The sequence below is a fragment of the Lelliottia jeotgali genome (genome assembly GCF_977070485.1).
In genome coordinates this window covers 55,745-156,032 of the sequence record NZ_CDRVFO010000014.1, presented here as the reverse complement: position 1 = coordinate 156,032, position 100,288 = coordinate 55,745, and the positions used below count along the sequence as shown (strand labels likewise).

General features: G+C 62.0%; 89 protein-coding genes, 1 other RNA gene and 1 pseudogene (1 of these 91 only partly in view). 60 read left to right on the top strand and 31 right to left on the bottom strand.

Annotated features, from left to right (window positions below):
- The 9 genes from ACW4TB_RS20400 to ACW4TB_RS20360 form a co-directional block, all read left to right on the top strand.
- A partial coding sequence (locus ACW4TB_RS20400) for an immunoglobulin-like domain-containing protein (RefSeq protein ID WP_455843060.1) occupies positions 1 to 6,204 on the top strand: 6,204 nt, incomplete at its 5' end.
- A gap of 138 nt (positions 6,205 to 6,342) precedes the next feature.
- Positions 6,343 to 6,702, top strand: a complete 360-nt coding sequence (locus ACW4TB_RS20395) for a hypothetical protein (RefSeq protein ID WP_196997197.1) — start codon at positions 6,343 to 6,345, stop codon at positions 6,700 to 6,702.
- A gap of 217 nt (positions 6,703 to 6,919) precedes the next feature.
- Positions 6,920 to 7,819: a TauD/TfdA dioxygenase family protein gene (locus ACW4TB_RS20390; protein ID WP_012316811.1), complete on the top strand. Its 900-nt coding sequence runs from the start codon at positions 6,920 to 6,922 to the stop codon at positions 7,817 to 7,819.
- A 17-nt stretch (positions 7,820 to 7,836) separates the two neighbouring features.
- The gene (locus ACW4TB_RS20385) at positions 7,837 to 8,856 is read left to right on the top strand and encodes an ABC transporter substrate-binding protein (RefSeq protein ID WP_279933740.1); all 1,020 of its coding nucleotides are present in this window, start codon (positions 7,837 to 7,839) and stop codon (positions 8,854 to 8,856) included.
- Positions 8,857 to 8,862: 6 nt separating this feature from the next.
- A complete protein-coding gene (locus ACW4TB_RS20380) occupies positions 8,863 to 9,726 on the top strand; it encodes an ABC transporter ATP-binding protein (RefSeq protein ID WP_012316809.1) in 864 nt (287 codons plus the stop codon).
- A 14-nt stretch (positions 9,727 to 9,740) separates the two neighbouring features.
- Positions 9,741 to 10,604 (top strand): ABC transporter permease, encoded by an 864-nt coding sequence (locus ACW4TB_RS20375; protein WP_012316808.1) that lies wholly within the window; start codon positions 9,741 to 9,743, stop codon positions 10,602 to 10,604.
- A gap of 200 nt (positions 10,605 to 10,804) precedes the next feature.
- Complete coding sequence (locus ACW4TB_RS20370; RefSeq protein WP_161872794.1) at positions 10,805 to 11,293, top strand: Hcp family type VI secretion system effector; 489 nt, start codon at positions 10,805 to 10,807, stop codon at positions 11,291 to 11,293.
- A gap of 9 nt (positions 11,294 to 11,302) precedes the next feature.
- Positions 11,303 to 12,277 carry a hypothetical protein gene (locus tag ACW4TB_RS20365; protein ID WP_279933739.1) on the top strand — a complete coding sequence of 325 codons (975 nt, stop codon included), beginning with the start codon at positions 11,303 to 11,305 and terminating at the stop codon, positions 12,275 to 12,277.
- A complete protein-coding gene (locus tag ACW4TB_RS20360; protein WP_279933738.1) occupies positions 12,274 to 12,657 on the top strand; it encodes a hypothetical protein in 384 nt (127 codons plus the stop codon). The genes ACW4TB_RS20365 and ACW4TB_RS20360 overlap by 4 nt, the downstream gene beginning before the upstream one ends.
- Before the next feature lie 76 nt (positions 12,658 to 12,733).
- On the opposite strand, the gene ACW4TB_RS20355 is transcribed toward ACW4TB_RS20360, so the two are convergent.
- A complete protein-coding gene (locus ACW4TB_RS20355; RefSeq protein ID WP_279933737.1) occupies positions 12,734 to 13,291 on the bottom strand; it encodes a WYL domain-containing protein in 558 nt (185 codons plus the stop codon).
- Positions 13,292 to 13,497: 206 nt separating this feature from the next.
- Between ACW4TB_RS20355 and ACW4TB_RS20350 the strand changes: the two genes are divergently transcribed.
- The 6 genes from ACW4TB_RS20350 to ACW4TB_RS20325 all read left to right on the top strand — a co-directional run bounded on the left by ACW4TB_RS20350 (position 13,498) and on the right by ACW4TB_RS20325 (position 19,430).
- The gene (locus ACW4TB_RS20350) at positions 13,498 to 14,295 is read left to right on the top strand and encodes a tetratricopeptide repeat protein (RefSeq protein WP_012316806.1); all 798 of its coding nucleotides are present in this window, start codon (positions 13,498 to 13,500) and stop codon (positions 14,293 to 14,295) included.
- A 102-nt stretch (positions 14,296 to 14,397) separates the two neighbouring features.
- Entirely contained in the window at positions 14,398 to 14,850 is a 453-nt protein-coding gene (locus ACW4TB_RS20345; protein WP_012316805.1) for a MarR family winged helix-turn-helix transcriptional regulator, read from the top strand.
- Positions 14,847 to 16,934 (top strand): FUSC family protein, encoded by a 2,088-nt coding sequence (locus tag ACW4TB_RS20340; protein ID WP_012316804.1) that lies wholly within the window; start codon positions 14,847 to 14,849, stop codon positions 16,932 to 16,934. The genes ACW4TB_RS20345 and ACW4TB_RS20340 overlap by 4 nt, the downstream gene beginning before the upstream one ends.
- Positions 16,931 to 17,143: a DUF1656 domain-containing protein gene (locus ACW4TB_RS20335; RefSeq protein ID WP_008096887.1), complete on the top strand. Its 213-nt coding sequence runs from the start codon at positions 16,931 to 16,933 to the stop codon at positions 17,141 to 17,143. The genes ACW4TB_RS20340 and ACW4TB_RS20335 overlap by 4 nt, the downstream gene beginning before the upstream one ends.
- Positions 17,140 to 18,015, top strand: coding sequence for an efflux RND transporter periplasmic adaptor subunit (locus ACW4TB_RS20330; RefSeq protein WP_012316803.1), 876 nt, complete (start codon positions 17,140 to 17,142; stop codon positions 18,013 to 18,015). The genes ACW4TB_RS20335 and ACW4TB_RS20330 overlap by 4 nt, the downstream gene beginning before the upstream one ends.
- The gene (locus ACW4TB_RS20325) at positions 18,012 to 19,430 is read left to right on the top strand and encodes an efflux transporter outer membrane subunit (protein ID WP_279933736.1); all 1,419 of its coding nucleotides are present in this window, start codon (positions 18,012 to 18,014) and stop codon (positions 19,428 to 19,430) included. The genes ACW4TB_RS20330 and ACW4TB_RS20325 overlap by 4 nt, the downstream gene beginning before the upstream one ends.
- A 148-nt stretch (positions 19,431 to 19,578) precedes the next feature.
- Here ACW4TB_RS20325 and ACW4TB_RS20320 read toward each other — a convergent pair whose 3' ends face one another.
- A complete protein-coding gene (locus ACW4TB_RS20320; protein ID WP_279933735.1) occupies positions 19,579 to 20,034 on the bottom strand; it encodes an REP-associated tyrosine transposase in 456 nt (151 codons plus the stop codon).
- Between the two features lie 595 nt (positions 20,035 to 20,629).
- Here ACW4TB_RS20320 and ACW4TB_RS20315 point away from each other — a divergent pair.
- Positions 20,630 to 20,878: a DUF3077 domain-containing protein gene (locus tag ACW4TB_RS20315; protein ID WP_254466839.1), complete on the top strand. Its 249-nt coding sequence runs from the start codon at positions 20,630 to 20,632 to the stop codon at positions 20,876 to 20,878.
- 204 nt (positions 20,879 to 21,082) lie between these two features.
- On the top strand, positions 21,083 to 21,535 hold the full coding sequence (locus tag ACW4TB_RS20310) for a YaiI/YqxD family protein (protein ID WP_279933734.1): 453 nt from the start codon (positions 21,083 to 21,085) through the stop codon (positions 21,533 to 21,535).
- Here the strand turns inward: ACW4TB_RS20310 and elbB are convergent, their stop codons facing one another.
- Complete coding sequence (gene elbB / locus ACW4TB_RS20305) at positions 21,536 to 22,201, bottom strand: isoprenoid biosynthesis glyoxalase ElbB (RefSeq protein WP_012316797.1); 666 nt, start codon at positions 22,199 to 22,201, stop codon at positions 21,536 to 21,538.
- 113 nt (positions 22,202 to 22,314) lie between these two features.
- Here elbB and ACW4TB_RS20300 point away from each other — a divergent pair.
- Positions 22,315 to 22,941, top strand: a pseudogene (locus ACW4TB_RS20300) (sterol desaturase family protein); the annotation flags it as partial.
- A gap of 501 nt (positions 22,942 to 23,442) precedes the next feature.
- Here the strand turns inward: ACW4TB_RS20300 and ACW4TB_RS20295 are convergent.
- Complete coding sequence (locus tag ACW4TB_RS20295; RefSeq protein WP_012316795.1) at positions 23,443 to 24,087, bottom strand: DedA family protein; 645 nt, start codon at positions 24,085 to 24,087, stop codon at positions 23,443 to 23,445.
- 215 nt (positions 24,088 to 24,302) lie between these two features.
- Here ACW4TB_RS20295 and ppk1 point away from each other — a divergent pair, with 215 nt between their 5' ends.
- Positions 24,303 to 26,543, top strand: coding sequence for a polyphosphate kinase 1 (gene ppk1 / locus ACW4TB_RS20290; RefSeq protein WP_012316794.1), 2,241 nt, complete (start codon positions 24,303 to 24,305; stop codon positions 26,541 to 26,543).
- On the opposite strand, the gene ppx is transcribed toward ppk1, so the two are convergent.
- Complete coding sequence (gene ppx, locus ACW4TB_RS20285) at positions 26,530 to 28,032, bottom strand: exopolyphosphatase (protein ID WP_254466837.1); 1,503 nt, start codon at positions 28,030 to 28,032, stop codon at positions 26,530 to 26,532. The two genes, ppk1 and ppx, sit on opposite strands and share 14 nt — an antisense overlap.
- A gap of 243 nt (positions 28,033 to 28,275) precedes the next feature.
- Here ppx and trxA point away from each other — a divergent pair, with 243 nt between their 5' ends.
- From trxA to ACW4TB_RS20260, 5 genes are all read left to right on the top strand, one after another.
- Positions 28,276 to 28,605, top strand: a complete 330-nt coding sequence (trxA, locus tag ACW4TB_RS20280) for a thioredoxin TrxA (protein WP_012316792.1) — start codon at positions 28,276 to 28,278, stop codon at positions 28,603 to 28,605.
- Positions 28,606 to 28,833: 228 nt separating this feature from the next.
- Positions 28,834 to 30,093 (top strand): transcription termination factor Rho, encoded by a 1,260-nt coding sequence (gene rho, locus ACW4TB_RS20275; RefSeq protein ID WP_003253661.1) that lies wholly within the window; start codon positions 28,834 to 28,836, stop codon positions 30,091 to 30,093.
- 204 nt (positions 30,094 to 30,297) lie between these two features.
- Positions 30,298 to 31,764 (top strand): 4-hydroxy-3-polyprenylbenzoate decarboxylase, encoded by a 1,467-nt coding sequence (ubiD, locus tag ACW4TB_RS20270; protein ID WP_012316791.1) that lies wholly within the window; start codon positions 30,298 to 30,300, stop codon positions 31,762 to 31,764.
- A complete protein-coding gene (locus tag ACW4TB_RS20265; RefSeq protein ID WP_012316790.1) occupies positions 31,764 to 32,732 on the top strand; it encodes a CDP-6-deoxy-delta-3,4-glucoseen reductase in 969 nt (322 codons plus the stop codon). Before ubiD ends, ACW4TB_RS20265 begins: the two co-directional genes overlap by 1 nt.
- 245 nt (positions 32,733 to 32,977) lie before the next feature.
- The gene (locus tag ACW4TB_RS20260; RefSeq protein WP_254466834.1) at positions 32,978 to 33,628 is read left to right on the top strand and encodes a gamma-glutamylcyclotransferase; all 651 of its coding nucleotides are present in this window, start codon (positions 32,978 to 32,980) and stop codon (positions 33,626 to 33,628) included.
- Positions 33,629 to 33,698: 70 nt separating this feature from the next.
- Here ACW4TB_RS20260 and ACW4TB_RS20255 read toward each other — a convergent pair whose 3' ends face one another.
- Positions 33,699 to 34,676 (bottom strand): NADPH:quinone oxidoreductase family protein, encoded by a 978-nt coding sequence (locus ACW4TB_RS20255; protein ID WP_254466832.1) that lies wholly within the window; start codon positions 34,674 to 34,676, stop codon positions 33,699 to 33,701.
- A gap of 156 nt (positions 34,677 to 34,832) precedes the next feature.
- Between ACW4TB_RS20255 and ACW4TB_RS20250 the strand changes: the two genes are divergently transcribed.
- Complete coding sequence (locus ACW4TB_RS20250; protein ID WP_254466831.1) at positions 34,833 to 35,237, top strand: flagellar basal body-associated protein FliL; 405 nt, start codon at positions 34,833 to 34,835, stop codon at positions 35,235 to 35,237.
- A gap of 33 nt (positions 35,238 to 35,270) precedes the next feature.
- Here the strand turns inward: ACW4TB_RS20250 and ACW4TB_RS20245 are convergent, their stop codons facing one another.
- The gene (locus ACW4TB_RS20245; protein WP_254466829.1) at positions 35,271 to 35,723 is read right to left on the bottom strand and encodes an EVE domain-containing protein; all 453 of its coding nucleotides are present in this window, start codon (positions 35,721 to 35,723) and stop codon (positions 35,271 to 35,273) included.
- A gap of 178 nt (positions 35,724 to 35,901) precedes the next feature.
- On the opposite strand from ACW4TB_RS20245, the gene ACW4TB_RS20240 reads away from it, so the two are divergent.
- Complete coding sequence (locus ACW4TB_RS20240) at positions 35,902 to 36,051, top strand: hypothetical protein (protein WP_012316785.1); 150 nt, start codon at positions 35,902 to 35,904, stop codon at positions 36,049 to 36,051.
- Positions 36,052 to 36,070: 19 nt separating this feature from the next.
- Here ACW4TB_RS20240 and ACW4TB_RS20235 read toward each other — a convergent pair whose 3' ends face one another.
- The 4 genes from ACW4TB_RS20235 to ACW4TB_RS20220 all read right to left on the bottom strand — a co-directional run bounded on the left by ACW4TB_RS20235 (position 36,071) and on the right by ACW4TB_RS20220 (position 37,481).
- Complete coding sequence (locus ACW4TB_RS20235) at positions 36,071 to 36,679, bottom strand: 5-formyltetrahydrofolate cyclo-ligase (RefSeq protein WP_012316784.1); 609 nt, start codon at positions 36,677 to 36,679, stop codon at positions 36,071 to 36,073.
- Between the two features lie 69 nt (positions 36,680 to 36,748).
- Positions 36,749 to 36,928, bottom strand: a non-coding RNA gene (gene ssrS / locus ACW4TB_RS20230) — 6S RNA.
- A 17-nt stretch (positions 36,929 to 36,945) separates the two neighbouring features.
- Complete coding sequence (locus ACW4TB_RS20225; protein ID WP_012316783.1) at positions 36,946 to 37,266, bottom strand: cell division protein ZapA; 321 nt, start codon at positions 37,264 to 37,266, stop codon at positions 36,946 to 36,948.
- Complete coding sequence (locus tag ACW4TB_RS20220; protein ID WP_012316782.1) at positions 37,263 to 37,481, bottom strand: TIGR02449 family protein; 219 nt, start codon at positions 37,479 to 37,481, stop codon at positions 37,263 to 37,265. Before ACW4TB_RS20220 ends, ACW4TB_RS20225 begins: the two co-directional genes overlap by 4 nt.
- A 146-nt stretch (positions 37,482 to 37,627) precedes the next feature.
- Between ACW4TB_RS20220 and ACW4TB_RS20215 the strand changes: the two genes are divergently transcribed.
- From ACW4TB_RS20215 to gcvP, 10 genes are all read left to right on the top strand, one after another.
- The gene (locus ACW4TB_RS20215) at positions 37,628 to 38,182 is read left to right on the top strand and encodes a YecA/YgfB family protein (RefSeq protein ID WP_012316781.1); all 555 of its coding nucleotides are present in this window, start codon (positions 37,628 to 37,630) and stop codon (positions 38,180 to 38,182) included.
- Between the two features lie 22 nt (positions 38,183 to 38,204).
- A complete protein-coding gene (gene pepP, locus ACW4TB_RS20210) occupies positions 38,205 to 39,539 on the top strand; it encodes a Xaa-Pro aminopeptidase (protein ID WP_254466827.1) in 1,335 nt (444 codons plus the stop codon).
- Entirely contained in the window at positions 39,536 to 40,735 is a 1,200-nt protein-coding gene (ubiH, locus tag ACW4TB_RS20205; protein WP_254466825.1) for a 2-octaprenyl-6-methoxyphenyl hydroxylase, read from the top strand. Before pepP ends, ubiH begins: the two co-directional genes overlap by 4 nt.
- Positions 40,732 to 41,214 carry a DUF4442 domain-containing protein gene (locus tag ACW4TB_RS20200; RefSeq protein ID WP_012316778.1) on the top strand — a complete coding sequence of 161 codons (483 nt, stop codon included), beginning with the start codon at positions 40,732 to 40,734 and terminating at the stop codon, positions 41,212 to 41,214. The genes ubiH and ACW4TB_RS20200 overlap by 4 nt, the downstream gene beginning before the upstream one ends.
- Before the next feature lie 3 nt (positions 41,215 to 41,217).
- Positions 41,218 to 42,441 carry a 2-octaprenyl-3-methyl-6-methoxy-1,4-benzoquinol hydroxylase gene (locus ACW4TB_RS20195; protein ID WP_012316777.1) on the top strand — a complete coding sequence of 408 codons (1,224 nt, stop codon included), beginning with the start codon at positions 41,218 to 41,220 and terminating at the stop codon, positions 42,439 to 42,441.
- Positions 42,442 to 42,597: 156 nt separating this feature from the next.
- Positions 42,598 to 43,599 carry an extracellular solute-binding protein gene (locus ACW4TB_RS20190; RefSeq protein WP_012316776.1) on the top strand — a complete coding sequence of 334 codons (1,002 nt, stop codon included), beginning with the start codon at positions 42,598 to 42,600 and terminating at the stop codon, positions 43,597 to 43,599.
- Positions 43,600 to 43,762: 163 nt separating this feature from the next.
- Positions 43,763 to 45,385, top strand: coding sequence for an ABC transporter permease (locus ACW4TB_RS20185; RefSeq protein WP_042111830.1), 1,623 nt, complete (start codon positions 43,763 to 43,765; stop codon positions 45,383 to 45,385).
- Positions 45,386 to 45,508: 123 nt separating this feature from the next.
- A complete protein-coding gene (gcvT, locus tag ACW4TB_RS20180; RefSeq protein ID WP_012316774.1) occupies positions 45,509 to 46,591 on the top strand; it encodes a glycine cleavage system aminomethyltransferase GcvT in 1,083 nt (360 codons plus the stop codon).
- 47 nt (positions 46,592 to 46,638) lie between these two features.
- A complete protein-coding gene (gcvH, locus tag ACW4TB_RS20175; protein ID WP_012316773.1) occupies positions 46,639 to 47,022 on the top strand; it encodes a glycine cleavage system protein GcvH in 384 nt (127 codons plus the stop codon).
- Between the two features lie 131 nt (positions 47,023 to 47,153).
- Positions 47,154 to 50,027 carry an aminomethyl-transferring glycine dehydrogenase gene (gene gcvP / locus ACW4TB_RS20170; RefSeq protein WP_012316772.1) on the top strand — a complete coding sequence of 958 codons (2,874 nt, stop codon included), beginning with the start codon at positions 47,154 to 47,156 and terminating at the stop codon, positions 50,025 to 50,027.
- A gap of 34 nt (positions 50,028 to 50,061) precedes the next feature.
- Here gcvP and ACW4TB_RS20165 read toward each other — a convergent pair whose 3' ends face one another.
- Together ACW4TB_RS20165 and ACW4TB_RS20160 are read right to left on the bottom strand one after the other, a co-directional pair.
- Positions 50,062 to 50,376, bottom strand: a complete 315-nt coding sequence (locus tag ACW4TB_RS20165; RefSeq protein WP_012316771.1) for a DUF2388 domain-containing protein — start codon at positions 50,374 to 50,376, stop codon at positions 50,062 to 50,064.
- Between the two features lie 89 nt (positions 50,377 to 50,465).
- Positions 50,466 to 52,151, bottom strand: coding sequence for a GspE/PulE family protein (locus tag ACW4TB_RS20160; RefSeq protein WP_279933325.1), 1,686 nt, complete (start codon positions 52,149 to 52,151; stop codon positions 50,466 to 50,468).
- 250 nt (positions 52,152 to 52,401) lie between these two features.
- Here ACW4TB_RS20160 and ACW4TB_RS20155 point away from each other — a divergent pair, with 250 nt between their 5' ends.
- From ACW4TB_RS20155 to ACW4TB_RS20120, 8 genes are all read left to right on the top strand, one after another.
- Complete coding sequence (locus tag ACW4TB_RS20155; RefSeq protein WP_012316769.1) at positions 52,402 to 53,151, top strand: GntR family transcriptional regulator; 750 nt, start codon at positions 52,402 to 52,404, stop codon at positions 53,149 to 53,151.
- Positions 53,148 to 54,872: a fumarate reductase/succinate dehydrogenase flavoprotein subunit gene (locus ACW4TB_RS20150; RefSeq protein WP_012316768.1), complete on the top strand. Its 1,725-nt coding sequence runs from the start codon at positions 53,148 to 53,150 to the stop codon at positions 54,870 to 54,872. The genes ACW4TB_RS20155 and ACW4TB_RS20150 overlap by 4 nt, the downstream gene beginning before the upstream one ends.
- 69 nt (positions 54,873 to 54,941) lie before the next feature.
- Positions 54,942 to 55,187 (top strand): 4Fe-4S dicluster domain-containing protein, encoded by a 246-nt coding sequence (locus tag ACW4TB_RS20145; RefSeq protein WP_008096634.1) that lies wholly within the window; start codon positions 54,942 to 54,944, stop codon positions 55,185 to 55,187.
- Positions 55,188 to 55,306: 119 nt separating this feature from the next.
- Entirely contained in the window at positions 55,307 to 56,713 is a 1,407-nt protein-coding gene (locus tag ACW4TB_RS20140; protein ID WP_012316767.1) for an ABC transporter substrate-binding protein, read from the top strand.
- A gap of 15 nt (positions 56,714 to 56,728) precedes the next feature.
- Complete coding sequence (locus ACW4TB_RS20135) at positions 56,729 to 57,511, top strand: ABC transporter permease (RefSeq protein WP_012316766.1); 783 nt, start codon at positions 56,729 to 56,731, stop codon at positions 57,509 to 57,511.
- Positions 57,511 to 58,368, top strand: a complete 858-nt coding sequence (locus ACW4TB_RS20130; protein ID WP_254466817.1) for an ABC transporter ATP-binding protein — start codon at positions 57,511 to 57,513, stop codon at positions 58,366 to 58,368. The genes ACW4TB_RS20135 and ACW4TB_RS20130 overlap by 1 nt, the downstream gene beginning before the upstream one ends.
- Positions 58,365 to 59,330: a HEAT repeat domain-containing protein gene (locus ACW4TB_RS20125; RefSeq protein WP_012316764.1), complete on the top strand. Its 966-nt coding sequence runs from the start codon at positions 58,365 to 58,367 to the stop codon at positions 59,328 to 59,330. Before ACW4TB_RS20130 ends, ACW4TB_RS20125 begins: the two co-directional genes overlap by 4 nt.
- Positions 59,330 to 59,629: a DUF971 domain-containing protein gene (locus ACW4TB_RS20120; protein WP_012316763.1), complete on the top strand. Its 300-nt coding sequence runs from the start codon at positions 59,330 to 59,332 to the stop codon at positions 59,627 to 59,629. Before ACW4TB_RS20125 ends, ACW4TB_RS20120 begins: the two co-directional genes overlap by 1 nt.
- Before the next feature lie 5 nt (positions 59,630 to 59,634).
- Here ACW4TB_RS20120 and ACW4TB_RS20115 read toward each other — a convergent pair whose 3' ends face one another.
- Positions 59,635 to 60,498, bottom strand: a complete 864-nt coding sequence (locus tag ACW4TB_RS20115; RefSeq protein ID WP_012316762.1) for an ABC transporter ATP-binding protein — start codon at positions 60,496 to 60,498, stop codon at positions 59,635 to 59,637.
- Positions 60,495 to 62,066, bottom strand: a complete 1,572-nt coding sequence (locus ACW4TB_RS20110) for an ABC transporter permease (protein ID WP_279933332.1) — start codon at positions 62,064 to 62,066, stop codon at positions 60,495 to 60,497. The genes ACW4TB_RS20115 and ACW4TB_RS20110 overlap by 4 nt, the downstream gene beginning before the upstream one ends.
- 298 nt (positions 62,067 to 62,364) lie before the next feature.
- On the opposite strand from ACW4TB_RS20110, the gene ACW4TB_RS20105 reads away from it, so the two are divergent.
- Both ACW4TB_RS20105 and ACW4TB_RS20100 read left to right on the top strand, forming a co-directional pair.
- On the top strand, positions 62,365 to 63,408 hold the full coding sequence (locus tag ACW4TB_RS20105; protein WP_279933334.1) for an ABC transporter substrate-binding protein: 1,044 nt from the start codon (positions 62,365 to 62,367) through the stop codon (positions 63,406 to 63,408).
- Positions 63,409 to 63,445: 37 nt separating this feature from the next.
- On the top strand, positions 63,446 to 64,351 hold the full coding sequence (locus tag ACW4TB_RS20100) for a TauD/TfdA dioxygenase family protein (RefSeq protein WP_279933336.1): 906 nt from the start codon (positions 63,446 to 63,448) through the stop codon (positions 64,349 to 64,351).
- Between the two features lie 47 nt (positions 64,352 to 64,398).
- Here ACW4TB_RS20100 and ACW4TB_RS20095 read toward each other — a convergent pair whose 3' ends face one another.
- Positions 64,399 to 65,313, bottom strand: coding sequence for a LysR family transcriptional regulator (locus tag ACW4TB_RS20095; protein ID WP_012316758.1), 915 nt, complete (start codon positions 65,311 to 65,313; stop codon positions 64,399 to 64,401).
- Positions 65,314 to 65,504: 191 nt separating this feature from the next.
- Here ACW4TB_RS20095 and ACW4TB_RS20090 point away from each other — a divergent pair, with 191 nt between their 5' ends.
- The 5 genes from ACW4TB_RS20090 (at position 65,505) to ACW4TB_RS20070 (ending at position 74,097) form a co-directional block, all read left to right on the top strand.
- Complete coding sequence (locus tag ACW4TB_RS20090; protein ID WP_279933338.1) at positions 65,505 to 67,841, top strand: TonB-dependent receptor; 2,337 nt, start codon at positions 65,505 to 65,507, stop codon at positions 67,839 to 67,841.
- Between the two features lie 17 nt (positions 67,842 to 67,858).
- Positions 67,859 to 69,535, top strand: coding sequence for an aryl-sulfate sulfotransferase (locus ACW4TB_RS20085; RefSeq protein ID WP_279933340.1), 1,677 nt, complete (start codon positions 67,859 to 67,861; stop codon positions 69,533 to 69,535).
- Between the two features lie 263 nt (positions 69,536 to 69,798).
- Positions 69,799 to 71,241: an NADP-dependent succinate-semialdehyde dehydrogenase gene (gabD, locus tag ACW4TB_RS20080; RefSeq protein ID WP_279933342.1), complete on the top strand. Its 1,443-nt coding sequence runs from the start codon at positions 69,799 to 69,801 to the stop codon at positions 71,239 to 71,241.
- 178 nt (positions 71,242 to 71,419) lie between these two features.
- Positions 71,420 to 72,697, top strand: a complete 1,278-nt coding sequence (gene gabT / locus ACW4TB_RS20075) for a 4-aminobutyrate--2-oxoglutarate transaminase (RefSeq protein WP_012316754.1) — start codon at positions 71,420 to 71,422, stop codon at positions 72,695 to 72,697.
- Between the two features lie 137 nt (positions 72,698 to 72,834).
- Positions 72,835 to 74,097: a response regulator gene (locus tag ACW4TB_RS20070; protein WP_012316753.1), complete on the top strand. Its 1,263-nt coding sequence runs from the start codon at positions 72,835 to 72,837 to the stop codon at positions 74,095 to 74,097.
- Positions 74,098 to 74,129: 32 nt separating this feature from the next.
- Here the strand turns inward: ACW4TB_RS20070 and ACW4TB_RS20065 are convergent, their stop codons facing one another.
- Both ACW4TB_RS20065 and desA read right to left on the bottom strand, forming a co-directional pair.
- A complete protein-coding gene (locus ACW4TB_RS20065) occupies positions 74,130 to 75,116 on the bottom strand; it encodes a GGDEF domain-containing protein (RefSeq protein WP_012316752.1) in 987 nt (328 codons plus the stop codon).
- A gap of 141 nt (positions 75,117 to 75,257) precedes the next feature.
- Positions 75,258 to 76,442 (bottom strand): delta-9 fatty acid desaturase DesA, encoded by a 1,185-nt coding sequence (gene desA, locus ACW4TB_RS20060; RefSeq protein WP_279933345.1) that lies wholly within the window; start codon positions 76,440 to 76,442, stop codon positions 75,258 to 75,260.
- 146 nt (positions 76,443 to 76,588) lie between these two features.
- Between desA and dibA the strand changes: the two genes are divergently transcribed.
- On the top strand, positions 76,589 to 78,484 hold the full coding sequence (dibA, locus tag ACW4TB_RS20055) for a phosphodiesterase DibA (protein WP_012316750.1): 1,896 nt from the start codon (positions 76,589 to 76,591) through the stop codon (positions 78,482 to 78,484).
- A gap of 24 nt (positions 78,485 to 78,508) precedes the next feature.
- Here the strand turns inward: dibA and ACW4TB_RS20050 are convergent, their stop codons facing one another.
- The 9 genes from ACW4TB_RS20050 to tcyJ all read right to left on the bottom strand — a co-directional run bounded on the left by ACW4TB_RS20050 (position 78,509) and on the right by tcyJ (position 87,430).
- Entirely contained in the window at positions 78,509 to 79,153 is a 645-nt protein-coding gene (locus tag ACW4TB_RS20050; RefSeq protein ID WP_012316749.1) for a methionine ABC transporter permease, read from the bottom strand.
- Positions 79,143 to 80,252: a methionine ABC transporter ATP-binding protein gene (locus ACW4TB_RS20045; RefSeq protein ID WP_279933349.1), complete on the bottom strand. Its 1,110-nt coding sequence runs from the start codon at positions 80,250 to 80,252 to the stop codon at positions 79,143 to 79,145. The genes ACW4TB_RS20050 and ACW4TB_RS20045 overlap by 11 nt, the downstream gene beginning before the upstream one ends.
- A gap of 1 nt (position 80,253) precedes the next feature.
- Positions 80,254 to 81,054 (bottom strand): MetQ/NlpA family ABC transporter substrate-binding protein, encoded by an 801-nt coding sequence (locus ACW4TB_RS20040; protein WP_254466803.1) that lies wholly within the window; start codon positions 81,052 to 81,054, stop codon positions 80,254 to 80,256.
- Positions 81,047 to 82,441, bottom strand: coding sequence for an LLM class flavin-dependent oxidoreductase (locus ACW4TB_RS20035; protein WP_279933352.1), 1,395 nt, complete (start codon positions 82,439 to 82,441; stop codon positions 81,047 to 81,049). Before ACW4TB_RS20035 ends, ACW4TB_RS20040 begins: the two co-directional genes overlap by 8 nt.
- Entirely contained in the window at positions 82,441 to 83,622 is a 1,182-nt protein-coding gene (locus ACW4TB_RS20030) for an SfnB family sulfur acquisition oxidoreductase (RefSeq protein ID WP_279933354.1), read from the bottom strand. Before ACW4TB_RS20030 ends, ACW4TB_RS20035 begins: the two co-directional genes overlap by 1 nt.
- Before the next feature lie 73 nt (positions 83,623 to 83,695).
- Complete coding sequence (locus ACW4TB_RS20025) at positions 83,696 to 84,937, bottom strand: SfnB family sulfur acquisition oxidoreductase (RefSeq protein ID WP_254466797.1); 1,242 nt, start codon at positions 84,935 to 84,937, stop codon at positions 83,696 to 83,698.
- A gap of 272 nt (positions 84,938 to 85,209) precedes the next feature.
- Positions 85,210 to 85,968 (bottom strand): L-cystine ABC transporter ATP-binding protein TcyN, encoded by a 759-nt coding sequence (gene tcyN / locus ACW4TB_RS20020; protein ID WP_254466796.1) that lies wholly within the window; start codon positions 85,966 to 85,968, stop codon positions 85,210 to 85,212.
- 2 nt (positions 85,969 to 85,970) lie between these two features.
- A complete protein-coding gene (gene tcyL / locus ACW4TB_RS20015; RefSeq protein ID WP_455843064.1) occupies positions 85,971 to 86,636 on the bottom strand; it encodes a cystine ABC transporter permease in 666 nt (221 codons plus the stop codon).
- Complete coding sequence (gene tcyJ / locus ACW4TB_RS20010) at positions 86,636 to 87,430, bottom strand: cystine ABC transporter substrate-binding protein (RefSeq protein WP_012316741.1); 795 nt, start codon at positions 87,428 to 87,430, stop codon at positions 86,636 to 86,638. Before tcyJ ends, tcyL begins: the two co-directional genes overlap by 1 nt.
- A gap of 269 nt (positions 87,431 to 87,699) precedes the next feature.
- Between tcyJ and epsC the strand changes: the two genes are divergently transcribed.
- Both epsC and betT read left to right on the top strand, forming a co-directional pair.
- Positions 87,700 to 88,632 (top strand): serine O-acetyltransferase EpsC, encoded by a 933-nt coding sequence (gene epsC / locus ACW4TB_RS20005; RefSeq protein WP_012316740.1) that lies wholly within the window; start codon positions 87,700 to 87,702, stop codon positions 88,630 to 88,632.
- A 208-nt stretch (positions 88,633 to 88,840) separates the two neighbouring features.
- Positions 88,841 to 90,838 (top strand): choline transporter BetT, encoded by a 1,998-nt coding sequence (gene betT, locus ACW4TB_RS20000; RefSeq protein ID WP_012316739.1) that lies wholly within the window; start codon positions 88,841 to 88,843, stop codon positions 90,836 to 90,838.
- Between the two features lie 119 nt (positions 90,839 to 90,957).
- Here the strand turns inward: betT and tauD are convergent, their stop codons facing one another.
- From tauD to tauA, 4 genes are read right to left on the bottom strand one after another with little or no spacing between them, the layout of a single operon-like run.
- A complete protein-coding gene (gene tauD / locus ACW4TB_RS19995; protein ID WP_012316738.1) occupies positions 90,958 to 91,791 on the bottom strand; it encodes a taurine dioxygenase in 834 nt (277 codons plus the stop codon).
- 52 nt (positions 91,792 to 91,843) lie between these two features.
- Positions 91,844 to 92,683, bottom strand: coding sequence for a taurine ABC transporter permease TauC (tauC, locus tag ACW4TB_RS19990; protein WP_012316737.1), 840 nt, complete (start codon positions 92,681 to 92,683; stop codon positions 91,844 to 91,846).
- Positions 92,680 to 93,462 (bottom strand): taurine ABC transporter ATP-binding subunit, encoded by a 783-nt coding sequence (tauB, locus tag ACW4TB_RS19985; protein ID WP_455843063.1) that lies wholly within the window; start codon positions 93,460 to 93,462, stop codon positions 92,680 to 92,682. Before tauB ends, tauC begins: the two co-directional genes overlap by 4 nt.
- A 19-nt stretch (positions 93,463 to 93,481) precedes the next feature.
- Positions 93,482 to 94,453, bottom strand: coding sequence for a taurine ABC transporter substrate-binding protein (gene tauA / locus ACW4TB_RS19980; protein ID WP_279933362.1), 972 nt, complete (start codon positions 94,451 to 94,453; stop codon positions 93,482 to 93,484).
- Between the two features lie 499 nt (positions 94,454 to 94,952).
- On the opposite strand from tauA, the gene ACW4TB_RS19975 reads away from it, so the two are divergent.
- From ACW4TB_RS19975 to ssuC, 6 genes are all read left to right on the top strand, one after another.
- Positions 94,953 to 96,284, top strand: coding sequence for an OprD family outer membrane porin (locus ACW4TB_RS19975; protein WP_012316734.1), 1,332 nt, complete (start codon positions 94,953 to 94,955; stop codon positions 96,282 to 96,284).
- A gap of 164 nt (positions 96,285 to 96,448) precedes the next feature.
- Positions 96,449 to 97,087, top strand: a complete 639-nt coding sequence (locus tag ACW4TB_RS19970; protein ID WP_012316733.1) for a peroxiredoxin — start codon at positions 96,449 to 96,451, stop codon at positions 97,085 to 97,087.
- A gap of 291 nt (positions 97,088 to 97,378) precedes the next feature.
- Complete coding sequence (ssuE, locus tag ACW4TB_RS19965) at positions 97,379 to 97,972, top strand: NADPH-dependent FMN reductase (RefSeq protein WP_254466792.1); 594 nt, start codon at positions 97,379 to 97,381, stop codon at positions 97,970 to 97,972.
- A 93-nt stretch (positions 97,973 to 98,065) separates the two neighbouring features.
- Positions 98,066 to 99,031 carry a sulfonate ABC transporter substrate-binding protein gene (locus tag ACW4TB_RS19960; RefSeq protein ID WP_279933365.1) on the top strand — a complete coding sequence of 322 codons (966 nt, stop codon included), beginning with the start codon at positions 98,066 to 98,068 and terminating at the stop codon, positions 99,029 to 99,031.
- Between the two features lie 60 nt (positions 99,032 to 99,091).
- Positions 99,092 to 100,240, top strand: a complete 1,149-nt coding sequence (gene ssuD / locus ACW4TB_RS19955; RefSeq protein WP_012316730.1) for an FMNH2-dependent alkanesulfonate monooxygenase — start codon at positions 99,092 to 99,094, stop codon at positions 100,238 to 100,240.
- Between the two features lie 10 nt (positions 100,241 to 100,250).
- A protein-coding gene (gene ssuC, locus ACW4TB_RS19950) for an aliphatic sulfonate ABC transporter permease SsuC (RefSeq protein WP_012316729.1) crosses the window boundary here: on the top strand, positions 100,251 to 100,288 show its beginning. The gene runs 760 nt beyond the window's last position; 38 of the gene's 798 nt are visible here — the first part of the coding sequence; its start codon is at positions 100,251 to 100,253; the stop codon falls past the right edge of the window.

Here is a 100,288-nt window from a genome sequence, read left to right as displayed (position 1 = left end):
GACACCGCCGGTACTCCAACTACGACGGTCACCGACAGCCCGGCTACCCAGGCCACCACCAACCTGGTGCTGAGCGCCACCGACGATGTCGCCGAAGGCGGTCAGATCGTCTATACCGCCACGCTGAGCAATCCCGCCGGCACGGCGATGACCGTGACCCTGAGCAACGGCGCAACTATCAACATCGCGGCCGGCCAGACCACTGGCACGGTCTCTGTTCCAGCCCCGGCTGATGACGTGTACAAAGACGCCGGCCAGGTCAAAGCGACCATCACCGGCACCACCGGTGGTGACTTCGAGAACCTCGCGATCAATCCGGCTGAGGCCGTGACCAATGTCAGCGACACCCTTGATACCAGCACGGTGACCCTGACCGCTAATGCTTCGGTAATTGAAGGTGGCGTGGTGACCTACACCGCCTCGGTTAGCGCACCTGTTACTGGTTCGCCGCTGGTCGTGACCCTAGCTAACGGCCAAACCATCACCATCGGCGTCGGCGAGTCGTCCGGCTCGGTCGACTTCACCGCGCCAAACAACGTCTACAACACCAATACCCCGCTGACCAACAGCATCACTAAGGTCGACGGCGGTAATTACGAACAGCTCGACACCGCCGGTACTCCAACTACGACGGTCACCGACAGCCCGGCTACCCAGGCGACCACCAACCTGGTGCTGAGCGCGACTGGCGATGTCGCTGAAGGCGGTCAGATCGTTTACACCGCCACGCTGAGCAACCCAGCGGGCACGGCGATGACCGTAACGCTGAGCAATGGCGCTACCATCAATATCGCGGCCGGCCAAACCTCTGGCCAAGTAAGCGTCGCCGCCCCGGCTGATGACGTTTACAAAGACGCAGGCCAGGTCAAAGCGACCGTCACTGGTACCACCGGTGGTGACTTCGAGAACCTCGCAGTCAACCCGGATGAGGCCGTGACCAATGTCAGCGATACCCTCGACACGTCGACCGTGACCCTGACGGCGAATGCTTCAGTGGTTGAAGGTGGCGTGGTCACCTACACGGCGTCGGTTAGCGCTCCGGTCACTGGCAGCCCACTCGTGGTCACCCTGGCCAATGGTCAAAGCATCACCATCGGTGTCGGTGAGTCGTCCGGCTCGGTCAACTTCACCGCACCAAACAACGTCTACAACACCAATGCACCGCTGACCAACAGCATCACCAAGGTCGACGGCGGTAATTACGAGAAGCTGGATACCGCAGGTACTCCAACCACGACGGTTACCGACAGTCCCGCTACCCAGGCGACCACCAGCCTGGTGCTGAGCGCGACCGGCGATGTCGCTGAAGGCGGTCAGATCGTCTATACCGCCACGCTGAGCAATCCCGCCGGCACGGCGATGACCGTGACCCTGAGCAACGGCGCAACTATCAACATCGCGGCCGGCCAGACCACTGGCCAAGTGACCGTCGCTGCACCCGCCGATGACGTCTACAAAGACGCCGGCCAGGTCAAAGCGACCGTCACTGGTACCACCGGTGGTGACTTCGAGAACCTCGCAGTCAACCCGGCTGAGGCCGTGACCAACGTCAGCGACACCCTCGATACCAGCACGGTGACCCTGACCGCCACTCCAAGCGTGGTCGAGGGCGGCACCGTGGTGTACACCGCGTCCGTGTCGGCCCCAGTCACCGGCAGCCCACTCGTGGTCACCCTGGCCAACGGTCAGAGCATCACCATCGGTGTCGGTGAGTCGTCCGGCTCGGTCAACTTCACCGCACCGAACAACGTGTACAACACCAACACCGCGCTGACCAACAGCATCACCAAGGTTGACGGCGGCAATTACGAGAAGTTGGTCACCGCCGGCTCCCCGTCAACGACGGTAACGGATGTGGCAGGTACCAAGGACACCACGAGCCTTGTCCTGAGCGCGACGCCAACGGTCGCCGAAGGCGGCAAGATCACCTATACCGCAACCTTGTCCAACAAGGCCGGTTCTGACATGACCATCAAATTGAGCAATGGCGAGACCATCTCCATCGCCAAAGGTCAGACCGAAGGCAGCATCACCCTCAACGCGCCCGGCGATGATCCCTACATCGATGCCGGCTCGGTACAGGTCAAGATCGACGGAAGCACCGGCGGCGACTTCGAATTGCTGGCAGTCGACGGCGCTTACGCGGTGACCAAGGTCACCGACACCCTCGACAATACCAGCCTGACCCTCAGCGCCACGCCCACGGTCGCCGAAGGTGGCCAGATCACCTACACCGCCACGTTGAGCAACCCGGCAGGCACGGCGATGACGGTCACCCTGAGCAATGGCCAGACCATCAACATTGCAGCAGGCAAAACATCAGGTTCGGTAATTGTCGCCGCGCCCGGTGAGGATGTGTACATCGATGCAGGTGACGTGTCGGCGAAAATTACCGGGACTTCCGGTGGCAACTTCGAGAACCTTGTCGTCAGTAACACGGCAGCGGTAACCGCCGTGACCGACACCCTCCAGACGACCACCCTGAGCATCAGTGGTACAACCGCTGTTGCCGAAGGCGGCAACGCAACTTACACGCTGAACCTCAGCAACAATGCGCAAACCGATGTGACGGTGAAGCTTTCGTATTCCGGCACCGCCGCCAATGGTGCCGACTACACCGGTGTGGCCATCGTAACGATCAAAGCCGGCAGCAACTCAGCCACCTTCACCATCCCGACAATCAAGGACAATGTCACCGAAGGTACCGAGCAGTTCACCGTCAAGATCGACTCGGCCACCGGCGGCAACTTCGAAAACCTGGCGGTCAGCGGTAGCGCTGGTAGCGTCACCACCCAGATCTTCGAGCCGGCGCCTGTTCTGGACCTGGACGCCAACGATTCGAGCGGAAAGACCGGCGCCGACTACCAGACCACGTTCACCGAAAACCAGCCAGGCAGCGGTGTTTCGATCGGCGATATCGACGTGTCGATCACCGACTTCGACAGCTCGATGCTGACCGGCGCGACGGTGACCCTGACCAATCGCCAGCCAGGCGATGCCCTGAACCTGGGCAACAGCGTCAATGGCATCTCGATCAATGCCAACAGCACCGATGGCAAGGTGGTCCTGACCCTGAGCGGAACCGCTTCGCTGGCTGACTACATCCAGGCGATCAAGAACATCACCTTCATCAACACCAGTGAAGACCCGAGCACCGCCCCTCGGATCATCACGGTCACGGTGACCGACGGTGTGAACACATCGAATACGGCGACCACCACGGTCAATGTCGTGGCGGTCAACGACGTGCCCACCACCACTGGCGGAGCGGTCACCGGAACCGAGGACACCGACCTGGTGCTGGGTTGGAGCGACTTCAACATCAGCGATGTCGATTCCTCGCTCACCAGCCTCGGGGTGACCATCACCCAGCTGCCGGGGGCCGGTACTGTGAAGCTGTACAACGGCACCAGCTGGGTCGATGTGAAGGCAGGCCAGACCATCAGCCAGGCCGACATCGCCGCCGGCAAGCTCAAGTTCGTTCCCGTGGCTAACCAGTCGGGTGTCGATGGCTACGGTGGTACCGGTGTGGGCAACAAGCAGGCGGACTACGCGCAGATCAAGTACGCGCCTACCGATGGCAAGGGCACGGGCAGCGAAGCCACGCTGAAGGTCGATATCACACCGATGGCCGACAAGCCGGACCTGAGCATTGGCAGCAACAACGTCAACTCGCTGGGCCTGACCAAGGAAACCTGGACCAGCCTCACTGGCCTGGGCACCAACGGCAATGGCATCACGGGCGACGCACTGAAGAACGTGTTCGCCAACTCCGGCAACGCCGGCAAGAGCGAGCAGGTGACCACTGTCGACACCACGGCCACCGTCACCCCGGGGTCGGGCTCGAAGACCTCAGGCCTGATCTATCTGGAGGCCGGCAAGACCTACACCTTCAGCGGCACCGCCGACGACAGCCTGCAGATCGTCATCGGCGGCAAGAACGTCGCCGGCGGTACCTGGGGCTCGGCCAGCGGCAGCATTTCCGGCAGCTACACCCCAACCACGAGCGGCTATTACACCCTGGAGATCTACAACGCCAACCAGGCAGGGCCAGGCAGCCTCGACGTCAACATCAAGGTGGGTAACGGTGCAATCACTGACCTTAGCAGCGCCAACATCCCGATGTACCCGAACCTCGCCGCGCTGGCCAACGCCGGGGTCACGGTGTCCGACCTGCATGGCAGCAACGGCGTGGGTTACTACGACGGCTACAAGCTCAACGAAGGCGGCGAGAATGGTGCGCCGGTCAAGCTGGTAGGCATCAGTACCGCGCTGACCGACACCGACGGCTCCGAGAGCCTGAGCGTCAAGCTAAACGGCATACCGGCAGGCTCCGTGGTTGCCGATAATGCAGGCCATACCTTCACCGTTGGTGCCAGTGCGGTAGATGTCACGGGTTGGAATCTGGGCAGCCTGACCATCAAGCCGCCGGCCTATTACTCCGGCCAGTTCGATGTGAAAGTCACCTCGACGGCCACCGAAAGCGTTGGCGGCAGCACTGCGACCAGCGAAGGCAGCATCAAGGTCACGGTCTACCCGCAGTCGTACACCACCAGCAACCTGTCGTCCGACAGCGACAGCATCACTGGCACCGATGGCAATGACATCGTGGTCGCGGATGTCAGCGGCCTGCACGTGGTACCAGGCCAGGACTACAACATCGCCTTCATCGTCGACACCTCGGGCAGCATGGGCTCTTCGGGCGTCGATGCTGCGAAGAAATCGCTGGAGTCGGTATTCAAGACCTTGGCTGCAAGCGTCAAGGGCGCACAGTCCGGGACGGTGAATATTCTGTTGGTCGACTTTGCAACCCAGGTCAAGAGCAGCGTATCGGTGACCCTCAACGATGCGGGCCTGAAAACCCTGCTGAGTGCGCTGGGCACGTTGAACTCCAATGGCGGCACCAACTATGAGGATGCCTTCAAAACGACAGCCAACTGGTTCGCGAACCTCAAGGCTGCAGGTAGCACTGGTAGTAACCAGACATTCTTCATCACTGACGGTGAGCCGACCTATTACCAGACGAGTGAACAGGCCAACCCGAACCTGGGCAACACCAACGTCAAGCTCGACACGTTCCTGTCGTCGATCAACTACAAGATGGGCGATACCGTTACCAACTATCAGTTGGATACCAACAATCGTCTCTCGATCGACAGCAGCGGCAAGTTGACCATGCAGGTTCGCGAGTTGGACTGGAGCTGGAACACGGGCTACTACTACAAATGGTCTACTCAGAGCACAGCCACTATCCATGCCGAGGGTAATGGTGGATACGAGCTGTCGACCCGAGACGGCACGGGCAACTCGACAGACCGGGCAACCACCAACAACTCGACTGATAGCTTCAAGATCCTCTCTGGCTTGTCCGATGTGGAGGCAATAGGCCTGAACAGTGGCGTGAACAAGGACGACCTGAAGCCCTATGACTCCGATGGCAAACCACAGGCCAACATCGACCCAAGCAAACTGGCAGACGCCATCCTCGGCCACACCGAAGTCACCCAGCCGGGCAACGACACGGTCAACGGTGGTGACGGCAACGACATTATCTTTGGCGACTTGCTGACCTTCTCTACGGTCGCCGGCACTGGTGTAGAGGCAATCCAGGGTTATGTGGCCAACAAACTCGGTGTCGATGCGGGTGATGTCGATGCGCGGGCAATGCACAAGTACATCAACGAGCATTACACCGAGTTCGATGTTGCGGGCAGCAATGATGGCGCCGACACCCTGATGGGGGGCGCAGGCAATGACATCCTCTTCGGCCAAGGGGGTAATGACACCCTCGATGGCGGCAAAGGTAATGACATGCTGCTGGGCGGTACTGGCAACGACACCCTGATCGGCGGCCAAGGCAACGACATGCTGATCGGTGGCAGCGGTGCCGACACCTTCGTGTGGAAGTCCGGTGACATTGGCAGTGACGTGATCAAGGACTTCAAAGTCAGCGAGGGTGACCGTCTCGATCTGCGCGACCTGCTGCAGGGTGAGAAGGCCAGCACTATCGACAACTTCCTGAAGATTACCACCGTCGATGGTTCCTCGACCTTGCAGGTCAGCACCGAAGGTAAGCTCAACGCAGCGGGTGGCCTGGCCAATGCCGATGTGTCTATCAAACTGGAAGGGGTCAACTGGTCCAATACCACGGTCAACTCGTTGATCAGCGGAGCAGACCCCACCATCAAGATCGATAACTCCTGATCCCGTCTGCGCGGTGGCCTCCCGGGCCACCGCGCAGAGCGGTCTTTTCTGGCATCTTCGTGCAGCGCATACTTCTGCGCCGGGCTGTCATGCCCGATGAACTTTGCCTATGCTGCTGACTACCAACAAGGAACCATCGTGACGAGGGACGACGCCATGTTCTACGTGCAACGCGACGCCGAGGGCCAGTTGCTGCGGGTAGAAGCTGCACCTTATGCCGAACATACGGAGATCCTCCCGGCAGATCATGCCGAGATACAGGAGTGGTTTGCTGACGATGTCGTCGAAAACAGCCTGAAGCAGCTGAAGCAGAGCGACTTGGACATGATCCGGGTGCTTGAAGACTTGATCGAGGTGCTGACTGCCAAAGGCGTGTTCAGCATCACCGACCTGCCGCCTGGCGCCCAGGCCAAGCTGCTCAGTCGCTCCACTGCGCGCAAGGCGCTCGGCAGCTTGAACAATCTGATCGAGGACGAGGAGGAGGGCGGGTTGATTTAATCCGCTGTACTTGCCTGCTTACCCGGCATACAGCTGCCACCCTAATATCGTTATTCATTAACGATATTTAAATTATTTTTCTTATTACCTTATAGTCACTCCACTGCGTACCCGTCGACCAATCGATGCGCCGCACGACTTGAACCCACACGGCTAAACCCCGTGCGTTTCTGATCGTTGCGCGTCATCGAAGTCGCGCACTGCGTGGGAGTGAAAAATGTCCGCCGTCTCGAACGCCTTGTCGTCCAACCACAGCGCTCAGCCGCAAACCTTTGAAATACGCCCGTTCTCGGGTGCCGTTGGCGCCGAGATCATCGGCCTGGACCTGGCAAAACCGGTCAACGCCGAGGACTTCAGCCTTATTCATCGCGCCCACCTCGAGCACCATGTACTGGTGCTGCGCGACCAGCGCATCAGCCCTGAACAGCAGATCGCCTTCAGCCGCCGCTTCGGCCAACTGCAGATCCATGTGCTAAAGCAGTTTCTGCTCAAAGGCCACCCCGAGATCCTGATCGTCTCCAACATCATCGAGAACGGCCACAACATCGGCTTGGGCGATGCCGGCAAGTTCTGGCATTCGGACCTGTCATACAAGGAACTCCCAAGCCTGGGCTCCATGCTGCACGCCCAAGAGTTGCCCAGCGAAGGTGGCGACACCCTGTTCGCCGACATGCACAAGGCCTGGGACGCGGTACCCCAAGCGCTGCGCAAGCAGGTCGAGGGCCGCAGTGCCGCTCACTCCTACACCGCCCGTTATGCCGAGACCAAGTTCGAAGGCAACTGGCGCCCGACCCTTAGCGCCGAGCAGCTTGCACAGGTGCAGGAAGTGGTCCATCCGGTGGTGCGAACCCACCCGGAAAACGGCCGCAAGGCACTGTTCGTCAGCGAAGGGTTCACTACCCGGATTGTCGGCCTGCCGGATGATGAAAGCCGCGACGTGCTGCAGCAGCTTTATGCCCTGAGCGTGCTCGAACAGAACATCTACCGCCACCAATGGCAGCCACACGACCTGGTGTTCTGGGACAACCGCTCGCTGATCCACCTCGCCACAGGCTGCCCGGCGCACCTGCGACGCAAACTTTTCCGCACCACCATCCAGGGCGATGCCCCGTTCTGACGACTGAGGAAACCATCATGCGCAAATCCATCAGCCGCCTGGCGGCAAGTATCAGCCTGGGTGCAAGCTTGGTCGTGGGCAGCCTTGCGGCCCCCACGGTGGCCCATGCCGAAGGCAAGATCCGCATTGCCGAGCAGTTCGGCATTGTCTATCTGCTGCTCAATGTGGTGCGTGATCAGCAACTGATTGAAAAGCACGGCAAGGAGCAGGGTATCGACATCGACGTCGACTGGGCCCAGCTATCCGGGGGTGCTGCGATCAACGACGCGCTGTTGTCCGGCTCGGTGGACATCGCCGGTGCTGGCGTTGGGCCGTTGCTGACTGTATGGGACCGCACCAAAGGCCGGCAGAACGTCAAGGCGGTGGCTTCGCTGGGCAACTTCCCGTACTACCTGGTCAGCAGCAACCCGAACGTGAAGACCATCGCCGACATTTCCGAAAAGGACCGCATTGCCGTGCCGGCCGTGGGCGTCTCGGTGCAATCGCGCTTCCTCCAGTACGCCGCTGCCCAGCAGTGGGGCGAGAAGGAATACAGCCGCCTCGACAAGTACACCCTGGCCGTACCGCACCCAGATGCCACCGCCGCGTTGCTGGCTGGCGGCACCGAGCTCAACGGGCACTTCTCCAACCCGCCGTTCCAGGACCAGGCACTGGCCAACAAGGACGTGCACGTGGTGCTCAACAGCTATGACCTGCTCGGCCCCAACTCGCCGACCCTGCTGTTTGCCACCGAGAAATTCCGCAACGACAACCCCAAGACCTACAAGGCGTTCGTCGATGCCCTGGCTGAGGCTGCGGACTTTGCCCAGAAGGACAAGGCGGCGGCTGCCGATACCTATATCCGCGTCACCAAGGCCAAGATTGACCGCGATGTGCTGATCAAGCTGATCGACAACCCCCAATACGAGTTCACCGTAACGCCGAAGAACACCTACAAGCTGGCCGAATTCCTCTACCGGGTAGGCGCCATCAAGCACAAGCCTGAGTCGTGGAAGGACTACTTCTTCCAGGATGAACGCCCACTGCAGGGGAGCTGACCGACCATGACCGCCCCATTGCCAGGCCACACGGCCAGCAACCTTAGCCGTGTGGCTACACCGCCGTTGCTCAAGGTGGATAACCTCAGCCTCGAATACCGTACCGCGCAGCGCGTGGTGCGGGCCACCCATCAGGTCAGCTTCGAAGTCGATCGTGCCGACCGTTTTGTCTTGCTGGGCCCCTCGGGGTGTGGCAAGTCCACGCTGCTCAAGGCCGTAGCCGGGTTCATCAGCCCACAGCAAGGGCAGATCCTGCTGCAGGGCCAGCCGGTCAACGGCCCTGGCCCCGATCGCATCGTGGTGTTCCAGGAGTTTGACCAGCTGCCGCCGTGGAAGACGGTGAAGCAGAACGTCATGTTCCCGCTGCTCGTTTCTGGCCAGCTCAAGCGCGCCGAGGCCGAAGACCGAGCGTTGCATTACCTGGACAAGGTTGGCCTGGCGGCTTTTGCCGACGCTTATCCGCATACCCTGTCGGGTGGCATGAAAGCGCGCGTGGCAATTGCTCGTGCACTGGCCACGCAACCGAAGATCCTGTTGATGGACGAGCCGTTCGCCGCACTCGATGCGCTTACCCGGCGCAAGATGCAGGAAGAGTTGCTGCTGCTGTGGGAGGAGGTGCGCTTCACCTTGCTGTTCGTCACCCATTCCATCGAGGAGGCGCTGGTAGTGGGTAACCGCATCCTGTTGCTGTCACCCCATCCGGGGCGGGTACGGGCCGAGGTGCACAGCCATCAGTACGACCTCGGCAGCCTCGGCGCCAGTGACTTCCAGGCCAGCGCCCGGCGCATCCATCGGCTGTTGTTCGACGAGGTCGATACCCCCGAGCAGGCAGAATACCTGGGCTTCAACGACATCCGCATTGCCTACTGACAGGAGCTTGAGCCATGACCACTACCCCTGTACGTCAGGAATACGAGGTGCAGCTGGAGCCGCTGCTCAGTGTGCCTCTGGAACGCAACCTGCCGCTGGCCCAGCGCCTGTGGCAGCAAGGCTGGTTACGCAAGGCGGTGATCCTCGTGGTGATCGCAGCATTGTGGGAGGCCATTGCCCGCTACCAGGGCAATGATCTGCTGCTGCCGAGCTTTTTGCAGACTGCCGCGGCGCTGTGGGACGGCCTGCGCAGCGGTGAGCTGCCGGCCAAGGTCGGCGTGTCGCTGGTGATCCTGCTCAAGGGGTACGTGCTGGGCATCGTGCTGGCTTTCGGCCTGACCAGCCTGGCGGTTTCCACCCAGCTGGGCCGCGACTTGTTGGGTACGTTGACCTCAATGTTCAACCCGCTGCCCGCGATTGCCCTGCTGCCGCTGGCCCTGCTGTGGTTCGGGCTGGGCGACAACAGCCTGATCTTCGTGCTGGTGCACTCGGTGCTTTGGGCGCTGGCGCTGAATACCTACGCGGGTTTTCTTGGCGTTTCTGAAACCTTGCGCATGGCTGGGCGCAACTATGGCCTCAAAGGGCTGCGGCTGGTGCTGCACATCCTGGTACCCGCGGCACTGCCGTCGATCCTGTCGGGGCTGAAGATCGGCTGGGCATTTGCCTGGCGCACGCTGATCGCCGCCGAGCTGGTGTTCGGCGCGAGCAGCGGCAAGGGCGGGCTGGGTTGGTACATCTTCCAGAACCGCAACGAGCTGTATACCGACAAAGTGTTTGCCGGGTTGGCGGTGGTGATCCTGATCGGTTTGCTGGTCGAGGGGTTGGTGTTCAATACCCTGGAACGGGTGACCGTGCGGCGCTGGGGGATGCAGCGCTAACGGTATGGCCTGTGGGGGCCCTATTGCCGGACAGCTAGCGTGCGGTCATGACCCTGAAAAGCCCTCATACATTCGCAAACAAAATTATCAGAAAACTGTAGGAAATTTCTGTGTTTGGTCTCGATCTCCAGAGAAATGTTGCGACTGCCTTTCCGCGCGCCTAGCCTGTTTCGCTCATTCGGTTACAAGGAACAGTATCCATGGCTTTCGATGCTTACATTCAAATCGCTGAAATCGCTGGCGAAGCGAAGGACGAGCAATACCGCAACTGGATCGAGATACTCGGCTATACGTTCGGCACCAGCCAAAGCGCCTCCGCCACTGCAAGTTCCGCAGGCGGCGCTACTTCCGGGCGCACCACTCTGAGCAACCTCACCTTCACCAAGTACCTCGACAACGCCAGCTGCAAACTACTGGAGGCCAGTTGCGCCGGGCAGCACCTGAAGGAGGTCAGGCTGGTGGTCTGCCGTGCCGGTGGTGACAAGCTTAAATACTACGAAGTGGTGCTCGAAGAAGTGATCATCGCCGACTATGCACACAGCGCCCACGGCGGCGTACCGACTGAAATCATTCAGCTCGACTACGGCCGTATCAAGGCCACGTACACCCGGCAGCAACGCGCCGACGGCCATGGCGGCGGCAATTTGACCGGAGGCTGGGACCGGATTGCCAACAAGAAGTTTTCGTGAGGATCGATCATGTCCGAGGTACTCAGCTTTATAAATCCCCAGGCGCAGAATTATGCGACCCTGAAGAACGGAACGCCGATGAACGCCAACCAGCAGGCCAAGTTCGATGTGCTGAATGCTCATATCTTCAATTCGGTCGTCTTTGCCGGCGAACTGGTGATCGTCGGTGATCCCAGTACACCCTCTTGCACGAGCCATGAAGCCTTTCTCATGGGCAAGGCGGCAGGCATCCACCATGACATCGTGTTCAATGGCGGTGGTGTCGATAGGTTCATGCTGGATAACTTCGAGATGCTGCAGAATCTGCTGGCCCATGCGTCGATGGGGGTAGGGGCAGCAAGCGATGGCTGGGCCAGGCATCTGGAGGCGATCAAGAAGACGCTGGAACAGATCGAGCAACTGCACCGCGTGCATATGAGTGGAGGTGCGCTCAGGGCACGGGAAGAGTTCTACGCAAAACGTGCGGCGCTGTTCAGCACGTTAAATGAACAGCTTGGAAAGACCGCCGCCTATGGTTCTGGTCTACGAAATCAGGGATCGATCAAGCGGATGCTGCAGCTTTCTACCAAAAGTTATCTGAGTACTGGGGAGATTTCTCGGTACGCCGAGAAGGTAGCAGGCGTGGCGAAAGCTGCGAATCTGATCAAGAAAGGGGCATATATCGGTGTTGCACTGGAAGTGGCTGGGACAGGGATGTCTATTCATAAGGCATGCACCACTGGTCGCGAGGAAGAATGCAGAAAGGCCAAGTATGTAGAGACAGGTGGTTTGGCGGGCACTATAGCTGGAAGCGCGGCTGGAGGATTTGTGGGTGGTGCTATTGCGGGTACTATATGCGTGGCGCTTAGTGTCCCCACTGCCGGTGCTGCCGGTGCTTCGTGTGTTGTGTTCGGAGGTGCAATAGGTGGCAAGTATGGAGGCGATTTTGGAAAAGAGCTGTTAGGCAGGGTTGGAGAGATAATCTATGAACGGGTACATGAATGAAGTCTGATATGGCGGTCTTGCTAGCGACACTTCTGTTAGTCTGGATGATAATTAGTGTGGGTCTTATGACTTATTTGGCTCGCCGCTACATAGATGTCATCGAGTCCAGTTTATCAAGGTGCAGCTATGTACAGGATAACAGGTCAAACTTTTCGTCTGCGGGCTTGATTGGAAAAGTATTACGTACCTGCTTGGCTGCGAACATGCTGATGATTCCAAAGATTTTTGTGGTAAAGGGTGTGGCGGACGCCTCGGAAATTCTCCACTTTCCAAAGCGCATTAAATATAAGTTGTTGGTTTCGTGGGGCGGGCTTGTACTGTCCACTTCTTTGTTTTTTGCTTTTAATGGCATGATGAGATTCTTTGGCTGGTCTCTTTGACTTCCTATTGGCGCCGCAGCTTTCCAGCAAACTTTAGCTGAACACTAGGGGGTTATGCCTAGAGTAGGTGGAGGAGCTAGTTCGAATACTGTGCTGCGGCATCAACCAGGGTCTTGGCAATCTCTGCGCGCAACTCGCTTGGCTGCTCGATTACCATGTCTGCTCCCTGACTAAGTACCCACCAGCGCAATGGCCCACCATCTTCCACCGTGGCCCGCAGTCGATGCCCCTGGTCCAGTGCCGTCAACTGCATGTCCACGCTTAAGGGGGCCTCGCGCAATTGCCGGGCCAATGAGTCGCTGACCCAGGCCTGCATCTCGACCCCTTCACCTTGGATCGGCTGCAGCGCCTCACCGCGCAAATATCCCTGCAGGTCGAAATTCCCGCGCAGCTCGCCCAAGGCATTCGCCGACCAGTGCCAGCCGAACGGAATGCTCTTATCGTTGCGCTCCAGCGGGAAGATCAACGACAGCTCATTGAGGTCGCGTTCCACCGTGCGTTTGCTGACGGTGAAACCCACATCGCGCAGGCGCCACACCAGTTCTGCGCTGGTAATGCCCGGGGAACGGCTGGGTAGCTGGCGCAGCAGCGCCCACTGACGGCTGAGGGTGGCGCGGGTGGTGGCGAACGGCAAAAGGTAACGTCCTTGTCTAGGCTTGCCGCATCAGGATGGCGGCATTAGTGGGTCATGGCAATTAGCCACGATCCGTTCAGATCAAGGAACCGCCAATTGGTTGCCTGGCGCCGAATCGTTCGCGACAGGTTTTGACGTGACGTCGCGCAGAATCACGCCTCATCACAGCCGCAGTAAGGCCTGTGGGTCGTTCAATGAGGATGAACATGTCAGCTGTCAGCAATATCCACTCGCTGCTCGCCCGTCTTCTGCCTGAGCAGGTCATTCCCGCGCCGACCCCCGCTGGCAGGCGACAGCGGCTGTTCGCCGGGGTTGGGTTGCCCAGCCAGCGGGCGCTGCTGGTCAACCGCCTGGACGAAGCGGCGGACTTGCAAGCGGTGTATACCGACCTGCGCCATCAAGCGCTGGCCGGCCATGTGGCGGCGCTCAATGACCTGGGCTGGGTCTGGCTCAATGGCAAGTACTGGCGTGCCGACACCGTGCTGGCCGGCCACCTGCTGCGCATGGCGGCCATGCAGGGCAATGCCGCGGCCTGGTTCAACCTGGGGCAGCAGCACTACTTCGGCAAGGGTGTGGAGGTTTCCTACGTCCAGGCCGCAGAGTGTTATCGCCATGCTTTTGACCGGGGCATGCTCGATGCAGCTGCCGCACTCGGCGATTTGTACGAGGAAGAAGTCTGCGATGCGCAACTGGGCTGGCAGGTCGATCTGGCTCAGGCTTACCAATGGTTTCTTCGTGGTGCCGAACGGGGCGAGGTGCGTTGCCGCTTCGAGGTGGGCTACCGTTTGTTGCATGGCCTGAGTGTGGACGCTGATATCAAGGCCGGGCTGTACTGGTTGGAGCTGGCGGCAGCGACCGGGGTCATGCAGGCGGCCGAGGAGCTGGCAGTGCATTTCAGCCGTTGCGATGCGGCGCGCTATCTGGATTGGCGGGATCGGGCAGTGCAGATGGGTAGTACGTTGGCGCTGGCGATGAAGTTGGAGGACCAGGTTCAGCCTCAATGAACAACAATTCATGTACTCCCCCCGTCGCCCCCGGTTGACGACAGGGGGAGGGCCAGGCGTATATTGATAGTTAGCAAACTATGAATATCCTTGGTTCTTTACATGACGCTTGACTCACTGCGCCTGCAAGTCAGCACCGGCATGGTCGTTGCCGCCCGCCATTGGCGGCGCATTTGCCATACGGCCCTGACCAGCTACGGCATTTCCGAAGCCTGCGCCGCACCCTTGCTGATGATCGTGCGCCTGGGCGATGGCGTGCACCAGGTAGCCGTGGCTCAGGCCGCTGGCCTGGAAAGCCCGTCGCTTGTGCGCCTGCTTGACCAGCTGTGCAGGGCCGGGCTGGTATGCCGTAGCGAGGATCCGCTGGACCGCCGCGCCAAGGCTCTGAGCCTGACAGCCGAGGGCCGTGCCTTGGCCGAAGCCATCGAAGCCGAACTGGTGCGCGTCCGCCACGAAGTGCTGCAGGGCATCGATGAGGCCGACCTGCATGCCGCCTTGCGCGTGCTCCGCGCCTTCGAGGCAGCAGGCCTTGGAAGCACTGGCGGGGTGGCATGAACGGTTTCTTCAGTTCGGTACCGCCGGCCCGCGACTGGTTCTATGGTGTGCGTACCTTTGCCGCGTCGATGATCGCGCTGTACATCGCACTGCTGATGCAGCTGCCGCGCCCCTACTGGGCGATGGCAACCGTCTACATCGTTTCCAGCCCATTCGTTGGGCCTACCAGCTCCAAGGCCCTGTATCGCGCCCTTGGCACGCTGCTCGGCGCTGGCGGGGCAATTTTCCTGGTGCCGCCGCTGGTGCAGTCGCCTTTGCTGCTGACCGTCGCGATCGCCCTGTGGACCGGCACATTGCTGTACCTCTCGCTGAACCTGCGCACCGCGAACAACTACGTGCTGATGCTGGCCGGCTATACGCTGCCAATGATCGCCTTGGCGGTGGTCGACAACCCGTTGGCAGTGTTCGACGTTGCTTCTTCACGTGCCCAGGAGATCTGCCTGGGGATTGTCTGCGCAGCCGTGGTCGGCGCGATTTTCTGGCCACGACGCCTGGCGCCCGTGGTGGTTGGCGCGACCGGAAGCTGGTTCAGTGAAGCGATCCGCTACAGCGATACCTACCTCGCCCGTGATGTTGCTGCGGACAAAGTGGGTGGCATGCGTGGTGCCATGGTTGCCACCTTCAACTCGCTGGAGTTGATGATTGGCCAGCTCGGCCACGAGGGTGCAGGCCCGCATACCTTGAAGAACGCCCGCGAGCTGCGCGGGCGAATGATCCATCTGCTGCCGGTGATCGACGCCCTTGACGACGCCCTGGTGGCGCTCGAAGGCCGCGCCCCGGCGCAGTTCGCCCAGCTGCAACCAGTGCTCGCCGCCGCCCGCGAATGGCTCGAGGGTACAGCACAAAGCGCCTCGGTAGCACGCTGGACTGCCCTGCACGAACAGATCGACCGCCTGCAGCCCGGCGCCGCCGCGCTCGACCAGCGCGCCGAATTGTTGCTGTCCAATGCGCTTTACCGGCTGACCGAATGGGCCGACCTGTGGCAGGACTGCTGTACCTTGCAGCACGCCTTGCGCACGGATGACGCCAAGCCCTGGCGTGCGGTCTACCGCCACTGGCGCCTGGGCCGCCTGACGCCGTTCTTCGACCGTGGCTTGATGCTCTATTCGGTGGTTTCCACCGTGCTGGCAATCATCGTCGCCTGCGGCCTGTGGATCGGCCTGGGCTGGAACGACGGCGCCAGCGCAGTGATCCTCGCCGCCGTGTCGTGCAGCTTCTTCGCCGCCATGGACGACCCGGCACCGCAGATCTACCGGTTCTTTTTCTGGACCCTGATGTCGGTCATCTTCTCCAGCCTGTACCTGTTCCTGGTGCTGCCCAACCTGCACGATTTCCCGATGCTGGTGCTGGCCTTCGCGGTGCCGTTCATCTGCGTCGGCACCCTGACCGTGCAGCCACGCTTCTACTTGGGCACCTTGCTGACCATCGTCAACACCTCGACCTTCATTAGTATCCAGGGCGCCTACGACGCCGATTTCTTCACCTTCCTCAACTCCAACCTGGCAGGCCCTGCAGGGCTTCTGTTCGCATTCATCTGGACCCTGGTGATGCGCCCGTTCGGTGTGGAACTGGCCGCCAAACGCATGACCCGCTTCGCCTGGCGGGACATCGTCGAGATGACTGCACCGGCGACCCTGGCCGAACGTCGCCAACTCGGCGTGCAGATGCTCGACCGCCTGATGCAGCACCTGCCGCGCCTGTCGCAGACCGGCCAGGACAGTGGCGCAGCCCTGCGCGATCTGCGCGTGGGCCTGAACCTGCTCGACCTGCTGGCCTATCTGCCGCGTGCAGGCACCCAGGCCCGCGAGCGCCTGCAAACGGTGATCGAGGAAGTGGGCGGCCACTACGCTGCCTGCTTGCGCGCCGGTCAGCGCCTGCATGCCCCTGCGGCGCTGCTGCGCAACATGGAGCGGGCTCGCCTGGCGCTGAACCTGGATGAACTGTACGAGCGCGGCGATGCCCGCACGCACCTGCTGCATGCCCTGAGCGGCCTGCGCCTGGCATTGCTGCCGGGTGTCGAGGTGATGCTCGAGCCTGCCGAACAACCGCAACTGCCCCCCGGGCTCGACGGAGCGCCCCTGTGATCGGTGAACTGGATATCAGCGGGGTGTTCCTGCCCACGCTGCTGGTGATGATGGTCTGCACCTACCTGCTGTTTCTCGGGGTGCACGCGGTGCTGGTGCGCCTGCACTTCTACCGCCTGGTCTGGCACCGGGCGTTGTTCAACGTTGCTTTGTATGCCGTGCTGCTTGGCGCGGTGGACCATTTTTGCCGAAGCCTGATGCTGCCATGAAAAAACCTTTGCTGACCCTGGGCCGTGTGGTCCTGACCTTGCTGGTAGTGACCTTCGCCGCCGTGCTCGTGTGGCAGATGGTGGTGTACTACATGTTCGCCCCCTGGACCCGCGACGGCCACATCCGCGCCGACGTGATCCAGATCGCCCCGGATGTTTCCGGGTTGATTCAGAAAGTCGAAGTGCGTGACAACCAGACCGTCAAGCGCGGCGACGTGCTGTTCACCATCGACCAGGACCGCTTCACCCTGGCGCTGCGCCAGGCCAAGGCGACCCTTGGCGAACGCCAGGAAACCCTGGCCCAGGCCTCTCGCGAAGCGCAGCGCAACCGCAAACTGGGCAACCTGGTGGCGGCCGAGCAACTGGAAGAAAGCCAGTCCCGCGAGGCCCGTGCCCGATCGGCGGTGAGCGAGGCCCAAGTGGCGGTCGACACCGCCCAGCTGAACCTGGACCGTTCGGTGGTGCGCAGCCCGGTGGACGGCTACCTCAACGACCGCGCGCCGCGTAACCACGAATTCGTCACGGCTGGCCGCCCCGTGCTTTCGGTCGTCGACAGTGCTTCGTATCACGTCGACGGCTACTTTGAAGAGACCAAATTGGGCGGCATCCATATTGGCGATGCCGTGGACATCCGCGTAATGGGCGACAACACTCGCCTGCGTGGCCATGTGCAGAGCTTTGCCGCCGGTATCGAGGACCGCGACCGCAGCAGCGGCAGCAATCTGCTGCCCAACGTCAACCCGGCGTTCAGCTGGGTGCGCCTGGCCCAGCGGATCCCGGTGCGCATCGCTTTCGATGAAGTGCCGCAAGACTTCCGCATGATCGCCGGGCGTACCGCCACGGTGTCGATCATCGAGGGCCCGCGCCCATGAAACAGCTGATCCTGGCTGGCTTTTGCCTGTCTCTTGGTGCCTGCATGATGGTAGGCCCGGACTACGAAGTGCCCAAGGACGCGGCAGTGCAGCGCAGCGACCTCAATGGGCCGCTGCGCCAGGATGCCGCCAGCGTCGTGTCGGCGCCGGTACCCGAGGACTGGTGGCAGCTGTATCAGGATCAACGCCTGAATGAGCTGGTGCGCCAGGCGTTGAGTGCCAACACCGAACTGCGCGTGGCTGCGGCCAACATTGCCAAGGCCCGTGCGCAGGTCGAGGTAGCCCAGTCCCAGGGTGGATTCAATGGTGGGATCAAAGCCGGAGCCCAGCGGTTGCAGGAGTCTGGCGAGGCTTTTCTGCTGACCGAGAAGGTGCCAGTGGCCAACATCGGCGAGGCGATCATCAGCGCTTCCTACCAGTTTGACCTGTGGGGTACCTTCAAGCGCGGCACCGAAGCGGCCAAGGCCAATGCCGACGCTGTGCAGGCCGCTGCCGATACCGCCCGCATCACGTTGGTGGCCGATGTAGTCAAGGCCTACACCCAGGTGTGTTCGGCCAACGAGGAATACCACATCGCCCGCGAGTCGCTCGGCTTGCAGCAGCAGAGCGTGCAGCTCAACCAGCGCCTGCGTGATGCTGGCCGGGGTGACGAAACCCAGGTCACTCGCTCGCAGACCCAGTTCAAATCGCTGCGCGCAGAGTTGCCGCGCTTCAAGGCCGAGCGGGAAACCGGCCTGTATACCTTGGCCGCGCTGCTGGCCAAACCTGTGGAGCAACTGCCTGCCGGCACTGCCGATTGTGCCGAGCTGCCACATCTGAACCAGCTGTTGCCGGTCGGTGATGGCGCCGCGCTGCTCAAGCGCCGCCCTGACGTGCGCCAGGCCGAACGCCAGTTGGCGGCGTCTACAGCGAATATCGGCGTGGCCACGGGCGCCCTGTATCCCGACATCAGCATCGGTGCCCAGGTCGGTACCATCGGTATTCTCGAGAACCTGGGGGAGCCTGCGACCAACCGCTGGGGCTTCGGCCCGCAGATCAGCTGGAGCATCCCCACCAACGGCACCCGTGCCCGCATTCGCATGGCTGAGGCTTCGACCCAGGCGGCGCTGGCGCATTTCGACGGCGTGGTGCTCAACGCCATTCGCGAAACCCAGACCCGCCTGGCCCAGTACAGCGCCTTGCTCGACCGGCGTGATGCGCTGGCCGAGGCGGAGAAATCGGCGAAAGAAGCGGCGGACCAGACGCACCGCTATTACCAGGCGGGGCGTGAGTCATTCCTGGCGGACTTGCAGGCGACGCGGACCTACACGGACATGCGCGCGCAGCTGGCGGCGGCCAATAGCCAGGTGGCGATGGGGCAGATCGGTGTGTTCCTGGCGTTGGGCGGCGGGTGGAAGGACACCGCCAAGCCTTGAGGCCCAATCGCCGGCAAGCCGGGACCCACAGGTACCGCGCAGCTCTTGAGCGCTGCGCTGTACCTGTAGGTGCAACTGTCTTACCCAATTTCTAAAAGTTGACGCGGTTGGTGTGGGAGCCGGCTTGCCGGCGATAGGGCCCTGCCAGTCAAACCCAAATTGCATCCCAATGCGGATAATCCCCCGCCCGCTCAACCAACCCTGCCCGCTTAGGATTCAAGACGATATACCGCGCCACAGCCTGCAAATCCTCTTCTCGCCGCAACGCCCTGTCATGAAAGCTCTTCTGCCAAAGCCGCCCATATCGCCCGAGATGGCGGTTGATGGCACAGGTGCTGCGCGACTTCACTCGGCGCATCAACGTTTTCAGGCTCACCGGCCCCAGCTCGATCAACCAGTGGAAATGATCAGGCATTACAACCCAGGCTAGAGACCGCGCCGCACCTTCTGCCTCGGCCTCGCGCAGCTGGCTGACCAACAAGCGGGCCGAGTGAAACTCACCCAGTACAGGGGCCCTGTGCAATGTGGTGCTGGTGAGAAGGTACAACCGCTTCCTTTCGGAGAACCGGCCAAGCCTTAGCTGATTTGAATGGGGACGATCCATGTTCCCTGCCTCCTATGGTTTGCCTATGAGGCTAGTAGCGACGGTTTTATCAGGTTGGACGCAATTGGTACCTGCTGTTTCCGCGGGGCGGCCAATCGCCAGCAAGCCGGCTGCCACTGGGTTTGCGCTGAGCTTGAGAGCAGCGGGGTAATTGTGGGAGTCGGCTTGCCGGCGATCGATGGCGAAGCCCTCGCAGCAGTCGCAAAGCCGTAAGACATTTCCGAACCTGAAACCAAATGCTTCAGTTCTTTCACTCTGGCGACTTATCCTACGACGCCTATCGGAAGGTGCCGTCTTGGCTGGCAAGCGCTCCGGGAATAATGTCCTCGGGTCGCTTCACAAGGCGATCGGGCGTGAGACACCCGGTTCACATTCGGTAGCGCCGCTCCATGGCGGTCGTGCGCGGGCAGGCTTCGGTCTGGCCGGGGTTACCGTATGTCCCGGGTCTCACCCCGTGCACGACTGCCACCCAAATCCGTGAGACGAGGAGGAAGGCAGGTCAGCCCAACATACGGAGATCCGCCATGAAAAAGCTCGTCCCAGACCCACCTCCATCCGCCCTGCTTCTTCTCGACAGCCCGCTAGGAGCGTCACAATGAGCAAGGGCCTTAACCAAGCATCAACGGCAGGCGTAGAAACCTTCGACCTGTTCAGCCTCAGGCCTGATGTCCCGTTCGATCATGCGTTCTCGCAGCTTTCCGTACTGCTCGGCTGCATCCGCCACCTCACCACCGAAGCGGAAATGGAAAACGACCGCATCGCTGGCAGCGCGGCGCGGATTCTCAGCGAGATGGCCAAGGCATTGATCGATGATCTGGAGCGGGGGATGAACAAGGTTCACTGAGGCCTTGCAGGTCATGGCAGGTAGCGAGCGGCGTTACTGCTGCTTGCTCTGCGCACTCCACGTGGCCATTGAAATAGATGTGCCATTGCGTGTTTCTTTCGCCGGGACGAGTAACATGGCCGTTTCGGGGCCGCAAAGCGGCCCCAAATCGCTCAACTGAACGGCATCGGGCAAAGCCCTTCCTGCTTCAAGAGGAAAAACGCAATGCGCATATGGATCGACGCCGACGCCTGCCCCAAGGCAGCCAAGGACCTGATCGTCAAATTCGCCCTCAAGCGCAAGCTCGAGGTGGTAATGGTGGCCGGGCAGGCCGTGGCCAAACCGGGCTTCGCCGTTGTGCGGCTGATCGTGGTACCCAGCGGCATGGATGCCGCCGATGATTACCTGGTCGAGCACGCCGTGCCAGGTGAGCTGGTCATCTGCAGCGACGTGCCGCTGGCCGACCGCCTGATCAAGAAGGGGGTAGCGGCGCTGGACCCGCGTGGCCGTGAATTCGACGAGCGCAACATGGGCGACCGGCTGGCAGTGCGCAACCTGTTTACCGAGTTGCGCGAGCAGGGCCAGGCCGGCGGAGGGCAGGGGCCTTATGGCGAACGCGAAAAGCAGGCGTTCGCCAATGCGCTGGACCGTATTCTGGCCCGCTTGGCCAAGGGCTGATCAGTCAGCCTCGTGGGTCATTTCCAGCACGCGATCCACCAGCTTGTAAATGCCGCCAGCCGCCTCGCTGATCGACTTGGCCACCATGTACGCCGGCGTGGTCACCAGCTTGCGCTGGGTGTCCTCAACGATGTCATGCACATCGCACTCTTCATGGGTGCCACCCATCTTGGTCACCGCAGCAGCAGTATCGGCATCGTTCCCGATGGTGCAAACCACGCCAGGGCCATAGATCTTGGCCGCCAGTGCCGGTGAAATGCACATCAGGCCAACCGGCTTGCAAGCTTCGGCAAAGGCCTCGGCCAAGGCCAGTACCTGCGGGTTGACCGTGCACTCGCTACCTTCGATGGCAAAGTCGGACAGGTTCTTCGCTGCCCCGAAACCACCCGGCACGATCAGCGCGTCGAAGTCCTCGGCCCTGGCCTCGCTGATGTCCTTGACCTCGCCGCGGGCGATGCGCGCCGATTCCACCAGTACATTGCGCGACTCAGGCATCTGCTCACCGGTGAGGTGGTTGATCACATGCATCTGCGCGATGTTCGGCGCGAAGCACTGCACCTGTGCGCCGCGCTGGTCGAGGCGCAGCAGGGTGATCACGCTTTCATGGATTTCGGCGCCATCGTAGACGCCACAGCCGGAAAGAATCACCGCTACTTTTTTCGTCATGCTCATTACTCCAGTGTCGAGGCGCTAAATGTCCTCTAGTTTGGCAGATGTGGCCATAGGGGTTGCCATGGGTGCATCCTAATCTGTGTGGATACCCTTCGAGGCAGCTGTCCATGGACCTGATTCTGCTGGCCGTACCGTTCTTTTTCGTGCTGATCGCGGTTGAACTGGTCGCCGACCGTGTGCGCGGCCAGCGTAATTTCACGGTGGCCGATTCGATCAACAGCCTGAGCACCGGCGTGCTGTCCACCAGTACCGGGTTGCTGACCAAGGGGGTAGGGCTGGTGACCTATGCACTGGCGTGGGAACATTTGGCGCTGCTGCACCTGCCGGACCACGCCGTCTGGGTCTGGTTGCTGGCGTTCGTGCTGTACGACTTCTGCTATTACTGGCTGCACCGCTTGGGGCATGAGCGCAATGTGCTGTGGGCAGCCCATTCGGTGCATCACCAGAGCGAGGAGTACAACCTCACCACCGCGTTGCGCCAGACCAGTAGCGGCTTCCTCTTTTCGTGGATGTTCTACCTGCCGCTGGCGCTGATCGGCGTGTCGCCATGGGTGTTCATTACAGTGGCGTCGCTCAACCTGCTGTACCAGTTCTGGGTGCACACCCGGCACATTCCCAAGTTGGGCTGGCTCGAATGGATACTGATTACACCGTCCAACCATCGCGTCCACCATGCGCAAAATCCTGTTTACTTGGATCGCAACTACGGCGGTGTGTTCATTCTTTGGGACCGTCTGTTTGGCACCTTCAAGGAAGAATACCCGGCCGAGCCCGTGGTGTTTGGCGTAACCACGCCGCTGGCCAGCTGGAACCCGTTGTGGGCCAACCTGCAGTTCTATGCCCAGCTCTGGGACGATGCCCGCCGCACCGATAGCCTGTGGGACAAACTGCGTATCTGGTTCATGCCCACTGGCTGGCGGCCGGCGGATGTGGCCGCCCGTTATCCACAGGCCAAGCAGAACCTGGCGCTGTTCCGTAAGTTCGAGGTTGCCCTGGGGCGGGCGCAGCAGGTTTATGTGGTGCTGCAGTTCGCCGTTTACGTGGCATTGGGCAGCTACCTGATGGGTGTCGCAGAGCAGGTGCCGACGGCGGCCCTGGTGCTGGGCTGGTCGGTGATGGCGCTGGGGTTGTTTGCCTTGGGCGCGGCCCTGGAAAATCGGCCGTGGGCAGGGCGCCTGGAGCTGGCGCGCCTGTTGTTGAATGTGCCTGCGCTGTATCTGGCTGGCGCTCTGGGCTTAGGGGTTGTCACGCCCTTGGTCTGGGCCCTGCTCGCGCTTTACAGCCTGCTCAGCCTCGGCGGCCTGGGCCTGTGCCGCGGCCTTGCGCTCGGCGCGCAAGGTGCGAAAACGCCGCCGCAGCCACAGCAGGGCGCCGAGCAGCAGCAGGCCACCGAGCACCCATAGCTCGTACTTCTTCACGTTGCCCAGCATGCCTTCGAGAATGGCGCCGAAGTGGTACGCGGCTGCGCCCAGGGCCAAGGCCCAGACGGCTGCGCCGATGCCGTTGAGCAGCAGATAACGGCGGGGTGGGTAGCCGGACAGGCCGATAGCCACGGGCATGACCGTGCGCAGGCCATAGACGAAGCGGAAGCTCAGTACCCAGATGTCGGGGTGGCGGCGGATATGTTCCAGCGCCCGGTCGCCCATGGCCTGCCAGCGCGGCTTGCGCGCCAGGATCTTGCGCCCGTGGCGGCGGCCCATGAAGTACCACAGCTGGTCGCCGGCATAGCTGCCGAAGAATGCCACGATCACCACCAGGCTGATGTCCATGTACCCGCGGAACGCAAGGAATCCTGCAAGCACCAGGATGGTCTCGCCTTCAAAGAAGGTGCCTAGAAAAAGGGCAAAATAGCCGAAATCCTGCAGGAATTGTTGAAGCATTTTCTGAGGTGCTGGCGAAATGAACGCGCAGCCTACCCCTTCACGCGCGTTCGTGAAAGTGTCCAGATGTGTCTCGACGTGAACAATTCGTACAAGGACAATGGCTTCAGCCACAAGTCGCGGGCTTGCCTATAGATGTAACACAGACGTCATAATGGCCGCTTATCGTCCCGCTCAATTGATGATAGGGCGTTAACGTCCTCCAGGAACGCCAGATGAATAATGAAGTGCTAACCCCTGTCGCGATCAAGGACGCTCAGGCGGTCCCCGAAGAGATGGTGCAGACCCCGCCGGATCTGCCAGAGGCCCCGGAGCCTGCAGTAGAGGCCGCACCCCCCGCGCCCGTGCATGCTGCCCCCGCGCCGGCCATCGCCATCCCGAGCCTGGACGACAGCAGCCTGTACATTCATCGCGAGCTGTCGCAGCTGCAGTTCAACATCCGCGTGCTGGAGCAGGCGCTGGATGAGTCCTACCCGCTGCTCGAGCGCCTGAAGTTCCTGCTGATCTTCTCCAGCAACCTCGATGAGTTCTTCGAGATCCGCGTGGCGGGCCTGAAGAAGCAGATCAACTTTGCTCGTGAACAGGCCGGTGCCGACGGCCTGCAGCCGCATCAGGCGCTGGCGCGCATCAGCGAGCTGGTGCACACCGAAGTTGATCGCCAGTACGCGATCCTCAATGATGTGTTGCTGCCGGAACTGGAAAAGCACGCGATCCGCTTCATCCGCCGCCGTTACTGGACGCCCAAGCTCAAGACCTGGGTGCGCCGCTACTTCCGTGACGAGATTGCGCCGATCATCACCCCGATCGGCCTTGACCCGACGCACCCGTTCCCGTTGCTGGTGAACAAGAGCCTTAACTTCATCGTAGAACTCGAAGGGGTCGATGCCTTCGGTCGTGATTCGGGCCTGGCGATCATCCCGGCACCGCGTCTGCTGCCGCGGGTCATCCGTGTACCGGAAGAGGTCGGTGGCCCTGGGGACAACTACGTGTTCCTGTCCTCGATGATCCACGCCCATGCCGACGACCTGTTCCAGGGCATGAAGGTCAAGGGGTGCTATCAGTTCCGCCTGACCCGTAACGCCGACCTGGCGCTGGATTCGGAAGAAGTCGACGACCTGGCGCGCGCCCTGCGCGGTGAGCTGTTCTCGCGCCGATACGGTGATGCCGTGCGCCTGGAAGTGGCCGACACCTGCCCCAAGCACCTGTCCGACTACCTGCTCAAGCAATTCAGCCTGAGCGAGAGCGAGTTGTACCAGGTCAACGGCCCGGTCAACCTGACCCGCCTGTTCAGCATCACCGGCCTGGACAGCCACCCGGAGCTGCAGTACACACCGTTCACCCCGGCGATCCCCAAGCTGTTGGTCAATGCCGACAACATCTTCAGTGTCATCAGCAAGCAGGACATCCTGCTGATGCACCCGTTCGAGTCCTTCACACCCGTGGTCGACCTGCTGCGCCAGGCAGCCAAGGACCCGCACGTGCTCGCCGTTCGTCAGACGCTGTACCGCTCCGGCGCCAACTCGGAAATTGTCGATGCGCTGGTGGATGCCGCACGAAACGGCAAGGAGGTCACCGCGGTGATCGAGTTGCGTGCGCGCTTTGACGAAGAGTCCAACCTGCAGATGGCCAGCCGCCTGCAGGCCGCCGGCGCCGTGGTGATCTACGGCGTGGTGGGCTTCAAGACCCATGCCAAGATGATGCTGATCCTGCGCCGCGAGCAGGGTGAGATCGTCCGCTACGCCCACCTGGGCACCGGTAACTACCACGCCGGTAATGCTCGCCTGTACACCGACTACAGCCTGCTGACCTCCGACGATGCCCTCACCGAGGACGTCGGCAAGCTGTTCAGCCAGTTGATCGGCATGGGCAAGACCTTGCGCATGAAAAAACTGCTGCACGCGCCGTTCACCCTGAAAAAGGGCATGCTCGACATGATTGCCCGGGAAACCCAGTTCGCCCTCGAAGGCAAACCTGCGCACATCATCGCCAAGTTCAACTCGCTGACCGATGCCAAGGTTATCAAGGCCCTGTACAAGGCCAGCCAGTCGGGCGTGAAGATCGACCTGGTGGTGCGTGGCATGTGCTGCTTGCGCCCAGGCATCCCGGGGGTTTCGCACAATATTCAGGTGCGCTCGATCATCGGCCGCTTCCTGGAGCATACCCGGGTTTTCTACTTCCTCAACGGCGGCGAAGAGCAGATCTACCTGTCCAGCGCCGACTGGATGGAGCGTAACCTCGACAAGCGTGTCGAGACCTGCTTCCCGGTGGAAGGCAAGAAGCTGTTGCTGCGGGTGAAGAAGGAGCTGGAAGGCTACCTGACCGACAACACCCATGCCTGGACGCTGCAGCCCGACGGGCGCTATGTGCGCAGCAGCCCGACGGGCAACCAGAACCCGCGCAGTGCCCAGGCGACCCTGCTGGAGCGCCTGAGCAACCCGGTACTTAACGTACGCTGAGGACGAAGTTGACCCGGGCCAGCCACTCCGCCTCATTGGCGAAGTCGGCCTGGGTCAGCTGATTCTGCTCCAGCCAGCCGGCCGGGAAGGCCACGTCGAGGCTATTGTCTGAGGCCTGCAGTTGCACCTTCGGCATCTGTTGGGTGCCACGGATGTGGTGGAACAGAATGGCGAAGCGCAGCAGTACGCACAGACGCAGCAGTTTCACGCCTTCATCGCCCAGTTCGGCGAACTTGTCCTTGGGGATGTTGCGGCGGTGGCCACGTACCAGCAGCGCCATCATCTGCTGGTCTTCACGCGAGAAGCCCGACAGGTCGGAGTGCTCGATCAGGTAGGCACCGTGCTTGTGGTAGTGGTAGTGGGCAATGTCCAAGCCAATTTCGTGAATTTTGGCTGCCCAACCCAGTAGATCGCGCCAGTTACCCTCTTCAAGGCCCCATGCCTTGGCCACTTGGTCAAAGGCGTGCAGCGCTTTGCGCTCGACGCGCGCAGCCTGGCCCTGGTCGACGTGGTAGCGCTCCATCAGCGAGTTCAACGTGCGTTCGCGCACGTCCTCGTGGTGGTGGCGGCCAAGCAGGTCGAACAGCACACCTTCACGCAGCGCGCCATCGCAATGGTCCATGCGTTGCAGTTCCAGCGCGTCGAAGATCGCCTCGAGAATCGCCATGCCGGCCGGGAAGATGGCGCGGCGGTCGGGTTTTACCCCGTCGAAGTCGATCTTGTCGGCCTCGCCCAGCTTGAACAGCTTGCGTTTAACCCACGCCAGCCCCTCGGCGTTGACCTCGCCATTGCCCAGGCCAGCGGCCTTGATGGCGGCGCCGATGGCGCGGATGGTCCCGGAGGAGCCAATCGCTTCATCCCAGGTCAGGCGGTGCAGGGCATTCTCGATGCTCATCAGCTCCAGGCGCGCGGCGGTGTAGGCCTGGGCGTAGCGGGCCGGGGTGATCTTGCCATCGCGGAAATAGCGCTGGGTGAAGCTGACGCAGCCCATCTGCAGGCTTTCACGCAGCAGCGGCTCAAAGCGCTGGCCGATGATGAACTCGGTGCTGCCGCCGCCGATATCGGCGACCAGGCGTTTGCCGGGGGTATCGGCCAGGGTATGGGACACGCCCAGGTAGATCAGGCGCGCTTCTTCGCGGCCGGAGATCACTTCCACGGGGTGGCCGAGGATCGCTTCGGCACGCTGGATGAATTCGTTGCGGTTGCGCGCCTCGCGCAAGGCGTTGGTGCCAACGATACGCACGGCCCCCGCAGGCATGCCGTTTATCAGCTGGGCAAAGCGCTTCAGGCATTCCAGGCCCCGGACCATGGCTTCTTCGCTGAGCATGCGTGCTTCGTCGATGCCAGCGGCGAGCTGAACCTTTTCCCCGAGCCGCTCCAGAATGCGGATTTCGGTATGGTGAGCCTTGGCCACGACCATGTGGAAACTGTTGGAGCCCAGGTCGATGGCGGCAATCAGGGACAGGTTCTTCGCTAAGGTGTGCGGCATGATCTGAGTAGTCTCGGTCGGTAACCCGGCAATCGTGCCACGTTAGCAGGCTGCCGCCAACGCGCGACTCGCCAGGGCTTGATGCAGGGCAATGTGCCAGTCGATGCTATGACACTTCTGTGACAGTTTCGATTCGTGGCGTCTTGCACAACTATAGTGACACTCAATCGTCCGCGACTTCCTGTAGCGCGTGGGTGCGGCTATGATGGGCCACGTTTTTTGCTTACGACCCTGGAGATATCCATGAGCAGCGATCTTATCAAACACGTCACCGACGCCACCTTTGAGGCCGAAGTCCTGCAAGCCCAAGGCCCGGTGCTGGTCGACTACTGGGCTGAATGGTGCGGCCCATGCAAGATGATCGCTCCAGTTCTGGACGACATCGCCACCACCTACGAGGGTAAACTGACCGTCGCCAAGCTGAACATCGACGACAACCAGGAAACCCCGGCCAAGCACGGCGTGCGTGGCATCCCGACGCTGATGCTGTTCAAGAACGGCAACGTCGAGGCCACCAAGGTCGGCGCCCTGTCCAAATCCCAGCTGGCCGCGTTCCTCGACGCCCACCTGTGATGTGAAAAAGCCCCGGAAATTCCGGGGCTTTTCTTTTCCAACCCACTAGACGTCGAAAAAAGCAAGTGTTACATTCGGCCTCGCACTGTTTCTCCAGTGCCCCCTGCACGCCGTCGCCGACGCACTCCTAATTAGAATCTGTGCGCGATCCTATCGCCTTCTAGCGGCGCGGCTTCATTAAGCCAGAAGCTTAATCCTCCCTTCATACATGATTACGTCATTCCCCTTATGAACCTGACTGAACTCAAGCAAAAGCCGATTACCGATCTGCTGGAAATGGCCGAACAGATGGGCATCGAAAACATGGCCCGTTCGCGCAAACAGGACGTGATTTTCGCCCTGCTGAAGAAGCACGCGAAAAGCGGCGAAGAGATCTCAGGTGACGGCGTGCTGGAGATTCTCCAGGATGGTTTCGGTTTCCTGCGTTCGGCTGATGCGTCCTATCTGGCCGGCCCTGACGACATCTACGTCTCGCCCAGCCAGATCCGCCGCTTCAACCTGCGTACCGGCGATACCATCGTCGGCAAGATCCGCCCGCCGAAGGAAGGGGAGCGTTACTTCGCGCTGCTCAAGGTCGACACGATCAACTTCGATCGCCCGGAAAACGCGAAGAACAAGATCCTCTTCGAAAACCTGACGCCGCTGTTCCCGAACAAGCGCCTGAAGATGGAAGCCGGTAACGGTTCCACCGAAGACCTGACCGGCCGCGTCATCGACCTGTGCGCACCGATCGGCAAGGGCCAGCGTGGCCTGATCGTCGCCCCGCCGAAAGCGGGTAAAACGATCATGCTGCAGAACATCGCAGCCAACATCACCCGTAACAACCCCGAGTGCCACCTGATCGTTCTGCTGATCGACGAGCGCCCGGAAGAAGTGACCGAAATGCAGCGCACCGTGCGCGGTGAAGTGGTTGCCTCGACCTTCGACGAGCCGCCAACCCGCCACGTGCAGGTCGCCGAAATGGTCATCGAGAAGGCCAAGCGCCTGGTCGAGCACAAGAAGGACGTGGTCATTCTGCTCGACTCCATCACCCGTCTGGCGCGTGCCTACAACACCGTGATCCCGAGCTCCGGCAAGGTGCTGACCGGTGGTGTCGATGCCCACGCCCTAGAGAAGCCGAAGCGTTTCTTCGGTGCTGCGCGTAACATCGAGGAAGGCGGTTCGCTGACCATCATCGCCACCGCGCTGGTAGAAACCGGCTCGAAGATGGACGAAGTGATCTACGAAGAGTTCAAGGGTACCGGCAACATGGAACTGCCCCTGGACCGTCGCATCGCCGAGAAGCGTGTGTTCCCGGCCATCAACATCAACCGCTCGGGCACCCGCCGTGAAGAGCTGCTGACCGCCGACGACGAACTGCAGCGCATGTGGATCCTGCGCAAGTTGCTGCACCCGATGGACGAGATCGCCGCCATCGAGTTTTTGGTCGACAAGCTCAAGCAGACCAAGACCAACGACGAGTTCTTCCTGTCGATGAAGCGCAAGTAAGCGGTTAGATCGTTCAAGCAATGATTGGGGCTGCTTCGCAGCCCATCGCCGGCAAGCCGGCTCCCACAGGTCCTCTGCGATCCTTGTGGGGGCCGGCTTGCCGGCGATGGGGCGCGAAGCGGCCCCAAGTCATTTTTGGCCATTGAGCACTGAACGGCGCTACACTCTGCACCCCGACCGATACGGCCAACACGAGGCTCATGCATGCAGTATCGCGACTTGCGCGACTTCATCCGTGGCCTGGAACAGCGCGGTGAACTCAAGCGCATCCAGGTTCCGATCTCCCCTGTCCTGGAAATGACCGAGGTGTGTGACCGCACCCTGCGTGCAAAGGGCCCGGCGTTGTTGTTCGAAAAGCCCACTGGCTTCGACATTCCGGTGCTCGGCAACCTGTTCGGCACCCCGGAGCGGGTGGCCATGGGCATGGGCGCCGAGTCGGTCGAGGAGCTGCGCGAGATCGGCAAGCTGCTGGCTTTCCTCAAGGAGCCGGAGCCGCCGAAAGGCCTCAAGGACGCCTGGTCGAAGCTGCCGATCTTCAAGAAGGTCGTGTCGATGGCGCCGAAGGTGGTCAAGGATGCCGTTTGCCAGGAGGTGGTGGTCGAGGGTGATGATGTCGACCTTGGCCAACTGCCGATCCAGCACTGCTGGCCGGGCGACGTGGCGCCGCTGATCACCTGGGGTCTGACCGTGACCCGCGGCCCGAACAAGGATCGCCAGAACCTGGGCATTTATCGCCAGCAGGTCATCGGCCGCAACAAGGTCATCATGCGTTGGTTGAGCCACCGCGGTGGCGCTCTGGATTATCGCGAGTGGTGCGAGAAGAACCCCGGCCAACCGTTCCCGGTCGCCGTTGCTCTGGGCGCCGACCCGGCAACCATCCTCGGCGCTGTCACGCCGGTGCCAGATACTTTGTCCGAGTATGCCTTCGCCGGCCTGCTGCGTGGCAATCGCACCGAGTTGGTCAAATGCCGAGGCAGCAACCTGCAGGTGCCGGCCACCGCCGAGATCATCCTTGAAGGTGTGATCCACCCGGGGGAGATGGCTCCGGAAGGCCCTTATGGTGACCACACCGGCTACTACAACGAAGTGGACAGCTTCCCGGTGTTCACCGTCGAACGCATCACCCACCGGCAAAAACCGATCTACCACAGCACCTATACCGGTCGGCCGCCAGATGAGCCGGCCATCCTCGGCGTGGCGCTCAATGAAGTGTTCGTGCCGATCCTGCAAAAGCAGTTCCCGGAGATCGTCGACTTCTACCTGCCGCCGGAAGGGTGCTCGTACCGCATGGCGGTGGTGACGATGAAGAAGCAGTACCCGGGCCACGCCAAGCGCGTGATGCTGGGTGTGTGGTCGTTCCTGAGACAGTTCATGTACACCAAGTTCGTTATCGTTACCGACGACGACATCAACGCCCGTGACTGGAATGACGTGATCTGGGCCATCACCACGCGCATGGACCCCAAGCGTGATACGGTGATGATCGACAACACGCCGATCGATTACCTGGACTTTGCGTCGCCGGTATCGGGCCTGGGGTCGAAGATGGGCCTGGATGCCACCCACAAGTGGCCGGGCGAGACTACACGCGAATGGGGCCGGGTCATCGTCAAGGACGAGGCCGTCACCCGCCGCATCGATGAGTTGTGGGACCAGTTGGGAATAGATTGATGCAGGTAACGTTGCAGCCGTCCGGGGCGGTGCTGGCGCTCGAACCCGGGGAACGGATCCTGGATGGAGCGCGGCGGCTGGGCTATGACTGCCCGAACAGCTGTCGCAATGGCAATTGCCATGTGTGCGCCGCATTGTTGGTCGAAGGTCGCGTTCGCCAGAACGGTGAGGTGCGCGACCATGGTGAGCTGTTCACGTGCATCGCCGAACCGCTGGAGGATTGCGTGCTGCTCTGGGATGGTGTGCTGGCCCTGGGCGAGCTGCCAGTGCGCAAGCTGGCATGCAGCGTCATTGAATGCCTGGAGGTGGGTGGCGACGTCTGGCGCGTGCGTTTGCGCGCGCCGGCTGGCAAGCCACTGCGCTATCACGCCGGGCAGTATCTGATGATCGAGCGCGAGGGCGGCAAGCCGGCGGCCTTCTCGCTGGCGTCTGCCCCGCACAGTGGGCGCGACCTTGAGCTTCACGTGTTGGTCCGTGAAGACAGCGCCCGTCAGCTGTTGGCGCAACTGCAGCGTGACCCTATCGCCCGCATCGAAATGCCATTCGGTGACACCCACCTGGCCGAGTTGCCCGATGGGCCTCTGGTGCTCATCGCTGCGGGGACCGGCATGGGGCAGATGCACAGCCTGGTCGAGCATTGCCGTGCCCAGGGCTTCAAGCACCCGGTGCACCTCTACTGGGGCGTGCGACGCCCTGAAGACTTCTACGCCATCGAGCACTGGGACGAATGGGAGCGTCTGCCCAACCTGTTCCTGCACAAGGTGGTGAGCGACCTGTGTGGCTGGGAAGGCCGCTGCGGCATGTTGCACGAGGCTGTGTGCGAGGACGTGCAAGACCTCAATACGGTACATGTTTATGCCAGTGGTTCACCAAATATGGTTTATGCCACGCTCGATGCCCTGGTCGAGGCCGGTATGGATGCGCACCGCATGCGTGCTGATGTGTTTGCCTACGCGCCGCGTGGTTAATAACTGAAGTTTCAGCTAGTGGGTATAAGGCGGTAATTCTTACCGCCTTGACTAATAACTTTCACTATACTTGGAACAATGCTCTCCAACCGTCGGAAGTTCGCGTGAAACTTAGGCTTCAGGGCTTGAGTGTTGGCGCGGTTCTATCCTAAGGTGGTTGCAGGCTCCCAAGGCGCTGGCGCAAGCCCCGCCCTGCAGGGCCTTTCGCTATATCAGTAGTTCACAGGGAATAATGGCGGCAGCTTATGTCGGCACTTGAAAGTTTATCCTGGAAAAGCGCTTATCCTCCGGCACTCGACTTCGGCCAGCAACTGACCCGCGAGCAATTGATCAACTCGATGAATACGACCATGTCGCGCCATGAGGGTGGTCCGGTCTGGTTGTTCGCCTATGGTTCGTTGATATGGCGCCCGGAGTGCAGTTCGGTGGAGCGCCAGCGTGCACGCGTGCATGGCTATCACCGTGGCCTTTACCTGTGGTCGCACGAGCATCGTGGTACGCCGGAAACGCCAGGCTTGGTATTCGGCCTTGACCGCGGCGGTTCGTGCAGCGGTTTTGCCTACCGCCTCGATGAAAGCAACCTCGACGACTCGCTGATGGCCTTGTGGCAAAGAGAGATGCCGTACCCGGCGTACCGGCCGCACTGGCTCAGCTGCCGGCTGGCTGATGGCAGCAAGGTGCAGGCCCTGGGCTTTGTACTTGAGCGACACCTGCCGTGCTACGCCGGCAATTTGCCCGATACGCTGCTTAGCCAGATTCTTGCCAGTGCCAAAGGGCGCTACGGCACGACGCGTGAGTATGTCGAGCAGACGTTGAACGCACTGCGCAGCCACCAGATGCCCGACCGAAACCTCGAAGCGCGGTTCAGGCGCTGCCACAACCTGCGTGAGGTCTGATTGGGCTGTACAGGGCTCTTCGCGGATTTATCTGCGAAGAGCCCTGCAGGGCCACTGTATTTTCCAATGATTATCTGGGCAGCACCACCAACTTACCCACTGCTTTTCTTTGGCCCAACTGCTCGATCGCCGCGCCCGCCTCGGCCAGCGGGTAAGTCTTCGATACCAGCGGCTTCAGCTTGCCCTCTGCATGCCAGGCAAACAGCTGGCTGAAGTTGGCCGCATTGTCCTGCGGCTGACGCTGGGCAAATGCCCCCCAGAATACCCCCAGCACCGCTGCGCCCTTGAGCAGCACCAGGTTCGCCGCCATCTGTGGAATCGTCCCGCTGGCAAAGCCGACCACCAGCAACCGCCCATTCCACGCCAGCCCGCGCACGGCCTGGTCGAACAGTTCACCGCCGACCGGGTCGTAGATCACATCTACCCCCTGGCCGCCGGTCAGGCGCTTGATTTCCTCCTTGAGGCTGGCCTGGCTGTAGTCGATCAACTCGTCCGCCCCTGCAGCCTTGGCCACAGCAAGTTTCTCTGCGCTGCTGGCGGCTGCGATCACCTTGGCGCCCATGGCTTTGCCGATCTCCACGGCCGCCAGGCCGACGCCACCGGACGCACCTAGCACCAGCAAGGTTTCCCCTGGCTGCAACTGGCCGCGCTGCTTGAGCGCATGCATCGAGGTGCCATAGGTCATGCCAAAGGCGGCAGCGGTGGTGAAGTCCATGCTTTCGGGGATGGGCAGCACGTTGTAGAACGGCACGGCCACCTGTTCGGCGAATGCCCCCCAGCCGGTGAGGGCCATCACCCGGTCCCCGACCTGAAAGGCGCCGGCGCGTTCGCCGACAGCGGCGACGACACCCGCCGCCTCGCCACCGGGAGAGAACGGTAGCGGTGGCTGGAACTGGTATTTACCTTCGATGATCAGGGTATCCGGGAAGTTGACGCCGGCCGCATGCACCTCGAGCAGAATCTCGTTTTTCTTCGGTACCGGGCTGGCCACCTCTTCCAGAACCAGGCTGTGTGCCGGCCCCAAGGTTTTACACAACACAGCTTTCATCGGGCTATTCCTTTGCGGGTAGTGGCCGATAAGTGTAGGAGGGCGGCCTGTCGGGTCAACGAGCATGGCCCGTCCTGATGGGGCTGCATAAGCCTGGGCTTGGGTTTGGGCCGCATGCTGGGTAAGCTGGCGCCAATTGTTTTGAGGAGCGAATTCGTGAAAGCGTGGATCTTGATGGTGCTGGCCCTGATGCTGCCAGCGGCGGCTCTGGCCGAAGAAGCCAAGGAAGGAGCCCCCAAGGTCTCCTATATCAGCCTGAGCCCGCCCTTTGTCGGCAACTACGCCCTCGACGGTGGCCCCAGGTTGCGCGTATTCAAAGCTGATGTGGCCCTGCGCGTGACTGGCGACGAGGCAGCCAAGACGGTCAAGCACCACGAGCCGCTGATTCGCAACCAGCTGGTGGCGTTGTTCACCCAGCAGGGTGTGGATAACTTGAGCAACGTCGACGCCAAGGAAAAACTGCGCCAAGAGGCGCTCAAGCAAGTGCAGCAGGTGATGGAAGCAGAAGAAGGCAAGCCGATTGTCGAAGATCTGCTGTTCAATAACTTGATTGTGCAGTGATCGAGACTCAGGCCGGCCTCTTCGCGGGACCGGTCATTTGCTTAGCGCAATGATCGCCGCCCACTGCGCGTCGGTCACCGGCATCACCGACAGCCGAGTGCCTTTTTGCACCAGCGGCAACTCCTCCAACGCGCTTTGTTGCTTGAGCAAGCCCAGCCCCAGCACCTGCCTGAACGTCTTCACGTGCGCCACATCTACCGCGCTCCAGGGGTTCTTCTCGGCAGTTGCTTTGGCGTCGTAGTAATGGCTCTGAGGGTCCAGCGCAGTTGGGTCCGGGTAGGCCGCTGCAGTGATCCGGGCGATCCCGGCAATGCCCGGTTGAGGGCAACTGGAGTGGTAGAAGAAAAACTCATCGCCTACATTCATGGCGCGCAGAAAATTGCGCGCCTGATAGTTGCGCACGCCATCCCAGCGGGCCTCACCCAGGCGGCCCAGGCCTTCGATCGAAAGCTCATCGGGCTCGGATTTCATCAGCCAGTAGGCCATGGATACTGCTCCTGAAAAGGTTTGAAATAACCTGTTGCACGAAACCGACAGCCGGTTGGCGTCAACGTTTGCGTGTCGACTCAGGTTGTCGGAAAATGCGCCGATTTTAACGCTATATGCTCCGGCGGCACCAAGAAGGTCGCCGAGCCAGAACGTATGCCTAGGGGGGCATTCTTCGATGAATCAACGCAAACCGGACCTGCTCTGGGTCTTGGTCTTCATCTTTGGTCTGGGTGTGGTTACCACTGGTTATGCCCAGGGTATCTGGGAGCGCAAGCTCGATACCGCGTACCAGGTACCGGTCGAAGCCGGTCAGCAGCAGCGCTGATCTCCCCCGCTGACGCCTGTCATTTAGGCGCCAGGTACCAGTCACGGTCCGAGACCGTGCCCTGCAGTGGTACATCCCAACTGGCCTGCGCCAGTCGTTCGACCTTCTGGCATTCATGGGCCAGCCCCAGCAGCAGGGGTTTTTTCCATGTTTTGCGTCGCGCCTGGTAGGCCAGGCTGCGATCATAGAAACCACCGCCCATGCCTAGCCGCCCGCCGGCTTCATCGAAGCCCACCAGTGGCAGCAGAATCAGGTCCAGCGACCAGATCGGGCGCTGGCGCCTGCGGTCAGTCAGTGGCTCTGGAATACGGAAACGGTTGCGCTTGAGCTTTTCACCCTGCTCGAACCGCTGGAACACCATGCGGGTACGCGGCCATGCGTGCAGTACCGGCAGGTAGGTACGTTTGCCGCGGCGTTGCGCCTCGCGCAGTAGCAGCTGCGGGTCGATTTCACCGTCGTTGGGCAGGTACAGGGCAATGTGCCGGGCGCGGCGGAACAGCGGGTGTTGCGCCAGCTGCCGATACAGCCCTAGGGAGGCTTGGCGTTGCTGGGCTGGCGTGAGTGCACGGCGGGCATTACGAAGCAGGCGACGAAGCTGGGGGCGGGTGAGCGGCGCGGTGTCGGTCATGGCACGGGCGTTCCCAGGTGTCGAAGCTAAAAGCGAGAACTGCCCGCCGAGGGGCGGGCAATCGAAATCAGGCTCCCCGATAAGACCGCTATCGGTGTAGCCCTTGAACCCGAAAGTTCAAGGTGGAGATTGCAGGGGGCGTTAAGGCTTTCCGTCGGGCGGACATGCACACCGGCCCCAGCGTGCAACCCCCGTGGTTGTGCGTATCGGCTCAGGGACATAACCGACTGGCGCATCCCCCAGGGAGTGGCGCCAGTATACCAACCTCAGCCGATTTTGGTATCCGTGTCGTCGGACAAAGCCTTGTCGACGCGATCGAGCAGGTCGCGGACCTGCTCGCGGGTGGCACTGCCAGCGGGGGCGTCGGTGCGGTCTTCCTGGCGGTGGAGCATCTCGTGGGTGATGTTCAATGCGGCCATGACCGCGATCCGGTCGGCACCGATCACCTTGCCGCTGCTGCGGATCTCGCGCATCTTGCCGTCCAGGTAGCGTGCGGCGCTGACCAGGTTGTTGCGTTCTTCCGGCGGGCAGATGATCGAGTATTCCTTGTCCAGGATCTGCACGGTGACGCTATTGCTTGAACTCATGAGTCTTGCTCCAGGGCCTTGAGGCGTAAGATCATCGACTCGACCTTGCGCTTGGCGATCTCGTTCTTTTCGATGAGGTGGGCGCGCTCTTCGCGCCAGGATTTTTCCTGAGCTACTAGGAGTGCATTTTGCCGTTTAAGTTGCTCGACGCGCTCGATCAGCGACTCGAACCGGCTCATCAATGCTTGCAGGTCGTTCTCTTGCGTGGGTTGCACTCGATTCGCTCCGTCATTGAATCACCCGTCGATGATGCCTCTCCCTGAGCGGTGACGGCCAGTGCCGATGGTCTTGGCGCGCCTGCCGGTGCTAGGATACAAGGCCTTCATTCTAGTCAAATGCGCCGTCTGGCGCCTAGCCGCCCATGCCTAATACCCAATCGCCCTACACCGCATTCGCCGCACTGCTCTCGAGCAACGGCCACCCTGTTTCCCCTGCCGAGCTGCACGGCCTGCTGATCGGCCGCAGTTGTGCCGGTGCCGGCTTCGAGGCCGATGCCTGGCTTGCCGACGCTGCCGGGGTGCTGGAAAACGAACCTGAAGACAATGTGCGCGCTGCACTGATCGGCCTGCAAGAGATGGTCAAGGCCGAGCTGACCGGCGAGGACATTGCGATCGTTCTGCTGCTGCCAAGCGACGAAACCCCGCTGACCGAGCGTGCCACGGCGCTGGGCCAGTGGTGTCAGGGTTTCATCGCCGGCTTCGGGCTGAACGCTGGCGGCAAGGACCTGTCCACCGATGCCAAGGAAGTGCTCCAGGACCTGGTTGCCATTTCCCAGGTCCAGGAAGCGCTGGAAGAATCCGAGGACGGCGAAAGCGATTACATGGAAGTCATGGAGTATCTGCGCGTTGCGCCGCTGCTGCTGTACACAGAGCTGGCCGCGCCGGCCGCGCCCGCGCCAAAACCTTCGCTGCACTGATCAACCGGGGGTAGTCCTGCCCATGAGCCACATACCCAAGGCCGAATATGCCCGTCGGCGCAAGGCGCTGATGGCGCAGATGGTCCCCAACAGCATTGCCATCCTGCCGGCTGCCGCAGTCGCCATTCGCAACCGCGATGTCGAGCACGTCTACCGCCAGGACAGCGATTTCCAGTACCTGAGCGGCTTCCCGGAGCCGGAGGCGGTGATCGCGCTGATCCCGGGGCGCGAGCATGGCGAGTACGTGCTGTTCTGCCGCGAGCGTAACCCTGAGCGCGAGCTATGGGACGGCCTGCGTGCCGGCCAGGAAGGTGCCATCCGCGACTTTGGCGCGGACGATGCCTTCCCGATCACCGACATCGACGAGATCCTCCCGGGCCTCATCGAAGGTCGCGAACGGGTTTACAGCGCCATGGGCAGCAACCCCGAGTTCGACCGTCGGCTGATGGACTGGATCAACGTGATCCGCTCCAAGGCGCGCCTTGGCGCCCAGCCGCCCAACGAGTTCGTTGCCCTGGATCACCTGCTACACGACATGCGTCTGTATAAATCTGCGGCGGAAGTGAAAGTGATGCGCGCCGCTGCAGAAATTTCCGCACGCGCCCATGTGCGGGCCATGCAGGCCTGCCGGGCAGGGCTGCACGAGTACAGCCTGGAAGCCGAGCTGGACTACGAATTCCGTAAAGGTGGGGCAAGAATGCCAGCCTACGGGTCGATCGTCGCTGCCGGCCGCAATGGCTGTATCCTGCACTATCAACAGAACAATGCCGCGCTCAAGGACGGTGACCTGGTGCTGATCGACGCCGGTTGCGAAATCGATTGCTATGCCAGCGACATCACCCGCACTTTCCCGGTCAGCGGGCGTTTTTCGCCTGAGCAAAAGGCCATCTATGAACTGGTGCTCAGGGCCCAGGCCGCCGCTTTCGCCGAGATTGCCCCAGGCAAGCACTGGAACCACGCCCATGAAGCGACCGTGCGGGTGATCACCGAGGGGCTGGTGGAGTTGGGGCTGCTCAAGGGCAAGGTGCAGGCGCTGATCGAAAGTGAAGCGTATCGCGCTTTCTACATGCACCGTGCCGGGCACTGGCTGGGCATGGATGTGCATGATGTGGGTGAGTACAAGGTCGGCGGCCAGTGGCGGGTGCTGGAGCCTGGCATGGCGCTGACCGTCGAACCGGGTATCTACATTGCCGCCGACAATCAGCAGGTCGCGAAGAAATGGCGAGGCATCGGCGTAAGGATCGAGGACGACGTGGTGGTGACCAGGCAAGGCTGTGAAATTTTGACATCGGGCGTGCCCAGGACGGTCGCCGAGATCGAGGCGCTGATGCAGGCGGCACGTAAGGACGCGGCATGAACCGAGTCAACCTGGCGATCATTGGTGGCGGCCTGGTCGGTGCCAGCCTGGCGCTGGCCCTGCAGGCTGGGGCCAAGGCGCGCGGCTGGAAGATCCTGCTGATCGAGCCGTTCGCCCCGGGCGACAGCTTTCAGCCCAGCTATGATGCGCGCTCCTCAGCGCTTTCGTTCGGTACCCGGCAGATCTATCAGCACCTGGGCGTGTGGCAGGCGATCAGCCCGCGTGCCGAGTCGATCCGGCAGATCCAGGTCTCGGACCGTGGGCGCTTTGGCTCCACCCGCCTGGATGCGCTGGAGGAGGGTGTGCCAGCGTTGGGCTATGTGGTCGAGAACGCCTGGCTTGGCCAGTGCCTTTGGCAAGGGCTGGACAGCGAGGTGGTGAGCTGGCGCTGCCCGGCCGAAGTGAAGGCGATGCAGGCCGTCGCCGGTGGTTATCGCTTGCAGTTGGACGATGACACCAGCCTGGAGTGCGACCTGGCCGTGCTGGCCGACGGTGGCCGCTCCGGGTTGCGCGAGCAATTGGGCATACATGTGCGCCGCACGCCGTACGAGCAGAGCGCCCTGATCGCCAATATCACCCCGGGCGAGTCCCATCGTGGGCAAGCCTTCGAGCGTTTTACCGAGCAAGGCCCCATGGCATTGCTGCCGCTGCCCGAGAATCGCTGCGCATTGGTCTGGACCCGTCAGGGTATGGACGCCAAGCGCCTGGCCGAGATCGACGAACGCAGCTTCCTGCGCGAGCTGCAGGATGTGTTCGGCTATCGCCTCGGCGCCCTGCGCCAGGTCGGCGCACGGCATCTTTACCCGCTGGCACTGGTCGAAGCCCAAGAGCAGGTGCGCCCGCATCTGGTTGTACTGGGCAATGCCGCGCACAGCCTGCACCCCATTGCCGGGCAGGGTTTCAACCTGTCGCTGCGTGATGTGCAGTCGCTGGCTGATGCGCTGCTGGCCGGCCCGCAGCAGCCAGGCGATCTGGCGACCCTGCAGGCGTACCATCAACGCCAGCAGCTCGACCAGGCCATGACCATCGGGTTCTCCGACCAGGTTACCCGACTGTTCGGCAGCAACCAGCCGTTGCTGGCCGCCGGGCGCAACATCGGCTTGCTTGGGCTCGATTTGCTGCCGCCGGCAAAAAGCTGGTTCGCCCGCCAGGCCATGGGCATGGGCACCCGCCCTGATCCGCGGGGTCAGGCATGACCAACCCGCGCAAGCTGGCGCGCCGGGCGCGCATGTTGCGCTGGCTGCTGAACCTTTATCCACCGTACCTGGGTGCCGGCATTCGTATTCAGCACATCAGCCCGGATATGCGCAGTGTCAGGGTGCGTATGAAGCTGACGCGCTGGAACCGCAACTACGTCGGTACCCAGTTTGGCGGTAGCCTGTATTCGATGGTCGATCCGTTCTACATGCTATTGCTGATCGAACTGCTGGGCCGTGAGTACATCGTCTGGGACAAGGCAGCCAGCATTGACTTCATCGCACCCGGCAAAGGCCCTGTGTATGCCGATTTCCACATCGAAGACGCACTGCTGGACGAGATCCGCCAGCAGACCGCCAGCGGCAAGAAATACCTGCCACGTTTGCAGGTCGATGTCCGCGACGGTGCTGGCGAGCTGGTGGCGCGGGTCGATAAAACCCTATACGTGCGGCTCAAGCCGCAAGCGAGGCAGGCGTAAGGCATGGAAATGCGCGCAGATCTGTTGATTGTCGGTGCCGGTATGGTCGGCAGCGCCTTGGCCTTGGCATTGCGCCACAGTGGCCTGGAAATACTCCTGCTCGACGGTGGTTCGCTGACGGTGAAGCCGTTTGACGGCGATGCGCCGTTCGAGGCGCGGGTCAGCGCCCTTTCGGCGGCCAGCCAGCGCATCCTCGAGCGTTTGGGCGCCTGGGAGGAAATTGCCAAACGGCGTGTTTCGCCCTACTCGGACATGCATGTCTGGGACGGTAGCGGCACTGGGCAGATTCACTTCTCGGCCGCCAGCGTGCACGCGCAGGTGCTTGGCCATATCGTCGAAAACCGGGTAGTGCAGGATGGCCTGCTGGAGCGCCTGCATGACAGCGATATCGGCCTGCTGCCCAACGCCCGCTTGGAGCAGATGCGCCGCTCTGGCGATGAGTGGCTGCTGACCCTGGCCGATGGTCGCCGCCTGCGGGCACCGCTGGTGGTGGCTGCCGACGGTGGCAATTCTGCGGTTCGGCGCCTGGCCGGCTGCCAGACCCGTGAGTGGGATTACCTGCACCACGCTATCGTCACCAGCGTGCGCTGCAGCGCTGCACACCAGGCTACCGCCTGGCAGCGTTTCACCGACGAAGGGCCGCTGGCCTTCCTGCCCTTGTCGCGAGACGGCGAGCAGGGCTGGTGCTCGATAGTGTGGTCGACCACGCCGGAACAGGCCGAGCAGCTCATGGCGCTGGATGATCAAGCTTTCCTCAAGGCCTTGGAGCGTGGATTCGAGGGGCGACTGGGTCAAGTGCTGCATGCCGACCCTCGGGTTTGCGTGCCGTTGCGCCAACGCCACGCCAAGCGGTACGTGGACGAGGGGCTCGCACTGATCGGCGATGCCGCGCACACCATTCATCCGCTGGCTGGGCAAGGCGTAAACCTGGGCTTTCTCGATGCCGCGGTGCTGGCTGAAGTGCTGGTGAACGCCTGTGAGCGTGGTGAACGGCTGGCGGATGTGAAAGTGCTCAGCCGCTATGAGCGCCGACGCATGCCGCACAACCTGGCATTGATGGCAGCTATGGAGGGCTTCGAGCGGCTGTTCCAGGCCAACCCGCTGCCGTTGCGCTGGTTGCGTAACAGCGGTCTGAAGCTGGTGCAGCAGATGCCGGAGGCCAAGGCGCTGTTCGTGCGCCAGGCATTGGGGCTTTCCGGGGACTTGCCGGAGCTGGCCAAGCCTTGAGATTGCCGGGGCCGCTTTGCGGCCCTCTCGCGAAACAAAGCCGTTCCTACAAGCGTTCGGGTGCCCTTGCAACATCTGGTAACGGCTGGGTAGGTGAGCCGGAAAATGGGATTCACTACCATTTGCGCCTCTCATACGATTCGAGGAGTGCATCCGATGTTGCCACGCAAGCCCCTACTGGCCGCCCTGGCCCTGACGCTGTTCGGTGGCACCGCCCAGGCGGCGGACGAAGTAGTGGTGTACTCCTCGCGCATCGACGAGCTGATCAAGCCGGTGTTCGACGCTTACACCGCCGAGACCGGCGTCAAGATCAAGTTCATCACCGACAAGGAAGCCCCGCTGATGCAGCGCATCAAAGCCGAGGGCGAGAACGGGGTGGCCGACCTGCTGCTGACCGTCGATGCCGGTAACCTTTGGCAGGCCGAGCAGATGGGCATCCTGCAGCCTATCAAGTCGGCCATCATCGACCAGAACATCCCCGCTCAATACCGCGCTTCGTCCCATGACTGGACTGGCCTGAGCCTGCGCGCACGGACCATCATCTATTCCACCGAGCGGGTCAAACCTGCAGAGCTGAGCACCTATGAAGCTCTGGCCGACAAACAGTGGGAAGGGCGTCTGTGCCTGCGCACGGCAAAGAAGGTTTACAACCAGTCGCTGACCGCCACGCTGATCGAGAACCATGGCGAGGCCAAGACCGAACAGATCGTCAAAGGCTGGGTCAACAACCTGTCTACCGACGTGTTCTCTGACGACAACTCGGTAATCCAGGCCATCGAGGCCGGCCAGTGCGATGTGGGGGTGGTGAACACTTACTACTACGGCCGCCTGCACAAGCAGAACCCGAACTTGCCGGTGAAGATCTTCTGGCCTAACCAGGGCGACCGGGGCGTGCACGTCAACCTGTCCGGCATCGGCCTGACCAAGCACGCACCGCATCCGGAGGCGGCCAAGAAGCTGGTGGAGTGGATGACCGGTGAGCAGGCGCAGAAGCTGTTCGCCGACATCAACCAGGAGTTCCCGGCCAACCCTAAGGTCAAGCCATCGGACGAGGTCGCGGCATGGGGCAGCTTCAAGGCTGACAGCATCCCGGTCGAGGTGGCGGGCAAACGCCAGGCCGAGGCCATTCGCTTGATGGATCGGGCTGGCTGGAACTAAGCCCAAGGCATTATCCTGCTGGGGCCCGCAAGGGCCTCTTCGCGAAGCAAGCCCGTTCCCACAGGTACAGCGCAGCCCCTGCGATTTGCGCTGTAGCTGTGGGAACGGGCTTGCCACGCGAACGACCGCTCAGCGGTTGCCATCTGCCACAGAGACAGTTGCCTTGCCCCACGCTCCCCAACGCCGCTGGTACCTCCCGGTCACCCTGACTGCCGCACTCGTGCTCTTGCCCCTGAGCGTCTTGCTGCTGTCCTGGCAGTCGATCGACGTGCAGATCTGGTCGCACCTGCTCGACACCCAGATGAGCCGCCTGCTCGGCAACACGCTCACCCTGGTGGCGGGCGTAGGCGTAGGCGTCACGGTGCTTGGCGTGAGCCTGGCCTGGCTCACCAGCCTTTGCGAGTTCCCCGGCAGGCGCTGGCTGGACTGGGCACTGATGCTGCCGTTTGCCATCCCTGCCTATGTCTTGGCGTTCGTCTTCGTCGGCCTGCTTGATTTCGCCGGCCCAGTGCAAAGCGCCTTGCGTGAAGTGTTCGGGCCCATGCGCCTGCCGCGGGTGCGCTCCACCGGCGGGGTGATTGTCGTGCTGGTGCTGGTGTTCTATCCCTATGTCTACCTGCTCGCACGCACGGCATTCCTGGCCCAGGGCAAGGGGCTCATGGAAGCGGCGCGGGTGTTGGGTCTTTCGCCGCTGCAAGCTTTCTGGCGGGTTGCGCTGCCCATGGCGAGGCCGGCCATCGGCGCAGGCATTGCGCTGGCCCTGATGGAGACCTTGGCAGATTTCGGCGCGGTGGCGGTGTTCAATTTCGACACGTTCACCACCGCCATTTACAAGACCTGGTACGGCTTCTTCAGCCTGTCCAGCGCGGCTCAACTGGCCAGCCTGCTATTGCTGGCGGTAATGCTGGTGCTGTACGGAGAGCGACGAGCTCGTGGCGCCTCGCGTAGCGCAAATGAACGCCCTCGGGGTCAGGCCCTCTATCACCTGCGCGGTCTGAAGGCACTGCTGGCCAGTGGTTGGTGCCTGCTGGTATTTGCCTGTGCCTTCGTCATCCCGCTGCTGCAGTTGCTGGTATGGTTCTGGCAGCGAGGGCGGCAAGACCTGGACGAGCGCTATGTTGGTCTGGTGCTGCACACCCTGTACCTGGGCGCCATGGCAGCCTTGATCACGGTGTGCGTAGCCTTGGTACTGGCCTTTGCCCGGCGCCAGGCGCCGACTGGCGGCATCCGCGCCGGGGTCGGCCTGGCCAACCTGGGCTACGCCTTGCCCGGTTCGGTGCTGGCGGTGTCGATCATGCTGGCCTTCAGTTACCTGGACAACCACCTGGTGATCCCTCTGTCGACGTGGCTGGGTGGGGCAGGCAAGCCGTTGCTGCTGGGTAGCCTCGCGGCTTTGCTGGTGGCCTATCTGGTACGTTTCATCGCCGTGGCCTATGGGCCACTGGAAGGCAGCCTGGAGCGCATCCGCCCGTCGTTGCCCGAGGTTTCACGGAGCCTAGGTGTCGGAGGGGCGAGATTGTTTTTCAAAGTGTATATGCCGCTGCTGGTTCCCGGTGCCCTCAGCGCTGCACTGCTGGTCTTCGTCGATGTGCTCAAGGAAATGCCTGCAACGTTGCTGATGCGGCCCTTCGGCTGGGATACCCTCGCCGTACGGGTGTTCGAGATGACCAGTGAAGGGGAGTGGGCCCGTGCCTCACTGCCCGCTTTGACCTTGGTGCTGGTTGGCCTGCTGCCGGTCATCGGCCTGATTCGTCGTTCAGCCAGGCGCCCCGGTCACAGTCACTGAGGGTGCCAGCCCGCGCCCTTGCGGCTACAATGCGCGGCATTCGCGCGACGGGTCCTACAAGAAGAGCTGACGACCAAACGTCATCGACCGCCGCCGCTTCGCCACGCCCGGAAGGAGAAACCCATGGGACAGCGCACGCTTTTGTACGACTTGCACCTGGCGCTAGGCGCCAAGACAGTCGATTTCGGTGGCTGGGACATGCCCCTGCACTACGGCTCGCAAGTCGAAGAGCACCATCAGGTGCGCAGTGACTGTGGGGTGTTCGATGTCTCCCACATGACCGTGATCGACATAGATGGTGCCGATGCCACCGTCTGGCTGCAGCGTTTGCTGGCCAACGACGTTGCCCGCCTTGCGGGTGTCGGCAAGGCTCTGTACAGCCCGCTGCTCAACGAAGAGGGCGGGGTTATCGATGACCTAATCGCCTACCGCACGGAAAATGGCTACCGGCTGATCACCAATGCCGCCACCCGCGCCAATGTGTTGGCGTGGCTGGAGGCCCGCAGTACCGGCTTCTCGGTCGGTTTCAAGGTGCGCCCTGACCTGGCCATTCTCGCCATCCAGGGGCCCCAGGCCCGCGAGAAGGTCGCAGCCTTGCTCAGCGCTTCGCGCGCTGCGCTTATCCGTGAGCTGCGCCCGTTCGAAGGGGTTGGCGAGGGCGACTGGTTCATTGCCCGCACCGGTTACACCGGTGAAGACGGGTTGGAAATCATCCTGCCGGGCCATGAGGCTGTGGCCTTCTTCAACGACCTGGTCGGCGCTGGCATCGCCCCCAGTGGCCTTGGCGCCCGCGACACCTTGCGCCTGGAGGCCGGCATGAACCTGTACGGCCAGGATATCGATGAAGACCACACCCCGCTTACCTCCAACCTGGGCTGGAGCATCGCCTGGGAGCCGGCCGAGCGCGATTTCATCGGCCGCGCTGGCCTGCTGGCGGAAATCGAGCGCGGCGTGCAGGACAAGCTGGTCGGCCTGGTGCTGGAGGAGCGCGGTGTTTTGCGCGCCCATCAGGTGGTTCGCGTTGCCGGCATTGGCGAAGGGGAGATCACCAGTGGTAGTTTCTCTCCTACGCTGAGCAAATCCATTGCCCTGGCGCGTGTACCCATGGCCACCGGTGACCGTGCCGAGGTCGAGATTCGCGGTAAGTGGTACCCGGTGCGGGTGGTCAAACCGACCTTCGTGCGTCACGGCAAGATTCTGATCTGAACAATCAACGGCGGGCCGACCGCTGACCCAATCGAGGAATACAAGACATGAGCAATATCCCCGCCGATCTGCGTTTTGCCGAAAGCCACGAGTGGGCGCGCCTGGAAGCCGACGGTACTGTGACCGTGGGTATCAGCGACCACGCTCAAGAGGCCCTGGGTGATGTGGTGTTCGTGGAACTGGCAGAGGTTGGCAAAGTATTCGCTGCCGGCGATGCTGCTGGCGTGGTCGAGTCGGTCAAGGCCGCTTCGGATATCTATGCCCCGGTGGGTGGCGAAGTGATCGCGGTCAACGAAGCCCTGGCCGACAGCCCGGAGCTGCTCAACGAAGAGCCTTACGGCGCCTGGATCTTCAAGCTCAAGCCAAGCGACAAGGCCGAACTGGACAAGCTGCTGGATGCTGCTGGTTACGGCGCCGCTATCGGCGAGTGATCATTCTGGCCTCATCGCCGGCTTGCCGGCGATGAGGCCGGCACTGGCGAAGCAAGTTTTTCCGCAGTATCGGCAATCCTTCCTAGACTTATAAATCTCCACGAGGCCTGGTCTAGGAAGAGAGCGTCGTCATGTCCCAGTCGCCATCCCTGCATCAACTGCAAGAGCTCAACCCATTCCTGCGTCGTCACCTGGGGCCAGATGCCTCGGAGCAGCAGGCCATGCTCAACGCCCTGGGCTTGAGCAGCCGCAGCGAGCTGATCGAACAGACCGTCCCGCCGGATATCCGTTTCAACCGCGCCCTCGACCTGCCCGCCGCTCTGGATGAACAGGCTGCGTTGGCCAAGCTCGCCGGTTATGCCGAGCAGAACCAGGTGTGGACCAGCCTGATCGGCATGGGTTACCACGGCACCGTCACGCCAACCGTCATCCTGCGCAACGTGCTGGAGAACCCCGGCTGGTACACCGCCTATACGCCTTACCAGCCAGAAATCGCCCAAGGCCGGCTGGAAGCCCTGCTCAACTTTCAGCAAATGGTCATCGATCTGAGCGGCCTGGCCTTGGCCAATGCCTCACTGCTCGATGAAGCCACCGCCGCAGCCGAGGCCATGGCCTTGGCCAAACGCGTGGCGCGTAACAAGAGCAATGCCTTCTTTGCCGATGAACACTGTCACCCGCAGACACTGTCCGTGTTGCAAACCCGGGCTGAAGGTTTTGGTTTCGAGCTGATCGTCGACGCTGTGGATAACCTTGCCCAACACCAGGTATTCGGCGCTTTGCTGCAGTACCCGGATACCCATGGGGAAGTGCGTGACCTGCGCCCGCTGATTGACCAGTTGCACGGCCAGCATGCCTTGGCATGCGTGGCGGCAGACCTGTTAAGCCTGGTGGTGCTCACGCCGCCGGGCGAGCTTGGCGCAGACGTAGTGCTTGGCTCGACCCAGCGCTTTGGCGTGCCGATGGGCTATGGCGGCCCGCATGCGGCCTATTTCGCCTGTCGCGAGGACTACAAGCGGGCGATGCCGGGGCGCATCATCGGCGTTTCGCGTGATGCCCGTGGCAATACCGCACTGCGAATGGCCCTGCAGACCCGCGAGCAACACATCCGGCGCGAAAAAGCCAACTCCAACATCTGCACCGCCCAGGTACTACTGGCCAACATCGCCGGCTTTTATGCGGTGTACCACGGCCCTGAGGGTTTGCAGCGCATCGCACAGCGCGTGCACCGGCTGACCGTCGTGCTGGCCGCCGGCCTTGAGGCCAAGGGCATCAAACGCCTTAACCAGCATTTCTTCGACACCCTTACCCTGGATGTCGGCGGTGCTCAGGCGGCGATCATCGAAAGTGCGCAAGCGGCGTGTATCAACTTGCGCATTCTGGGCCGCGGCCACCTGGGTGTGAGCCTGGACGAAACATGCAGCGAAGAAACCGTGCTTCGGCTGTTCGACATCTTTCTTGGCGTGGATCACGGCCTTGAGGTCACTACGCTTGACCAGCATGCCGTGGTAGAGGGTATTCCGGCTGCACTGGAGCGGCGCACACCGTTTCTTTCCCACCCGGTGTTCAACCTGCATCACAGCGAAACGCAGATGCTGCGCTACCTCAAGCAGCTGGAGAACAAGGATCTGGCGCTGAACCAATCGATGATCCCGCTGGGTTCTTGCACCATGAAGCTCAACGCCACCAGCGAAATGATCCCCATTACCTGGCCCGGATTCGCTCAGCTTCATCCCTTTGCGCCCGATGCTCAGGTCGCCGGCTACAAAGCGATGATCGACGAGCTGGAGTGCTGGCTGTGCGCTATTACCGGTTTTGACGCGATCTGCATGCAGCCCAACTCAGGTGCCCAGGGCGAATACGCCGGGCTGATGGCAATCACCCGTTACCACCGCAGCCGTCATCAGCCTCAACGTACGCTGTGCCTGATCCCTTCGTCGGCCCACGGCACCAACCCTGCTTCGGCGCAGATGGCTGGCATGGAAGTGGTGATCGTCGACTGCGATGACGATGGCAACGTTGACCTCGACGACCTCAAGGCCAAGGCCAATGCTGCAGGCGAGCGGCTGTCCTGCCTGATGGTTACCTACCCGTCGACACATGGTGTGTATGAGGAGGGCATTCGGGAAATCTGTGAGGTCGTGCACCAGCACGGTGGCCAGGTCTACATGGACGGCGCCAACCTGAACGCCCAGGTCGGTCTCACGCGGCCGGCTGACATCGGCGCCGATGTCTCGCACATGAACCTGCACAAGACCTTCTGCATCCCGCACGGTGGCGGCGGCCCTGGCATGGGGCCGATTGGTATCCGTGCACACCTCAAGCCGTTCGTCGCCAGTCATCCGGTGGTGCCGGTGCCGGGCCTGGACCCGAACAACAGCGCGGTCAGCGCTGCGCCCTGGGGCAGTGCGAGCATCTTGCCGATCAGCTGGATGTACATCGCCATGATGGGGCCGCAACTGGCCGATGCGAGCGAAGTGGCCATCCTGTCGGCCAACTACCTGGCCAGCCAGCTTGGTGGTGCTTTCCCGGTGCTGTACCGAGGCCGAAACCAGCGGGTGGCGCATGAGTGCATTCTTGACCTGCGGCCGCTCAAGGCAATTACCGGGATAACTGAAGAGGATGTGGCCAAGCGCCTGATGGACTATGGCTTCCATGCCCCAACCATGTCATTCCCGGTTCCTGGGACCCTGATGGTCGAACCGACAGAGAGCGAGTCGAAAGCCGAGCTGGACCGGTTCGTCGAGGCCATGCTGGCGATCCGTGCGGAGATCGGGGAGGTGCAGGAGGGTAACTGGCCGGCGGAAGACAACCCGCTCAAACATGCGCCGCATACCCTGGCCGATGTGCTGGCACCGTGGAACAGGCCTTACAGCCTTGAGCAGGCGGTGGCCCCCAGCGCTCACGTGCGCCAGCACAAGTACTGGCCAGCGGTGAACCGGGTCGACAATGTGTATGGGGACAGGAATCTGTTCTGTGCGTGCGTACCGGTGGAGGCGTATCGCTGAGCTGAAACTGGGGCTGCACAGCAGCCCCTGGGCCTTACTCGGCTATCGCATTCTTCGCCAGGATGGCATTGGCCAGTTCCATGTCGCTGGCTTGCATGCCTGGGTTCTCAGCCCGCACCTGACGCATGGCCGCCTCCAGGAACGGCCCACGAATAGCACCTTCACTGGCAACGAAGCTGCCGGCGTCATCCTGCGCCGCGACGACCAGCTTGTGATCTCTGGAGGTCAGGTAAGTCGATGCCGTGGTCGCGCCGGAAGAAATCACGTTGCGCCAGAAGGTATCGGCCATGGCGGAGCCAATGGGCAGCGAAAGCAGGGCAGCGGCTGCGATGGCGGTTGGGAGACGCATGATGAAACACCTCGAAGGGTGAGGGCTGATGGAGCCCGATTTGATTGTGTCTGCGGGGCGTAAGTTCCTCGAAAACAAGGGTTTTTTGCTCATGTGCAGACCCGCAGCACTTCCTCTTGGCAGGTCAGTCCACGGGCCACTTTTGCCTCCCCGCAGCGTTTCAGGTCCAGCAACCCTTCGCTCAATGCCTGTCGCCGCAAGCTGGCAAGGTCCGCTCCGGCGCCTATCCGGGCGCGCAGGCTTTCGCTCGGGACCAGTAGCTCGAACACGCCCGTTCGACCATCAAAGCCGGTGCCCCGGCACATCAGGCAAGGCTGGCCGCTGGCCGATGCTGCGCAGCCCTGGCACTCACGGCACAGCACGCGTACCAGGCGCTGTGCCATCACCCCACTCAGGGAGGCCTTGATCAGGTAATCGGGCACGCCCAGTTCCAGCAGGCGGGTAATGGCCCCACAGCTGTCGTTGGTGTGCAGGGTCGAGAGCACCAGGTGTCCGGTAAGGGCAGCTTGCACGGCTACCAGAGCCGTCTCGCGATCGCGGATCTCGCCGATCATGATGATGTCAGGGTCTTGGCGCAGCAGCGCGCGTACACCGTTGGCGAAGCTGAGGTCTAGTGTCGGCTGCACCTGTAATTGATTGAACGCCGGCTCCAGGCGTTCGATCGGGTCTTCGATGGTGCACAAGTTGACCTCGGGTGTGGCCAGCCGCTTCAGGCTTGCGTAAAGCGTGCTGGTCTTGCCTGAACCGGTAGGGCCGGTGACCAGCAGCATGCCATGACGGCGCTGCAGCAGGGCCTGCCACTGCTGCAGTTGTTCACCTTCCAGGCCCAGGCGGTCGAAGTCTTCCTGTAGCTGCTGTGGGTCGAACAACCGCAGTACCAGCTTTTCGCCAAAGGGGGTGGGCAGGGTAGACAGGCGCAATTCCACTTCGCGGCCACCTGGCAGGCTGCACTTCATGCGGCCATCCTGCGGCCGGCGTTTCTCCGCGACATCCATGTGGCCCAAGTGCTTCAGGCGGCTGACGACGGCCAGGGTCACGCTGGCCGGGAAGGCGTAGACCGTATGCAGGAGGCCGTCTATGCGATAACGCAATCGGCCCTGCTCGCTGCGCGGCTCAAGATGGATGTCACTGGCGCGCTGTTCGACAGCGTACTGCAGCAGCCAGTCGACGATGTGCACGATATGCGCGTCGTCTGCCGTGGCGTTGCCCTGGCGCTTGTCCTGCTCCAGCCACTGCTCCAGCTCACCCAGGCTTGCCGACTGCTGATGCTGGGCGCCTTGCACCGAGTGGGCGAGGCGAGACAACGACTGGCCCACCTGGCGCAACTGCAGGGGGCTGGCGAGCACGCGGCGGATCGGCTTGCCCAGGCTGCGGGCCAGATCGGTTTGCCAGTCACACTGGTAAGGCTGCGCACTGGCCACGGTGATGCCCAGGCTGTCGCTGGCCAGGATGAGTATGCCGTGGCGATGGGCGAATGCTGGCGATATCAGCCCGTTGACCTGAGACAGGTCGAGTTGCAGTGGGTCGATACGCTGGTAAGGCTGCCCGACTTTTCTGGAGAGCCATTGGCACAGGCAGTCCAGATGCAGGCGCTGGCCGGGGTGCTGGCGGTCTTCGAGGCCCAGGGCCGCTACGGTTTCGAGCGGATGGCGAGGTGGCTGTGAGTTGGCGTATTCAAGTACTTGCCTGGCGTCGTTGGCGCTCAGGCGCTGGTCGGCTTGCAACGTGTCCAGCACGCGCTTGAGGTCGAGGGATCGATCGTCGGGGTTGTGCATGGCGGCGTCCGTGCCAAGTGATGAGGTCCTGATCAAGGCTAGCCGGGCCCGACACCCCCGGGCCGATAAAGGATTTCGGAATTTTGCCGGATGGGTGATTCCCCTTGCGTGGGTTGCGCGTGAAGGGCCCGCAGGGCAACCGCAAACCTCTATATGCATATGCAATAACAGTATTTCACGGTCAATTCTTATGCCCGATATTCTCTGGTCACAACTTGTTATAACAAGTGCCCAATCAGCGAAGAGAACCATGGCCGAACTGCTCCCACTTTCACCGGTACCGCTCTACACCCAGCTCAAGGAATTGCTGCGCGAGCGCATACTCGACGGCACCTACGCCCCCCACAGCCGCATGCCCTCAGAAAGCGAACTGGGCAAGTCGTTCGACGTCAGCCGCATCACTGTGCGTCAGGCCTTGGGCGATCTGCAGAAGGAGGGCCTGATCTTCAAGATTCACGGCAAAGGCACTTTCGTCGCCAAGCCCAAGGCGTTCCAGAACGTGAGCACCCTGCAAGGTTTGGCTGAATCTATGACGCAGATGGGCTACGAAGTGCTGAACCGGCTGCGCAGCTTCCGCCATGTGCCAGCCAATGCGTTGGTGGCGGCGCGCCTGCAGGTCGAGGAGGGCAGCCTTGTGACTGAGATTCGGCGGGTGCGCCTGATCAACCGTGAGCCGGTATCACTGGAGCTGACCTGGTTGCCAAAGGCTGTGGGGGAAAAACTGGAAAAAGCCGACTTGGTTACCCGCGACATTTTCTTGCTGCTGGAAAACGACTGCGGCATCGCGCTTGGTCACGCTGACCTGGCCATCGATGCGGTCTTGGCCGACAGCGACCTGACCCAGGCACTGGAAGTGGAAGAGGGGGCGCCGATCATGCGCATCGAGCGCCTCACCCATGCCGCTGATGGCACACCGCTGGACTTCGAACACCTCTACTACCGCGGCGATGCCTTCCAGTACCGCCTGCGCATCGACCGCCAGAAAGGGGGCAAGGCATGAGCATCGAGACCCAGGACTACGACATCATCGTCATCGGCGGCGGCACTGCTGGCCCGATGGCCGCTATCAAAGCCAAGGAGCAGGACAAAAGTCTGCGCGTGTTGCTGCTGGACAAGGCCAACGTCAAGCGCAGTGGCGCCATCAGCATGGGCATGGATGGCCTGAACAACGCGATCATCCCTGGGCACGCTACACCCGAGCAGTACACCAAGGAAATTACCGTTGCCAATGACGGTATCGTCAACCAGGCCACCGTACATGCCTATGCCACCCACAGCTTTGCAACCATTGAACAGCTCGACCGCTGGGGTGTGAAGTTCGAGAAGGACGAGACCGGCGACTACGCGGTAAAGAAGGTCCATCACATGGGCGCCTACGTGTTGCCCATGCCCGAAGGCCACGACATCAAGAAGGTGCTCTACCGCCAGCTCAAGCGGGCCCGTATCGAGATCAGCAATCGCATGGTTTGCACCCGTGTGTTGCTCGACAGTGATGGTGCGGCGGCCGGAGTACTCGGGTTCGACTGCCGCAGTGGCGAGTTTCGCGTGGTGCGTGCCAAGGCGGTGATCCTTGCCTGCGGTGCTGCCGGGCGCCTGGGCCTGCCGTCTTCGGGGTATTTGATGGGTACCTATGAGAACCCCACCAACGCGGGTGACGGGTACGCCATGGCCTATCACGCAGGCGCCGAACTGGCCAACCTTGAGTGCTTCCAGATAAACCCGTTGATCAAGGACTACAACGGCCCGGCTTGCGCCTACGTGACGGGCCCACTGGGTGGTTATACCGCTAATAGCAAAGGCGAGCGTTTCATCGAGTGCGATTACTGGAGCGGGCAGATGATGTGGGAGTTCCATCAGGAGCTCGAAGGCGGCAATGGTCCGGTGTTCCTTAAACTTGATCACCTGGCAGAGGAGACCATCCAGAACATCGAACATATCCTGCACAGCAACGAGCGCCCCAGCCGTGGCCAGTTCCATGCCGGGCGCGGTACCGACTACCGCCAGCACATGGTCGAGATGCATATCTCCGAGATCGGTTTCTGCTCCGGGCATTCGGCCTCGGGTGTGTGGGTCAACGAGAAGGCCGAGACCAGCGTCAGGGGCCTGTACGCCGCGGGCGACATGGCTGCGGTGCCGCACAACTACATGCTCGGTGCGTTCACCTATGGCTGGTTTGCTGGCGTCAACGCCGCGCAGTACGTGGCCGGGCGCGAGCTGGCCGAGGTCGATGTGGCCCAGGTAGAGCGCGAACGTGAGCGCGTGTTCGCGCCGTTGCACCGCGAGCATGGCCAGCCGCCAGCGCAAGTCGAATACAAGCTGCGGCGCATGGTCAACGACTACCTGCAGCCCCCCAAGGTGACCAGGAAAATGGAAATCGGCCTGGCGCGCTTTGCTGAGATCGCGCGTGACCTTGAGCAGATCAAGGCCAACAACCCACATGAGCTGATGCGTGCGATGGAAGTATCGGTGATCCGCGACTGCGCCGAAATGGCCGCCCGCGCTTCGCTGTTCCGCAAAGAAAGCCGCTGGGGTCTTTACCACCATCGTGTCGATTATCCCGAGCGCAACGATGGCCAGTGGTTTTGTCATTGCCACCTGAAGAAGGGCGAGGACGGTGAAATGACCAGTTTCAAGAAAGCCGTCGAACCCTACCTCATTGCCTTGGATGCCGAGGAACAGACTGCCTACGACCGGCTACGGGTCAAGGCCGATGCCGCGTGAGTGGGGTGGCGCACAGCGGCCCCGGCAATGAACGACAACGAGGGCCAAAGGCCCCGAGGAAACCGTGAAATGGCCTACCAACCCCAAGAGATTTTCTTTCGCAGCAGCGCCCCGGTGACCATCGACGAAGACAAATGCATCGCTGAAAAAGGCTGCACCGTGTGCGTTGAGGTCTGCCCAATGGACCTGTTGGCCATCAACCCGGCCACCCAGAAGGCCTACATGGCCTTTGATGAGTGCTGGTACTGCATGCCCTGCGAAAAAGATTGCCCTACTGGTGCAGTGAAGGTCGACATCCCTTACCTGCTGCGCTGACCCTCCCAGGCCATCCGGCGAGCCACCGGACGCCCTCTGCAATGCCCCTCGTTTCCCACCACCCAAGCCTGGTGGCGGAGACGATTCCAATACTTCAAACGATTCGAGGGGAAGCACCCATGCGCCTTGTAGCAAACTTGGCCGGCCTTGCGCTGGCACTCACTGGCCTTAACGCCAGTGCCGAAACCATCCGTATCGCCATCGGTACCCAGGACACCACCATCAACTGCGCCACCGGCGGCTTGCTGATTCGCGAACTTGGCCTGCTGGAGAAGTACCTGCCGCATGACGGCAGGTACAAGGATGCCCAGTATCAGGTCGAGTGGAAGAACTTCACCAGCGGAGCGCCACTGACCAACGAAATGGTCGCCGGCAAGCTCGACTTCGGCGCCATGGCCGACTTCCCTGGCTCGTTCAATGGCGTCGCTCACCTGGATGCAGGTAAACGCAGCCTGTTCATCAGTGTGCTGTCGGGTAGTGTGCACGGCAGCGGCAACGGCATCGTCGTGCCGGCGGCCTCCGCCGTGCAATCGCTTAGCGAACTCAAGGGCAAGACCATTTCCGTGCCGTTTGCCTCCACGGCCCACGGTATGCTGTTGCGCGCCATTGCGGCCCAGGGCTGGGACCCGCACAAAGACGTGCGAATCATCGCCCAGGCCCCGGAGATCGCAGGCTCGGCCTTGCGCAGCAACCGCATCGAAGCCCACGCCGACTTCGTGCCGTTCGCCGAACTGTTCCCCAACCGTGGTTTCGCCCGCAAGATCTACGACGGTGCCCAGGCCAATGCGCCGACCTTCCATGGTGCCTTGGTCGATGCCCAATACGCCCGCCAATATCCCGAGGTCGTCACCGCCTACCTGCGTGCGAGCCTTGAGGCCGACCGCCTGATTGCCACCGAGCCCGAGAAGTACAGTGAGCTGATCGAGAAGGTCACCGGGATTGAAGCCGAGGTCAATTACCTGTTCCATGGGCCGCTGGGCCTGCAAACCCGCGATCTGACCTGGAAGCCCGAGTACCGCAAAGCAGTCGCCACCTCCATCGACACCCTCAAGCTGCTGAAGAGGACCGATCGGGAGCTCGATACCCGCCAGTTCATCGATGATCAGTACATCCGCGCCGCCTTCACGCAGGCGGGTGTGGATTACGACAAGGCGCTGCAAAACTACGACCCGCTGCCGCTCAAGGCTGCAGATGCGCTGACCGGCAAACCGATTACCGATTTCAGCCGCTTGGCGCAGATCTGGGTGCGGGGGGAAGACAAGGTTCGCCACTATGCCTCGCCTGAGGCCGCCCTTGGTGCCCTTGCCCAGCTTGAGCAGGAAGGCAAGGACATCCGCGCCATCTACGCCCAGGCCGCCGACAGCGGCATCAAGCTGCTGGCTAACCAGGCCTGGTTCGTGCGCAACACCAAGGGTGAGTTGGCCGCCTTCCTGCTCAAGGATCAGGCCGAGCAGTACGCCAAGGCTCATGGCGCAGAAGTGCTGGACTTCGTCAGCGCCAACCAGAAGCTGGTTGCCCAGCGCTGACCGGGAGGCATGGTAATGACCCGCGATCTCAAACGTTGGCCGCTGCGCCTCGCTTCGCTGCTTGCCTGCCTGTCGTTCTGGCAGGTGGCAGCCAGCGCAAAGCTCGACCTCGGGCTGTTCAGCTTCACCTATGTGCCCACACCCAGGGCGGTGCTGGATGCCGCCTGGCAATTGCTCACGTCCAGTGCCGTGCTGGCGCACCTGGGCAGCAGCCTGTCGCGGGTATTTGCCGGCTATAGCGTCGCGGCGCTGCTGGGGGTGGCGCTGGGGCTGCTGATCGGACGGTCGCAATGGGCCGAAGACACGCTGTTGCCGCCCCTTGAGGTACTGCGGCCGATCCCGGCGGTGGCCTGGATACCGTTGGCGATCCTGATGTTCCCTTCTTCGGAGCTGTCGATGGTCTTCATCACCTTTACCGGCGCGCTGTTCCCCATCCTGCTCAACACCGTGCATGGCGTCGAGGCGGTCGACCCGCGCCTGGTGGCCTCCGCGCGTAGCTTAGGCGCCGGGCGCTGGGCGATCCTGCGTGAGGTGGTACTGCCTGGTGCGCTGCCCAGTATCGTCACTGGGCTGGCCATCGGCATGGGAACCTCGTGGTTCTGCTTGGTCACTGCCGAGATGATCTCAGGGCAGTTCGGCATCGGCTATTACACCTGGGAGTCGTACACCTTGCAGAACTACCCGGACATCATCGTCGGCATGTTACTGATCGGCGTGCTGGGCATGGGTAGCAGTGCTCTGGTCAAGCAGCTCGGCGCACTGGCCACCCCTTGGTATCGCACGCGGAGGGCCGCCTGATGAGCCGTTGTCAACAGGCCCTGGCGCCTGGGCGCATCGAAGGGCGCGGCCTGTCCATCCGTCTGGGCCAAGGTGCTGAGGCGTTCGAGGCAGTGCAGCGCCTGGACTTCGCCGTCGCGCCCGGTGAGTTCGTGTGCATCCTCGGGCCTTCCGGTTGTGGCAAGTCCACGTTGCTCGGAGCACTTGCCGGGCACCTGGCCCCCAGCGATGGCGTACTGAGCGTGGACGATCAGGTCATCAATGGGCCGTCGCCGCAGCGCGGCATGGTGTTTCAGCACCACACCCTACTGCCTTGGCGCAGTGTGCTCGACAACGTCGCGTTCGGCCTGAAGATGCAAGGCCTGGGCAAGGCCGAGCGCCAGCGTCAGGCGCGCGAGATGCTGCAACTGGTGGGCCTGGCCGACTTTGCCGGGCGCTGGCCCAGCCAGCTGTCCGGTGGCATGCAACAGCGCGCCGAAATCGCCCGGGTGCTGATCAATCGTCCCCGCCTGTTACTCATGGACGAACCTTTCGGCGCCCTTGATGCGCAAACCCGCTCACGCATGCAGGAACTGTTGCTGGATATCTGGGCGCGTATTCGCACTACTGTGGTGTTCGTCACCCATGACATCGATGAAGCCCTGTTCCTGGCCGATCGCATCCTGGTGATGAGCCCGCGCCCGGGGCGTTTCATCGAGGACCTGCAGCTGGACTTTCTGCGGCCACGCCGCGCCGGCTTGTTGACCAGCCCGCAATTCACCCATCTCAAACGTCACTGCCTGGCCTTGCTGCGCCACGAAGAAGGTCGCGAACTGCCGCGGCTGACCCCGTTGGGCCTGCCGGACACCGACCACCCTCCACTACGGATCGCGCTATGACTGAACGCAACATCGACAACCCGGCCATCATTGCTCTGCTGTCTCGCCTTGAAGACGTCGACGCAGGTGTGCGGCGCATCGCGCTGATCGAGCTGGCCGACCTGGAAGACCCGGACGGTTTGCCTTGGCTCACCGATGCGCTGTTGGTCGATGCGGCCGATGAGGTGCGCACTGAAGCCGCGCGGCTGCTCGAAGCGTGGGAAGAGCCAGAGGTGGTACAGGCCCTATGCGCTGCGTTGGCCGATCCTGCCGAGCCGGTGCGCCTGGCCGCAGCGCAGAGCCTCAGTGAACTCAAGAGCCTGGAAGCCGGGCAACTGATCCTGCCCTGGGTCAGCCACGCAGCGGCCTTTGTTCGCACCAGCGCCCTGCGTGCCCTGCGCGAACTGCGCCTGGAAGATGCCGCAGCGCCTGCGCTGCTCGCGCTGGCGGATGACGATGCGGCCGTGCGACGTGAGGCGGTGGGCATCCTTGGTTGGCTCAAACACGAGCCCGCGGTGCCGGCACTGGCAAGGCTGGCCGAGGGTGAGCCGGACGCGCAAGTGCGTCGCGCAGCTATTGGTGCGCTAGGGCTTGCGCGTGGCAGCTCCGTGCTGCCTGCGCTGGTGGCAGCGTTGAACGATGCGGTCTGGCAAGTGCGTGAAGAAGCTGCGACCACCCTGGGCAAGGTAGGCCAGGCTGAGGCTGGGCCGGCGCTGGTGGATGCACTTGCCGACGGTTTCTGGCAGGTACGCCTGCGTGCGGCGCGTTCACTGGGACGCCTGCGCTATGCCGCTGCACTGGATGCCCTTGGCGATCTGCTCGGGCACGGCATCGCCAACCTTCGCAAGGAGGCGGCCTTGGCCCTCGGCGAGCTGGGCCAGGCGCGTGCCTTGCCATTGCTGCAGGCCGCCGAGGCCGATAGCGACCCGGAGGTGCGCAAGGCGGTGCGCATTGCCTTGGCGCAATTGCGCGGGGTGGCGTGATGAACGCGCCGGGGGCAATCAGCAACCTGCGCGGGGTCGGACAGTTGCTGCTGGAATGGGAGGATGGCGAGCACAGCATCAGCCATGCGCGCTTGCGCGGTGCATGCCCCTGCTCGCAATGCCGCGCGGCGCGGTTGCTGGGAGGCATTGCAGTGGTTGCCGCCGATGTCCGCATCGAGCGGATCGAAGCACAAGGGTATGGCGTGCAACTGGTATTCAGCGATGGTCATGAGCGGGGGATCTATCCTTGGGCGTACTTGTACGATCTGGGTAAACACCGCTCTACAGCTACCGCCTGATTCAGTCAGAGCGCAATCAGCTCCGGCCGCAACCCCTCCACCCGTCGCGTTGGCGGCGGCAGGTAACCGCCATCACCGGTGATCTGGTGCAGCACCTGCTCACGCAGCCCATGCAGCGCCACGCCTGTGCGCAGCCGCGGGTGCGGCAGATCAATGTCGACCACCGACTTGATCCGCCCAGGGCGCGGCTCCAGTACCACGACCCGGTCCGCCAGGTAAGTTGCCTCCTCGGCGTCGTGAGTGACCAGCAACGTGGTGATGCCGGCACGTTCGCGGATGCCCAGCAGCTCATCCTGCAGCTGCTGGCGGGTCAGCGCATCGAGCGCACCGAACGGCTCATCCAGCAGCAGGATGCGAGGGCTGGCCACCAGACCTCGGGCGATCGCCACGCGCTGGGCCATGCCACCGGAAAGCTGATGCGGGTAAGCGGACTCGAAGCCGACCAGGCCTACCAACAGCACGAACTCATGCACGCGACGGGCACGCTCGCCCTGAGTCAGCTGCTCATTCACCAGCCCCAGGGCGATGTTCTGCTCAACCGTCAGCCAAGGGAACAATCGATGCTCCTGGAATACGATGCCGCGTTCGCCACCGATGCCGCTCACAGGTTGGCCATCGACACGAATGCTGCCGCTGTAGTCAGTGTCCAGCCCGACCAGCAGGCGCAGCAGGGTGGACTTGCCGCACCCGGAGGCGCCGACGATGGCGATGAATTCGCCCTCGTTGATCGACAGATTGAAATTGCGGATGGCTTCCAAGGAATGACCATCGACGGTGAAAACCTTGCCCACTCCTTCGAAGCTCACCAGCGCTGGCGTGGTATCAGGTTGGTTGGCCGCAAGCAGCTGTGAGGTGTTGAAAGCGTTCATGCGGTTCTCCAGCGCGTGGCGCGCATTTCGAGGCGTTGTCCAAGGTTGCCCAGCAGGGCGCCGACCAGGCCGATCAGAAGCATGGCGGCCATGACCTGGTCCATGCGGAACAACTGTTGTGCGCCGATCATCAGGCTGGCGATGCCGCCGTCCGAAGGCATGAAATATTCAGCGCCGATGGTGCCTAGCCAGGCATAGATCAGCGACAGACGCAGCCCGGCAAAGATGGCCGGAGCAGCGCCGGGCAGCACCAGTAGGCGCAGGCGTTGCCACTGGTTCAGGCGCAGCGTGCGGCCAGCTTCGCCCAGTTGTGGCGAGAGGCTGGCGATACCGCGCTGCGTAGCGATCAGCAGTGGAAAGAATGCTGCCAGGCCGACAAACACATTCTTGGCGCCCTCACCCAGGCCGAACCAGGCCGTCAGCAGCGGCACCCAGGCGAACAACGCTACCTGGCGCAGTGCCGAAAGGCTTGGCCCGAACAGCCGCTCGGCGTTGTGTGAAAGCCCCAGCAGCAGCCCCGACAGCAAGCCCGCACCGCCGCCAAGCACCAAGCCGGTCAAGGTGCGCTGCAGGCTCAGCAGCATGGCTTCAGGCAGTGAGCCATCGGCCAGGCCTGCGAACAGCGTACGCACGACATCCAAGGGCGAAGTCAGAATGTTTTGATCGATCCAGCCGAAGCTGCTGCTGGCCTGCCAGAGCATCAGCAGGGCCACGGGCAGCAACAGGCTCAGCCAGCCTGTGGGCAGTGGGCCGCGCTGGTGTTCGCCCGTGGCCGGTTGTGGCCAGTACAGCAGGCGCTTCTCCAGCGTCGAAAAACCTCGGTCCATGAGCCCGCCGACCAGTCCGATCATCAGGATGCACAGCAGCACCAGGTCGAGCATGAACAGTTGCCTGCCCCACACCATCAAATAACCGATGCCTTCGCTGGAGGCCAGCAACTCCACGGCCAACAAGGAGGTCCAGCCGGTAGCCAGGGCAAGTCGCACGCCAGTCAGGAAAGCGGGCAGGGCGGCGGGCAACAGCAGGCGGAGTATCAGCAGATGAGGCGGCAGGCGCAACGCTGCAGCGGCTTCACGCAACTTGGGTTGGGTATCGCGTACGCCGACCAGCGTATGCAGGGTGACCGGCACCACCACGGCTTTCACCAGTACGACCAGTTTGAGCAGTTCCCCGATGCCGAAAAACAGCATGAACAATGGGATCCATGCCAAGGTGGGGATCTGTGCCAGCGCGACGAAGGTAGGCAGCACTAGCGTCTGCGCATTGCGCGAAGTCCCGAGCCACGCCCCAAGCAGCAAGCCGCTGGCAATACCTACCAGCAATCCCCACCACAGCCGCTGCAGACTTATCCACAAGTGCCCCCAGAGTTCACCGGAGCCAAACTCAACGGCACTCTGCCAGACCAGCGAGGGCGCCGGCAGTATCTGCTCACTCATCCAGTGCTGTTGGCTCGCCGCCACCCACAACAGCGCGATCAGAATAGGCAACAACACCGCAAGTATGCGGGAGCGGCCTTGGGCCGTGGAAGGGCCGCGTAGCCACGCTCGCTTGCTCAGAATTCCATTCATCGGCCATCTCTCGAAGCGTTTCTAGGTTATGCACTTATGGAATTAAAAATTCACACATGTGGATTTCAAGAGATAAGAGCATGCGCACCCTGCATACGGAAGCCTCATGTCATTGCGTTTTCGTCATATTTTCCATGCGTTTTCCGCAAGCTGTCCGCCGAGCCGCGTGCTGCTTGGTTTATGCCTTTCAGCTACTAAAAAATGAAGTTTTGATATTTGTAGCTTCTAACCAGACCTGCCTAGCTTCTGGGCCAAAGCGCCGGCCATCGCCGGTGGCAGCCTGCCAAGGAGCCTTGCCATGAAAACCCCGCTGCGCCACCTGATCCCCGCCTTCGGGCTACTCTTTTTAGCCGCCTTCAGCGCCCAGGCGGCCGATTCGGCCAAGCCCGAGAGCATCCGTATCGCTGTGCCCGACCTGAGCGCTGGCAGCAAGCACAGTGCCGGCGGTGTCGTCGATGTGCTGCGTGACCAGCAGCTGCTGGAAAAGGAATTTGCCAAGGACGGTATTCGTATCGACTGGCGTTTCTTCAAGGGCGCTGGGCCGGTGGTCAATGAGGCACTGGCCAACGGGCAGGCAGACTTCGCCTACCTGGGCGACTTGGCAGCGATCGTCGGTAAGGCCAATGGCCTCGACACCCGCGTGCTGTCTGCCGGTGTGCGCGGAGTGAAAAGCTATCTGGGCGTCGTGCCGGGGTCGGGCATCAAGACCTTGCACGACCTCAAAGGCAAGCGCGTCGCGGTGTTCCGCGGTACTGCCAACCAGCTGTCGTTTGCCAGCGCCCTCGCTAGCCAAGGGCTGTCTGAGCGCGATTTGAAAGTGATCAACCTGGATTTCAATGCAGCCAACGCCGCGCTCGCCGCCAAGCAGATCGACGCCACCTGGGGCCTTGCCAGCCTGCTTTCGTTGCGTGAGCGCGGCCTGGTCGAACTACCGGTCAACTCTCGAGACCTGGAAGGCGCCGGTAGTACCCAGGCGGTATTGCTGGGTACCGGCGAGTTCATCCGCAAATACCCCGAGCTGGTACAGCGGCTGGTCAACGCCCAGCAGCAAGCGACCCGCTGGCTGCGCGACGAACACAACCGTGATGCCTTCGTCGACCTGGTGGCAAGCAATGCAAGCTGGCCGCGGAGCATCCTCAGTGACGACCTGGCCAAGGAAGACCTTGCCCACTACTTCGACCCGCGCCTGGATGCGGCCTTCCTCGCCCAGTTGCAACAAGGCGTGGACCTTGCTGCACAGGAGCGCCTTATCCGCCGCAGCTTCCAAGTAGCTGACTGGGTCGAGCCGCGCTTCCTCGATACCGCGTTGCAACAGGAACAAGCCGTACAAGCCGCCCGCTGAACCCTTGACCCCAACAATGACCGTGAGGACCACAACCATGAGTAATGCTGCACTGGCCACTGCGCCGCAAGCCCTCGAACTCGATATCCAACCCGTCGCCGGTCGTATCGGTGCGCAAATTCGTGGAGTGAAGCTCTCCGCCGACCTCGACGCCGCCACGGTCGCGGCCATCCAGGCTGCCTTGGTGCAGTACAAGGTGATCTTCTTCCGCGGCCAAGCCCACCTGGATGACCTGAGCCAGGAAGGTTTTGCCAAGCTGCTGGGCGAGCCGGTAGCTCACCCCACCGTGCCGGTGGTCGACGGCACCAGCTACCTGCTCCAGCTCGATGGTGCCGAAGGCCAGCGGGCCAACTCATGGCACACCGACGTGACCTTCGTCGACGCCTACCCCAAGGCCTCGATCCTGCGCAGCGTGGTCGCCCCTGCCTCAGGCGGGGATACCGTGTGGGCCAATACCGCTGCCGCCTATCAGGAACTGCCCGAGCCGTTGCGCGAACTGGCCGACAAACTCTGGGCGGTGCACAGCAACGAATATGACTACGCGAGCATCAAGCCGGATGTCGACCCGGCCAAACTCGAGCGTTATCGCAAAGTCTTCACCTCGACGGTGTACGAGACCGAGCACCCGGTGGTGCGGGTGCATCCGATCAGTGGTGAGCGGGCGCTGCAACTGGGGCACTTCGTCAAACGCATAAAGGGCTACTCGCTGGCCGACTCGCAGCACCTGTTCGCGCTGCTGCAAGGACATGTCACTCGCCTGGAAAACACCGTGCGCTGGCGCTGGGAGGCGGGGGACGTGGCGATCTGGGACAACCGAGCGACGCAGCATTATGCGGTGGATGATTACGGCACCCAGCCGCGCATCGTGCGCCGGGTGACATTGGCCGGTGAGGTACCGGTTGGGGTTGATGGGCAACTTAGCCGGACAACGCGCAAAGGCTGATAGTGTTGGGGCCGCGCAGCGGCCCTTTCGCGACGCAAGGCCGCTTTTTACTCTTCGGTATCACAGGCCACCAACTGCCTGACCATTCCTTGCGCCAGTGGCGACAACCCATACCCCACCCGGCTAACCACGCCATAGCGGGTGTAGAAAGACTCCTCCTGCTCCGGCGCCAGGTCCGCCAACCGCAGCGCCACCAGCCCCTGCCCCGCCTGATAAGGCCGCAAGTTGGCATTGCAGGCAATGCCGATGGTATCCGAGTGCATCACCACGTTGAGCAACGCATAGCCGTGCTCGCACTCTACCGAGGGCAGAAAGTCCTGCCTGCCGCTCAGTTCAGTGAGGATCTTGCGGATGTTCGGCGGGCGGAAAGTGGTCGCCAGCGGGTACTCGAATACATCCCGCGCATTAACCTGGTAGCGCTCGGTCAGCGGGTGTCCGGCGCGGCAGCAGAAGTGCCAGCGCTGTGGTGTCAGCTTGTGCACGCGGTAGTCCGGGTCGGACTCGAACTGGCGGGTGTCGGCAACGAAGAATTCGATCTCCTCGGCAATCAGCTTGCGGTTCAGGGCCTGCCAGTTATCCACCTGAAAACAGGTACGCGCCGCCGGGTATTCAGCGACGAAGCGCGCCACTGCCCGTGGCACTAGCCCGCCCGCGGGGGCAGGGCCTGAGCCGAAGCACACTACGCCCGTAGTGGCGCCATTGAACTGGTGGATTTCGTTAACCAGATTGTGCGCGCCGTGCACCAGCCGGCGGGAGTGCTCCAGCACCAGCAGGCCCTGACGGGTGGGTGAAAGCTCCTTGCTGGCGCGGTCGACCAGGCGGCAGCCGACGTTGTGCTCCAGGGTCTGGATGCTGCGGCTGAAGGCCGATTGCGACAGGTTCACCGCAGCCGCCGCAGCGACGAAACTGCGGTGTTCGACAAGGGCGATGAAATGGCGGAGCTGGCGAAGGTCGATATGCATTTTTTACATGAAAACTTTCGGTCGAATGCAATTGATGAACAGGGTGAGCCCCCTTATAAAGGCTGTTACTTATTCCTCAAAATATGAATAAAACATATTTATATCTCTTAAAAGAATATAAGCCCACCTAGCCGCGATTCGGTTCCGCCAACGGAAATGCTCGCCAGGGCAATGCCTCAAGGAGCATTTGCATGTCCCGAATTTCCCGTTGGCCTGCGCGCGCGTCGCGTTTCACCTTGCAACCCTTGGCCGCTGGCGTTCTGCTGGCTGCTTCCAATGGCAGCTTCGCCGAAGAACCGGTCAGCACTGCCCCCGCCGTGGCGCAGGACGCCAAGCTCGGCACCGTCACCGTCAATGCCCGCCGCCGTGAGGAAACCGCACAAAGCGTGCCCACGCCGATCAGCGTGCTCAATAGCGAAACTCTGGAAACACAGCGCATCTACCGTGTGCAGGACCTGCAACAACTGGTGCCAAGCACCAACGTGTCCTATGTGCATGCCCGCCAGTCGAGCATCTCGATCCGCGGCCTGGGCAACAACCCGGCTAGCGATGGCCTGGAAGGCAGCGTTGGCATCTACCTGGACAACGTCTACCTCGGGCGCCCTGGCATGGCGGTGTTCGACCTGCTGGATGTCGAGCAACTGGAAGTACTGCGTGGCCCGCAAGGTACGCTGTTCGGCAAGAACACCACGGCCGGGGTGCTGAACATCACCTCGCGCAAGCCGACCTTCCACCGTGAGGGCAGCATCCAGCAGTCCATTGGCGAGGATGGTTATCTGCAGACCCAGGGCAGTTTTTCCGGGCCCATCAGCGACACCTTGGCCGGGCGAATCAGTGCCTACCGTACCGAAGACGACGGCTATGTGAAGAACATTCACAACGGCGATCATCTGAACGGCGGCAAGCGGCAGGGCTTTCGGACCCAGTTGCTGTTCCAGCCGAGCGAAACCTTTAACCTGCGCTGGATCGGCGAGTACAACGAAGAGGATTCCAACAACGGCATCCTCAGCCTGTACAGCTCCGGGCCGACCATCAATGGCGTCAACCGTTACGAAAGCCTGGCCGCCCTGGCCGGTGCCACACTGGTCTCGGGCAAGGACCGCAAGGTCAATTTCGATTCCGATCAGCAGGTAACGGTGTTCCAGGGAGGTACCTCCGTGGAGGCCAACTGGACGCTGCCCAATGACTTCACCCTCACCTCGATCACCGCCTACCGTTGGTGGGACTTCACCCCGCGCAACGACGATGGTCTCAACGTGCCGGCGGCCTACAACGCAGGGGTCGCGGTGCGCGACAAGCAGTATTCCCAGGAAATCCGCCTGGCGTCGCCCACCGGAGGCTTTTTCGATTATGTACTCGGTGCCTACTACTTCAAGCAGGACCTGGACAACAAATCCTTCACCTATTACGGCCCGCAGGCCGACGTCTGGAGCGCTACGCCCGCCGGTGCCCTGAACGACGTCACTACACTGGGTGACGGGCACATCGATACCGACAGCTATGCCCTGTTCGCCCAAGGCACCTGGCACGTCACCGACCGCCTCGACTTCACCGCCGGTGTGCGCGGCACCTATGAAGAGAAGAGCGCGTCGGTGACACGTGATGCGCCGGTTGGCGGAGCGCTCGTGACCGGCGCCGCTGCTGCGGCGCGCCAGGGCAGGGTGGGGGCCTATGACTCGGGTGACCTCAACCAGTACAGCTTCAGCCCCTCCGGCCTGCTCGGCCTGAGCTACCGCTTCAACGAGCAACTTCTGGGCTACGCCACCCTGACCCACGGTGAAAAATCCGGAGGTATAAACCTCACCGTCGGCGCGGCGCCGCGGCTGGGTACCGACTCGTTGTTGGTCGGTACGGAACGGGTCAACAACGCCGAAGTCGGTCTCAAGAGCACCCTGTTCGATGACCGCCTGCAACTCAATGCCAACTTGTTCTGGGCCGAGGTACATGGATACCAGGCCAACGTCTACGACCAGATCAACCGCGTGCAGTACCTGGCCAACGCCGGGCGTGTGCGTTCGCGGGGCCTTGAGTTCGAGGCCACCGCGCTGCCGATTCGTGGGCTGACGGTCAATTTCAATGGCTCGTGGAATGACGTGCGCTACACCGAGTACGACGATGCGCCGTGCCCACCCGAGGTCAGCTTGGTCAATGCCACTGCCACCTGCGACCTGTCCGGCCACCAGGTGGTCGGCGCCTCCAAGTACATCGCGAACCTCAACGGCCAGTACAAATGGCAGCTGACCGAGCACATCGAGCCTTATGTCACCGCCAGCTATGCCTTCCGCTCCAAGGCGGTCGGCACCATCGACGATTCCGACTTCGGCCAGATCCCCAGCTACGCGCTGGTCAACCTGTCCACTGGCGTGCGCCTGGACCAGGGCGATGGCGTGCTCGATCTGTCGCTGTGGGTGAAGAATGCCGGCGACAAGACCTACTTCACCAGCCTGTGGAATTCCGCCAACGGCGGCTATGCCGGCGTGCTTGGCACCCCGCGCACCTTCGGCGCCACCGCCCGTTATGACTTTTGAGCACAAGGAGCTTTGCCATGAACGCCAAGACCGAAACCCCCGCACTGCCCGAGGGCGCCTGCCTGACTGCCCAGGTGCCGCAGCGTGATGAAGCGCTGCTCGGCGATGTGGTGGTCAACCCGTATCGCCTGGCGCCGCTGACCGCGATCGTCCGCGATGGCGGGCGCACCCTGACCGCTGCCCATGTTCGCGTGCTGGGCCGCGGTGAACGTGGTGTGGATATCGCCTATGAGGTTTCCGACCGTTCGCTGTGGACTTACGGGGGCATCCCGGTGTTCGGGTTGTACCCGGATCATGTGAACCAGGTGGAAGTAACATACAAGCTCGACGGTGAGCGCATTCGTGAGCGCTACCAGATCTACGCCCCGGCAGTGCGCCTGCCGGTGGTGGCCAAGCAGACCGCCGCATTGCCGGAAGTCGAGCCAGTCAAAGTTGCCCCGGGCTTTGCAAACCGTCTTTACCTGTTCAACCACTTGCTCGGCGACATTCCCGGTGGTCGCGCCTTCAAGTGGAATGGCCTGGGTGGTGCCGCCGAGTGGGACCAGGTTGGCAACAACTGGATCGCCGACAGCAACGGCGATGTGCGTTGGTATCTGGACATAGAACAGATCCATGATTCCAACCGCCGCGACGGCCTGGGTGGCACCATGGGCTTCCAGCAGACCCGGGACGGCAAGCTGATTTGGGGCCAAGGCCAGACCTACTCCAAGTACGACCTGCTGGGCCGGCGCATCTGGCAGCGTAGCCTGCCGGACAAGTTCGCCGACTTCTCCCACGAAATCCGCGAAACGACTAACGGTACCTACCTGCTGCGCGTCGGTACCAGCGACTACCGCCGGCCTGATGGCAAACGGGTGCGCTCGATCCGAGACCACATCATCGAGGTCAACGAAGCCGGGGATGTTCTGGAGTTCTGGGACCTGAACCAGATTCTCGACCCTTACCGTGGCGACCTGCTGGAGACCTTGGGCAAGGCCGCCATTCAACTGCCGGAAGGGGTACAGAAGCAGGACGACCGCCTGGCCAATGAACTCGCCGAAGGGGACCTTCCGTTCGGTGACACCCCTGGGGTGGGCACAGGACGCAACTGGGCGCACGTCAATGCCATCGACTACGATGCCGATGACGACAGCATCATCGTTTCAGCGCGCCATCAGGGCGTGGTGAAAATCGGCCGTGACAAGGAGGTGAAGTGGATTCTGGCTTCGCCGCAGGGCTGGCCGCAGCGGCTGCAGGATAAAGTACTCAAGCCTGTCGCCAGTGAGGGCTTCGATTGGTCGTGGACCCAGCACACTGCCTGGCTGACCGGCAAAGGCACGCTGACTGTCTTCGACAATGGCTGGGGGCGTGATTTTGCGCCGACCAAGCTTACCGGCAACTACAGCCGTGCGGTGGAGTACAGAATCGACGAGGCCAAGGGCACGGTCGAACAGGTCTGGGAGTACGGCAAGGAGCGCGGCGACGAGTGGTACAGTCCCGTGACGTCGGTGGTCGCTTACCGTCCTGAAACCGATACCCAGTTCATCTACTCGGCATCGGTTGATTTCCTCACCCCCGAGAAGCTCACCACCACGGTGCTAAATGAGGTGCGCCGCGGGAGCCAGGAGGTACTGGTGGAGCTGAAGGTGCATAGCCGTCAGCCGGGTAGCGTCGGGTACCGCGCACTGGTGATCGACCTGGCCAAGGCCTTCTGATAATTCCCGCCGGGAGGGCCGTCGGTCCTCCCTTCACATTTCCTTCAGTTCATTCGTCTAACCTGTACTGGCTTTGGCGGCGGCAAGGCCGGTTGCTGAACCACTCATCCAGAAGCATCACTGGCCTGTGCAACCATTCGTTCTTTTTTTCGAACAGCCTATTGTCCTATACCCCAGCAGCCGCTTAGCATTCGTTTGAGATTTCAAACGCTCGATGCCCTGCCTTGGGCGCTTTTCAACAATCAACAATTCGGGAAGCCGACATGCAGCTCAAAGACGCTCAGTTGTTCCGCCAGCAAGCCTTCATCAACGGTGAATGGCTGGATGCGGACAGCGGCCAGACCATCAATGTGACCAACCCGGCCACAGGTGAAGTCATCGGTACCGTGCCGAAGATGGGTACTGCGGAAACCCGCCGCGCCATCGAAGCTGCCGACAAGGCCCTGCCGGCCTGGCGTGCACTGACCGCCAAAGAGCGCTCGAACAAGCTGCGTCGCTGGTTCGAACTGATGATCGAGAACCAGGACGACCTGGCTCGCCTGATGACCACCGAACAAGGCAAGCCACTGGCCGAAGCCAAGGGCGAAATCGCCTACGCAGCCTCGTTCATCGAGTGGTTCGCCGAAGAAGCCAAGCGCGTCTACGGTGATACTATCCCGGGCCACCAGCCTGACAAGCGCCTGATCGTCATCAAGCAGCCGATCGGCGTTACCGCGGCCATCACGCCGTGGAACTTCCCGGCGGCGATGATCACCCGTAAAGCCGGCCCGGCCCTGGCCGCTGGCTGCACCATGGTGCTCAAGCCTGCTTCGCAAACCCCGTACTCTGCCCTGGCCCTGGTCGAGCTGGCTACCCGTGCCGGCATCCCGGCTGGCGTGCTGAGCGTGGTGACCGGCAGCGCTGGCGAAGTTGGCGGCGAGCTGACCGGCAACTCCCTGGTGCGCAAACTGTCCTTCACCGGCTCGACCGAAATCGGTCGCCAGTTGATGGAAGAATGTGCCAAGGACATCAAGAAGGTTTCCCTGGAGCTGGGTGGCAACGCCCCATTCATCGTGTTCGACGATGCCGACCTGGATAAGGCGGTAGAAGGCGCGATCATCTCCAAGTACCGCAACAACGGCCAGACTTGCGTTTGCGCCAACCGTATCTATGTGCAGGACGGCGTCTACGATGCCTTCGCCGAGAAGCTCAAAGCCGCTGTTGCCGAACTGAAGATCGGTAACGGCCTGGAAGACGGCACCACCACTGGCCCGCTGATCGACGGCAAGGCCGTCGCCAAGGTTCAGGAACACATCGAGGACGCCGTCTCCAAAGGTGCCAAGGTGCTGTCCGGTGGCAAGCTGATCGAAGGCAACTTCTTCGAGCCGACCATCCTGGTCGACGTGCCGAAGACGGCTGCCGTCGCCAAGGAAGAGACCTTCGGCCCGCTGGCGCCGCTGTTCCGCTTCAAGGACGAGGCTGAAGTCATCGCCATGTCCAACGACACCGAGTTCGGCCTGGCCTCGTACTTCTATGCCCGCGACATGAGCCGTGTGTTCCGTGTTGCCGAGGCGCTGGAATACGGCATGGTGGGTATCAACACCGGCCTGATCTCCAACGAAGTCGCGCCGTTTGGTGGTATCAAAGCTTCGGGCCTGGGCCGTGAAGGTTCCAAGTACGGCATCGAGGACTACCTCGAAATCAAGTACCTGTGCATCAGCGTCTGATGCGCTGAAGGCTTTACCTCTGCCAGCGGGGCGCGAGAGCGACGTCTCGCTGGCTTTTTTGACATCGCAGTACCTGGTGGCCAGGGCGTTCACGGCAGTCGATCAACGAATACTGTTCGCGAGCACTCCCAGCCACCCCCGAATAAAAGCGCCGCTGATCGGCGCAAATGAGGGCATTATGAGCAAGACCAACGAATCCTTGATGCAACGTCGTGTAGCCGCCGTCCCACGTGGCGTAGGCCAGATTCACCCGATCTTCGTCGAAAGCGCGAAGAACTCGACCGTGATCGACGTTGAAGGCCGCGAACTGATCGACTTCGCCGGCGGCATCGCAGTTCTGAACACCGGCCACCTGCACCCCAAAGTGGTTGCCGCTGTTCAAGAGCAGCTGACCAAAGTCAGCCACACCTGCTTCCAGGTACTGGCTTACGAGCCTTACGTAGAGCTGTGCGAGAAAATCAACAAGCTGGTTCCAGGTGACTTCGACAAGAAGACCCTGCTGGTTTCCACCGGCTCCGAAGCCGTTGAGAACGCCGTGAAAATCGCCCGTGCTGCCACTGGCCGTGCTGGCGTGATTGCTTTCACCGGCGGCTACCACGGCCGTACCATGATGACCCTGGGCCTGACCGGCAAGGTTGTGCCGTACTCCGCAGGCATGGGCCTGATGCCGGGCGGCATCTTCCGCGCCCTGTTCCCGAGCGAACTGCACGGTGTCAGCGTTGACGACGCCATCGCTTCGGTCGAGCGTATCTTCAAGAACGACGCCGAGCCGCGCGACATCGCCGCGATCATCCTCGAGCCGGTACAGGGTGAAGGCGGTTTCCTGCCAGCGCCTAAAGAGCTGATGAAGCGCCTGCGCGCCCTGTGCGACCAGCACGGCATTCTGCTGATCGCCGACGAAGTACAGACTGGTGCGGGCCGTACCGGCACCTTCTTCGCCATGGAACAGATGGGTGTTGCGCCGGACCTGACCACCTTCGCCAAATCCATTGCTGGCGGCTTCCCGCTGGCCGGTGTTTGCGGCAAGGCCGAGATCATGGACGCCATCGCTCCGGGCGGCCTGGGCGGTACTTACGCCGGTTCGCCGATCGCCTGTGCTGCGGCTCTGGCCGTCATCCAGGTGTTCGAAGAAGAGAAGCTGCTGGACCGCAGCAAGGCAGTAGGTGAGCACCTGACCGCTGGCCTGCGCAAGATCCAGGAAAAGCACCCGATCATTGGCGACGTCCGTGGTCTGGGCTCGATGATCGCTGTGGAAGTCTTCGAAAAAGGCACCCACACCCCGAACGCCGCTGCGGTCGCCCAAGTGGTTGCCAAAGCCCGTGACAAGGGCCTGATCCTGCTGTCTTGCGGCACCTACGGCAACGTTCTGCGTATCCTGGTTCCGCTGACCGCCGAAGATGAGCTGCTCGACAAGGGCCTGGCCATCATCGAAGAGTGCTTCGCTGAACTGGCCTGATGTGACACGCTTCATGAAAAAACCCGCTTAGGCGGGTTTTTTTTGTGCCTATTAAAGGCCCTTGGCGCTATGGTTGTGGCAGGATTTGCTTTGGAAGCTGCAACGGATTGCGTGTCAGGGATATTCAGGAGTTGGCCATGAACGCTGCAGACCCCACCCCACCTTGCGTACTGATTGCCGAGGGCGATCCCTGGGTGCGCGACATGCTGCGTGAGATGCTGCTCAGCGTGCGCTGTGATGCCCGGCTGCAGGTGTGCGCCGATGGCTCACAGGCGCTTACGGCATTGGCCAGCAAGCCTGATCTGATCATCGCCGCCCGTGAGCTGGCAGGTGTCGATGGCCTGGACCTGCTGCGCAAGGTGCGCGCCAAGGGGCCGGGGTTGCCGTTCATTCTCATGAGTAACCGCAGTGACAGTGCCAGCGTGCGTGAGGCGCTGCCGCTGCACCCCACGGCTTACCTGAGCAAGCCACTGAACATGGACAACCTGCGCAAGCGCCTGGAAGAGCTGCTGCTTGAAGTGGGTGAGCAGATCGCCTGCCCGGTGCCACCGTTGCAGCCAGGGGCGAGCCTGCCGGCCTTCCTTGAGCAGCGCCGCGCCACCGCCGATGGCGGGCCACTGTTTGCTGATGTGCAGGTGGCGATCAAGCGCGCGCTGAACCCGCAGGGGCTGGACCTCAAGGTGCTTGAAGAGGAAGTGCGCAACGATCCGCAGGTTACTGCCGTACTGATCGCTGCGGCCAACAGTGCTGCGCTGCACCGGGACGCGCCGGTGCAGACCTTGCTGCAGGCGCTGAACAAGCTTGGCAGCACGCAGAGCATGAACCTGATTCTTGGCCTTGCCCTCAAGCGCAGCGCCCGCCTTAGCGACCCGCTGCTGGCGCAGCAGGCGGCGCATTTCTGGAACCTGTCGCTGCATACCGCCGAATACGCTCGTTCGCTGGCGCGCATGCTCGAGCTCGACGAAGAGCTTTGTTACTGCGCCGGGCTGTTGCACTGCCTGGGTGACCTTGCGGTGCTGCGCTGCCTGCAGGAATGGCGGCTGGCCGGTGGTGAACTGCATGATGGCTTGGTGCAGGCGTCACTGCGCGACTTCGGTGCAGCATTCGGCTCGGCACTGCGAACCCGTTGGCGCTTGCCGCTGGGCCTGCGTGAGCTGATCGCGGCAATCTATCAGTTGGGCGGTGGCGTGTATTCGCGGGAGATCCTGGCCATGAACCTGGCAGGGCAACTGGCAAGACTGCCGGCGGACCAGGGGCTGGAGAAGGTGGCCGACAACAAGACCGCGCGCTTGCTCAAGGTTGGGTTGGCGCAGTTGAGCCGGTTGCGCAAGGTGCAGGACCCTGGGGTAAAGCCGCAGGATGAAGAGCCGCCTGTGCCGGAAGAAGAGGTGCCGACCTGAGTTTTTTGGGGCCGCTGTGCCCACCCCATGGCTCAGCCCCGCACTATCTGATTCTTGCCCTGCCGCTTGGCCCGGTACATTGCCGCATCAGCCCTAGCGAAGAGGCTGTCCAGTGAGTCATCCTCGGCCGTGAGCCCGGTCAGCCCCTGGCTTACCGTCACTCCATACACCTGCTCGCCATGGCTGAAGCTCAGCCGCTGAATCTCGCGCTGCAGGCGCTCGGCAATCTGCTCGGCAACCTGTGCATTGCAGCCGGGGAACACCGCGGCAAATTCCTCGCCACCAATACGCCCGAACAGGTCACCGCGGCGCAGCACTGCCTTGCCGCTGTCGGCAATGCGTTGCAGCACCTGATCGCCTTCCTGATGGCCGTAGCTGTCGTTAATCTGCTTGAAGTCATCGATGTCCAGCAGCAGGAATGCCAATGGTGTGCCGTCTTCGCGTGCACTGTCGAAGGCTTGGCCTGCACATTCGAAAAAGTGCCGGCGGTTGCTGCTCTGGGTCAGCACGTCCGTGGTGGCCAAGCGATGCAGCTCGCCTTCCAGCTGCTTCTTGTCGGTGATGTCTTCGGCAATGCCGACGATTATCACCCGGTCACCTTCCTGCTGCTGGTTGATGTAGCACTTGTCACTGAGCCAGCGCACCTGGCCGTTTGCATTGAGAATGCGGTACTCGCGGTCTTCAACCGCGCCTTTGATCAGCACCTGGGCCAGGCTACGTTCGGCGTATTCCAGGTCATCGGGGTAGATGCTGTCGCGCCACTCGTTGAAGTCCGCCAATACCAGGCTCGTGGGGCGGCCGAAGATGCGTTCGTAGGCGGGGCTGACGTAGAGCACCTGGCGTGTTTCCCAGTCGAACGCCCAGAGCACCGCGTTGACGCTGTCGAGCAACGAGCTGTAGAGCTGTTCACGTTCGCTCAGGCGAGCCACTTCGCCTTGGGCATGCAGCAAGGCCAGCAGGGTTTGGGCTGCCTCGGGAGCTGAATTGCCGGGCAGCGTTGAATGGATGTTCTTGGCCATGTGCACGGAGCGGCTCTCGACGGATAAGCGTGCGGCCAAAGAACGGCCCGCCACGCGGGCGATGTGCCGGCTTTGAGTAGTTTTGCAGAGGGGAAGTTCCAGCGGGCACGCCCCGTTGCGGGGCGTGCCGATCAACGGTGCTCAGGCGCCGTTCGGGCGCAGGGAGTAGGTTTTAAGCTGCGCTGCAAAGTCGTGCAGGGCGTGAATGCCACTGGCCTCTGCTTCGTGTACCCAGTCTTTCATGGCGGCCAGCATGTCGTGACCATTGGCGCTGGTGCGGGCCCAGATCTGCTGCAAGGCCAAGCGTTTTTCATAGATGGTCTTGAGTGCCTGGCTCTGCTCAAGCAGGGACTCGATGCGCACATGGTGGCGCTCTTCGAGCAGGCTGGGTTCCCGCGACAGCAGGCGTTTGGCCCGGCGGAAGCGATGGCGTACCGAGGCGTCGACCTTGGCCAGTTCCTGTTTGACCAACGGGCCGATCACCAGCTTGCGGTATTGGGCCATGATCTGGAAGCGGTTGTTGAGGATGGCCATGGTGGTGTCCATGTCCAGGTTGGCCTTGCCTTCGACGCGGTGGGCGATAGGTGCCACTCGTTGTACTTTGGCCAGGCGCAGCAGGCACAACAGGCGTATCCAGGCCCAGCCCGCATCGAACTCCCAGCGTTTGACCGACAGTTTGGCCGAGTTGGGGTAGGTGTGGTGATTGTTGTGCAGTTCTTCGCCGCCGATGACGATGCCCCATGGCACCAGGTTGGTAGCAGCGTCGCGGCATTCGAAGTTGCGGTAGCCCACCGCATGGCCCAAGCCGTTGACCACACCCGCAGCCCAGAACGGAATCCACATCATCTGCACCGCCCAGATGGTGATGCCGATGGTGCCGAACAGCAGCAGGTCGAGCACCGCCATCACGGCGATACCGCCATGTTTGTAGCGTGAGTAGAGGTTGCGCTCGATCCAGTCATCCGGGCAGTTTTTGCCATAGATGCGCAGGGTTTCGGGGTTGAGTGCCTCTTCCCTATAGAGTTCGGCCCCTTTGCGCAGCACCGTGCCCAGGCCTTTGTGTACCGGGCTGTGCGGGTCGTCCGGGGTTTCGCACTTGGCGTGGTGCTTGCGGTGCACTGCTGTCCACTCGCGGGTGTTCTGCGCCGTGGTCAGCCACAGCCAGAAGCGGAAGAAGTGCTTGAGCGCGCCATTGAGCTCCAGGGCACGGTGGGCGGAGTAGCGGTGCAGATAAATGGTGACGCTGATGATGGTCACGTGAGTCATCAGCAGGGTAACGCCAACCAGTTGCCAGGCCGACAAGTCGAGCAGACCGTAATACCACATAGGTGTAAAAGCCCTCGAAGACACAGGGAAAGAGCTGATTATCCCTTGGTAGGGAAATAAAACCAGTCACCCTTTCAGATAGGACGTCACGGCATGTTTCTGCCTCTATAATGCCCCATCATTTTTCATGGACTTTTGTTGCCGACATGTCTGTTTCCGTTCGCGACGCCTTGCGCATGGCCGCGCTATATCTGGTGCTCTCGATCCTCTGGCTGGTGCTGTCAGAGGTGGTTTTGCGCAGCATGTCTGAAGACCCCCTGGCCTTGGCCGTAGGGCGGCAGATCAATGTTGTCCTTTGGGTGCTCTCCAGTGCGGCGCTGATTTTCTTTACTCGTGCCCGTCTGCTCAATTTCATCGGTGTCGGCGCACGTCTTCGCAGCGAGGACCGCGCCCGCCTGCGTATGGCCGCAGCCGTGTTCGACAGCACCCTGGAGGGCGTGCTGGTCACCGACCGCCAGGGGCTGATCGTGCACGTCAACCGCGCGTTCATGCGGATCACCGGCTACCAGCAGGATGAAGTGCTTGGCCAGCGCCCGAGCAAGTTCAAGTCGGGCCGGCACGACGTGCCGTTCTACCAGCAGATTTATGCCACCCTGGCAGAGAAGGGCGAGTGGAGCGGGGAGATATGGAACCGGCGCAAGAGCGGTGAAATCTACCCGCAATGGCAGACGATCCGTGCCATTCACGATGATGGCGGCGAGATGACCCATTATGTTGCGGTATTCAGCGACATCAGCGCGATCAAGCATACCGAGCAGGAATTGGCCTATCTGGCCCACCACGACCCCCTCACCGGGTTGCCCAACCGTCTATTGTTCAGCGACCGGGCCGAGCAGGCACTGGCGTCGGCACAGGCCAACAAGCGTGGATGTGCTTTGTTGCTGCTTGACCTGGACCATTTTCAGAGCATCAACGACGGGTTGGGCCACACCATCGGTGATCAGCTGCTCAAGCTGGTAGGCGAGCGTTTGGCCGAGGTAGTGGGCAATGGCGTGACTTTGGCGCGCCTGGGTGGTGACGAGTTTGGTGTGCTGGCGGAGAACTGCCAGCAGGTCGGCCAGGCCGGCAAACTGGCACAGGCGCTCATCGAACGCATGCGTGAACCGTTCGATTTCGACGGGCATCGGCTGTTCATCAGCGTCAGCGTTGGCATCAGCCTGTTCCCCAGCGATGCATTGAGCGCAGAACAGCTACTGCGCAACGCTGACTCGGCGCTGTTCAAGGCCAAGCACAATGGCCGCGCCTGTTACGCGCTGTACACCGAAGAGCTGACGGCGCACGCCCAGCACCGGGTGGAAACGGCAGGCGAGCTGCGCCGTGCGCTGGCGCAAGACGAGCTACGGGTGTTCTATCAGCCGGTGTTCCACCTGTTCACCTCGAAGATGGTCGGGGTGGAGGCACTGGTGCGTTGGCAACACCCGCAACGTGGCTTGGTGCCGCCAAGCGAATTCATCCCTATCGCCGAGCGTACCGGGCTGATTGCCGACATCGATGCCTGGGTGTTGCGCGAGGCGTGCCGCCAGATGGTCAGTTGGCAGGCTGACGGGCGCCTGCTCGAGTTCGTTGCGGTGAACATCTCCAGCCGGTTGTTCGGCCAGCGTGAGCTGTACCGGCAAGTGGCCGGGGTGTTGCACGAAACCGGTCTGGATCCTTCGCTGCTGGAGGTGGAGGTGACCGAGAGTGCGGTCATGGAAGATCCCGAAGTCGCGCTGGAGCAGTTGCACCGGTTACGTGAGCTGGGCTTGAACCTGGCAATCGATGACTTTGGCACCGGCTACTCGTCGTTGCTGCGGCTAAAGCGCCTGCCGGTGCAGAAGCTGAAGATCGACCAGGGCTTCGTCGCCGGCTTGCCGATGGATGACGACGACGTCGCGATCGTGCGGGTGATCATCGCCCTGGCCCGGAGCATGGGCATGCAGGTGCACGCCGAAGGCATCGAGCAGCCTGAGCAGGCCAGGTTCCTGCTGGAGCAGCAGTGCCAGCTGGGGCAGGGCTACTGGTTCGGGCGGCCCGTGCCGGCTGAGGGTTTGCGTTGGAGCTGAGTAGGGCGCGAAGCGGCCCTTGGTTCAGCGCTTGTTCAACCCTTTCGCCAACCGGTCCCCACCCACCTGAATCACCGCCACCAGCGCCACCAGCATGGCAATCACCGTCAGCATGATCTGGCTGTCGAAGCGTTGATACCCATACCGATAGGCAATATCCCCCAACCCACCCGCACCGATCGCCCCAGCCATGGCGGAGGAGTTGATCAGCGTCACCAGGGTAATGGTGAAACCGCCGACGATCCCTGGCAGTGCTTCGGGCAGCAATACATGCCAGACGATGTGCCAACGTCGACACCCCATGGCCTGAGCCGCCTCCACCAGGCCGTGGTCCACTTCGCGCAGGCTCACCTCGGCAATCCGTGCGAAGAACGGCGTAGCGGCGATGGTCAGCGGCACCACGGCGGCCCACACACCATAGGTGGTGCCGACCAGCAGGCGGGTGAACGGGATCAGTGCGACCATCAGGATCAGAAACGGGATTGAACGGAACAGGTTGACGAAGGCGCTCAGCACCCGGTTCAGCAGAGGCGCCTCGAAAATGCCGCCTTTATCACTGGTCACCAGCAGCACGGCCATTGGCACGCCCACCAGCAGGGCGATCAAAGACGACACGCCGACCATCAGCAGGGTGTCGAGCAAGCCTTCGAGCAAGCGGTCAAACCACATGGCCCAATACCTCCACATCTTCGGCCCAGTGGCGGGCATGTTCGAGCAAATGATGGGTGTCGTGCGGGGAGCCTTGTACCGACAGGATCAGTTGCCCAAGGGCTTGCTCGCCGATAGTTTCGACCCCGCCCTGCAGCAGGCGCACGCGCCCACCCAGGGCGCTGAACAGGTCGGACAGCGCCGGCTCGCCATGCACTGTGAGCTTGAGCACGACGGCGGCGTCGCGACTTGCCGGGCTGGCTCGCAGGCTTGCCTGCAAGGCTGCAGGCAGCTTGGCCTGCAAGGGCGCGAGCAAGGTGCGGGTGACCTCATGGCGGGGTGTGCCGAATACCCGCCAGACGTCGCCCTGTTCGATGACTTCGCCGCGTTCCAGCACCACCACGCGATGGCAGATGTCGCGGATGACGGTCATTTCGTGGGTGATCAGCACCACCGTGAGGCCCAGACGCTGGTTGATGTCGCGCAGCAGTTCGAGGATAGATGCCGTGGTCTCAGGGTCTAGCGCCGAGGTGGCCTCGTCACACAAGAGGATTTCGGGGTCATGCACCAGGGCCCGGGCGATGCCCACACGCTGCTTCTGCCCGCCCGACAGTTGTGCCGGATAGACGTGATGTTTGTCCTGCAGGCCCACCAGTTCCAGCAACGCGCGGACCTTGTGCTGGCGTTCGGCCTTGGCCACGCCGGCCACCTTCAGCGGCAGCTCGACGTTCTGCCATACGGTCTTGGCCGACATCAGGTTGAAGTGCTGAAAGATCATGCCGATACGGCGGCGCAGTGCCACCAGGCGGTCTTCGTCGAACGGAGCAATGTCGACCTGATCAATCAGCACGCGCCCCTGGCTTGGCTGTTCCAGCCGATTGATGGTGCGCAACAGTGACGATTTACCTGCGCCGCTGCGGCCGATGATGCCGAAGATCTCGCCACGGCGAATATTCAGGTCGATGCCCTGCAACGCGGGCTGCTGCTGGCCCGGGTAAGTCTTGCCAAGGCCGATGAAGCGCACATGCGCGTCATTGACCTCCAGGCGCAGGGCCTGCTCCCGCGCAGGTGCCGGCGCGGTTTGAACGGATGGCGCCCTGAGGGCGCTGGCCTGCCTCATTTCAACCTTCCCAGCCGGCTTGGTAGAGGTTGCCGTGGGCCTTGTCCAGTGCTGCACGCACGACAGGTGAATGCTGGTAGATGTCGACGAACTTGGCCAGGCGCGGATCGTCCTTGCTCTGTGGGCGTATGACGAACTGAATCACGTACTCCTTGTTTTCCAAGCCGTCGAACAGCAGCGCCGAGGTGGCATCGAAGGTGTTGGCCAGGCGAATGTAGGCCGGGTAGCCCTGCACCAGGTCGGCGTCGTCGTAGGCGCGTACCAACTGTACGGCTTCTACTTGCAGGATTTTCAGCTTCTTCGGGTTGGCGACGATGTCGTCCTCGGTAGCTTTGTAACCGACACCCGATTTGAGCGTGATCAGCCCGGCCTTGGCTAGCAACTGCAGCCCGCGGCCACTGTTGATCGGATCATTGGCGATGGCCACGCTGGCACCTTCGGGCAGCTCAGCGAAGCTTTTGTATTGCCTTGAATAGAGCCCGACGTTGTTGATGATGCCGGGAGCGAAGGGCACCAGCTTGAAGCCGGCTGCGGCCTTGGCGTTTTCCAGGAAGGGGATGTGCTGGAAGTAGTTCACGTCGATGTCGCCGCTGTTGAGGCTGACATTGGGTGCAATCCAGTCACTGAATTCGATCAGTTTCACCTCCAGACCCTGCTTGTGCGCTTCTTCCACTGCCGCCTCCAGCGGGATGGCGAAGGCAGAAGTGGTGCCGATCTTCAGCGGTTCGGCAGCGGATGCACCTGCGCACAGGCCGAAGGCCAGGGCAATGGCCGCGACGGGCCGGAACAGTTTCTCAAGCATGATGCGCAACTCCAGTCGTGGCAGGGGTAAAAAAGGTGTGGCGATAGGTAGAGCCTGGATGGTCGGCGGGCAGGTGTGGGCGATCGCTCTGGAACAGTTTTTCGCGCAGGGTGCCTTCGCCGTAGGCGGTCTTGTAGCGGCCGCGCTGTTGCAGCTGCGGGACCACAAGTTCGATGAAGTCCTCATAGCTTTCCGGGGTGACGGTGCGGGTCAGATTGAAGCCGTCCAGGCCCGTTTCGTCGACCCAGGCGATCAGCTGTTCGGCGACCTCTTCGGGCGCACCGACCAAGGTCAGGTAGCGCCCGCCCAAGGCGTGCTGTTCCAGCAGGCGGCGGCGGGTCCAGGTGTTTTCCTGCAACTGGCGGGTGGCCGACTGGATAGCGTTGCCCGTGCTGGCGCCAATCGGCTCATCCAGCCCATAGGCGGCAAAGTCGATACCGGTCGAGGCGGCGAAGTGGGCCACACCCGCTTCCGGGCTGGCATAGCGCAGGTATTCGGCGTACTTGGCCTGGGCCTGCTGCTCAGTGGGCGCGACGATCACGGTAATGCCCATGAACACCTTGACCCCCTGGGGGTCGCGGCCGGCAGCCTGCGCCGCGGCGCGTACCTTGTCGACCTGGGCACGGGTGGCGGCTTTGTCCTGGCCGCTGATGAACACGCATTCAGCGTGGTTACCGGCGAAGGCCAGGCCGCGGGGCGAACTGCCGGCCTGGAACAATACCGGGGTGCGCTGCGGTGAGGGTTCGCACAGGTGGTAGCCCTCGACCTTGTAGAACTCGCCGTGGTGATGGACCTTGCGCACTTTTTCGGGCTCGGCATACACCCGTCGTGTGCGGTCTTCGACCACCGCATCGTCGGCCCAGCTGCCTTCGAGCAGCTTGTACAGCACCTGCAGGTACTCATCGGCCTGGTCGTACCTGCGGTCGTGTTCCGGCTGCTGATCCAGGCCCATGGCCCGGGCGGCGCTGTCGAGGTAGCCGGTGACGATATTCCAGCCAACCCGGCCATTACTCAGGTGATCGAGCGTGGAGAGGCGCCGCGCGAAGAGGTATGGCGCCTCGTAAGTAAGGTTGGCGGTAAGGCCGAAGCCAAGATTGTGGGTGACGGCGGCCATGGCCGACACCAGCAGCAGCGGGTCGTTGACCGGCAACTGGATCGATTCCTTCAGTGTCACGTCCAACGACTTGCCGTAGATGTCGTAGGTGCCGACGATATCGGCGATGAACAGACCGTCGAACAGCCCACGCTCCAGCAGGCGCGCCAGATCTGTCCAGTAGCTGATGGACGTGTATTGGGTCGATGTGTCCCGTGGATGCGTCCACAAGCCGTGGTTGATATGCCCGATGCAGTTCATGTTGAAGGCATTGAGCAGGATATGCCTGGCCATCAGATGGTCCCCCGACGCGGTGGGTTTTCATCGTTGAGGTAGTAGTTGCCGATGGCGTGGTACTTCCAGCGCACCGGGTCGTGCAAGGTGTGCACGCGGGCGTTGCGCCAGTGGCGGTCGAGGTTGTGCTCGGCCAAGGTGGCCTGGCTGCCGGCCAGCTCGAACAACGTAGTGCCTGCGGCGAGGGCTATTTCGGTGCTGATCGCACGGGCTTGTGCAACGGCGATGGAGGCAGCGGCGACGGTATCGGCGTTGCTGTCGGCCTGGGCGCGGTCGAGGAATTCGCCGGCGCGCTCGAGCAAGGCCTCGGCGGCGTGCAGGCGGATGGCAAGGTGGCCGAAGCTCTTGAGCGTCAGCGGATCTTCGCTGGCCTTGTCTTGGCCGGAATCGACCCATGGCCGGCTGCGCGTGCGCACGAAGTGCAGGGCATCCTCATAGGCGGCGCGGGCGATGCCGGTGTCGATGGCGGCGTGAAGAATCTGCGCCAACGGGCCGACCGGGGTAGGGCGCTCGAAGGCCGACTGGAAGGGCACCACGTCTTCAGCGCGGACCGGCACGTTGTCGAACACCACCGAGCCGCTGCCTGTGGTGCGTTGGCCGAACCCGCTCCAGTCGTCGATCACTTGCAATCCTCGGCTGTCGGCCGGGACGAAGGCCAGTTGCTGCACGCCGTGCTCATCGATCACCGACGTCGGTATGCGCTGTGCGTAAAGGGCCCCCGTGGCGTAGAACTTGCGGCCGTTGATGCGGTAGCCGTCGCCTTCGCGGGACAGGCGGGTGGTTCGGTCATGGGCGGTCTTGGTGCCCAGCTCTGCCAGGGCGTTGCCCAAGCGTTGACCGGCCAGGATTTCGGCGTAGAGGCGTTGCTGTTGGTGCGGGCTGCCGTTCACTCGCAGCACTTCCAGGGCGTAGAAGTGGTTCTGCGGGATCTGCCCAAGTGAGGCGTCGGCCTGGGCGATGCGGGCGATGACCCTGGCGAGGGTGACGTTGGAAACACCGGCGCCGCCGAATGCCTTGGGCACGCTGATGGCCCACAGGCCGGACTGGCTGAACAGGTCCAGCTCTGCGTGTGGCAGGCGGCGTTCACGGTCCCGCAGTGCGCTGTCGCGCCGCAGTTGCTGAGCGACTTGTTCGGCAATGGCCAGGGCTTGGGTGTCACTGGTGATAACGGATGTTGTCATGGTGTGCTCCGGGGCCTGGGGCCGTTGTGCGGCCCATTCGCGGGGCAAGACTGCTCCCCCGAAAGGCCAGAAATCAGATCCAGGAATGCCGCGCAGGCAGGGTGCCGTTCAGGTGGTAAGCGCCCACCGCGTGATACTTCCAGCGCACCGGGTCATGCAGCGTGTGCACCCGGGCGTTGCGCCAGTGGCGGTCGAGGTTGAACTCGGCAAGGGTGGCGCGGCTGCCGGCCAGCTCGAACAACTTTTCACTGGCCTGCAGCGATATCTCGGTGGTCAGCACCTTGGCCTCGGCCACCGCAATCGAGGCGCGTGCGGCGGCGGCTGCGTCGATCGGTGCAGCGTTGACTTCATCGAGCACTCGCGCAGCCTTGCGCAGCAGTGCCTCGGCGGCATGCAGTTCGAGTTTCAGGCGGCCGATGTCGGCAATCACATAGGGGTCATCGCTGGCGCGCTCGACCTTGGCTTCGATCCACGGGCGCGATTTTTCGCGCACGAAGCGGATTGCATCTTCAATCGCGGCCTCGGCAATGCCGGCATCGATGGCTGCCTGGATCAGCTGCGAGCCTGCGCCCTGGATATTGGGGATATCGCGCTGGCGCCAGTTGTCGATCACCAGGTCTGCATCGACCGGTACCTGATCGAGTAGTACGGTGCCGCTGGCGGTGGTGCGCTGCCCGAAGCCTGACCAGTCATCGACGATGCGCAGCCCGGGGGAGCCGCGGCGGACAAAGGCCAGGCGCTGGCGGCCGTCGTCGTCCAATGCCTTGACGGCCACCCAATGGGCGAACAGCGCACCGGTGGAATAGAACTTCTCACCGCTGATGCGAAAGCCGTCGCCGCTGCGGGTGATTTTCGCCTTCAGCGTCAGGGTGTCCTTGGTGCCACGCTCAGGCCCGGCGTTGCCGATGCGCCAGCCGTCCAGCACGCTGCGGAAGATCAGCGCCTGTTGGGCTTGTGTTGCGGTCAGGCGCAGCAGTTGCAAAATGCCGAACTGGTTCTGTGGGATCTGCCCCAAGGCCGGGTCCGCGGCGCTGATGATACGGAACACTTCGGCGATGGTTTCGAACGAGACGTCGGGGCCGCCATAAGCCTTGGGCACGCTGATGCTGCCCAGGCCGCTACGGGTGAATTGTTCGATTTCTGCCCAAGGCAGCTTGCGCTGCTGGTCGCGGCGGGCTGCCTGCTGGCGAGCGGTCTCGGCAAGTTCGCGGGCCGCTTGCAGGGCTTGTGCGTCGTTACGCAGTATTTTCGCCGGTAGCAGCTGCGGGGAGCTGTCGAGATCGCTGTGGAATTGGGTATTTGGCTGGCTGGACATCAGTGCCGCTCCTTGGCTGCACTCGATGCCCTGGTGTTGCGCACTGGGGGTGGTGTGATCCTGACCATTCCTGACCTCACAAATTGAATATGTCGCTACAGCTGATGGCGACTGACGTTTGCTGGTCCGGTGGTCCGGTTTATATACCCTAATGGCCTATTAAAATATTATGAAATAACATTTTTGAATATATATAGAAGTGGGGATTTGTGTGAACTGCACTGCCCCTATCGCCGGCTTGCCGACGATAGGGGCAGTGCAACGAATGCAGATTATTCGGAAGCCGCAGTCCCGAGAAACTTGCGCAAGAACTGCCGAGTCCGCTCTTCCTTGGGATTGGCAAACAGCGCCTTGGCCTCGCCCTGCTCGACGATCACCCCCTTGTCGAAGAAGATCACCCGGTTAGCCACATCACGCGCAAAGCTCATCTCGTGGGTGACGATGATCATGGTGCGCTTTTCTTCCGCCAGGCCGCGGATGGTCGACAGCACTTCGCCGACCAACTCAGGGTCGAGCGCCGAGGTGGGTTCATCGAACAGGATCACCTCAGGCTCCATGGCCAGCGCCCGGGCGATGGCAACGCGCTGTTGCTGTCCGCCCGAAAGGCGTTTGGGGTAGGCGTCTTCCTTGCCCGCCAGCCCGACCTTGGCCAGCAGCTTGCGGCCCAGCTCGATGGCTTGGGCGCGGGGCGTCTTCTTGACGATCACCGGCCCTTCGATGACGTTTTCCAGCGCTGTACGATGAGGGAACAGGTTGAAGCTCTGGAACACGAAGCCGGCCTGCTGGCGCAAGCGGCGAATGGCACTTTGCTGGTTACCAAGCGGGCGGTTGGCATCGATGCTGATGGCACCGATCTGAATGCGCCCGGCGTCTGGCGTTTCCAGCAGGTTGAGGCAACGCAGGAAGGTAGTCTTGCCCGAGCCGCTGGGGCCGATGATGGCCACCACTTCGCCCGGTTGCACGGTCAGGTCGATGCCGTTGAGCACGGTCTGGCCTTTGAACTGCTTGGTCAGCCCTTCTACTACGATCATCTTCAGTGCTCCTGGTCGTGCTGGTTGACCCGCGCTTCCATGCGGTTCTGGAAGTGCGCGAGGATGCTGCAGAGGATCCAGTAGACCACCGCAACGGCCAGGTACATGGTGAATACTTCGAAAGTGCGCGCAGTAATCAGCTGCGCCTGGCGGAACAGCTCGGGCACCTGGATGGTCGCCGCCAAGGCAGTGTCCTTGACCAGCGAGATGAAGCTGTTACCCAGCGGCGGCAACGCCGTGCGCAGGGCTTGCGGCAGGATCGCCCGGCGCATGGCCTGGGTGCGGGTCATGCCGATGCTGGCGGCTGCTTCCCACTGGCCACGGTCGATCGAGGAGATCGCCGCACGTAGGATTTCGCAGATATACGCTGCCATGTTCAGCGACAGGCCAATCAGCGAGGCCGGGATCGGGTCGAGCTCGATACCGATCTGCGGCATGCCGAAGTAGATCACGAACAACTGCACCAGCAGCGGTGTGCCCCGGAAGAACGACACATAGATGCGTGCCAGCCAGTCCAGCGGCAGGATCTTCGACAGGCGCATCAGTGCCAGGGCAAAACCCAGCACCAGGCCGAAGAACATACCGCCGACACTCAGCAGCACTGTATAGCCCGCGCCCTTCAGCAGGAAGGGCGCGGAATCGACAACGAGTTGCAGGCTTTCAGCGATCATTTGGTGACATCGGCACCGAAGTATTTCTCGGACAGCTTGGCCAGGGTGCCATCGGCCTTGAGCTTGTCGATGGCCTTGTCTATGGCCGCCAGCAGCTCCGGCTCACCCTTGCGCAGGGCCACGCCGCTTTCCAGGCGCGAGAAGGCGTCGCCTGCAAGCTCGGTGTCCTTGGCTTTTTGCGCGTATTCCAGGGCGGCCAGGCGGTCGATCAGGATGGCGTCGATACGGCCGTTGCGCAGGTCGGCGAACTTGCTCGGGTCATCTTCGTAGGTGCGCACTTCAGCGTTCGGAACGTCCTGCTTCACCCACTGTTCGTAATTGGTGCCCAGGCCCACACCGACCTTCTTGCCGGCCAGGTCCTGCGCGGTCTTGATGTTCAACTGCTCGGCTTTTTTCTTCAGGATCAGCGCCTGGATGCCGGAGACGGTGTAGGGCTCGGAGAAGTCATACTTCTTCTTGCGCTCCTCGGAGATGGTCACTTGGTTGACCACCACGTCCAGGCGCTTGGATTCCAGCGCTGCAAGGATGCCATCCCATTTGGTCGGCTGGATCTTGGCCTTGACGCCCAGCTCCTTGGCCAGCAGTTCCGAAAACTCGACCTCGAAGCCGGCGAGCTTGCCGTTTTCATCCTGGAAGCTGAACGGCGGGTAGGTGCCCTCGAGGCCGACGTTGATCACGCCTTTTTCCTGGATGGTTTTCAGTTGCTCGCCGGCGAATGCCTGGCTGAACAGACCGGTGCCCAGCAGGATGGCCAGGCTGGCATTGAGAAGCGGTTTGGCGAATTTCGACATGTCAGGCCCCGCGCTTGTTGTGGAAGTGGTGGGTGGCGACTATAGGGTTGGCTTCATAGGCCAGGAAATAATAAAAACTTATTTTGTTATTTCCTTTTTGATCTGTGCCGGGTTTTGGCTGCTTTGAGGGTAGGCGACGATGCCGGGTCCGTCATCGCGGCTTATGCCCGACTTAGCGCAGGATGGAATAAAGCGTTGTTTTTTCCAAGGGGCTGATTTGCCGTAAAGTGGATTGCAAACTATCTGATTGGCCCTGGCAGGAGAGCACCGTGAGCGAACAACCTTCATCCGCGCATTGGCAGTTGCACAGTATTGTCAGCGGCCTGCGCAGCGCCCGTGAGCAGTGGCGCAGCCGCAATGGCCGCAGCATTGGCGAGCAGGGCGGGCGCGAACTGCCTTCGCGCGAGGCCATTCGGCAGGTCCTCGAGCAGCTATGCGGTGCGCTGTTTCCGATGCGCCTTGGCCCGGTAGACCTGCGCGAAGAGAGCGAGGACTTCTACGTTGGCCACACCCTCGACGCCGCGCTGACCGCGTTGCTGGCCCAGGCACGCCTGGAACTGCGCTATGCCGCGCGCCAGAGCAACGCTGACCTGGCCGCCGTCGATGCCCAGGCACTGCGCCTGATCCAGGATTTTGCCGCCGCCCTGCCAGGCCTGCGCGTGCTGCTCGACACCGATGTGCTCGCCGCCTACCACGGTGACCCGGCAGCGCGCAGCGTCGACGAAGTGCTGCTGTGCTATCCGGGCATACTCGCCATCATCCATCACCGACTGGCCCACCATTTGTACCAGGCCGGTTTACCATTGTTGGCGCGCATCTGTTCGGAGCTGGCGCATTCGGCCACGGGTATCGATATCCACCCGGGCGCGCAGATCGGCCCGAGCTTCTTCATCGACCACGGTACCGGTGTGGTGATCGGCGAGACTGCAATCATCGGTGAGCGTGTGCGCATCTACCAGGCGGTGACCCTTGGCGCCAAGCGCTTCCCGAGCGATGAGTCGGGTACGTTGCACAAAGGCCTGGCACGCCACCCGATCGTTGAGGACGATGTTGTGATCTATGCGGGGGCGACCATCCTGGGAAGGATCACCATCGGCAAAGGTTCGACCATCGGCGGCAATGTGTGGCTAACCCGGAGTGTGCCGGCCGAAAGCAACATTACCCAGGCCAATCTACAGTTGGATTGCCAGGGCAAGAATTGACCTGAATTCTCCACAGCCTGTACCGGCCTTATGCCGGTGCAGGAATGCGCCGATCAGCAGCCCGGGTCGCATCGAATCCCGATCCATGTTTAACTTGAACGCTTGTTCAACGAAAAAACGCTGGTCCGCTGCCGGTGTTCAACAGGAGGATTCCTTTGCTGAACCCGTTCATTCCGAACCTCACGTCAATCGACGAGGTGCATGCCCAATGAGTGCACCGACCTCTTCCAACAGCCAGATCCGCATGAACCCTCCGGTGTTCTATTTTGCGGCAAGCTTCATACTCATCTTCGGCCTGGTGGTCATCGCCCAACCTCAAGCAGCGGGCGACTGGCTCTTGGCTGCGCAGAACTGGGCGGCCAATACGGTCGGCTGGTACTACATGCTGGCCATGACCCTGTACCTGGTCTTCGTGGTGGTCACCGCCTTGTCCGGCTACGGCAAGATCAAGCTCGGTGCCGACCACGACGAACCCGAGTTCAGCTACCTGTCGTGGGCCGGCATGTTGTTCGCCGCCGGTATCAGCATCACCCTGTTCTTCTTCTGCGTTTCCGAACCCCTGACCCACATGCTCCAGCCCCCCCAAGGTGAGGCGGGCACGGCGGAGGCCGGGCGCCAGGCGATGCAGATACTGTTCCTGCACTGGGGCCTGCATGGCTGGGGCGTGTTTGCCTTCGTCGGCATGGCGCTGGCCTATTTCGCCTATCGCCACAACCTGCCGTTGGCTTTGCGTTCGGCGCTGTATCCGCTGATCGGCAAGCGTATCAACGGGCCGATCGGCTACGCGGTAGACGGTTTCGGCATCATCGCCACGGTGTTCGGCCTTGGCGCTGACATGGGCTTCGGGGTGCTGCACCTCAATGCCGGCCTCGACTACCTTTTCGGCATCAGCCATAGCCAATGGGTGCAGATCGCGCTCATCGTCCTGATGATGGGCGCTGCGGTGGCTGTAGCGGTTGCGGGGGTAGAGAAGGGTGTTCGGGTGATGAGCGACATCAACCTGTTCCTGGCCTGTGCCCTGCTGCTGTTCGTGCTGTTCGCCGGGCCCACCCAGCACCTGTTCAATACCCTGATCCAGAACCTTGGCGATTACCTTGGCGCCCTGCCACGCAAGAGCTTCGACGTTTATGCCTACGGCGAAAACCGTGACTGGCTGGGTGGCTGGACGGTGTTCTACTGGGCCTGGTGGATTGCCTGGGCGCCTTTCGTGGGGCTGTTCATCGCCCGTATCTCGCGTGGCCGCACCATCCGTGAATTCGTCTTCGGCGTGCTGCTGATCCCGCTGGGCTTCACCCTGGCGTGGATGTCGATCTTCGGCAACAGCGCGCTGGACCAGGTGCTGAACCACGGCATGACCGCGCTCGGCCAGTCGGCCATCGATAACCCGTCGATGAGCCTGTACCTGCTGCTGGAGACCTACCCGTGGAGCAAGGCCGTCATCGCGGTGACGGTGTTCATCAGCTTCGTGTTCTTCGTCACATCGGCGGACTCGGGCACGGTGGTGCTCTCGACCTTGTCCGCCAAGGATGGCGGTGCTGATGAAGACGGGCCGAACTGGTTGCGGATCTTCTGGGGCGCGATGACTGCGCTGATCACTAGCAGCCTGCTGTTCGCCGGCAGCATCGACTCGCTCAAATCGGCGGTGGTGCTGACCTCGCTGCCGTTCTCGTTGATCCTGCTGTGCATGATGTGGGGGCTGCATAAGGCGTTCTACCTGGAGTCGCAGCGCCAGATCGCCCAGTTGCATTCGCTGGCACCGTTCGCGCAGTCCCGCCGTGGCCGTGGTGGTTGGCGCCAGCGCTTGAGCCAGGCGGTGCACTTCCCGTCACGCGATGAGGTGTACCGCTTCATGGACGACGTGGTGCGCCCGGCGATTGCCGATGTGCGCGAGGTGTTCGAGCAGAAAGGCCTGGTACTGGTGACCCAGGACGACCCCAGCCATGACAACGTCAGCCTGAAAGTGGGCCATGGTGAAGAGCAGCCGTTCATCTATCAGGTGCAGATGCGTGGGTATTTCACGCCGTCGTTCGCGCTGGGTGGGTTGGGGACGCAGGATTTGAAGAACCGCCGTTATTACCGGGCGGAGGTGCACCTTAGCGAGGGCAGCCAGAACTACGACCTGGTGGGCTACAGCAAGGAGCAGATCATCAACGACATCCTCGACCAGTACGAGCGGCATATGCAGTTCTTGCATCTGGTCCGCTAGACCGCCGGGGCCGCAGTGCGGCCCTTTCGCGACACAAGGCCGCTCCAACAGGGATACGCGATTGCCTGTAGGAGCGGCCTTGTGTCGCGAAAGGAGGCCAAAGGCCTCCCAAGGTTCTTTCAGAACGGCGCATCCCCCAGGATGGTCGCCCGATGCATCACCCGCCGGTTCGGCCGGTAATCATCCACCGCAAAATGCTGAGTGACGCGGTTGTCCCAGAACGCCACGTCGTTCTCCTGCCAACGCCAGCGAATGCTGAACTCCGGCCGCGTCGCATGGGCGAACAGCAGCTTGAGCAATGCTTCACTCTCCAGCTCGCTCAGCTCATTGATCCGCGTGGTGAACCCTTCATTGACGAACAACGCCTTGCGGCCGCTCACCGGGTGCGTACGAATAACCGGGTGTGACAGCGGCGGGTTGTTGCGCCGGGTCGCTTCCCAGCGCGCCAGGTCTTCAGGCGTAGTGCCAAAGCGCTCGAGCGGGAACGATTTGGTGAAATCGTGCATTGCAGTCAGGCCATCGAGCATCTCGCGCAGGGGTGCCGACAGGGCTTGGAAAGCGGCAATGCCGCTGGCCCACAAGGTATCGCCGCCATAGGCCGGCAACTGCTTGGCACTGAGCACCGCACCCAGCGCCGGGGTCGGCAGGAAGGTCACGTCGGTGTGCCACACGGCATTATCGCGTACGTCGGTGACCGCGGTGTCGAGGATCAGCACCTGCGGGGTTTGCGGTACGTTGGGGTAGATCGGGTGGATGTGCAGGTCGCCGAAGCGCGCGGCAAAGTGCGCTTGCTGCTCGGGTGTGATCGGCTGGTCCCGGAAGAACAGCACCTGGTGTTGGAGCAGTGCCTGCTCGATGGCGTCGCGCTGCTCGACGGTAATCTCGCGGCTGATGTCCACGCCGCTGATCTGGGCGCCGAGGGCCGGGCTGAGGGGGGTAACGGTCAGGCTCATGTCTTTTCTCACTCCAGGCGCCGGGTAGCCGGCGTGGTCAGTCCGCAATCGGTCAGTGGCTTTGCCCATGCCAGGGCACCAGCTTGCGCTGCAGGGCGCGCAGGCCCATCTCCAGGGCGAAGGCGATCAGGGCGATCAGCAGGATGCCCAGCACCACCACGTCGGTCACCAGAAACTGCGCCGCCGACTGCACCATGAAGCCCAGGCCGCTAGTGGCAGCGATCAGCTCGGCGGCTACAAGGGTCGACCAGCCCACACCCAGGCCGATACGGATGCCGGTGAGTATGTCGGGCAGGGCGCTGGGCAGGATTACGTGGCGGATCAGTTGCACCTTGGTCGCCCCCAGCGATTGCGCAGCGCGCAATCTGGCCGGGTCGACGGTGCGCACGCCGGTGGCCGTGGCGATGGCGATCGGGGCGAAGATTGCCAAGTAGATCAGCAGTACCTTGGACAGCTCGCCGATACCGCACCAGATGACGATCAGTGGCAGGTAGGCCAGTGGCGGTATGGGGCGGTAGAACTCGATCAGTGGATCGAGGATGCCGCGAGCCACACGGTTGTAGCCGATGGCGATTCCGACCGGGATGGCAGTCAGGGTCGCGGCAACCAGCGCCAGGCCGATGCGGCCCAGGCTCGCGCCCAGGTGTTGCCACAGGCTGGCGTCCATGTAGCCTTGGGTGAGCAAGCTCCAGGCTTTGGCCAGGATGTCACCGGGTGCAGGCAGGAACAGTGGCTCGATCCAGCCGGCGGCGGTCACCAGCCACCAGACCAGCAGCAGGCTGGCCAGGGTTAGCGTGCTGATCCAGCGGGTGGCGAGCTGGCGGCGCGCTTTTTCAACGGGCCGGGCTTGGCTGTCGCGCTTGCTGGCGACCAGCAGATCAAGGCTGCTCATGCGTGCTCCTGCAGGCTTTGGCGTTGGGAGAAAACCCGCGCCAGCACATGCTCGCGGGTTTCAATGAAGCGAGGGTCAGACTTTATTGCCCGGGCCGATTCGCCAGCGGCATAACGTTGGCCGAAGTCCAGCTGCAGGCGCTCGACCACACGGCCTGGGTCGGGGGCCAGCAGCACCAGTTCGGTAGCAAGGAATACGGCCTCCTCGATGTCGTGAGTGATCAGGAACACCGGTTTGGCGGTGCGCTGCCAGACTTGCAGCAACAGTTCCTGCATCTGCTCGCGAGTGAACGCGTCGAGGGCGCCGAACGGCTCGTCCATCAGCAGCACCCTTGGGTCGGCCGCCAGCGCGCGGGCCAGGCCCACACGCTGCTTCTGGCCACCGGACAGTTGCCAGATGCGCCGCTCGCCAAAGCCATCCAGATCGACCAGTGCCAGCATTTCCCGTGCCTTGGCCTCTCGCTCGCCGCGGGCTACACCGCCCAGCTCCAAGCCGAAGGCGACATTGCCCAGCACGTTCTGCCACGGCAGCAGGGCATCGTCCTGAAACACCACGCCGCGTTCGGCGCCGGGGCCTTGCACCGGCACGCCGTCAAGGGTGATGCGCCCGCCGCTGGGGGCGACGAAGCCTGCGATCAGGTTGAGCAGGGACGTCTTGCCGCTGCCGGAGGGACCCAGCGCTACAAGCAGCTGGCCTGGGCCCAGGCTGAGGTTGATGTCGGCCAGCACAGGGGTGCTGGCGCCGGGGTACTGTGCGCTGATGCGCTCCAGTTCTAGCAAGGCCATGACGGGCTCCGGATCAATTGGGCAAGAACTTGGCGCTGACGTAGGCCGAATAGTCCGGCAGCACGGCGTCGACCTTGCCTTGCTGCTTGAGGAAGGTGGCGGTGTCGGTCAGCGCTTGAGTGGTCGGTGCGCCCAGGGCGTTGGCCTGGTCGGCGGCCAGCGGGTAGACGTTGCCTTGCAACAGAACAGGAATATCACTGGCCTTGGCACCGGACAGCTTCACCAGCTTGGCCACGTTGTCCTTGTTGGCAAGCCAGGCCTGCGGGTCTTTGCGATAGTCGGCGTAGGCGTCGAGGGTGACCTTGGCAAACGCTTTGACCACGTCGGGGTGCTTGTCGGCGAAGTCCTTGCGCACGATCCAGGCATCGAAGGTCGGTGCGCCTTTCTCGGCCAACTCTCCGGAGGTGATCAGCACCTTGCCGTTTTCCTTGGCCACACCCAGGGCGGGGTCCCAAACGTAGGTGGCGTCGATGTCGCCGCGCTTCCAGGCAGCGATGATCGCCGGTGGGGCGAGGTTGAGGATCTGCACCTTGGACGGGTCGATGTTCCAGCTCTTCAGCGCGGCCAGTAGGCTGTAGTGGCCGGTGGAAACAAAGGGCACGGCGACTTTCTTGCCGATCAGGTCTTGTGGGGTCTTGATGCTGTCGCGGGCGACCAGCGCTTCGCCGGCGCCGATCTGGGTGGCGATCAGGAATGTTTCCACCGGCAGCTTGCGGGTGGCGGCTGCGGCCAGCGGGCTGGAGCCCAGGTAGCCGATCTGCACATCGCCGCTGGCTACCGCAGTGATCACATCGGCGCCGTTATCGAACTTGCGCCAGTCGATGCTGGCCTTACTGGCTTTTTCGTAGTCGCCATCGACCTGGGCCACCTTGGCCGGGTCGACGGTGGTCTGGTAGGCGACGGTAAGGTCGGCGGCCTGGGCGAACCAGCTGGTGCCGGCGAGGGTCAGGGCGGCGAGCAGGCGCAGTGGAGCGTGCGGGATCATGGTCGAACCTCTTGTCAGGCAATCGGTGTGATGGATGGCAAGAAGGCTAGATGATCTAAGAAACAGAAAATAAATAACTTTTTGGAATTAGCATAGGAGCCATTCGCTTTAAGCTGAAGGGCTTGATCAGGCTTCAGGGTGAAGACCAAGTGCACTGCTCGGTCTTTTCGGCTTGACAGAGCAATTGGAAATAAGGATATGAGCAAACGTTTGCAAATAACCTAAAGCTATTACAAGCGTCTGCCGATACAGCTTTTGGCAGTAAAGGTTTCAACCATATGCCTTAAAAATCTTACAAATTCATAAAACGGTCATTTTGGATTTATAGGATTGTCATTATCCTGTAGCGCAGGTGGCGTCTTAGACCAAAGTCGTGAAATGTTCAGTAACGATTGACTTAGTGGTCATTCTTTGGGACTAAATCGCCAGTCCACGGTGAGCGGGGCATCAGATCCCGCCGCCAGAGATACACAAAAATTAGAACGTAGAGGAGCAAAACATGTACAAGTCCAGCCTGGCTCTGGCCGTGGCACTGGGGGTTCTCGCCCAACAAGCAGGCGCTGCCGGTTTCGTTGAAGACAGCAAATTGTCCCTCAGCTCGCGCACCATGTATTTCAACGATGACAACCGTGATGGCGGTACCGACCAAGAAGAAAGTGGTCAGGGTTTCAAGCTCGACTACCTGTCTGGTTTCACCCAGGGTGTCGTAGGCTTTGGTGTTGATGTACAAGCGCTGTGGGGTATTCACCTTGATGGTGGCCGTGGCAGCCGTCCAGATGCCAACAACAGCTTCTTCCCAAGCGATTCCGATGGGTCTGCAGTCCACGATTGGGCACGTATTGGCGGTAATGCCAAGGCTCGCTTCTCGAAGACCGAGGCCCATTTCGGTAGCGCGCTGGCTCCGAATCTGCCAATCCTGGTTGCCAACGATGGCCGTCTGCTGCCGCAAACTTTTGAAGGCGGTACCATTCAGTCGAAGGAAATCGACAACCTGACCATCAACGCAGGTCAGCTGACTCACGCCATGGGCCGTGCTTCGAGCAACCGCACGGGTTTGTCTGTTGCCGGCTCTGCGGTTGACAGCAACAAGTTCTACTACGGCGGTCTGGACTACAAGCTCACTCCAGATCTGACCCTGCAGTACTACTACTCGAACCTGAAGGACTTCTACAAACAGCACTTCCTGGGCGCAACCCACGTCTTTAAACTTTCGGACGATTCCTCGTTCAAGACTGACCTTCGCTACTTCGACAGCAGCAGCGACGGGAAGAACGGCGATGGTGGTGAGTACTTCTTCAACAACAACGGCGGTTACGCTAAAAATGCTGGCGAGATCGACAACAAGACCTGGTCGGCCATGTTCACCTACACCCTGGGTGGCCATGCGTTGATGGTTGGCCATCAGCAGGTCAGCGATGACGGTGGTTTCGTCTGGCTGAACCAAGGTAACGTCGAGGATGGTAATGGCAACCTGGAAGGCGCTGGTGGTGCCAGCTTCTACCTGTTCACCGATAGCATGATCAACCAGTTCGCCCGCGCAGGTACCAACACTACGTTCGGCCAGTACAGCTATGATTTCGCCCGTGTTGGCGTCCCTGGCCTGAAGGCGTCGGTCTCCTACCTGCGTGGTACTGATATCCGTAACCAATCTGGTAGCGGTACTTACCACGAATGGGAACGCGACGCTCGTGTCGACTACGTGATTCAAGAAGGCACCTTGAAAGGTCTGGGTGCGAGCCTGCGTCACGGTATTTACCGCGGCGAAGGCGAGGCTCCGGTCGATAAGGACCAGACCCGCTTCATCGTGAACTACACTTACAACTTCATGTAAAACGTAGTTGTGAAAAAGAGCCTCGCCTAGCGCGAGGCTTTTTTGTGCGCGTCATTTTGTATTCCTTATGGTTATAAATAAATCATTATTTATTCTTTTTGTTTTTATCGGAATGCAGGCAAATTGAACCTCACAAGGCCAGCCCATAGCCCAGGAGCCGCACCATGAGTCTCAAACTCGGCGACATCGCCCCCGACTTCGAACAGGATTCCAGCGAAGGTACGATCCGCTTCCACGAGTGGCTCGGTAACAGCTGGGGTGTGCTGTTCTCTCACCCGGCCGACTTCACCCCGGTGTGCACCACCGAGCTGGGCCTGACCGCCAAGCTCAAGGACGACTTCGCCAAACGTGGGGTCAAGGCCATCGCCCTGTCCGTGGACCCGGTCGACTCTCACCACAAGTGGATCGAGGACATCAACGAGACCCAGAACACCGTGGTCAACTTCCCGATCATCGCCGACGCCGACCGCAAGGTATCCGACCTGTACGACCTGATCCACCCGAACGCCAGCGACACCCTTACCGTGCGCTCGCTGTTCGTCATCGACCCGAACAAGAAGGTGCGCCTGACCATTACCTACCCAGCCAGTACCGGGCGCAACTTCAACGAAATACTGCGGGTGATCGACTCGCTGCAGCTCACCGACAACCACAAGGTCGCCACGCCAGGTAACTGGCAGGATGGCGACGAAGTGGTGATCGTGCCTTCGCTGAAGGATGAGGACGAGATCAAGCAGCGCTTCCCGAAAGGCTACCGCGCTGTAAAACCCTATCTGCGGCTGACCCCGCAACCCAATCGCTGAAGAATTCTCGTTGCATTGCTCTTAGCCATAGCAGGGATATTCGGGCCGTTTCGACGGCCCTTTTTTATGCCTGCACAAACCGCTCAGGCGTGGGGCTGCTGCGCAGCCCATCGCGACACAAGGCGCGGCTCCTCGTAGGAGCGGCCTTGTGTCGCGAAAGGGCCGCAAAGCGGCCCCAGTATCAAAGAATCACCAAAGCACTTTATGGAATAAACAAATGAAAAAATATGATTTCTAGATATATACCCAGGCTGCTAATGTCACCCCAACAGAACACAAGGAAGCGCTTCAATGCTGGTCGTCTCAATCGGTGGTAGCCCCAGTACCCGTTCCCGCTCCGGCGTGCTGCTCGAGCGTTCGCGCCAGTGGCTGCAGGACCGTGGCGCCGAGGTGGTGACCTTCCAGGTACGTGACTTCGCCGCTGAGGACCTGCTCCATGCGCGCTTCGACAGCCCGCAGGTGCAACACTTCCAGCAACTGGTGGCTCAGGCCGACGGCCTGATCGTCGCCACCCCGGTGTACAAGGCATCGTTTGCCGGGGCATTGAAAACATTGCTCGACCTGCTGCCCGAACGCGCCCTGGCTCACAAGATCGTGCTGCCAATCGCCACCGGCGGCAGCATCGCCCACATGCTGGCGGTGGATTACGCGTTAAAGCCGGTGCTGTCAGCACTCAAGGCGCAAGAGACCCTGCAAGGGATCTTCGCCGACGACAGCCAGGTCGCCTACGCAGAGGGCGGCCAGCCGGCACAGTTGTCACCCGCTCTGCAAGAGCGCCTGCAGGACGCGCTGGAAACCTTCCACGTTGCCCTGGCCCGTCGGCCGCGGCCCGTGGCCCCCGGCGTACTCAACGAACGCTTGATCAGTGCCCGCTGGAGCATCTGAACCGGCACAACGGCTTTATCGCGTCATACACCTTACTCGCCCGTCAACGAGGCAAGCAGGTGCAACCCGAACCTACTCGCACAGGAGAGCGCCATGCGCACAGTCTTCTTGCGTCGTGGTCTGGTCGCCCTGTTTGCGGCGGCTGTGTCCTTCGGCGCCATTACCCAAGCCCAGGCTGAAAGCCTGCGTATCGGCTATCAGAAATACGGCACCCTGGTGCTGCTCAAAGCCAAGGGCACGCTGGAAAAGCGCCTGGCCGATCAGGGCATCCAGGTGCAATGGACCGAATTCCCCGGTGGCCCGCAGCTGCTCGAAGGCTTGAATGTCGGCTCCATCGACTTTGGCGTAACTGGTGAAACGCCGCCGGTATTCGCTCAGGCCGCCGGTGCCGATCTGCTCTATGTGGCCTACGAACCGCCTGCGCCGCACAGTGAAGCGATCCTTGTACCGAAGGGTTCGCCGATCCAGTCGGTGAAGGAACTCAAAGGCAAGAAAGTTGCGCTCAACAAAGGTTCGAACGTTCACTACCTGCTGGTCCGCGCCCTGGAAGAGGCCGGCCTCAAGTACAGCGATATACAGCCCGTCTACCTGCCGCCGGCCGATGCCCGCGCCGCGTTCGAGCGTGGCAGCGTCGATGCCTGGGTGATCTGGGACCCGTACCAGGCCGCCGCCGAACAGCAGCTGCAGGCACGCACCCTGCGTGACGGCAAAGACCTGGTCGACAACCACCAGTTCTACCTGGCCACCCGCAACTACGCGACCCAGCATCCGGCTGTGATCAACACCCTCATCGAAGAAGTACGCGCCGTGGGCAAGTGGTCGCAGGCCAACCCGCAGGAAGTGACCGACCAGGTCGCTCCGCTGCTCGGGCTGCCTGCCGACATCACCCTGACTTCGGTCAAGCGCCAAGGCTACGGTGCCGCGCCGCTGACCCCCGAGGTGGTGGCCGCACAACAGAAAATCGCCGACACCTTCCAGGCGCTGAAGCTGATTCCCAAGCCGCTGAGCATCAAGGACGTGATCTGGACACCCCCGGCCAAGGTCGCCAGCGCGCCTTGATTGATTCGCCTGTGCCGGGGCGCCGCTGTGGCCCTCGCCACCTTTAAGGAGACAACTCCAATGAGCCTTAACATTTTCTGGTTCCTCCCGACCCACGGTGACGGCAAGTACCTGGGCACATCCGAGGGTGCCCGTGCGGTCGATCACGGTTACCTGCAACAGATTGCCCAGGCCGCCGACCGTCTCGGCTTTGGTGGTGTGCTGATCCCTACCGGGCGCTCCTGCGAGGATTCCTGGTTGGTGGCAGCATCGCTGATCCCGGTGACCCAGCATCTGAAATTCCTGGTTGCCCTGCGTCCAGGCATCATTTCGCCGACGGTCGCGGCGCGCCAGGCGGCAACCCTGGACCGCCTGTCCAACGGCCGGGCGCTGTTCAACCTGGTCACCGGTGGCGACCCCGACGAGCTGGCCGGTGATGGCCTGCACCTGAACCACCAGGAGCGCTACGAAGCCTCGGTCGAGTTCACGCGTATCTGGCGCAAGGTGCTGGAGGGCGAGAACGTCGACTACCAAGGCAAGCACATCCAGGTGAAGGGCGCCAAGCTGCTCTATCCGCCCATTCAGCAACCACGCCCGCCTCTGTATTTCGGTGGCTCGTCCGAAGCCGCCCAGGATCTTGCTGCCGAGCAGGTCGAGCTGTACCTGACCTGGGGCGAGCCACCAGCCGCTGTTGCCGAGAAAATCGCTCAGGTGCGGGAGAAGGCTGCCGCGCAAGGTCGCGAAGTACGCTTTGGTATCCGTCTGCATGTGATCGTGCGGGAAACCAACGACGAAGCCTGGGCCGCGGCAGACCGCCTGATTTCGCACCTGGACGACGACACCATCGCCCGGGCCCAGGCCTCGCTGGCGCGCTTCGACTCGGTGGGCCAGCAGCGCATGGCCGCATTGCATGGCGGCAACCGTGACAACCTCGAAGTCAGCCCCAACCTGTGGGCGGGTGTCGGCCTGGTACGCGGTGGCGCCGGTACCGCGCTGGTCGGTGATGGCCCGACTGTCGCAGCGCGGGTCAAGGAATACGCAGACCTGGGGATAGATACCTTCATCTTCTCAGGTTACCCACACCTGGAAGAGTCCTACCGCGTTGCCGAGCTGCTGTTCCCGCACTTGGACGTGCAGCGCCCGGAGCAACCGCAGACCGGTGGCTACGTGAGCCCGTTCGGCGAGATGGTGGCCAACGACATCCTGCCCAAGTCCGTGTCGCAGAGCTGAGGGCGCAGCCATGAGTCGTGCAACGTCCTCCACTCTGACCCAGCGCCT

Coding starts and splice junctions, on each gene's coding strand:
- ACW4TB_RS20390 (WP_012316811.1), top strand. CDS start 6,920: ATGTCCGCCGTCTCGAACGCCTTGTCGTCCAACCACAGCGCTCAGCCG.
- ACW4TB_RS20385 (WP_279933740.1), top strand. CDS start 7,837: ATGCGCAAATCCATCAGCCGCCTGGCGGCAAGTATCAGCCTGGGTGCA.
- ACW4TB_RS20380 (WP_012316809.1), top strand. CDS start 8,863: ATGACCGCCCCATTGCCAGGCCACACGGCCAGCAACCTTAGCCGTGTG.
- ACW4TB_RS20375 (WP_012316808.1), top strand. CDS start 9,741: ATGACCACTACCCCTGTACGTCAGGAATACGAGGTGCAGCTGGAGCCG.
- ACW4TB_RS20370 (WP_161872794.1), top strand. CDS start 10,805: ATGGCTTTCGATGCTTACATTCAAATCGCTGAAATCGCTGGCGAAGCG.
- ACW4TB_RS20365 (WP_279933739.1), top strand. CDS start 11,303: ATGTCCGAGGTACTCAGCTTTATAAATCCCCAGGCGCAGAATTATGCG.
- ACW4TB_RS20360 (WP_279933738.1), top strand. CDS start 12,274: ATGAAGTCTGATATGGCGGTCTTGCTAGCGACACTTCTGTTAGTCTGG.
- ACW4TB_RS20350 (WP_012316806.1), top strand. CDS start 13,498: ATGTCAGCTGTCAGCAATATCCACTCGCTGCTCGCCCGTCTTCTGCCT.
- ACW4TB_RS20345 (WP_012316805.1), top strand. CDS start 14,398: ATGACGCTTGACTCACTGCGCCTGCAAGTCAGCACCGGCATGGTCGTT.
- ACW4TB_RS20340 (WP_012316804.1), top strand. CDS start 14,847: ATGAACGGTTTCTTCAGTTCGGTACCGCCGGCCCGCGACTGGTTCTAT.
- ACW4TB_RS20330 (WP_012316803.1), top strand. CDS start 17,140: ATGAAAAAACCTTTGCTGACCCTGGGCCGTGTGGTCCTGACCTTGCTG.
- ACW4TB_RS20325 (WP_279933736.1), top strand. CDS start 18,012: ATGAAACAGCTGATCCTGGCTGGCTTTTGCCTGTCTCTTGGTGCCTGC.
- ACW4TB_RS20320 (WP_279933735.1), bottom strand. CDS start 20,034: ATGGATCGTCCCCATTCAAATCAGCTAAGGCTTGGCCGGTTCTCCGAA.
- ACW4TB_RS20315 (WP_254466839.1), top strand. CDS start 20,630: ATGAGCAAGGGCCTTAACCAAGCATCAACGGCAGGCGTAGAAACCTTC.
- ACW4TB_RS20310 (WP_279933734.1), top strand. CDS start 21,083: ATGCGCATATGGATCGACGCCGACGCCTGCCCCAAGGCAGCCAAGGAC.
- elbB (WP_012316797.1), bottom strand. CDS start 22,201: ATGACGAAAAAAGTAGCGGTGATTCTTTCCGGCTGTGGCGTCTACGAT.
- ACW4TB_RS20295 (WP_012316795.1), bottom strand. CDS start 24,087: ATGCTTCAACAATTCCTGCAGGATTTCGGCTATTTTGCCCTTTTTCTA.
- ppk1 (WP_012316794.1), top strand. CDS start 24,303: ATGAATAATGAAGTGCTAACCCCTGTCGCGATCAAGGACGCTCAGGCG.
- ppx (WP_254466837.1), bottom strand. CDS start 28,032: ATGCCGCACACCTTAGCGAAGAACCTGTCCCTGATTGCCGCCATCGAC.
- trxA (WP_012316792.1), top strand. CDS start 28,276: ATGAGCAGCGATCTTATCAAACACGTCACCGACGCCACCTTTGAGGCC.
- rho (WP_003253661.1), top strand. CDS start 28,834: ATGAACCTGACTGAACTCAAGCAAAAGCCGATTACCGATCTGCTGGAA.
- ubiD (WP_012316791.1), top strand. CDS start 30,298: ATGCAGTATCGCGACTTGCGCGACTTCATCCGTGGCCTGGAACAGCGC.
- ACW4TB_RS20265 (WP_012316790.1), top strand. CDS start 31,764: ATGCAGGTAACGTTGCAGCCGTCCGGGGCGGTGCTGGCGCTCGAACCC.
- ACW4TB_RS20260 (WP_254466834.1), top strand. CDS start 32,978: ATGTCGGCACTTGAAAGTTTATCCTGGAAAAGCGCTTATCCTCCGGCA.
- ACW4TB_RS20255 (WP_254466832.1), bottom strand. CDS start 34,676: ATGAAAGCTGTGTTGTGTAAAACCTTGGGGCCGGCACACAGCCTGGTT.
- ACW4TB_RS20245 (WP_254466829.1), bottom strand. CDS start 35,723: ATGGCCTACTGGCTGATGAAATCCGAGCCCGATGAGCTTTCGATCGAA.
- ACW4TB_RS20240 (WP_012316785.1), top strand. CDS start 35,902: ATGAATCAACGCAAACCGGACCTGCTCTGGGTCTTGGTCTTCATCTTT.
- ACW4TB_RS20235 (WP_012316784.1), bottom strand. CDS start 36,679: ATGACCGACACCGCGCCGCTCACCCGCCCCCAGCTTCGTCGCCTGCTT.
- ACW4TB_RS20225 (WP_012316783.1), bottom strand. CDS start 37,266: ATGAGTTCAAGCAATAGCGTCACCGTGCAGATCCTGGACAAGGAATAC.
- ACW4TB_RS20215 (WP_012316781.1), top strand. CDS start 37,628: ATGCCTAATACCCAATCGCCCTACACCGCATTCGCCGCACTGCTCTCG.
- pepP (WP_254466827.1), top strand. CDS start 38,205: ATGAGCCACATACCCAAGGCCGAATATGCCCGTCGGCGCAAGGCGCTG.
- ubiH (WP_254466825.1), top strand. CDS start 39,536: ATGAACCGAGTCAACCTGGCGATCATTGGTGGCGGCCTGGTCGGTGCC.
- ACW4TB_RS20200 (WP_012316778.1), top strand. CDS start 40,732: ATGACCAACCCGCGCAAGCTGGCGCGCCGGGCGCGCATGTTGCGCTGG.
- ACW4TB_RS20195 (WP_012316777.1), top strand. CDS start 41,218: ATGGAAATGCGCGCAGATCTGTTGATTGTCGGTGCCGGTATGGTCGGC.
- ACW4TB_RS20190 (WP_012316776.1), top strand. CDS start 42,598: ATGTTGCCACGCAAGCCCCTACTGGCCGCCCTGGCCCTGACGCTGTTC.
- gcvT (WP_012316774.1), top strand. CDS start 45,509: ATGGGACAGCGCACGCTTTTGTACGACTTGCACCTGGCGCTAGGCGCC.
- gcvH (WP_012316773.1), top strand. CDS start 46,639: ATGAGCAATATCCCCGCCGATCTGCGTTTTGCCGAAAGCCACGAGTGG.
- gcvP (WP_012316772.1), top strand. CDS start 47,154: ATGTCCCAGTCGCCATCCCTGCATCAACTGCAAGAGCTCAACCCATTC.
- ACW4TB_RS20165 (WP_012316771.1), bottom strand. CDS start 50,376: ATGCGTCTCCCAACCGCCATCGCAGCCGCTGCCCTGCTTTCGCTGCCC.
- ACW4TB_RS20160 (WP_279933325.1), bottom strand. CDS start 52,151: ATGCACAACCCCGACGATCGATCCCTCGACCTCAAGCGCGTGCTGGAC.
- ACW4TB_RS20155 (WP_012316769.1), top strand. CDS start 52,402: ATGGCCGAACTGCTCCCACTTTCACCGGTACCGCTCTACACCCAGCTC.
- ACW4TB_RS20150 (WP_012316768.1), top strand. CDS start 53,148: ATGAGCATCGAGACCCAGGACTACGACATCATCGTCATCGGCGGCGGC.
- ACW4TB_RS20145 (WP_008096634.1), top strand. CDS start 54,942: ATGGCCTACCAACCCCAAGAGATTTTCTTTCGCAGCAGCGCCCCGGTG.
- ACW4TB_RS20140 (WP_012316767.1), top strand. CDS start 55,307: ATGCGCCTTGTAGCAAACTTGGCCGGCCTTGCGCTGGCACTCACTGGC.
- ACW4TB_RS20135 (WP_012316766.1), top strand. CDS start 56,729: ATGACCCGCGATCTCAAACGTTGGCCGCTGCGCCTCGCTTCGCTGCTT.
- ACW4TB_RS20130 (WP_254466817.1), top strand. CDS start 57,511: ATGAGCCGTTGTCAACAGGCCCTGGCGCCTGGGCGCATCGAAGGGCGC.
- ACW4TB_RS20125 (WP_012316764.1), top strand. CDS start 58,365: ATGACTGAACGCAACATCGACAACCCGGCCATCATTGCTCTGCTGTCT.
- ACW4TB_RS20120 (WP_012316763.1), top strand. CDS start 59,330: ATGAACGCGCCGGGGGCAATCAGCAACCTGCGCGGGGTCGGACAGTTG.
- ACW4TB_RS20115 (WP_012316762.1), bottom strand. CDS start 60,498: ATGAACGCTTTCAACACCTCACAGCTGCTTGCGGCCAACCAACCTGAT.
- ACW4TB_RS20110 (WP_279933332.1), bottom strand. CDS start 62,066: ATGAATGGAATTCTGAGCAAGCGAGCGTGGCTACGCGGCCCTTCCACG.
- ACW4TB_RS20105 (WP_279933334.1), top strand. CDS start 62,365: ATGAAAACCCCGCTGCGCCACCTGATCCCCGCCTTCGGGCTACTCTTT.
- ACW4TB_RS20100 (WP_279933336.1), top strand. CDS start 63,446: ATGAGTAATGCTGCACTGGCCACTGCGCCGCAAGCCCTCGAACTCGAT.
- ACW4TB_RS20095 (WP_012316758.1), bottom strand. CDS start 65,313: ATGCATATCGACCTTCGCCAGCTCCGCCATTTCATCGCCCTTGTCGAA.
- ACW4TB_RS20090 (WP_279933338.1), top strand. CDS start 65,505: ATGTCCCGAATTTCCCGTTGGCCTGCGCGCGCGTCGCGTTTCACCTTG.
- ACW4TB_RS20085 (WP_279933340.1), top strand. CDS start 67,859: ATGAACGCCAAGACCGAAACCCCCGCACTGCCCGAGGGCGCCTGCCTG.
- gabD (WP_279933342.1), top strand. CDS start 69,799: ATGCAGCTCAAAGACGCTCAGTTGTTCCGCCAGCAAGCCTTCATCAAC.
- gabT (WP_012316754.1), top strand. CDS start 71,420: ATGAGCAAGACCAACGAATCCTTGATGCAACGTCGTGTAGCCGCCGTC.
- ACW4TB_RS20070 (WP_012316753.1), top strand. CDS start 72,835: ATGAACGCTGCAGACCCCACCCCACCTTGCGTACTGATTGCCGAGGGC.
- ACW4TB_RS20065 (WP_012316752.1), bottom strand. CDS start 75,116: ATGGCCAAGAACATCCATTCAACGCTGCCCGGCAATTCAGCTCCCGAG.
- desA (WP_279933345.1), bottom strand. CDS start 76,442: ATGTGGTATTACGGTCTGCTCGACTTGTCGGCCTGGCAACTGGTTGGC.
- dibA (WP_012316750.1), top strand. CDS start 76,589: ATGTCTGTTTCCGTTCGCGACGCCTTGCGCATGGCCGCGCTATATCTG.
- ACW4TB_RS20050 (WP_012316749.1), bottom strand. CDS start 79,153: ATGTGGTTTGACCGCTTGCTCGAAGGCTTGCTCGACACCCTGCTGATG.
- ACW4TB_RS20045 (WP_279933349.1), bottom strand. CDS start 80,252: ATGAGGCAGGCCAGCGCCCTCAGGGCGCCATCCGTTCAAACCGCGCCG.
- ACW4TB_RS20040 (WP_254466803.1), bottom strand. CDS start 81,054: ATGCTTGAGAAACTGTTCCGGCCCGTCGCGGCCATTGCCCTGGCCTTC.
- ACW4TB_RS20035 (WP_279933352.1), bottom strand. CDS start 82,441: ATGGCCAGGCATATCCTGCTCAATGCCTTCAACATGAACTGCATCGGG.
- ACW4TB_RS20030 (WP_279933354.1), bottom strand. CDS start 83,622: ATGACAACATCCGTTATCACCAGTGACACCCAAGCCCTGGCCATTGCC.
- ACW4TB_RS20025 (WP_254466797.1), bottom strand. CDS start 84,937: ATGTCCAGCCAGCCAAATACCCAATTCCACAGCGATCTCGACAGCTCC.
- tcyN (WP_254466796.1), bottom strand. CDS start 85,968: ATGATCGTAGTAGAAGGGCTGACCAAGCAGTTCAAAGGCCAGACCGTG.
- tcyJ (WP_012316741.1), bottom strand. CDS start 87,430: ATGTCGAAATTCGCCAAACCGCTTCTCAATGCCAGCCTGGCCATCCTG.
- betT (WP_012316739.1), top strand. CDS start 88,841: ATGAGTGCACCGACCTCTTCCAACAGCCAGATCCGCATGAACCCTCCG.
- tauD (WP_012316738.1), bottom strand. CDS start 91,791: ATGAGCCTGACCGTTACCCCCCTCAGCCCGGCCCTCGGCGCCCAGATC.
- tauC (WP_012316737.1), bottom strand. CDS start 92,683: ATGAGCAGCCTTGATCTGCTGGTCGCCAGCAAGCGCGACAGCCAAGCC.
- tauA (WP_279933362.1), bottom strand. CDS start 94,453: ATGATCCCGCACGCTCCACTGCGCCTGCTCGCCGCCCTGACCCTCGCC.
- ACW4TB_RS19975 (WP_012316734.1), top strand. CDS start 94,953: ATGTACAAGTCCAGCCTGGCTCTGGCCGTGGCACTGGGGGTTCTCGCC.
- ACW4TB_RS19970 (WP_012316733.1), top strand. CDS start 96,449: ATGAGTCTCAAACTCGGCGACATCGCCCCCGACTTCGAACAGGATTCC.
- ssuE (WP_254466792.1), top strand. CDS start 97,379: ATGCTGGTCGTCTCAATCGGTGGTAGCCCCAGTACCCGTTCCCGCTCC.
- ACW4TB_RS19960 (WP_279933365.1), top strand. CDS start 98,066: ATGCGCACAGTCTTCTTGCGTCGTGGTCTGGTCGCCCTGTTTGCGGCG.
- ssuD (WP_012316730.1), top strand. CDS start 99,092: ATGAGCCTTAACATTTTCTGGTTCCTCCCGACCCACGGTGACGGCAAG.